A 109,332-nucleotide genomic window follows, 5' to 3' on the forward strand; every position below is an offset into this window, starting at 1 on the left:
GAGATCATCGAGCGATCGTTCATGCGCAGGCTGCTCGCCGACGGCGCCGAGGCCGGCATGCAGATCAACGAGCTCGAACTGGCGCGCGAGATCGGCGTCGGCACGACCAGCGTGCGCGAGTTCCTGATCCGTTTTTCGCGCTTCGGCCTGATCGAGAAGCGCCGCAACAGCCATTGGGTGCTGAAGGGCTTTACGCGGGCCTTCGCGCTCGAACTGACCGAGATCCGCGAAATGTTCGAATTGCGCTCGGCGGCAGCCTTTGCCGCTCTGCCGCCGGACAGCTCGGTGTGGGCCGATCTGGACAGGCTGGAGGACGAACATCGCCAGCTGGCACGCGAGATCGCCACGCGCTTCAACGAGTTTTCGGAACTGGACGAGCGCTTCCACCGGCTGATCCACCGCGCCTCGCGCAACCGCTTCATCGTCGATTTCTACGACGTCATCGCCATGATCTTCCATTACCACTATCAGTGGAACAAGGCGCAGGAGCGCGAGCGTAATGAAGTCGCGGTCGGCGAGCATCTTGCCTATATCGAGGCGCTCAAGTCGCGCGACCTCGGCAAGGTCGACGCCGCCTGCCGCAAGCACCTGAAGTCGGCGCGCCAGACATTGCTGACCTCGATTCCCGAAAGCCGTTCGCCGCAAAAACCTGAGCCGCGCTGAAGGCCGCATCACGGCTCGAATTTCCGTTTATGCGTGTCGTTGTCCTAAAACCACTGCGCGGGCTCTTGGGCGACATGCATCAGTCGCGCCGCGTTGCCGCAGCCTCGAATTGGCGATTTTCCGGTCGCCGGTTGCGTGATAGGTATCCTTTCGAGGACTGCTCGAAGAGGCAGATGGTTTGAACAGGCAAGTCATTTGAGCAAGAAGGCGAGACGCTGGAGCATGCCGGCCGCGCTTGTTGCGGCCTGTCTGCTGCTGCTCCAGTCGACGCTCGGCGCGTTCGCCTTCGGCACCGGCCCGAATGCCGCGCAGCTCGACGCTTTCGGCAACGTCATCTGTACCCGCGACGGCGCCACCCAACTCCCCGGCGGTGACCAGCACCCGTCCCATCTGCCGGCCTGTTGCTCGCTTGGCTGCGGCATGTTTTCATCGGCCTTCGCGCCGCCATCCAATGCCGGGCTGGCCCTGGGCGGCCTGTCCTTTGAAACGGTCGCCTTCGTTTTTCCGGCGAGCATTCATCTCGACTTGGCGCGCGAACGCTCGCCGTCGAACCCGCGCGCGCCGCCGTTGGCCGTCTGAGCCTTTTTGCCCGGCGGAACCTTTCGCGGGCGCACCCATCCAAAGACCAAACGGCTCGCGACCGGTGACGGCGCGATCATCCCCTCATGGAGCAACCATGTCCCATTTTTCCCCCAAAGCGGCGGGTACTCTGTTCGGCCGCACTCTGTCCCGTTTCCGGGAGCATCTCGGCCGTGTCGCGCTGGCTTTTGCGATCATGTTCGCCGGCGCCCAGTCCGTCCTGGCGCATGAGTTCAAGGTCGGCGATCTCGAGATCGAGCATCCCTGGTCGCGCGCCACGCCGGCAGGCGCCAAGGTTGCCGGCGGCTATTTCACCATCATCAACAAAGGCAGCGCGCCGGACCGCCTCGTGTCGATTTCCTCCGACATTTCGGACAAGGCCGAACTGCATGAGATGGGCGTCAAGGACGGTGTCATGACCATGCGGCCGGTTACCGGCGGCCTGGACGTCCCCGCCGGCGGCAAGGTGGTCCTGGCGCCGGGCGGCTATCACCTGATGTTCATCGGCCTGAAGCGGCAACCCAAGCAAGGCGATAAATTCGCCGCCACGCTGACCTTCGAGAAGGCCGGCACGGTCAATATCGAGTTCGCCGTGGAAGGCATGGGCGGCGGCATGGACGACCACGCCAATTGACCGGGCCAATTCAGAATTTTGAAATCAGAGGGACCATCATGAACAAGTATCTCTTGGCGGCTGGCGCGCTTGTCGCGCTGGGGACGAATGCCGCCTTCGCGCATATCACACTCGAAACCCAGGAGGCGCCCGTCGGCTCGACCTACAAGGCAGTGCTGCGCGTGCCGCATGGCTGCGACGGCAAGGCGACGACCGCCGTGCGCGTGCAGATTCCCGAAGGAGTGATCGCGGTGAAGCCTATGCCGAAGCCGGGCTGGACGCTGCAGACCAAGAAGGGCAAATATGAAAAATCCTACCAGCTCTATGGCCAGGCGGTGAGCGACGGCGTCAAGGAAGTCGACTGGAGCGGCGGCAATCTGCCGGATGAATTCTACGACGAGTTCGTCTTCCGCGCGACGCTGACGGCGGATCTGCCTGTTGGCCAGAAGCTCTATTTCCCCGTGGTGCAGGAATGCGACGGCGCCACCGACCGCTGGATCGAGATTCCGGCAGCCGGGCAGGATGAGGACGCACTGGAGAATCCGGCGCCCGGCATAAAGCTGACGCCGAAGAAATAACTTTCCCTGGTGCGCTCTGCTTGCCGGAGCGCACCGCATCCCATGGCATGGCATGACCGCAATACCGTTTCGGATGGCCGATACCACCAGCAGGCTCGTAGGCTGGATTGCCTGCGGGCTGCTGGCCGTGGCGTTCATTGTCATTGCTTCGACAAGTCAGGCCTTTGCCCATGCGGCGCTGATCAAGACCGACCCGGCAGACGGTGCGGTGCTGGCGCAGGCTCCGGCGCAGTTCTCGCTGACCTTCAGCGAACCGGTTTCGCCCCTGGTGCTGACGCTGGTGAAGCCCGACGGCACGCCGGTTGCGCTGACGTCCTTCCGCCTCAGCGACCAGACGGTCGAGGTCGACAATCCGCAGGCCCTCAAATCCGGCACGCATGTGCTGAGCTGGCGTGTCATTTCCGCCGACGGCCATCCGGTCGGCGGCTCGCTCTTGTTTTCCGTCGGCGCGCCAAGCGAGCCGCCCGTCGTGTCCGAAGCGGTCGACTGGCCGCAGCGATCGGCGATCTGGATCGGCAAGGTCCTCCTCTATGCGGGCCTTTTCCTCGGTGTCGGCGGCGCTTTTGCCCTTGCCTGGCTGGCCGGGGATGGCCGCGCCGGTCAGCGATTTGTCATGGCCGCGATCCTGTGGGGGCTGGTAGCGGCACCCTTGTCGCTCGGCTTTCAGGGGCTCGATGCGCTGGGAGCGCCGCTCAGCCATCTGGCGCAGCCGGTGATCTGGCGAAACGGGCTGGGCACTAGCTTTGGCTGGACCGTGCTGGTCGCCCTGATCGCGCTGGGTCTCGGTCTGCTGTCGCTGGCCGGACCGCGTGTGGCCGCCAAGCCGTTTGCCCTTGCCGGCCTTGCCGGCGTCGGCGTCGCCCTTGCCGCCAGCGGCCACGCCAGCGCGGCCGAGCCGCAATGGCTGACGCGGCCCATGGTGTTTGTGCATGGCGCCGGCATCGCCTTCTGGGCCGGCGCCCTGGTGCCGCTCGGTCTCGCGCTGAAGCACCGGACGACCGACGCTGTCGGTTTCCTGCGTCGCTTCTCCCGGGCGATCCTGCCTGCCGTGGCCATGCTCGCCGTAGCGGGCATCGTATTGGCCGTCATCCAGGTGCAGACGCCCTCGGCGCTGATCGGCACCGCCTATGGCCGGCTGCTGCTGGTCAAGCTCGTGCTGCTGATCTTCCTGTTCACGCTGGCCGCCATCAATCGCTGGAGGCTCACCGCCTCGGCCGAGGCGGGATCAACGGAGGTGCAACGCAGGCTCACCCGCTCGATCGGCGCCGAAATGCTGATCGTGCTGGCAATCTTCGGGGTTGCTGCCGGCTGGCGCTTCACGCCACCACCGCGCGCGCTGGCGATTGCGGCAGCGCAGCCGGTCTCGATTCACATCCACACGCTGCAGGCGATGGCCGATCTCAGCATCACGCCGGGCCATGCCGGTCCGGTCGCCGCCTCGATGGTCATCATGACCGGCGATTTCGGGCCGCTTGACGCCAAGGAAGTGACGCTGGTGCTGTCGAAACCGGATTCCGGCATCGAACCGCTGAAGCGCGCGGCGACCAAACCCGGCGACGGCAGCTGGCGCGTGGACAACCTCGTCATCCCGATTCCCGGCCGCTGGACGGTGCGCCTCGACATACTGGTCTCGGACTTCGAGATCGTGAAGATCGAAGCGCCGGTGGACATCAGGCCATGACGGTCTATATGGCCGCTTGCGACGCGGCCCGGTCTTGCAGGCAGCACAAATAGGCGAGGCGGTTGACGCGGCCCGAAAGGCCCGTCAATCATCTTGGGAAGAATGGGCATCTCGGAAAGAGTGGACATCCCACCCAATCGCGGGCTCCAACCAACAAGATCCGAAAGCAGGGAAGAAACGATGGAACAAGCCGAAATCGGTCTGATCGGCCTTGGCACGATGGGCTCCAACCTGGCGCTGAACATCGCCGAGCACGGGCACCGCATCGCCGTCTTCAACCGCACCCGGGCGCGCACCGACGCTTTCGTCGAGAATGCCGGCGCGCTCAAGGACATGGTTGTCCCCTGCTACAGCCTGGAGGAACTAGCCGCGGCGATCCGGCCGCCGCGTCCGATCATCATCATGGTGCTGGCCGGCAAGCCGGTCGACGAACAGATCGAAGCCTTGCGCGGCGTGCTGTCCAACAACGACATCGTCATCGATGCCGGCAATGCCAATTTCCGCGATACGATGCGGCGCTTCTCCGAGCTGTCCGGCTCGGGTCTGACCTTCATCGGCATGGGCGTGTCCGGCGGCGAGGAGGGCGCGCGCCATGGCCCGTCGATCATGGTCGGCGGCACGGAAGATAGTTGGAAGCGTGTCGAGAAGGTGCTGACCGCCATCTCCGCCAAGTTCAAGGACGAGCCCTGTGCCGCCTGGCTCGGCACCGACGGTGCCGGGCATTTCGTCAAGACCATCCACAACGGCATCGAATATGCCGACATGCAGATGATCGCCGAGATCTACGGCATTCTGCGCGACGGCCTGGGCATGGGGCCGAAGGAGATCGGCACGGTCTTTGAAAACTGGAACAAGGGCCGGCTCAACTCCTACCTGATCGAGATTACCGCCAAGGTGCTGGCGGCCGACGATCCCAAGACCGGCAAGCCCGTGGTCGACATCATCCTCGACCGCGCAGGCCAGAAGGGCACCGGCAAATGGTCCGTCATCGAGGCGCAGCAGCTCGGCATTCCGGCAACCGCGATCGAGGCCGCGGTGGCGGCGCGCGTTCTGTCGTCGATCAAGGATGAGCGGCTGGCGGCGGAAAAAGCCTATGGCGCTATCGGCGTGTCGAAGATTTCCGGAGACAAGGACGCGCTGCTGAAAGACCTCGAACTGGCGCTGTTCGCCGGCAAGATCGCCGCCTACGCGCAGGGTTTTGCCGTGATGAGCGGCGCCTCTAAGGAGTTCAACTGGAACCTGCCGATGCCGACCATCGCCAAGATCTGGCGCGCCGGCTGCATCATCCGTTCGCAGATGCTGGATACGATGGCGGAGGCCTTCAGCAGCGGCGCTTCGACCAACCTTTTGATGGCGCCGGCTTTCATCGGCTTGATGCAGGAAGCGCATCCGTCGCTGCGGCGTATCGTGGCAAGGGCTTCCGAAGCCGGCGCGCCGGTGCCGGCACTGTCTTCCGCGCTTGCCTATTTCGACAGCTATCGCCAGGGCCGCGGCACCTCGAACCTGATCCAGGCGCAGCGCGATTTCTTCGGCGCGCACGGCTTCGAACGCATCGGCGAGCAAGGTGCCTTCCACGGTCCCTGGGGCAGCGGCGCGGCTGGCTGAAGCAGGGCCGGCCCGGACATTGCGGTTTGGCCTGGCCGGATGCTCAGGTCGGGCCAAGTCAGCCGCGATAGGGCAGAACCTCGCTTGGCTTGCTCAGCGTCTGCAATGAGCCGGGTGCGGCGCCGCCGATCCAGCCGAGCACGGCACGGGCAAGCTCGGAGCCGGCCAGCCGGAAGCTCTCGTTGACGACGAGCAGTTCGCGCCGGAACAAATGCAGCAGCTCCGAGGATTGTTTCGACACCACGTCGACGTCGCGGCCGAGCTTGAGACCGGAATCCTCGATGCCGGCCACGATGGCGAGCGTGGCGGCGGCGGCGCTGCTGACAAAACCGTCCGGCCGGTCCTTGCGCCGCATCAACTGCGCGGTCCTCATCCTGATCTGCTCGATCGATTGATCGATGGAAACGGTGTTGAACGGCACCTCGCTGGCGCCGACTTCACTCAGAGCATCGACGAAGCCGTTCACCGTATGGCCGTAATAGGTGAGGCCAACGGGCGGCGTGACAAGGGCAAGGCGGCTGCGGCCCTTGCCGGCGAGATAGCGCACAGCCTCGTTCGCAAAGGCGTAGTTGTCGAAGTCATGATAGGGATGCACCAGCCCCATGTCGGTGCGGCCATGCGTGGCAAAGGGAATGCCGCGCTCCAGCATGTAGCGGGCCCGGGGATCGTTCGGCTGCGTGCGGGAGATGATGACGCCGTCGGCCGAGCCGGTCTCGACCAGATAGCGCACCGGATCCAGCGGATCCTGCGAACGCGAATATGGCGTGACGATCAGATGGTAGGGCGTGTCGGCGATGACCTCGGTCACGCCATAGATGATATCCGAGACGAAGCTCATGAGCTCGTGCTCGGTGTTCAGCACAAGACTGATCACATTGGTCTTGCCGGTCCTGAGCCTGACGCCGGCGCGGTTCGGGCGGTAGCCGATCTGCTTGGCGACGAGCTGGACACGCCGCCTGGTCTCGGCGCCGATCTCCGGCGCGTCCTTCAGCGCACGAGACACAGTGGTGACGCCGAGCCCGGTCATGAAGGCGAGCGTCTTCAACGTCGGCCGTTCCTGCGCCGACGCTTCCTCGTTCTTGTCCGTACGCTGTCTGTCCATTCGTCCCGCCCGTCAGGCGCATAGCAGTCGCCGGGCGGCCCGGCAATCTTCGCGATTGCCGCGAAGCACGATTTCAAGCCCGGCAGTGCGTCAATATACTGAAACGTTACAGATTGCCAATCGCGTTGCGCCGATGACGAATTTGGACGCCCGTGAAATTCCCTTGAGAATCCAAGGTCAAACGCCATTTCGGCATGTTTCCGGCGATTTTCATGAGCCACGGCCTGTTTTGCTCTGCGATTGCTCATATCGCGACGCACAATGAAGCAGCCGATAGAGGTATTTTATTCGCGACTCGAAAAAATATCCGACGGCTTCACGCCTGGGGTTGCGCCATCCGCGCAATTGCCGTATCGAAAATCTGTAACGTTTCAGATTCTGGGAGGAACCGAAATGCGATACAAATTTCTGACCGCCGCGCTGGCGGCAACGGCCGCGCTGCAGTTCGCCGGCCCGGCAGCGGCGACGGACCTGGAAGTCACTCATTGGTGGACTTCCGGTGGCGAGGCGGCGGCGGTCGCCGAACTCGCCAAGGCTTTCGATGCCACCGGCAATCACTGGGTCGACGGCGCGATTGCCGGGTCCGGCGGCACCGCGCGGCCGATCATGATCAGCCGCATCACGGGCGGCGACCCGATGGGCGCCACCCAGTTCAATCACGGACGGCAAGCGGAGGAACTGGTGCAGGCCGGCCTGATGCGCGACCTGACCGATGTCGCCACCAAGGGCAAATGGACCGAGGTCGTGCGGCCGAAGAGCCTGCTCGACAGCTGCACCATCGACGGCAAGATCTACTGCGTGCCGGTCAACATCCATTCCTGGCAGTGGCTGTGGCTGTCGAACGCCGCGTTCGAGAAGGCGGGCGTGCCGGTGCCGAAGGACTGGAATGAGTATGTGGCGGCCGCGCCGGCACTGGAGAAGGCAGGCATTGTCCCGCTGGCGGTGGGCGGGCAGGCCTGGCAGTCGTCCGGCGCCTTCGACGTGCTGCTTGCCGCGGTCGGCGGCACCGACACCTTCCTCAAGGTCTACAAGGACAAGGACGCCAAGTTCGCGGCCGGTCCGGAAGTCGCCAAGGTGTTCAAAGCGGCCGACGATGCGCGCAAGATGGCCAAGAACACCAATGTGCAGGACTGGAACCAGGCCACCAACATGGTCATCACCGGCAAGGCCGGCGGCCAGATCATGGGCGATTGGGCGCAAGGCGAGTTCCAGGTCGCCGGCAAGACCGCCGGCAAGGACTATACCTGCCTTCCCGGCCTTGGCCTGAACGAGGTCATCGCCACGGGTGGCGATGCCTTCTACTTCCCGTTGCTCAAGGATGGCGACAAGGCCAAGGCGCAGGAAGTGCTGGCCGAGACCTTGCTCGATCCCAAGACCCAGGTCGCCTTCAACCTCAAGAAAGGCTCGCTGCCGGTGCGTGGCGACGTCGACCTCAACGCGGCCAACGATTGCATGAAGAAAGGCCTCGCCATCCTGGCCAAGGGCGCGGTCATCCCCTGGACCGACCAGCTGCTTTCGCAGGACAGCCAGAAGCAGAAGGAGGACCTGTTCTCCGAGTTCTTCGCCAAGCCGGAGATGACCGTGGAAGAGGCGCAGAAGCGCTTCGCCGCCATCATCGCCTCGGCTGACTGACCGCCCGGGTCCTCCCGACTCCCGGTCTTGCAAGCGCAGGACCGGGAGTGACCACCTTTCCCTTTTCAACGCGGCTGGCGAGATGAGCAAGAGCGAACGCCCGAACCAGCTTTTTCGCAATCTCAATGCGAAGATCGCTTCGATCCCGATGATCCTCACCGCGCTGGTGGTGTTCGTCGGCGGCACGGCGTGGACGGTGCTCTATTCCTTCACCAATTCGAAGCTGCTGCCGCGGCTGAATTTCGTCGGCCTCGACCAGTATTACCGATTGTGGGCGACGCCACGCTGGCTGATTTCGATCGAGAACCTTCTGATCTACGGCGTGATCTCGCTGGTGTTCTCGCTGGTGATCGGCTTCATCCTGGCGGCGCTGCTCGACCAGAAGATCCGCTTCGAGGACACGTTTCGCACCATCTTCCTCTATCCCTTCGCGCTGTCCTTCATCGTGACCGGCCTTGTCTGGCAATGGCTGCTCAATCCGGATTTCGGAATCCAGGGCGTGATACGAAGGCTTGGCTGGACGAGCTTCAATTTCGATCCGCTCTACGATTCCAGCATCGTCATCTACGGCATATCGATCGCGGCGCTCTGGCAAGGCACCGGGCTCATCATGTGCCTGATGCTGGCCGGCCTACGCGGCATAGACGAGGATATCTGGAAGGCCGCCCGGGTGGACGGGATACCGATGTGGAAGACCTATCTGTTCATCATCATCCCGATGATGCGGCCGGTCTTCATCACCACGCTGGTCATCATCGCGTCGGGCATCGTCAAGGTCTATGACCTCGTCGTCGCCCAGACCAGTGGCGGGCCGGGCATCGCCTCCGAAGTGCCGGCAAAATATGTCTACGACTACATGTTCTTCGCCCAGAATCTCGGCCAGGGCTTTGCCGCCTCGACCATGATGCTGCTCTCGGTGATGATCGTCATCGTCCCGTGGGCCTATCTCGAATTCGGAGGCAGGAAGCGTGTCTGACCATGCCGTCTCCCTGTCCGCGCCGTCCGGCGCCATTCGCGCCGATGCCTCGGGGCCGAGCGGGTCGAAGCCGCGCCACATGTTCTCTCGCCGCAACATCTTTCTCTATGGCACGCTCATCGTCGTGGCGCTCTACTACCTCTTGCCGCTCTATGTGATGATCGTCACCTCGCTCAAGGGCATGCCGGAAATCCGCCTCGGCAACATCTTTTCGCCGCCGCTCGAGATCACTTTCGAGCCGTGGGTCAAGGCGTGGTCGACGGCTTGCACCGGCCTCAATTGCGACGGGCTTTCGCGCGGCTTCTGGAACTCCGTCCGCATCACCGTCCCCTCGGTGATCCTGTCGATCGCGATTGCGTCCGTAAACGGCTATGCCCTGGCAAACTGGCGCTTCAAGGGCGCCGACACTTTCTTCATCATCCTGATCGTCGGCGCCTTCATCCCCTACCAGGTGATGATCTATCCGATCGTCATCATCCTGCGCGAGATCGGGCTCTATGGCAGCCTGAGCGGACTGGTGGTCGTCCACTCGATTTTCGGCATGCCGATACTGACACTTCTGTTCCGCAACTATTTCACCTCCATGCCGGAGGAGCTGTTCCGGGCGGCGCGTGTCGACGGCGCCGGCTTCTGGGGCATCTATCTGCGGATCATGCTGCCGATGTCGCTGCCGATCTTCGTCGTCGCCGTCATCCTGCAGGTGACAGGCATCTGGAACGACTTCCTGTTCGGTGTCGTCTACACGCGCCCCGACACCTATCCGATGACGGTGCAGCTCAACAACATCGTCAATTCGGTGCAGGGCGTGAAGGAATACAACGTCAACATGGCGGCCACCATCCTGACCGGGCTGGTCCCGCTCGTCATCTACTTCATTTCCGGCAGGCTTTTCGTGCGTGGCATCGCTGCTGGCGCGGTGAAAGGATAAGGATGGCCGAAATCGCAAACCCCAGCGTGTCGATCCAGGACCTGTCGCTGAACTATGGCGCGGTGTCGGTTCTGCAGACCCTCAATCTCGATATCGCCGAGGGCGAGTTCATCGTGCTCTTGGGCCCCTCCGGCTGCGGCAAGTCGACCTTGCTCAACTGCATTGCCGGGCTGCTCGACATTTCGAAGGGCCGCGTCTTCATCAAGGGCAAGAACGTCACCTGGGAAGAGCCCAAGGATCGCGGCATCGGCATGGTGTTCCAGTCCTACGCGCTCTATCCGCAAATGACGGTGGAGAAGAACCTGTCCTTCGGCCTGCGTGTCGCAGGCGTGCCCAAGGACGAGATCGCCAGGCGTATCGCGCGTGCCGCGGAGATCCTGCAGATCGAGCCGCTGCTGCAACGCAAGCCCTCCGCGCTTTCCGGGGGCCAGCGCCAGCGCGTTGCGATCGGGCGGGCACTGGTGCGCGATGTCGACGTCTTCCTGTTCGACGAGCCGCTGTCCAATCTCGATGCCAAGCTGCGCTCGGAACTGCGCGTCGAGATCAAGCTCTTGCACCGCAAATTGCAGAACACCATGATCTACGTCACCCACGACCAGATCGAGGCGATGACGCTCGCCGATCGCATCGCGGTGATGAAGGGTGGCGTCATCCAGCAACTGGACGCGCCGCAAACCATCTACAACCGGCCGGTCAACCGGTTTGTCGCCGGGTTCCTGGGGTCGCCGGCGATGAATTTCATCGAGGGCCAACTGGAAGCGGGCGACAGCCCTGTATTCGCCGCCGATGGCGTTTCGATACCGCTCGACCGATATGAGTTCGACAAGGATGGCGGCAGCGCCGGCAAGTCCTGCGTGTTCGGCATCAGGCCCGAGCACATAGCCTTTGGAGATGCGGCCAGGGCAATGCCTTTCACGGCCGAGTCGGCGGTTGAGATCGTCGAGCCGATGGGCTCCGATACACTGGTGTGGACAAAGCTCGGCGGCCGTAATTTTTCCTTCCGCGTCGAGGCGGAAAAGACGCTGCGCACCGGCGATCCGGTCCGGATCGGCTTCGACCCGGCCCGCGCCTCGCTGTTCGACACCCCATCCGGCGGCCGCATGTAGCTTCCAAAGCCATCCTTCCAAAGACACTCCACAAGCAAACGGACAGAGACGATGAACTGGTCATTTCAACTTTACAGCGCCCGCAATTTCCAACCCTGGGAGGGCGTGCTCGCCACACTCGGCAAGCTCGGCTACACGCAAGTCGAAGGCTTCGGCGGCGTCTATGAAAATCCCAAGGCCTTCCGCGCCGAACTCGACAGGAATGGCCTTTCCATGCCGACCGGGCATTTCTCCATCGATGCGCTGGAGAAGGATTTCGACGGCGTGCGCAGGATCGCCGAGGCGCTCGGCATCAAGCTTTTGATCTGCCCCTATCTGGTTGCGGAGGGCAGGCCGTCGGACGCTGCCGGCTGGCGCGGCTTCGGCGAGCGCCTGGCCAGGGTTGGCGAAGCGGCCTCAAAGGCCGGTTATGGCTTTGCCTGGCACAACCATGATTTCGAGTTCAAGGCACTTGCCGACGGCTCGGTGCCGCAGGATCACATCCTGTCTTCCGCCCCCGGTGTCGGCTGGGAGATGGACCTCGCCTGGGTGGTGCGCGGCGGCGCCGATCCAGTGCCGTGGATCGAAAAGCATGGCAAGCGCATCGTCGCCGTGCATGTGAAGGACATCGCCAGGCCGGGCGAAGGCCTGGATGAGGACGGCTGGTCGGATGTCGGCCATGGCACCATCGACTGGGCCGGCCTGATCAAGCTGCTGCGGGCCAGCAGCGCGGCAAAATACTTTGTCATGGAACAGGACAATCCAAACGACATCGAGCGTTTCGCCCGACGTTCGATCGCAACCGTCAAGAATTACTAGGACCGATCACCATGGCAAAGAAACTGGGTATTGGCGTTATCGGCTGCGGCAACATCTCGAAGGCGTATTTCACGCTGGCGCCGCTGTTCCGCGGCATCGAGATGCGTGCATGCGCCGACATCAACATGGACGCGGCCAGGGCGCGAGCGAAGGAGTTCAAGCTGCGCGCCGAGACTGTCGAGGATCTGCTCAAGGCCGAAGACATCGACATCATCGTCAACCTGACGATCCCGGCGGTGCACTACGAGGTGTCGAAACAGGTGCTCGACGCCGGCAAGCACGTCTATTCGGAAAAGCCGTTCGTGCTCTCGCTCAAGGAGGGCCAGGACCTCAAGGCGCGCGCCGAGAAGAAGGGGCTGCGCATCGGCTCGGCGCCCGACACTTTCCTCGGTGGCGCGCACCAGCTGGTGCGTGAGCTGATCGATGAGGGGAAGCTCGGCAAGATCACCAGCGGCACCTGCCATGTGATGGGCCACGGCATGGAACACTGGCACCCCAATCCGGATTTCTTCTTCCAGCCGGGCGCCGGACCGGTGCTCGATATCGGGCCGTACTACATCACCAATCTGATCCAGCTGATCGGGCCGGTGAAGCAGGTGGCGGCCTTCGCGACGACGCCTGCCAAGGAGCGGACGATTTCATCGAAACCGCGCGCGGGCGAAAAAATCCCGGTCAACACGCCGACCACCATTCATGCCGTTCTGGAATTCGAGAACGGCGCCGTGGTGACGCTCAACACCAGCTGGGATGTCTGGGCCCATGGCCACGCGCCGATGGAGCTCTATGGCGAGGCGGGCACGGTGTTCGTGCCGGATCCGAACTTCTTCGGCGGCGACGTACGCTTCACCGAAGAGGGCAAGCCGGTCAAGAAGCTGCCGAAATGGAAGCACCCGCTTGGCGTCCCGAATGAAATGCACGGCCAGGGCATGATGGCCAATTACCGCACGTCAGGCCTCGCCGACATGGCGCTGGCGATCGTCGAGGGGCGGCCGCACCGCTGTTCAATGGAACTGGCGCTGCACGCCGTCGATGTCATGACCGGCATCCTGCGTTCCGGCGAGACGGGAAAATTCGTCGTCATGCAGACGACCTGCGAGCGGCCGGCCGCGCTTGGCGTCAAGGCAGCCAAGGAACTGCTGGCGAAGAAGTAGGCTGCGGAGATTATCGATAATTTTGATCTGTCCCTCTCCCCGTTTTCTTGGGGAGAGGATAAAGGGGTAGGGCGCCGAGCCAGCTTACCGCGGTGTGATGAGGCTGGCCCGGTCTGTTCAGATTCGAGGATCTTTCCCCATGCCCTATGTCGCCGCCGAAAATCGCTATGAAAAAATGATCTACAACCGTTGCGGACGCTCCGGCCTCAAGCTGCCGGCGATCTCGCTCGGTCTGTGGCACAATTTCGGCAATGACACGCCGCACCGGACCAAGCAGGCGATCGTGCGCAAGGCCTTCGATCTCGGCATCACCCATTTCGACCTCGCCAACAATTACGGACCACCGCCCGGTTCGGCCGAGACCGCCTTCGGCGAAATCCTGCGCACCGATTTCGCCGGCTACCGCGACGAGCTGATCATCTCGACCAAGGCAGGCTATGAAATGTGGGCGGGGCCTTACGGCGAATGGGGCGGGCGCAAATACTTGCTGGCCAGTCTCGACCAGAGCCTGAAGCGGATGGGGCTCGACTATGTCGACATCTTCTATTCGCACCGCTTCGATCCCGACACGCCGCTTGAAGAAACCATGGGGGCGCTCGACCATGCGGTGCGCTCAGGCAAGGCGCTCTATGCCGGCATCTCGTCCTACAACTCGCAGCGCACCCGCGAGGCGGCGGACATATTGAGGCAGCTCGGCACGCCCTGCGTCATTCACCAGCCGAGCTATTCGATGCTGAACCGCTGGGTCGAGGAAGACGGGTTGCTCGACACGCTTGAGGGGCTCGGCGTCGGCTCGATCGTGTTCTCGCCATTGGCCCAGGGCATGCTGACCGACAAATATCTCGGTGGTATCCCCGAGGGCAGCCGCGCCACGCAGGGCAAATCGCTGAAGACCGCTTTCATCAATGACAAGACCGTCACCAACATCAAGGCGCTCAACGTCATTGCCGGCAGGCGCGGCCAGACGCTGGCGCAGATGGCGCTGGCCTGGGTGTTGCGCAAGGGCAAGGTAACGTCGGCACTGATCGGCGCCAGCCGGCCGGAACAGGTCGAGGACTGCGTCGGCGCGCTGAAGGTGCTCGACTTCAGCGATGCCGAACTGGCCGAGATCGATAGCTACGCGCGCGAATCCGACATCAATCTGTGGGCGGCCTCCGCCGAGCGCAAAGGCCCTGCGAGAAAGTAGCCTCGCCAGGAGATAGGCTGGCCTGGCAAGCCGGCAAACAAAACGGCGGGACATGTCCCGCCGTTTTCACGTTGACGCACATGGCCGGGCTTCAGGGCGTCGCTGGTTTCTGGGCCGTACCCAGCCCTGCCTTCGGCTTTGCCGGCGCGGGAGCCGCGGTCTTCATCTTCGCCTCGATCCAGCCGCTGTAATTGGCCAGCCGGGTATAGATGCCATAGGCGTCCTTGTGGCCGCAGGCCGCGCTGCCGTCGGCCGGGCCTTCGCCCCAGCTGACGACACCGACCTGGACCGGGCCGTCGGCGCCGGTCATGAACAGCGGGCCGCCGCTGTCGCCGTTGCAGGCATCACGCACACCACTGGTGGTACCGGCGCAGATCATGTTGCCGGTCAGCGGATCGGTCATGTCGGCGGCGATCGCATCGGCGGCGGCATCGATGCCTTTTTCGGAATAGCGCATGCGGTGGGACAGATCGCCAAGTGCCGCCTTCAGATCATGCGCGTAGATGGCCTTGATGCCGCTGTTGCAGGTACTGTTCGGCTGCAGATCGAGATCGGCGACCATCAGCGTGGTCGGGAACGTTCCGTCCTGCATCTTGCCCCAGCCGGTTACGGTGGTCTTGCCGTTGTCGGGGGTCGCCTCGCGCGTAAGCTTGATGGTCGGCGCGTCGGCCGGCTCGGCAAGCCGGAGCAGGCCGAGGTCGTTGTCGAGCGTCTGCTCGCTGTAACCCTCGTTGACGATGACCTCCACCACCTTGTGGCGCGTGCCTTCGCTGAGGTCGGTGGCGCCGGTCAGCACCGTGACCGAGTCCGGCGAGATCGGCTCGCCCTTGTCGTTGAGGCAGTGCGCCGCCGTCAGCACCCATTGCGGCGCGATCAAGCTGCCGCCGCAGAATTGCGCATTGGCCTGCGAGGCCGGGTTCTCGTCCAGCCTGGCGGTGGTGAGGAGTGCGACCTGGAACGGATAGGCGCCCTTTTCGGCCTGGTTGCCGCCATAGACGCGGTCGGCGCCGTCGGGGTTCTCCGCCGCTGCCTTGGCCCTGGCATCGGTCACCCGCTGCATCGGCGAGACGGCCGCCTCCGGCCTGACGGCGCTCTCGTCCGCCCGGACGGTGTTGATGAATGCAACCGCAGCAGCAACGCCGAGCAGCGACGCGGCAGCGATTGGCCCGAACAGATTTGTGATGTGCACCTGAACCTCCTGAGCAACTCTCCCATGCGGATCGGCCCAGGGCATTGTGCAAGGAGGTGTTGCCGGTTCGACGATCCGCATGCGCGCCGCATCGAAACGGCGCGCGATCGGTCACAAAACCGAATCCCACTTTTGCTAACCGTGCCCGCGAGCAGAACCCGCACAAAATCCTATAGCCCCCCACGGGCTACGTGGAAGCGATTTGTCATTGCCGATCTTGGATTATTTTAGGCAGTATATCCGTGCAGAATTTTTTTTGGCGGGGGCCTTGAAAATGACAGCCTAGAAGAACGCTCGCAGGAGATGCTGGCGAGCAAACTCATTTTTCCGGCGTCACCACGATCTCGACAATATTTCTGTATTTTGATCCAGTCCTTGCTGACTTTTGGGAGAGTCTCACCATGACAAAACTGACAAACCTCATGATGGTGTCCGCATTGCTTTCCACTGCAATGTGGACGGTCCCGGTTTTCGCCGCCGATCCTGGCTCCGCCAGTGCCGGTAGTGGCGAAAGTATGCGGGATGTATCTTCAGGCGACTTCAAGGCCGGTCGGGCAAAACCGATCACCACGCCGAAGCTTACCGACGAAGACAGCCGCGCCGCGCCGCTTGCTGATGAGGCGACGGCTGTCAAATCCTATGGCATCGTCGGACGGTCCGCCGATGGCAAGGAGATCAAGATCGAGCCGAGCGAAGCTCTGCGCGATCTCATCATCAAGGAGCTGAACGCTCCGGCCAATGGAGCGGATGGGGTCGAGCGCAAGACCGAAGATCCCGGGCTCGGAGAAGGCGAAGCCGGCCGACAGGTTTTCGGCCCTGATGACCGAGAGCAGGTCAGGAACACCAAGACCTATCCGTTCTCGGCAATCGGCTATCTCGAAGCCAAATCGCCGAAGACCGGCAGCTATGGCAGCTGCTCGGCAACGCTGATCGGCCCGCGCACGGTGCTCACCGCGGCGCACTGCCTCTACAGCCATGAGGACAAGGACTGGCTCTCGGAATATCTGTTCGTGCCGGGCCTCAATGGCAGCACTGCCGACGACGCCCCCTTCGGTGCCTTCTCCTATGAAAGCGCCTATGTGCTGCAGGGCTTCATCGACAACTACCAGGGCTATTACGGCTCGGTGATTCCGTGGGACCTGGGCATCATCACGCTGAAGCAGGATGTCGGCACCAACCTTGGCTGGCTTGGCTATGCCAATTATGACGATCTCGGCGACTTCACCGCCAATCTCGTCGGCTACCCCGGCGACAAGCCGATGGGCACGATGTGGAAGACAAGCTGCGAAGTGCGTGCCGAGAACATCGCTCCGGAATATTTCCAGTATGACTGCGATACGTTCCCGGGGTCGAGCGGCAGCTCGGTCTATGCCTATGACACGAACTCCAAGCAGCGCATCATCACCGGCGTCAACGTGGCGGAAAGCCCCGACGCGAATACCGCCGTGCGCCTGAACGCCGCGAACGTCCAGTGGATCAACAGCCTGTATAAATAACACGCGCCCGCGCGGTTGCGAAAAAGAGGCGGCGGGTCAATCCCGTCGCCTCGTGCCGATCGTTCCGCACGGGCTTCTCTTGCACGAGGCAGGCTCGCCAATTACGCGTGGCTTGCCAAGGGGGCGAGGCATCCAGGGGATCAATGCTGGGCGCGTTGATGCTTTCGACGGTTTTTGCCGATCCCGCCCCTGTCGGCGGTGCCTGGGCGGAGCGGGTGCAGTTCCTCTCCAGCCATGGCCAACCAGCAGCAGGCACGCATGAGGCGGACGCTGATCCTGGCTTTTCCCATCACTGTTTGGCTTCAGGCGCCGGTTGCCCATTGCGAACATAAGCCTCGATCGCCGTGGCGAAAGTAGGCGAACCCGCCTTGCGCTGCTTGTCGATATAGCCGGCAAAATAACTCCAGAACGAGACGGCATAATCACGAAAATAGGCATCGGTCACCTTGCGCGAGCACAGGTCGCCATCGACGCAAAAGGACAGACGGTTGAGGAAATAGACGATGCGGTCGAAATTCTCGCCGAAATCGGCGAGCGGCATGTCGCCACCGGAGGCTGTCATCGCCTCGATACCGATGCGTTGCCGGAAAACCTGTTCTTCCGTCGGCGAGGGGTTGGCGCTGAGCAGATTGTCGTATTTGGCGTTGAGGGCGGAGAGACGATCTTTCAAGGCCCGCTGCGCCTGCTGGTAGTCCTTGGTTTCCCAGAGCTCGACCAGCGACATGGTCTGTTCGACGCGCTTCTGTTCCTGGTTGGCCAGGAACTGGTAGACCGAGAATGCCAGGGTGAAGATGATGGCGAAACGCACCAGCATGCCCGACCAGGCATAGACGAGCATGCGCCAGTCGCGATCGGTAAAGGGATTGCTCTCCTTCTTGATCTCATGGCTGCTTGGCCAGGGGAAACCTTCCGTGGTCTCCGGCAGCATCTGCTTCGCCTCCGGCGCCTTGGCGGGCGCGGCCGCCTGTGTCTGTTTCGTCGTGCCCCCCGGCTTCTTCATTTGCAGCTGTCCAGTTCGATGGTGGCGGAGGGATCAAGCACGATGCCGGGCGCCTCAAGCTGCTTTTTCAGGCATGCGAGCTGCGGGCGCGAAACAATGAACTGCACGTCCGGCTCCGCCGGCGCCTTGTTGGGCGACGGCAGGGCTTCGACCACGCCACGTGAGGCGCAGCTCGAGAGATCGACCACCACCGCGTCACTGCTGGTCTTGGCGAACTGGTCGTACTGGTCGAGGAAGCACGTTGCCAGTTCCGAATTGATGATCACCTGCTTGGCGCAGAGGCCACAGCTGTCCTGGGCAGAGGCATTGGCAATCAGCAACAGGCCGCCGGCAAGTCCGGCAACCGTTCCGCGCCAGGAGAAAATAGACTTCGTCACAATCGATCCTATCTGCTTCATCCGGCCGCTGGGCTCTTGGGCTGCGGCTGGGAATGTTCTCATATCGCGCCAATCGCGCAAGTGCCGGAACCTGGGCCATGCGGCCCGGTGGCGGAGATCAGGCGCGCGGCACTGTCTCCATCGGGAAGATCATCACCGCGCCCTTCGGGCCGCCCTTGTCGGCAAGCCGCATCACCGAGCGGGTCGGCGGCGCCATGCCGATATCGGCGAGCATGTCGGAGAAGCTGGCGGGACCGAGGCCGCGCGTTATCGACGTGACGCCCTCCTGTGCCAGGAAGCTCAGATCTTCCTTTTCGCTTTCCGGCGGCGCCTCGGTCAGCACCGCGATCATCCGCTCCATGCCGAAGCTGGTGTCGGTGAAGGCGAGCAGCCCTTCCTCCAGCGTGGCCCGCGGCGCGAGGCGCTCGGCGACGATGTGGGTGATCGAATAGTCGCTGCCGACATAGAGCACGTTGATGTCGACCAGTTGGTCCGAGCTGTTTTTGGCCAGCACATGCACTTCATCGCCGGGCGAGACGCGCGGCACCACCGACGCCTGCAGCGGCTCCAGGCCATCCTTGTCAAGGCGTTTGACCTGGAACTGGACGTCGACGTCCTCGGGCTTGTAGTCGGAGGCCGCCGCCAGCCGCGAAAGGCCGGTGGCGCGGAAGATGGTGCGCAAATTCCTGGTCGTGGCGTCGACCAGCTTCTGGCGGTCGTGCGGATGGATGATGACCAGCGGCGGCTTGCCGCCGTCCTTCAAGGTCACGTCACCGGACGCCGGCAGGAACCACAGCGCCGGTTTGCCGGTGGCGTCCCCGGCGGCGCCTGCAATGGCGTTCTCGCGCATCACGGCGAAGCGCAACTCGGCGCTCTTGCCGGGATCGACCAGCTCTATATTGAAGCCGGTTTCCTTGGCCGCGGCCAGTTCGTCCAGAACCGAATTGACCAGCGTGGTTTCCTTCTCCAGCTCCTTGGCCGCGGCCGGCCGCGCGACGGTGAGCTTGTAGTCGACGGCGATCTCCGCCACCCGCGCATAGGCGTTGGCGGGAATGTCGGCGAGCTTCAGCGCAGGCTTGTTCTCGAACTCGACCGGCTTGACCTGGCTCTCCAGGTTCTTTGCCGACCGCACTTCGAGATAGCCGACCGCGTCGGACAGCGACGACAGTGCCGAGGGCAGGATGGCAAGCTTGCTTCCGGGCGTCAGGCGATGCAGCAGCCCGGCGCCGATCGTCGCCTCACCGTCCTTGACGACGATGGGCCACTGCATGACCGCTTCTGTCTTGTCGGTGCCGAAGACGCGCGCGTCGAGTTCGCCCTCGAACAGCGGCGTCGGCCGGGTGCGGCTGTCGGCGGAATATTGCTGCAGAACGGCCTGGCCAAGCTGGCGGTAGGTGACGTTGGGGTTTTCGGCGAGCTTCGACAGGATGGTGAAGGTGAAAAGGCCAAAGCGTGGCGCGTCCGCCGTACCCTTGGGCAGCGGCATCTCCGGCGTCGTCTCCACCGTCTGAGCGGCGTAGAAGGCGACCAGCTTGCCCTTGGTGATCGGCTCGGCGCCGGTCGGCGTCAGGTTGAAGGCGGGCTTGCGCGTGCCATTCTCGTCAAGGCCGCGCGATGCGCTTGCGACCGTGTCCTCATAGGTCTTGACGGCCGCCGCCCTTGCGGCCTCGTCGCCGCCGACCAGATCGGCGAATTCGACCTTGCGCTCCAACTCGTCATCGACCTCGACGGCACGGGTCGCGGTGCCGGAATGGCAGCAGTCGAACACGGCCCAGACAAACGCGCCCTTGTCGCGGATGGCGTCGAGCGCGTCGCCGATCTCATTGTCGACCAGCGCGTTCGGCACGCCGGCGTCGCGGTTGACCCACTTCTCGATGTCGACCGGCAGGAAAATCTCGTCGAGCCCGTCGGTCTCGTCGCCCTTGACCATTTCAGGCTGCTGGGCGCCGTGGCCCGACAGATGCAGATAGACGAAGTCGTCGCGCTGAACCTTGGCCGCAAGGTCGGCGAGTGCCGCCTTGATCGCCGCGTGGGTCGGCAGTCCTTTGGCGCCGGGTACATCCTTGGCGAGCAGCGTGACGTTCTCCGGCGCGAACCGCACCGGGTCCGGCACGTTTTTCAGCAGATACTCGTGCACCAGGCCGGCATCGTTGTTCGGCCCGATCAGCCAGTTCCTCTGCGGCAAGGCAGGATATTCGGTGCAAGCCACCAGCAGCGCATGATAGGTGCGCGATGCCGCAAGTGCCCGGAACGAAACCGTAGCGGCCGCTATCAGCGCGGACGTGCCGACAAGCAGCGTCCGGCGTGTCAATTTGATCATATTGCTTCCCCAAGCCCGATCGAATTTCCCAAGCGAGATTACCCTCGTCGAGGATTTTGTCAGTATTTTGAATGTTGCCGCTGATCAGGCCTGCCATAATCAAATGTGGCGGAACGCCGTCGATTGGTCCCGGACAACAACAGAAGAGTAGCAAAGACGACGGTTCGTCGCTATTTGAATGGGATCGGGCCGTTTGCACCGGCAAACAGCCTGCGGATGGCGCAGAACAAGTTGGAACAGGACCATGGCCGCGAGGGATGTGCTGACGAAAAACCAGTTGTGCGTGCTCGAGAAGCTCGAGACCGCCAGCGGGCCGCTCAGCGCCTATACCTTGCTCGACCAGTTGCGTGAGCGCGGCTTCCGCGCGCCGCTGCAGGTCTATCGCGCGCTCGACACGCTGGTGAAGTCCGGCTTTGTGCACCGGCTGGAAAGCATCAATTCCTTCGTCGCCTGCGCCGAGCCGCATGACCACAGTCATTCGATGACCGCTTTCGCGATCTGCGACACGTGCGGACAGGTGACCGAAATGTCGGATCACGACGTCGACCACCGGCTGAACGAATGGGTCAGTTCGACGGGCTTTGCCGCGAAGAAGGCGGTGATCGAGTTTCGTGGCGTGTGTGCGAAGTGCCGGGCCGAGGCTGCCTGAAGTCTAGTCAGTGATAAGAAAATCTTCGATGCTGGAGGGGCAGCCCCTCTGTCCTGCCGGACATCTCCCCCGCAAGTGGGGAGATCAGCTGTCGTTTCTGCCTTCGCCAATTACCCTATGCTGAAATAAAAGCGCTGCCCGCGAAGATGCCGATCTCCCCCTGTGGGGGAGATGCCCGGCAGGGCAGAGGGATGTGAAGGAACGCGACCTGGTGGCCGCGGGCGCCTCACAGCCTCAATGAGCCTCGTCCCAGTTGTTGGCGGCCCGCGCGTCGACGTGCAGCGGTACTGACATTGACACCGCGGGCATCGCCGCGTTCTCCATGACGTGGCGCACGACGGGGATCGTCGTGTCGACTTCCGCTTCGACCGTTTCGAAGATCAGTTCGTCATGCACCTGCAGGAGCATGCGGGCCGACAGTTTGGCCTTCTCCAGCGCTTCCTCCATGCGCACCATGGCGCGGCGGATGATGTCGGCGGCGGTGCCTTGCAGGCGGGCGTTGATCGAGGCGCGCTCGTTGAAAGCACGCAGCGACGGGTTGGACGAGCGGATATCGGGATAATGGATGCGGCGGCCGAAGATCGTTTCGACGAAGCCGTGCTCGCGGGCATAGGCCTTGGTCTCCTCGATGTAATCGCGGATGCCAGGGAAGCGCTCGAAGTACTTCTTGATATAGTTGCTGGCTTCCTCACGCGGAATCGACAGCTGGTTGGCGAGGCCGAAGGCCGAGATACCGTAGATGATGCCGAAATTGATCGCCTTGGCGCGGCGGCGTATCTCGGAAGGCATGCCTTCCACGGGAACGTTGAACATTTCCGATGCGGTGATGGCGTGGATATCGGCGCCATCGGCGAAAGCCTGCCGCAGCTGCGGGATCTCGGCGACATGGGCAAGCACGCGCAGTTCGATCTGGCTGTAATCAGCCGAGACCAGCCGGTTGCCCTTGTCGGCGATAAAGGCGGTCCTGATCTTGCGGCCTTCGGCGGTGCGCACCGGAATGTTCTGCAGGTTCGGGTCGGATGATGACAACCGCCCGGTCGTCGTCGCGGCCAGCGCGTAGGAGGTGTGGACGCGTTTTGTGTCGGGGTGGATGAAGCCGGGCAGCGCATCGGTATAGGTCGATTTCAGCTTGGTGAGCTGGCGCCAGTCGACGATCTTGCGCGGCAATTCGTGGCCCTCGGCGGCAAGGTCTTCCAGCAGCTGCGCCGAGGTCGACCATTGCCCGGTTTTGGTCTTGGAGCCGCCGGGCAGGCCCATGCGGCCGAACAGGATGTCGCCGAGCTGCTTGGGCGAGCCGATGTTGATGCGTTCGCCGATGAGTTGGTAGATTTCCTCTTCGAGCCGGGCGGCACCTTGCGCCAATTCGCCCGACAGCCTGGACAGGATCTGCCTGTCGACCGAGATGCCGCGCTGTTCCATCCGCGCCAGCACCGGCACCAGCGGCCGCTCCAGCCGCTCATAGACCGAGACCAGGCCCTTGGCGGCAAGCCGGGGCTTCAGCACTAGCCAGAGCCGCAGCGTCACGTCGGCGTCCTCGGCGGCGTGCGCGGTCGCCTTGTCGATGTCGACCTGGTCGAAACCGACCGAGCTCTTGCCGGAGCCGGTGACGTCCTTGAGCTGGAGCGGGGTGTGGCCAAGCCATTTCTCGGCCAGCGCGTCCATGCCGTGACCATGCGGAGTGCCGGCGTCGAGCACATAGGAGATCAGCATGGTGTCGTCGAACGGCGCGACGTCGATGCCGTAGCGGCTCATGATGACCAGGTCGTATTTCAGGTTCTGCGCGATCTTGAGGACCGATTTGTCCTCGAGCAGCGGTTTCAGCACCGCCAGCGCCTCGCGAAGCGGGATCTGGTTCTCGAGCGTGCCGCCGCCGAGCAGGTCACCATTGCCGCTCTTGTGGGCGAAGGGAATGTAGCCGGCGCGGCCGGGCGCCGTGGCTATCGCCATGCCGATCAGTTCGGCCTGCATGGGATCGGCCGATGTCGCCCTGACGTCGAAGGCGGCGACGCCGGTCTCCCGCGCCTCTGCGACCCATGCCTTCAAGGTCGAGATATCGCGAATGCAGGTGTAGGCCGAGGTGTCGATCTTGCGGGTTGCCGCGCGCTCCAGCCGCAAGGCCGAGAGCAGGGAAGGGGTATCGCCTTGCTTCGCGACGTCCGTCGCGGGCGCCGTTGCGTCCTCGGCTTGACCTGGCCCCGTGGCGGCACCGCTCCGGGCCATAACCGGCGATCCGGCGCCCACATCGGGGCCATGTGCGTTGTCGGCGCGCTCGACGGTCACCGCGACGGCCTGGACGTCGCCGGCCTCGGTGCCGGTCGCTTCCGCCACTCGGCGGGTCAGCGAGGTGAATTCCATTGTCTTCAAGAAGCCGATCAGCTTCGGCCCGTCGGGCGCGTGGAGGACGAAATCGTCCAACCCCTCGGCCACCGGCACGTCGTTCTTCAGCGTCACCAATTGGCGTGAGATCAGCGCCTTGTCGGTATTGGCGATGATCGATTCGCGCCTCTTTTCCTGCTTGATCTCGCCGGCACGGGTCAACAGGCCATCGAGGTCGCCGAACTGCTCCAGCAACTGCGCCGCCGTCTTCGGCCCGATGCCGGGCACGCCAGGCACATTGTCGACCGAGTCGCCGGTCAACGCCTGCAGATCGACCATCTTTTCCGGCGGCACGCCCCATTTCTCGATGACCTCGGGAATGCCGATCTGGCGATCCTTCATCGGGTCGTACATGCCGACCGTATCGCCGACCAGCTGCATCAGGTCCTTGTCGGAGGAGATGATGGTGGTGTCTCCGCCGGCTTCGCATGCCAGCCGGCAATAGGTGGCGATCAGATCGTCGGCCTCGAAGCCTTCCATCTCGATGCATGGCAGGTTGAACGCCTTGGTCGCCTGGCGGATCAGGCCGAATTGCGGGATCAGGTCCTCGGGCGGCGCCGAACGGTTGGCCTTGTATTCGGGGTAGAGATCGTTGCGGAAGGTTTTGGAGGAATAGTCGAAGATGACCGCGAGATGCGTCGGCACGATGCCTACATCGGTGTTGCGGGCATCCTGCATCAGCTTCCACAGCATGTTGCAGAAACCGGAAACAGCGCCGACCGGCAGGCCGTCGGATTTGCGGGTCAGCGGCGGCAGGGCGTGATAGGCCCGGAAGATGTAGCCGGAACCGTCGATGAGGAAGAGATGGTCGCCTTTTTTCATGCCGGCAGGGATAGCGCGGCGCGATGGCTTGGTCCATGCCAAAGACATCCCCGGATATCGGTTCCGTCAACACCCTGACAGATTGGCTTATAAAGCTCCGCTCACGGGCACGTTACAAAAGTGTAACGTTGATGCCCTTGAATCGCCACCTTCACAGACCCAAATACACCTCATCGGCAGTTTTCGCCGAAGTCCGGAGCAAGGCCCGTCCCCCGCCTATCCCGGGCAACTGCGGCAGCCTATCCCCCCTCTCCGGGCTGCCGCATCGTTTCGAGTATGAGGCCGCCGTGGTTCCCCCTCCACCACGGCGGTCTTTTTTTGCCTTGCGGCGGCTGTTGCGGGCCGTGGTCCAATGGTCCCGGGCTTTTCGTTTCGCCGCTCTGCCTTTACGGTTCCGGCACTGAATCGAAAGGCTTGCCAAATGTCCGCAGTTTCCCCCGTCCTCGACCGCCTCGACCAGAATCTCGACCAGAGCCTGGAACGCCTGTTCGGCCTGCTCAGGATCAAGTCGATCTCCACCGATCCCGCCTATGCCGCCGACTGCCGCAAGGCGGCGGAATGGCTGGTGGCGGAGCTCAAGCTGATCGGCTTCGATGCCAGCGTGCGCGATACGCCAGGACATCCGATGGTGGTCGCGCATCATGACGGGCCGGCTGGTTCACCGCATGTGTTGTTCTATGGCCATTACGACGTGCAGCCGGTCGATCCGATCGAACTCTGGGAAAACGATCCGTTCGCGCCAGCGATCAAGGAGGTTGGACCCGACCACAAGGTGATCACAGGGCGTGGCTCGGCCGACGACAAGGGCCAGTTGATGACTTTTGTCGAGGCTTGCCGCGCCTGGAAGCAGGTGCATGGCAATCTGCCGTGTCGTATCACCATCCTGTTCGAGGGTGAGGAGGAATCGGGCTCGCCGTCGCTGAAACCGTTCCTCGAAGCCAACGCCGAAGAGCTCAAGGCCGACTTCGCGCTGGTCTGCGATACCGGCATGTGGAACCGCGATACGCCGTCGATCTGCGTGGCACTGCGCGGGCTGGTCGGCGAGGAGATCACGGTGAAGGCCGCGGACCGCGACCTGCATTCGGGGCTCTATGGCGGTGCCGCCGCCAACCCGATCCGCATCCTGGCCAGGGTGCTGGCCGACATCCACGACAAGGATGGCCACATCACCATTCCGGGTTTCTATGACGGTGTCGAGGAGACGCCTTCGCAGGTGCTGAAATCCTGGGAGACGCTGGGCGAGACGGCCGAGACCTTCCTTGGACCCGTTGGCCTGTCCATCCCGTCCGGCGAAAAGGGCCGCTCGGTGCTGGAATTGACCTGGGCGCGGCCGACAGCCGAGTTCAACGGCATCATTGGCGGCTACACCGGCAAGGGGTTCAAGACAGTGATCGCGGCGGAGGCCTCCGCCAAGGTGTCGTTCCGCCTCGTCCACAAGCAGGATCCCAAGAAAATCCGCGCCGCCTTCCAGAAATTCGTCGAGGAGCGAATTCCGGCCGACTGCTCGGTAGAATTCCATCCGCATGGCGGCTCGCCGGCAATCCAGCTTTCCTACGACTCGCCTTTCCTGGCCAAGGCCAAGGACGCGCTGTCCGACGAATGGCCCAAGCCCGCGGTGACGACCGGCAGCGGCGGCTCTATTCCCGTGGTCGGCGACTTCCAGACCTATCTCGGCATGGAATCGCTGCTGGTCGGGTTCGGCCTCGACGACGACCGCATCCACTCGCCCAACGAGAAATACGAGTTGAGCTCCTTCCACAAGGGGCAGCGCTCCTGGGCCCGCATTCTGGACGCGCTGACGCGCTGAGCGCGGAAAAGTCGTTTTCCTGTTGATTTTTCACCGGATCGCGGCGAGGACGGGATACGCCGCGACCGGAGAAGACAATGGCCGACATCCGTTTCCACAAGCATGATCTGCCCGACCTCATGCATTACAATGTCGGGGCAGTGGCCATCGACACCGAGACGCTGGGGCTGAACCCGCATCGCGACCGGCTCTGCGTGGTGCAGATTTCGCCTGGCGACGGCAGCGCCGACGTCATCCAGATCGCACCCGGCCAGAAGAAGGCGCCGAACCTCGTCAGCCTGCTCAGGAACCGCGGCGTGACGAAGCTGTTCCACTACGGGCGCTTCGATCTCGCCGTGCTTTACAATGCCTTCGGGGTGATGCCTGAGCCGGTGTTCTGCACCAAGATCGCGTCGCGGCTGACACGCACCTATACCGACCGGCACGGGTTGAAGGACATCTGCTTCGAGTTGCTCGGCGTCGGCCTGTCCAAGGCGCAGCAATCATCGGACTGGGCGGCCGAGACGCTGTCTCCCGAACAGCTCGAATATGCCGCTTCCGACGTGCTCTATCTGCACCGGCTGCGCGACGTGCTGGCCGGGCGGCTGGCGCGCGATGGGCGGACAAAGGAGGCCGATGCCTGCTTCCGCTTCTTGCCGACTCGGGCCAAGCTTGACCTGATGGGCTGGGACGAAGAGGATATCTTCGCACACAGCTGACCGCCTTCGCGACGATCCGCGCCCGACGGACGGTTGGGAACCAGATGCCGGCCGTGGCGTTCTGTGGGCTGAAAAAGGGGGACGAAATGGTGGACAGGAAGCCGATATCGACCGCGCCGACCGATGGCTCCAAGGTCACCATCACCTGGAAGGACGGCGACGGCGTTCTCAACGAATCCATCGGGCAATACCGCGATGACGGCTGGTGGGTCTATACCGACAGCCATACGCAAAAGAAGGTCGAGCCGACCAGCTGGCGGCCGACTTCCGGCGACGACGACGATCAATGAGCGCCGCTGGCGGGGCCAGCTGCTTTCGAATAGCCTGAAGCCGTTGATATCGGGGCCGATTCGGAGCCTTCCGCTCCGCGCTCGCCCTCTTGCTCGGAGGAAATCGCCATGGGCGTCGAAAGCCTTCTCGTCTTCATCATCATTGGTGCCATTGCCGGCTGGCTTGCCGGTCTCATCGTTTCCGGTTTCGGCTTCGGCCTGATCGGCAACATCATCGTCGGCATCGTCGGCGCCTTCATCGCCGGCTGGCTGTTCCCGCGGATCGGTTTCTCCATAGGCGGCGGCATCATCGCTTCCATCATCCATGCCACGATCGGCGCCATCATCCTTTTGGTGCTGGTCAAGGTTCTGAAGCGAGCCTGAGGCTCGAAACGACAAAGGGCGCGCCGTGAAACAAAACACACTCTACCTCCTCATTGGCGCGCTCGTCGTCGTCGTCATCGCGCTTGGCGCCTATGTCTACCGCGAGCAGACGAAGCCGAAAGGCGTCGAGCTCAAGATCGACGACAAGGGCATTTCGATCCAGCAGAACTGAGCCAGCCGCCGATTTGGGATGCGTCATGCCGCTTGATTTCCGGATGGCGGGCAGACTCGATCGAGGAGGGCGATGACCTGCGAGGAGCGGACGCTGGCCCTTTTCGCGCTGCCGTCGATGCGCGGTGGCGTTGAAAATTGCCGGAAGGCGGGGCCGTTGCTTCGGCGTAGTGCCGGAGGCGTGATCAAACCCCGATATGGAATTAGATGACGGATCGGCGCTTCGGCGCTATGATGTCGACACAGGGCGTTTGGGGTCAACCAACCTATTGCTAGGAGGTTGCCATGAAACACCAAACACTGGACCAACTGCATGCAGTGGCCGAGGTCAACAAACAGCCGGTAATGAGCCGAACCCAACGTCTCGTGCGTTGGGCCGAGCTTCTTGAACGTGAGCCCAGCCGGCTGCTCACCGCGCTTGCCGGGACCGAATACCGTGCGCCGCCCGAGCGCGATGTCATGCGAGGCGATGGCTCGCCGATAGCGGTTGCCTTCACGGACCCCATATTGCACGACGAGGGTCTGAAAGACGACAGCTATGGCGAAGCCAAGCGCTTCTTCGAGTTGACCGACCACCAACTGCACGAAATCGTCTGCTACTGCCATGTCGGCGAGGTTATGCAATCGTCCAGGGCAGCGCTCTCGGTTCGTGCCGCGATCGGCTGACGCATGTCCACCAGGTGATCACCTGGTGACGGGTGATTTAGGGCGCGGTCGAACGCGAAGTTGCAACCATTTGCGATCGCGCCCTAACGAGGAACATGTCCGCGACCGCTTGGCTCGCGGCTGAGAGTGTTTGGGCCTGGCGTCCCAGACAAAAGTGCCACCGCCAGGATTGTTCTGTCGCGGTGGGCCGCTTGCCGGCGCCAAGATCAGGACCTCGAACCGAGCGCCAACTGCCGGACCCCAGGCATTTGATTATCAATCGCCTTGAATTTTTCCGACTTAACCCGCCCTTAAATCGCCGCATCTACTCTTCAACTCGGACGCCATTGGCCCCGGGGATATCAAGCACAGCGCATGGCGAACCGCAGAGACAGCCGCATCGAGCCCAGTTTCGAGGGACCGCCACAGGCGCGATCCCAGCCGGGTCTTTCGGTGAGCGAGGAGGACCGCGTCGTGCCAAGCAACCGCAAAGCCTCCGCCAAACGCAAATCGTCGAAGGCGAAATCGTCGCGCGGTGGGCGTGGCAGAAGCCGGCGCGGCCTGTTCGGCGTGCTTGGCCGGCTGTTCTACTGGTGCTTCGTGCTCGCCATCTGGGGCGGCATCGCGGTGGCCGGCGTCGTCATCTACTACGGCGCCAAGATGCCGGCGGCCACGACCTGGTCGATCCCCGACCGCGCTCCCAACATCAAGATTGTTTCGGCTGATGGTCAGTTGCTCGCCAATCGCGGCATGAGCGGCGGTGAAGCCGTCGGCCTGCACGAAATGTCGCCCTATATTCCAGAAGCCGTCATCGCCATCGAGGATCGCCGGTTCTATTCGCATTTCGGTGTCGACCCGATCGGCCTGTCGCGCGCCATGGTGACGAACCTGCTCGGCGGGCATTTCTCGCAAGGCGGCTCGACGCTGACGCAGCAATTGGCGAAAAACCTGTTCCTCAAGCCCGACCGCACACTGGAGCGTAAGGTGCAGGAGGTGCTGCTGGCGCTGTGGCTGGAGCACAAGCACACCAAGGACCAGATCCTCGAAATGTACCTCAACCGGGTTTATTTCGGCTCCGGCGCCTATGGCGTGGAAGCGGCTTCGCGCCGCTATTTCGGCAAGAGCGCGCGCGACGTCACCCTGTCGGAAGCAGCCCTGCTGGCCGGCTTGCTGAAAGCACCGTCGCGGTTGTCGCCGGCGCGCGATCCGAAGGCCGCCGAGGAGCGTTCGCAACTGGTACTCGCCGCCATGCGCGAGGAGGGCAAGATCAGCGACAAGGAGCTGAAGACGGCGCTCAGCGCGCCGGCGACGCGCTCGCCGTCCTACTGGACGGGCTCGGAAAACTATGTCGCCGACGCCATCATGGAAGAACTGCCCGACCTGATCGGCGATGTTCGCGGCGATATCGTCATCGATTCTACCGTCGACCTGAACCTGCAGAAACTTGCCGAGCAATCGATCCGCAAACTGATCGACGACAGCGGCAAGAAGCTCAACGTCACCCAGGGCGCGCTGGTGTCGATCGACGATTCCGGCGCGGTGCGTGCCATGGTCGGCGGCTATGACTATTCGACCAGCCAGTTCGACCGCGCCTCGGAAGCGCGCCGCCAGCCCGGCTCGGCGTTCAAGCCGTTTGTCTATATGGCCGCCCTTGAGGCGGGCCGCACGCCCGACAGTGTGCGCAACGACGCGCCGATCAAGATCGGCAATTGGACACCCGACAATTACGGCGGCAAGTACTTTGGCAAGGTGACACTGGCGACGGCTCTGGCCAAATCGCTGAACTCGGTCGCCGCGCAGCTGACGATGGAGGTCGGGCCGAACGCGGTGGTCGAGGCCGCGCACCGCATGGGCATCCAGTCCGATTTGCAGGCCAACACCTCGATTGCGCTCGGCACTTCGGAAGTGACGCCGCTTGAGTTGACCTCGGCCTATGTGCCGTTCGCCAATGGCGGCTACAAGCCGGACATCCATTTCATCCGCCGCATCACCACCGCCGAGGGCAAGGTGCTCTATGACAGCGGTGGCGGCAACGCGCCGCGTGTCGTCAAGCCCGAGATCGTCGGCATGATGAATTCGATGATGATGGGCACGGTCGAGTTCGGCTCGGCAAAGAAGGCGGCCTTCGCCTGGCCGTCGGCCGGCAAGACCGGCACCAGCCAGAATTCGCGCGATGCCTGGTTCGTCGGCTACACCGCCAATCTCACCACCGGCGTGTGGTTCGGCAATGACGACGGCACGGCGATGAAGAAGGTGACCGGTGGTGCTCTGCCGGCGCAGGCCTGGCATGAGTTCATGGTCGCCGCGCATGAAGGCGTACCGGTACGGCCGCTGCCCGGCACCTGGAAGTCGACGCCGGCCGATACGATCGTGCCCGACGACATACCTTCGGCCGACAACAACCAGCAGGCGCCGGTTCCGTCGGTATCCGTTGGCCAGCAGGCGCCGGCCGCGCAGCCGGCGGCGCCGGCCCGCGTGGCGCGGCCTGCCCAGACCGTCGATGCCGACGGCTTCAACATGCCCGCGGACGACGGCACCACCGCTTCGGTGGGCCATCCCGTGCCGCCAGGCAGCGTCGGCGGCCCGCTCAAGAAGCGGCAGACCTCGATCCTGGATATTCTTGGCGGCGGCTGAGACTGTCTTCCCTAGCGGCGTCAATCCGCCTCTCGCCAGCGCCACGGTGTTCGGCTACATCTCCGGCCCGGAGACCGTGACATGGCTGAACCCGACACCAGAAAAACCATCGTGCTGACCGGCGCCAGCCGCGGCATCGGCCACGCCACGGTCAAGCGCTTTTCGCGCGAGGGCTGGCGCGTCATCACCTGTTCGCGGCAAGCCTTTGCCGAGGATTGTCCCTGGCCTGCCGGCCCGGAAGACCACATCAAGGTCGATCTCGCCGACCAGGAAGATGTAGGCATTGCCGTCTCGGAAATCCGCCACCGGCTGGAAGCGCATGGCGGCCAGCTGCATGCCCTGGTCAACAATGCCGGCATCTCGCCCAAGCTCAAGGACGGCAACAGCCGCATGAACTCGATCGACACGCCGATGCATGTCTGGCGCGACGTCTTCCAGGTCAATTTCTTCGCGCCGATCATGCTGGCGCGCGGCCTGTTCAAGGAACTGGCGGCGGCCAAGGGCTCGATCGTCAACGTCACCTCGATCGCCGGCACGCGCGTGCATCCTTTTGCCGGCACCGCCTATGCAACCTCAAAGGCGGCCCTCGGCTCGCTGACGCGCGAGATGGCGCATGATTTCGGCCCGCACGGCATCCGCGTCAACGCCATCGCGCCGGGCGAGATCGACACCGCGATCCTGTCGCCGGGCACGGACAAGATCGTCGAGACCATTCCGCTCAGACGCCTCGGCACCACGGCCGAGGTCGCGGACATCATCTTCTTCCTGTGCTCGCAGCAGGCCTCCTATGTGACCGGCTCGGAAATCCACATCAATGGTGGCCAGCACGTGTGAGGCGGGTGCTCATCCCGCGATGTTGAGAACGGCCTTGCCGCTGAAGCTGCGCTGCCGTAGGGCGTCCAGGGCCTGAGCGATATCAGTCCACGGCACGGTCAGGGCGACACGGGTTTCCAGCCGGCCAGCCGCGACCAGGGCGAGCAGCGTGGCGATATCGGCGCCGATGCCCGAGCCGGATGTGTAGTAGGCGAAGGTCTGAAGCCTCGCTCCCTCGTGGCCAGGAACGAATTGGCGGAAGCCAACCGGGGTGAGTTCGCCACTGCTCGAGCCGAACATGACGATGGTCCCGCCGGGTGCGACGCGTTCGATCGCGTGGGCGAGGCTTTCGCCGCCGACCGATTCGGTGATCAGCGCGAAAGGGCCTTCGGCCAGTTCGATCGCCTCGACCACCTGCTCGGCGCCGAGATCGCGGAGATCCCCTGCATGCCGGGCGGCTGCGATCGCGGTCACCGAGGCGCCTTGTTCGCGGGCGATCTGGATCTGGAACCGGCCGACCGCGCCGCTCGCGCCGGTGATCAGCACCTTCAGGCCAGCGAGATCGCCGCCATGGCGCAGCGTCCTCAGCGCCGTCGTGCCCGCCACCGGAAGCGTGGCCGCCGAGACGAAGCCGATCTCATCGGGCAGGACGGCGAGACGGTCGGTCGGAACGGCGACACGTTCGGCCCAGCCGGCTTCGTCGACCAAGGCCACGACCCTTGTGCCCACGGCCGGCCCGGAGCCATCGGCCGCCGCCCGCTCCACGATCCCAACGACGTCCTGGCCAGGTATCCAGCCGTTCGGGCGTATGGTCAGCAGGCGCAGTTCGCCGCGGTTCAACGAGGTCGCGTGGACGGCGATAAGAGCTTCGTTCGCGCAGGGGGGTGGCTCGTTCACCTCGGTAAGTTTCAATCTGGCTGCGTTGTCGGAACAGACGGTGAGCGCGAGCATGGGGTACACCTTTGCCAATTGCGGCGAGAACGACCCCGAGCCTACCGATTTGCGCGATCGAATAATCTAGATATAAAATCAATCAATCGCTAAAAATAGGCAATCATGAGACAACCTCTGAGCTACCCATGGCTCGATTTCGATGTCGATGACGTTCTTGCTCCGGCGATCGCCGTGCGCGTCGACGTAACCGAGACCAAGGCCGAGGTGTCGCAGCATTGGCACCGCAAGGGGCAACTCGTCTTCGCGCTCGGCGGTGGCGTCACCTGCCGCGTTCCCAGTGGCCTCTGGATGGTGCCGCCACATTGCGGCGTGTGGGTGCCAAGCCGCATGCAGCACAGCAACATCGCGACGGCCAATGCGCGGATTTTCTTCGTTTACATCGAGCCCGGTGCTGCCGAACTGCCGGATCGGTGCTGCACGCTTTCGATCTCGCCGCTGCTGCGCGAGCTCATCATCGAACTGTCCGACTGCGCGCCTGACGACGCGAGGTGCGCTTTCCTGGGAAAGGTCCTGCTCGCCGAACTGCCCGATATGCCGGTCCAGCAATTGCATCTGCCCCTATCTTCCGAGCCGCGCTTGCGGCGGATCGCCGAAGCGTTGGCGAACGATCCGGCTGACCGCAGCACGCTGGCGGAGTGGGCCAACCGCGTCGCACTCAGCGAGAGCAGTCTTGCTCGTCTCGTCGTAAAGGAGACTGGCTTAAGTTTCGGCCGCTGGCGCCAGCAATTGCATTTGATCGTTGCGATAAGGGAGCTGGCTTCCGGGGCAAGCGTTCAGCGGGTTTCGGGCGATCTGGGCTATGAGTCCGTCACCGCCTTCATTACCATGTTCAAAAAGGCGCTCGGCAAGCCTCCCGCACGGTATCTCAGCAGCATCGCACGGAATGGCGGGTCTGCATTCGCTGCATGATCAGGCGGCGGACGGTTCAGTCGCGAATGGCTTGTGACCGAGCACCTCTTCCACGATTCCGCGCGCGATCTCCCGTTCGCCCATGATCACCGTGTCGGCGCCGAGCCCTTTGAGATGCTCGACCTCGGCATCGGAATGGGCGCGGGCGACGACGTTGATGCCGGGTTTGGCGGCGCGCGCGCGCAGAACGATCTGGCCGGCTTCGAACGCGTTGGGGATAGCGAGGATCAGCCGGCTGGCGCCTTCGGGATTGGCGGCGGCGAACACTTCGGCGTTGGCCGCATTTCCGGCGACGGTTTCGATGCCGTCGGCTTTCAGCCTGGCCAGCGTCTTGTCGGCGTCCTCGATGACGAGGAAGGGCAGCGCAGCGTCTTTCAGTGCGGCACCGACAAGGCTGCCGACACGGCCGTAGCCGATCAGGATGGCATGGCCGGCAAGTGTCGTCCTCGGCGGCGGGCCGTCTTCCTTCCTGGAGGCGGCGGCGACCGAAGCCACCTGGCCTGGTTCCGTCGCCGGGCCGACCGGCTTTGCGTCCGCCGATGGTGTCGTCTTGGCGGCGCGGGCTTCCAGCCAAGGTCTCATCCAGTCGATGATCAGGAACATCAGCGGGTTGAGCACGATCGACAGGATGGCGCCGGCCAGGATCAGGTCACGGCCTTGCTCGGGCAGAAGTTTCAGCCCGACGCCGAGCTCGGCCAGGATGAAGGAGAATTCGCCGATCTGGGCAAGGCTTGCCGAAATCATCAGGGCCGTGGCGACGGGATAGCCGAAGGCGACGACGATGACGAACGCGGCCAGCGACTTGCCGATGACGATGATGGCCAGCGTCGCCAGGATCGGCAGGCCGTTGCTGATCAGGCTGAATGGGTCGAACAGCATGCCGACCGAGACGAAGAACAGCACCGAGAAGGCATCGCGCAGCGGCAGCGATTCCTCCGCCGCGCGGTGGCTGAGTTCGGATTCGCTCATGATCATGCCGGCGAAGAAGGCGCCAAGCGCCAGCGAGACGCCGAACAGTTTTGCCGCGCCGAAGGCGACGCCGAGCGCTATGGCGAGTACGGAGAGACGGAACAGTTCGCGAGACCCGGTATGGGCCACGTAGTGCAGGATCCAGGGAATGACCCGGCGGCCGACCACCAGCATGACGACGACGAAGGCGGCGACCTTGGCCAGCGTCATGCCGACGATGCCCCAGATGCCGTAGCTGGCCGGCAACGACAGCAGGCCGCTGACATGGGCTTCGGCCTGTTCCTGGCCACCCAGCACGCCGGCAAGGGCAGGCAGCAGCACCAGCGCCAGCACCATGGCCAGATCCTCGACGATCAGCCAGCCGACGGCGATGCGGCCGCGCTCGGTCTCGATAAGCCGGCGCTCCTGAAGCGCGCGCAGCAGCACCACGGTCGAGGCGACCGACAGCGCGAGGCCGAACACGAGGCCCGCTCCCATCGACCAGCCGAGCATCCAGGACAGCCCGGTGCCGAGCGCCGTGGCGAAGCCGATCTGGACGATGGCGCCGGGTACGGCGATGGCGCGCACCGACAGCAGGTCCTTGAGCGAGAAATGCAGGCCGACGCCGAACATCAGCAGGATGACGCCGATTTCTGCCAGTTCATTGGCAAGGCCGGCATCGGCGACGAAACCGGGCGTGTTCGGCCCGACCAGCACGCCGGCTATGAGATAACCGACCAGCGGTGGAATTCGGAACCGATTGGCCAGAGCCCCGAAGACGAAAGCCAGCCCCAGACCGGCGACGATGGTGGCGATAAGGGGCGTGTCATGCGGCATTGTCTATGGAGCGCCTTTCAAGCTAGCGATGTCGGATGTGCGCCGCCCGAAGCCGTCGCCTGTTTTGCAATATGGTGGAAGGGGTGACGTTGATGCAACCCGCAGGCCGCGAAAATCGACGGTGCGGCGGCAAATACTCGGCCGGCGGCTGAAAAGCAGCCGGCCTGCCGGACGTCCCGCAATGTTGTCGCCCCGGTGTCGTGCTAGTCGGCCGCCGGCGATCAGGCGGCCCGCAGCAAGGCCTCGATCTCGAATATGGCGTGGTTGGTCAGCGTCTTGGGAATTTCGGCGGTCACTTTGCCCTCGACCTCCTTGTGCAATTTCTTGCGCATGGTCCCGAGCACCATTGGCGGTGCGACAAGGACGGTCTCGTCGAACGCCCCGCCATGCGAGAGCTTGTAGAGCCGGGCGGCAATGTCATCGGCGAAGCGCTCCTTGCCGATCCGATGCCAGTCCGTCTCCTCGACGGCGCTGCGATGCACGGACGGGCCGTCATTGTACCGGCCTGGACTGTCGGTCCCTTGTTCGCGGGTAGGCCGATTGTCCTGCTCCATCATCTGCACGACCTCCAGGTTGGGAAACTTGTTGTCGCCGATATTCTTGAGGAAGAGCGCTTTTTCGCCATCGGCCACCATGATCCAGATGCCGTGCTTCAGCTTGATCGTGCCCATGATGACGGGTTCCTTTCCCTGCTGTGTCACGCCCTGCGCGGCACCCCGCCGCGGTCTCGGTTTTGGATAGCGGACGAGACGGGAACGCCTTGCGAAGCGGTAATGTTCCCGCCGCCAAGGTCACTTGAACGCGTGCTGCCCGAGGCCGGAGGTCGATGATCGTCGGCCGGCGGCTTTAATCTACTAAATTGGTAGAAATTAGAAAAAACTGTTTTGCGCGACGGCGGGCCGGCGGCTAAAAAGACCTGAAATCAAGGCCTGCCTCAGCCGCTTGAGTTCGCCCATACAAAGGATGTGGAATATTTTTCTCCTGCCTTTCGCGGTTGCGAAAAAGCGATTGCCTGCCATCACAGGATGCGCGAGTGCTTTGCTTCTGGTTTTTCGCGCCCGGGCGTAAAACTGCGACACTGTTCCCGGATTGCTTTTCACATGCCGCAGGCCAATGCCAAGCTCAATGCCTTCCCCGTCTTCGTGCGGGTCGAGGGCGAAGCCGTGGCCATCGTCGGCGGCGGTGAGGAGGCCTTGGCCAAAGCACGGCTGATCGGACAGTCGAGCGCGGTCTTGCGCATCATCACCGAAAACGCCGAGCCGGAACTGCTTGCCTTCATCGCTCAGTCCGGCGCCAGCCATGTCGCGGCGGCCTACGATGCCTCGCAGCTCGACGGCGCGGTCATGGTGTTTGCCGCCAGCGGCGACGAGACGCTCGACCGCCGCGTCGCCGCCGACGCGCGCAAACTGGGCATTCCTGTCAATGCCGTCGATCGGCCGGAGCTCTGCGATTTCTTCACCCCGGCCCTGGTCAACCGCGCGCCGGTCGCCATCGCCATCGGCACCGAGGGTGCGGGCCCGGTGCTGGCCCAGATGCTGCGTGGCCGCATCGACCAGATGCTGTCGCCGTCGCTTGGATCGCTGGCGACGCTTGCCGCTTCACTGCGTGGCGCCGCCGAGACATTGCTGCCGAAAGGCAATGCCCGCCGCCGCTTCTGGAGCAGTTTTTTCCAGGGTGCGCCTGCCCATGCGGTGGAAGCCGGCCAGCTGTCGCGGGCGCATGACGCCGCCGTGGATCTTCTGTTGTCGAACGCGCCGGCTTCGGGTCACATCGCCCTGGTGGGCGCCGGTCCGGGCGCCGAGGACCTTCTGACGCTGCGGGCGCACCGCCTGCTGATGGAGGCCGACGTCATCGTCCATGACGCGCTGGTGCCGGAGGCGGTGGTTGCGATGGGCCGCCGCGATGCCGAGCGCTTGGGCGTCGGCAAGCGCAAGGGCTGCCACACCAAGAGCCAGGCCGAAATCAATGCGCTGCTGGTCGAACTTGGCCGGCAGGGCAAGCGTGTCGTGCGGCTGAAGTCGGGCGATCCGCTGGTCTTCGGCCGGGCCGGCGAGGAAATGGCGGCGCTGCGCGATGCCGGCATCGCCTATGAGGTGGTTCCCGGTGTCACCGCCGCCTTTGCCGCCGCCGCCGATTTCGAACTGCCGCTCACCTTGCGCGGGGTGTCCTCGTCGATGGTGTTCACCACCGGCCACGACCTCAAGGGCAATTCGCTGCCCGACTGGGCCAAGCTTGCGATTTCCGGCGCCACCGTTGCCGTCTATATGGGCCGCTCGGTCGCGGCCGAAGTCGCCGGCCGCCTGATCGAGGCCGGTCTGTCGCCGGACACGGCGGTCGCCGTGGTCGAGAATGCCAGCCTTGCCAATCGGCGCCGGTTCCACGGCACGCTGGCCGACCTGCCGTCGCTGGAAGCGCGCGGCGATCTTTCCGGGCCGGTCATGACCATTATCGGCGATGCCGTCGCCGGCGCCAATTTCGAACGGTCCGAGCCGCTCGCGGCACACAGGCACGAAGATTTGGGGCACGAAAGTGCGGCTACAGCCGCCACCGAGAGAGTTCAGCCATGAAGATACTGACCGCCAACCGCCTGACCGATGGCATCGCCGTCTGGTACGCCGATGGCGGCTGGGCAGAGACGGTGGGCCACGCCGACCTTGCCCATGACAAGGCGGCCGAGGACCGCCTGGAGGCGATCGGCGCCAAGGCCTATGCCGACAATGAAGTGGTCGACGTCAATCTGATCGACGCGGACGTCGTCGACGGCGTGGTCGAGCCGGTGCGATTGCGCGAGAAGATCCGCGCCGCCGGGCCGACCATTCGCGGCGATCTCGGCAAGCAGGCCGAGCGGGCCGCATAGCCAGGATTTAGATGAAACGGGCGGACGCGCCCTGAAAGACAAAGCATGTACCGTTACGATGAGTTCGACCACGATTTTGTCCAGGCCCGCGTCGCCGAGTTCAGCGACCAGGTCCAGCGCCGGCTGTCCGGTGAGATCACAGAGGACCAGTTCCGGCCGTTGAGGCTGATGAACGGCGTCTACCTGCAACTGCACGCCTACATGCTGCGCATCGCGGTGCCCTATGGCACGCTGAACAGCAAGCAGTTGCGCATGCTTGGCCACATCGCGCGCAAGTACGACAAGGGCTACGGCCATTTCACCACGCGCCAGAATATCCAGTTCAACTGGCCGGCGCTGTCGGACATTCCGGCGATCCTGGCCGATCTGGCAAGCGTCGAGATGCATGCCATCCAGACCAGCGGCAACTGCATCCGCAACGTTACCGCCGATCATTTCGCCGGTGCCGCGGCCGACGAAGCCGCCGATCCGCGCCCCTATGCGGAAATCCTGCGGCAATGGTCGTCGGTGCATCCGGAATTCTCGTTCCTGCCCCGGAAATTCAAGATCGCGGTGACGGGCGCCGAACGCGACCGCGCCGCCATCCAGACGCATGACATCGGCCTGCACCTGAAGAAGAATGCTGCCGGCGAGCTGGGCTTTGCCGTCTATATCGGTGGCGGCCAGGGCCGGACACCGATGGTGGCAAGGAAGATCCGCGACTTCCTGCCGGAAGCCGACCTGCTGTCCTACTGCACGGCGATCCTGCGCGTTTACAACCTCTATGGCCGCCGCGACAACAAGTACAAGGCGCGCATCAAGATCCTCGTCCACGAGACCGGCGTCGATGAGATCACCCGTCAGGTCGAGGCCGAGTGGCAGGAGTTGAAGGACGCCGAGCTGAAGCTGCCGGACGCCGACATCCGTGCCATCGAAGCCTATTTCGCGCCACCGGAACTGACCGAGCGGCCGGAAGGTGATGCCGCCGTCAAGCTGGCGCGTCTCGATTCCAAGGGTTTCTCGGAATGGCTCGACCAGAACGTGGTGACGCACCGCCATCCAGACTACGCGGCGGTGACGATCTCGCTCAAGGGCATCGGCGAGGTGCCGGGCGATGCGTCGGACAGCCAGATGGAAGCGGTCGCCGACATCGCTGAAAAATACGCCTTCGACGAGCTGCGCGTCAGCCATGAGCAAAACCTGATCCTGCCGCATGTGGCGCGCGCCGACCTCAAGGCGGTCTATGACGCGCTGGTCGATATCGGGCTGGCGACGGCCAATTCCAATTTGATATCGGACATCATCGCGTGCCCCGGCCTCGACTATTGCGCGCTGGCCACTGCACGCTCGATCCCGATCGCGCAGGAAATCTCGCAACGCTTTGCCTCCCTGGAACGGCAGCGCGAAATCGGTGAGTTGAAGCTGAAGATCTCCGGCTGCATCAATGCCTGCGGCCATCACCATGTCGGCCATATCGGCATCCTCGGCGTCGAGAAGAAGGGCTCCGAACTCTATCAGGTGACGCTGGGCGGCTCGGCCGACGAGAACACGTCGGTCGGCGAGATCATCGGCCGGGGCTTTTCATCGGAAGAGATCACCGACGCCATCGAGCAGATCGTCGAGACCTATCTCGGCCTTCGGCTCAACCCACAGGAAAAGTTCATCGACGCCTACCGCCGTGTCGGTCCCGCGCCGTTCAAGGAGGCGCTCTATGCTGGCGAAGCCAAGGCCGCTTGACCGTATCGCCGCTGTCGATGACGGCGTCGCCGCCAAGGCGGCGGGGTTCGATGCGCTTTACGGTCATCTGAAGCCGCTCGAGATCATCGAACGCTCGGTTCGCGAACTGTTTCACGACGAGATCGCCGCCGTGTCGTCGTTCGGCGCGGATTCGGCTGTGTTGCTGCACATGATCGCCGAGGTCGACCGGTCGCTGCCCGTCATCTTCCTCGATACCGGCAAGCATTTCGAGGAGACGCTCGGCTACCGCGACGCGCTCGTCGCCGATTTCGGGCTGACCAACATCCAGGTGATCAAGCCCGAGGAAGCCGCACTGGAGCGGATCGACCCGGCAGGCAATCTGCACCAGAGCAACACCGATGCCTGCTGCGACGTGCGCAAGGTCGAGCCCTTGGCGCGCGGCGTGGCACCGTTCCGGGCCTGGTTGACCGGGCGCAAGCGCTTCCAGGCCTCGACGCGGGCGGCGCTGCCGGTGTTCGAGGCGGTCGGCGCGCGCATCCGCATCAATCCGCTGGCGCACTGGACGACATCGGACCAGGCTGAATACATGCGGGCGCACGCGCTGCGCGAAAATCCGCTGGTCGCCTATGGCTATCTGTCGATCGGCTGCTTTCCGTGCACGCAGCCGGTACAGCCGGGCGAGGACGCGCGCAGCGGCCGCTGGGTGGGTCACGCCAAGACCGAGTGCGGCATTCACCTGTCGGGGTTGGAGAAGTCGCTGACCGACGCATCCCTGTAGGATATGCTGATAATCAGGTGAGGCTGGCCTTCCAGGCTTCCCGTGCTTCCGGTGCTTATGTACTTCAAGTACGCTCCGCCCCGGTTCTCGGAAGCCGTCATTCTCGGTGCAGCCTGGCTTGAGTCTCGACACATCCTTGGCTCCTTTGAATATTTAGGAATTCTTGATGACCGAAACGACGACACCGGAGACACGGCTCTGGACTCCGGAGGGGTTCCGCGAGGACGAATGGGCTCATGCCGAGAATGCGGACGCGCTCTCCGGCAATGGCCGCTTCATCCTGCCGCTGCAGGCATTCCTTGACCTTGATCCCGAGGTGCGCCGGTCCGCCAAGGAGCGGCTCGGTGTCGTGCTGCAGCCAGGCGATCAGCTCGAGAAGATCGCCGACCTGCTCGACCAGCTGTCGCTGGTGGCGCTGGTTTTCCCGGCCTTCAGCGATGGGCGCTCCTTTTCCAAGGCTGAACTGCTGCGCAGCCGCTATCATTTCGAAGGTGCCGTTCGCGCCACCGGCCAGGTGCTGGTCGATCCTCTGCCGCATATGCTGCGCCTTGGTTTCGACGAGTTCGAGATCTCGAATCCGGTGCTGCTGAAACGCCTGGAAGAGGGCCGCACCGGCGGGCTGGGTCTTTACTATCAGCCAGCCGCCGTGCCGGAGCCCAAGGGCCCGAAATATTCCTGGCGGCGCCTTCGCAACAGCTGACGTTGGGGTAATTCCGCACATCTTTACATAGGCCGTAATCGAGCTTTCTCTTGGGCATCCGGACGGAAACATCCGCCGGGTGCAAGGGAGGACGTCATGGATTTCGACTATGTCATCGCCGGTGGTGGGTCCGCCGGCTGCACGCTTGCCGCGCGGCTGTCCGAGGATCCATCGACAACGATCTGCCTGATCGAGGCCGGCGGCGCGGGCAGCAACCTGCTTGTCCGCGCGCCGGCAGGCATCATCGCCCTTTTGCCGGGGCGGCCGAAGATCAACAACTGGGCGTTCGAAACGGTGCCGCAGCAGGGGCTTGGCGGCCGCAAGGGCTACCAGCCGCGCGGCAAGGCGCTGGGCGGATCCAGCGCCATCAATGCCATGCTCTATACGCGCGGACACCGCGGCGACTATGACGAATGGGCGGACCTCGGCTGCGACGGCTGGTCATGGGACGAGGTGCTGCCCTATTTCAGGCGGGCGGAAGGCAATCAACGCGGCGCTGATGCCCTGCATGGCGGTGACGGCCCGCTGCGGGTTGCCGAGCAGCAAGAGCCACGTCCGCTTTCCCGGGCCTTTGTCGAGGCCTGCGGTGAAAACCAGATTCGCCGCAACGATGATTTCAACGGAGTCGAACAGGAAGGTGCCGGACTTTATCAGGTGACGCAATTCTGGGGCGAACGCCGCAATGGCGAGCGCTGCTCGGCGGCCGCTGCCTATCTGCAGCCGGCCATGAACAGGTCGAACCTGACCGTCATCACCGGAGCGCATGCCACCGCGGTCATCCTCGACGGCAAGCGCGCCACCGGCGTGCGGTATCGCACGGGGAAGGGCGAAGCCGTTGCGAAAGCCAGGCGCGAGGTGATCGTCTGTGGTGGCGCCTTCGGTTCGCCTCAGCTCCTGCTGCTGTCGGGCATTGGCCCGGCCGCCGAGCTAGCCATGCATGGTATTCCGGTCATTCATGAACTGCCCGGTGTTGGCAAGAACCTCCAGGACCACCTCGATTTCATCATGGGCTGGACGTCGAAGGACGCCGACATGATGGGCATCGGCCTGCGCGGCCTGCCTGGCCTGCTACGGCACATGCTGCGCTGGCGGAAAGATGGGGGCGGGATGATCGCCACGCCCTATGCCGAAGGCGGCGCCTTCCTCAAATCCGATCCGGCGATGGAACGGCCCGACCTGCAACTGCATTTCTGCATAGCCATCGTCGATGATCACGGCCGCAAGCTGCATATGGGATATGGCTTTTCCTGCCATGTCTGCGTGCTGCGGCCGCATTCGCGCGGTGAGGTCGGGCTGTCGACTCATGATCCCATGGCACCACCGCGCATCGATCCGCGCTTTCTTTCGGACGAACGCGACGCAGAGCTTTTGCTCAAGGGGGCCAGGATGATGCGTGGTATCCTGGAGGCGCCGGCGCTGGCCAGATATCGCCACAAGGAAATCTACACCGCCGGTGCTTCGAGCGACGCGGAGTTGATGTCCCACATCCGTGCCCGCGCCGACACGATCTATCACCCGGCCGGCTCTTGCAAGATGGGCGTCGACGAGATGGCGGTGGTCGATCCGCAATTGCGGGTGCGCGGACTGCAGGGGTTGCGGGTGGTCGACGCCTCGGTGATGCCGACGCTGATTGGCGGCAACACCAACGCGCCGACCATCATGATCGCTGAAAAGGCGGCGGATATGATCAGAGCAGCCGCTTGACTCCGGTCCAGGTCGACCCGGGATACTGTTTTCGTGTGCCATGAAGGGCTTGCTCCGCCCTCCGGGAAGAAAACTGGTCGTACCAATTGTGCGATTTGCGCTTTTCCTTTTGTCGTCCTGCCCTTAGGATAAGCTATTATTTCATGACCCGAAATAAATAAGGCCACAAGGGAGGAACCGGGAATGGCTGGCAAGAAAATATTGATGCTCGTTGGCGAGTTCAGCGAGGAGTACGAGATCTTCGTCTTTGAACAGGCCATGCATGCCGTCGGCCACACAGTGCATGTCGTCTGCCCGGACAAGAAGGCCGGCGATGTGCTGAAGACCTCGCTGCATGACTTCGAAGGCCACCAGACCTACACGGAAAAGCCCGGCCACGACTACATCCTCAACAAGACGTTCTCCGAGGTGGATCCGGCCAAGTACGACGCCGTCTACGCAGCGGGAGGACGCGGTCCCGAATACATCCGCATCGACAAGCGCGTGCAGGCGCTGGTGCGGCATTTCCACGAGGCCGGCAAGCCGATCTTCACCATCTGCCATGGCGTACAGATCCTGATTGCTGTCGACGGTGTGGTCCGGGGCAGGGAAGTCGCGGCACTGCACTATTGTGAGCCGGAGGTGACATTGGCCGGGGGCATCTACATCGATGTCGCGCCGACCGGTGCCCATGTCGATGGCAATCTCGTTTCAGCCAAGGGCTGGCCGGGCCTGTCCAACTTCATCCGGGAGTGCCTGAAGGTGCTGGGCACCGAGATCCGCCACGGCGAGATCCTGATGCGCAATGAGCGCCAAGCAGCATGAACAGGGAAACGGCCGCCGCGCATCATCGCGTGGCGGTCTTGCTATTTTCTGGTTTTGACGCAATTCCCTGGGGAAAGCGGCCACGCGCCTCCCCAGGAAAACCGTTTCACACTTTTCCTGGAGTTGCCTAGAGCACTTCACCGTTTCACGGAAACGGCGAACCACTCTAGTCTAGGCCGAGGCTCGTGCCTCACCGAACGACACCAGCTTGCGGCGGTTTTCGTCCCACAATGCCAGTTTGACGCAGCGCAGGCTGTCGAGCAGAGTGACGCGGCCAATGCCGCGCAGTTCCGGATAATCCCGCAACACTTCCTGCAGCCGGTAGCCAGGCACCTTGGCGGAGAGGTGATGGACGTGGTGGACGCCGATATTGCCGGTGAACCAGTTCAGCACCGGCGGCAGGTCGTAATAGGACGAGCCATGCAGGGCGGCATGCTGGAATTCCCAATCGTCATCCTTTGCCCATTCCGTCTCCTCGAACTGGTGCTGGACATAGAACAGCCAGATGCCGGCCGAGCCGGCGAGAACGACGATCGGCAGATGGACCACCAGGAACGCACCGGGGCCGACGACCCAGATGAGCAGGGCCGACGCAAGCGTGATGGCGAGATTGGTGGTCATGGATGATACCCAGGGCGTCAAGCCGCCGCGCATCATGCCGACGGGCAGCCTTTGCGAAAAGATGAACAGCCAGATCGGTCCCAGACCGAACATCACCAGCGGGTGGCGATAGAGACGATAGCCAAGGCGCCCGCGCCAGGACAATCGGCGGTATTCGGCAACGGTCAGCGTCAGGATGTCGCCCATGCCGCGCTCGTCGAGATTGCCGGCGCTGGCATGATGGGTCGCGTGGGCGCGCCGCCAGCAATCGTATGGAGTCAGCGTCAGGACGCCGAGCGCGCGGCCGATCCAGTCGTCGGCATAGCGGTTGGCAAAGAAAGACCCATGGCCGCAATCATGCTGGATCATGAAGATGCGCACCAGGAACCCGGCCGCCGGAAGGACCAGGATCAGCCCCCACCAATGGCCGTAGGCATAAGCGGCTGCGGACATGGCCCAGAGCGTGGCGAAAGGAATGAGGGTGATCGCGAGTTCTATGGCGCTGCGCCGCCGGTCCGGCTTCTTGTAGCGCGCCAGGATCTTCAGCCAGGCTCGCTTGCTGTTGGCGGCCGCGTCGGGAGAAATCATGTTCATCAGGAAGCATAGGCGGAGGTGCTGCCCTCCCGCAAGATGGCAATCACGCGAAATTACTGTGTGTAATTGTCGCGCGACAGGCCATCCCGGCCTGGTCTTCCGAATTCCGCAATGCAGCGAAGCCTGCCAGATGGCTATCGGCGGCCGTCACCAAGGCTGTTTCTCTCCACCCGGTCCAGCCGGTCAAGCAACTCGCTGAACCGGGTGGGAATGTCGGCCTCGGCGCGGAAAGCCGGCAAGGTGCGCAGAAAGCGTGTCATCGCCTCGGCACCGAACTGGCGCCTGACTTCGGTGGCGAGCTTTTCTCCTTTTTCTGCCTTGTCGCGAGTCATCATTTTCAAAATCCTGTGTCGGCTTCGAAACTCCTCCAGCAAGGGAATGGTTCCCGCATCACGCTTCCGTGGCAAGCGAAGCCGGCAGGTAAGGTAAAGTTTGAATTAAAATCAAAGTAACGCCATTGGTCGCGGTTCAGGCCGGTCCGGTGGCTTACCCCTTGATTTTTGGCCGCCAAACCTCGATATCGGGCACAAAATCCATACCATTCGAGATGACGGGAAACGGCGATGAGCGACCAGGCAAAAGACGAACGCGCGCCCAGTGAAGTCGAGGCGGCAGAGGCCAATGCCGAGCGCACGGAAGGCAGTATCGACGGCGATTATGAAGCGCTTGTGCGGCTGCTGAAGGAAAATGAAGAGCTGAAGGACCGCGCGCTGCGCGTCGCGGCCGAGATGGAGAACCTTCGCCGCCGCACCGCACGCGACGTGCACGACGCGCGCACCTATGCGGTTGCGAATTTCGCCCGCGACATGTTGTCGGTGTCGGACAATCTGCGCCGCGCGCTGGACGCCATTCCCGCCGAGGCCAAGGCGTCGGGTGATGCCGGCTTCAAGGCGCTCATCGAGGGCGTCGACCTGACCGAGCGCGCCATGCTGTCGGCGCTGGAACGGCACGGGGTCAAGAAACTCGCGCCGGAAGGCGAGAAGTTCGACCCCAATTTCCACCAGGCAATGTTCGAAGTGCCCAATCCCGACGTTCCGGCCAACACGGTGGTCCAGGTCGTGCAGCCGGGCTATTCGATCGGCGAACGGGTGCTTCGCCCGGCCATGGTCGGCGTCGCCAAGGGCGGCCCGAAAATCGCCGCCGAGGCGCCAGTCGAGCCGGGGCCTGTGAATGAGCAGGCGGAGAAGGATGCTTGATAGGGGAGTAGGGCAGTAGGGCACACTGAGAGCCGTATCAATCGTCTGGCTTCGTGTTATCTAATAGATACTGCCCCATTTCCTTACTCCCCTACTGCCTTAGCCATGCATCCCATCGCCCTTCTCGACTATGCCGGCGTTGCCGTTTTCGCGGCGACCGGGGCGTTGGCTGCGTCGCGCAAGCAACTCGACATCATCGGTTTCCTGTTCCTGGCCAGCGTCACCGGTATTGGCGGCGGCACGTTTCGCGACCTCATCCTCAATGTGCCGGTGTTCTGGGTGGCAAACCGCGACTATGTGCTCATCTGCGCTGTCGTTGCGGTCCTGGTCTTCTTCACCGGGCACCGTGTCGAATCCCGTTACAAGCTGTTGCTGTGGCTCGACGCCATCGGGCTGGCCGCCTTTTCGGTGATGGGCGCGGCAAGGGGCCTGGCAATCACCGGTTCGCCCGTGGTTTCGATCATCACCGGCATGCTGACCGCGACCTTTGGCGGCATATTGCGCGATCTCCTGGCCGGCGAGCCTTCCGTGCTGCTGCGGCCGGAAATCTACGTCACGGCGGCCCTGGCCGGCGCCGCCATCTTCACTCTGGGCGATGTCGCCGGATTGCCGCAGATTGTCTCGGGGTTGGCCGGCTTCGTCGTGGCGCTCGCTGTGCGCGGTGGCGCGCTGCGTTTTGGCTGGTCGTTTCCGTCGTACAGGAGCCGGCCGGGAAGGCGGCCGGAGGATATTCCGTGAGCGAGCAGGAAATAGTCTGTGGTCAACAGGCAGTCCGTGATGTCGCGGCGTACTCGCTTCAAGCCGCGAAACGCTGCGCTTCCCCGCCATAGTAGTTGACGTAGCGGGCGCCGATCTCCTTGACCGGCATCACCACGAACACATCGACCGTCGAGAATTCACGGTCGATGACGCAGCCGTCGCCGATGCGGGCGCCGACCCTCAGATAGCCCTTGACCAGAGGCGGCATCGCTGCGATCGCCGCCTTGGCGTTGACCGCCTCGATCGGCATCAAATCCATGGAGCAGTAGCGATCGGAAACCGCGCGCACGTCCCAGGCGGAGTTGGTGCGGCAGTGATGGGCGAGATAGGTGAGCGCCTCCGCGTGAGCGGCCGGCACGGTGCCGTGGAAGGAAGCGCAGCCGGTCATCACGCCGATTTCGTAGTGGTTGATGTAGGCCCAGATGCCTTGCCACAGCGCCTCGATGGTGCGCTTCGAGCGGTATTGCGGCAAAACGCAGGAGCGGCCGAGTTCGAGAAAGCGCTGGCCGGGATGACGGGCGATGAGCTTGGTCAGTTCGAACTCGCCTTCGGAATAGAAGCCGCCGGCGGTGGCCGCGATTTCTTGCCGCAGCAGGCGATAGGTACCGACGATGCGGCGATGTTCGGGGCCGGAAAGCGTCGTATCCAGCACCAGAAGATGGTCGCAGAGCGGATCGAAGCGATCGGCGTCGCGACGGTCCTGCGCCTGGAACAGGTCCTTCCTGGCGCCAAGCTCGTCGTAAAATACCCGGTATCGCACTTCCTGCGCGGCCGCGATCTCGGCCTCGTTGCGGGCGAGCCGCACTTCGAGGTTGCCGATACGACCGAGCGCCGCGCCTTTTATGACGGAATCGACATTACGTCCGGCAAGCAAGGCGCTGCTGGCGTTTGGCCGAGTGTCACATTCCGGCATAACTGTATGCACGAGTGATTCTCCTTCGAGCCATCCCTCTTGGCACGGGGATACGGTGTAGGTGCAACAGGATTGTGACAGTACCGTGATACGGCGTCGCGGGCAATACTTCGTCGGCTGGCGAAAACGGTCAACCGGCTACGCTAGATGAGAAAACATGAAGCGTCTCGCGCCCACGCGGGGCGCGGCGATGCGCTCCAGGCTCCTTGTTTTCATGCATGTCCTGCCGGCAAAGCCAGGGGTCACTTTTGGTTGAAATGCATTGGCCGCGCGCCAGAAAACCGGTTCAAGCGGCGACCTGGCCCTCGACGGCGTTGACCAGCGCATCGGGGTCGAGCGGCTTGGTGACGAAGCCGCTGGCGCCGTGGGCGAGCACCGCATGGCGGGTCTTTTCCTGGCTGTCGGCCGACAGCACCATGATCGGCACCGGCGGGACCGACGTTTCCTCCTCGTGGCGGCGTATCGCGGCGATCGCGTCCAGCCCATCCATGATCGGCATGTGGAGGTCCATCAGCACCACGTCGAAGCGATGCTTGTGCCCCGCACTGGTGACGGCCTCGACCGCGGCCTTGCCATTGCCGACCACCTTGACGCGGTGTCCCGCCTTCAACAGCGTGGCGCGGGCCAGCATGGCATTGATGTCGTTGTCCTCGGCGATCAGCACGGACAGGCCCTGCTGTCGGCCAGTCGACGTGCGAAGCGCCGGGGCGCGGCGCTTTTCCGGCTGCGGCTGCGCTAGCGCCGGCGCATGGCTGGTCAAAAGGACACGCAGAAGTGTTCCCCCGCGCACCGGCCGGGCAAGGAACGTCGCGTAGCCGCTGGCGCGGAACTCGCCAAGCATGCCGCGGTCCGTCGGCGCTATCAGCGTGACGGCTTCGCAATCGGAAAAGCCGCTTAGGCGCAGCCGCTTGAGCAGCCTCCCGTCGCTTTCTTCCATGGCCGCGTCGACCAGGAGCACGTCACAGCCGTTGGCCAGGGACGCGGCCTGCGCCGCGGTGGCGGCGATACCGGCCGTACCGCCATTGGCGCGGATGGTGCGGGCGATGGCGTCGGCCTCGACGGCGTTCCTGGACAGGATCACCGCGTGCCTGCCGGCAAGCGCATTCTGCCGGCCCTGCGGCGCCTCGGTGGCCTCCGTGGCCGGGATTTCGAAGACGAATTCCGATCCTTGGCCAAGCCGGCTGGAGACCGAAATCGTGCCGCCCATGGCAGTCACCAGGCGCTTGGAGATGGCAAGTCCCAGTCCCGCCCCGCCATGCGTGCGCGTCGAGGTGCCGTCGGCCTGCTCGAACTCCTCGAAAATGCGCTCCATGTCCTCGTCGCGCAGGCCGGGACCAGTGTCGGCGATGGTGAAGCAGATGCGATCACTGGTCTCGGTGCGGGCGCGCGCGACGCTGACCAGGACGCCGCCGCTGTCGGTGAACTTGATGGCGTTGCCGATGAGGTTGAGCAACACCTGCCTGACCCGGCCCGGGTCGGCGGTGATCATCTGCGGGACATCCGGCTCGACATGGCAGCCGAGGCCGATATCCTTGGCGAAGGCGCGCGCGGCGAGCAATTCGATAATGTTGTCGGCGATCTCGCGCACCGACATCGGCTGCGGTTCCGGATCGAAGCGACCGGCCTCGATCTTGGAATAGTCGAGCAGATCCTCGATCAGGGCGAGCAAGGCGCTGGCCGAGGTCGAGATGGCGCCGACATAAGTCTGCTGCTCCGGCGACAGGCTGGTGTCGGCGAGCAGCCTGGCCATGCCCATGATGCCGTTCATCGGCGTGCGGATTTCATGGCTGACGGTGGCGAGAAAGCGCGATTTCGCCTGGCTTGCGAATTCGGCTCTTTCGCGCGCTGTGATCAGCGAGGATTCGGCGCGCTTGCGGGCTGTGATGTCGCGGGCGATGGCCCGATGCGAGGCCGCGCCGCTGTCCTTGTCGCGCACCGACAGTTCGATCCACGAGAACCAGCGCGGGCCGCCCGGCGTGCGGATGGCGACATCGGTGGAACTCAGGCACTCGTGATCGGAAAAGGCGGCATCGGGAACGATGCCGACCTCGATGCCGAGTTCGGCCAGGGTCTTGCCGGCAAGGTCGCGGTGATCCGCTCCGACGAGATCGGCGAACACCTTGTTGGCATAGACGATATTGCCGTCGCGATCGCGATGGATGACGAGATCGCCAAGCGCGTCGATGAGACCGCGAAAGCGCTCCTCGCTTTCCTGCATCTCCCACATGCGGTCGGCCAGCGTCTCGATCTCGGCGCGGCTGCGCGCGGTGGTCTCGTCCAGCAGCACCGCGGTGCGATGGACGCTGCGTCTGGCGTGCAGATGCAGCGCAAGGCCGGCGAGGCCGGTTGCCAGCAATGCGAGGCTGATGAAGATCGGCGCCCCGGTCAGATGCGCAATGCCCGCCAGTATAATGATGGCAACGAAGGTGAGCAGCGGCAGTCCTTCGCGCCTGGCCAATCGCTGCTTGGGCACCAGCGGCGGCGCGGCGATAAAGCGCCGCGCCGCCGTCGGCGCGGCCACCGCATCGACGTCGTCGCCCTTGCTTGCCTGCCGGCTGTCGGATTCCGCGATCATGCGCAACCCTTGCCAGACAGAGATTATGGAAAATTGCGGCGGATCGTTCGAATTTTAGCGGATAGGGCGTTTTTGTCCTGGTGGCGGCGGATTCGCCACCGGATCTGGCAATTCAGTCCACTGATCCGCGAGGACGTTACATGTCGACGACGACGCGTCCGCTGATCTTGCCGTCGACGATGTCGCGTGCCGTCTCGACGATGCCGTCGAAGCCGATGGTCGTGGACAGGCTGGCAAGCTTCCGCAGGTCGAGATCGGAGCCAATACGGCGCCAGGCCTCGAGGCGCACGGCCTTCGGCGCCATCACCGAATCGATGCCAAGCAGCGAGACGCCGCGCAGGATGAAGGGGGCGACGCTCGACGGCAGATCCATGCCGCCGGCTAGGCCGCAGGCCGCCACGGCGCCGCCATAGGAGGTCATCGACAGGACGTTGGCCAGCGTATGGCTGCCGACCGAATCGATGCCGCCGGCCCAGCGCTCCTTGGCCAGCGGCTTGGCGGGCTGGCTGAGCTCGTCGCGCGAAATCACCTCGGCGGCGCCGAGGTTGATCAGATAAGGGCTTTCGGCGTTGCGGCCGGTCGATGCAATGACATGGTAACCGAGGCTGGACAGGATGGAGACCGCGACCGAACCAACGCCGCCGGCGGCACCCGTCACCACGACCGGGCCGCGGTCGGGAAGGATGCCGTGCCGCTCCAGCGCCATGACGCAAAGCATGGCGGTATAACCGGCGGTGCCGACCGCCATCGCGTCGTGCGCGCTGAGGCCATCCGGCAACGGCACCAACCAGTCGCCCTTGACGCGGGCGCGCCCGGCATAGGCGCCGAAATGCGTTTCGCCGACGCCCCAGCCGTTGAGGATGACCTTGTCTCCCTTGCGCCAGTCTGGATTGGAGGACGAAATCACTGTTCCGGCAAGATCTATGCCCGGCACCAGGGGCCAGCGGCGGACCACCGGCGCCTTTCCGGTGATGGCCAACCCGTCCTTGTAGTTCACCGTCGTCGCCTCGACCGCGACGGTGACGTCGCCCTCCATCAGGTCGGCTTCGGTGAGATCCGTCACGGCGACCGACTGTTTCTTGTCGGCGTCGCGCGAAATCAGGATGGCTTTGAAGGTTTCGGACATCTTTTTCTCCGCGAGCTTGCTTGTCGGTCTGGGACTGTGCGGCGATGGCCGCGCGGGGTCAATCTTTGGAGGGCTTGGCGTTCGAAGGCTTGGGCTCGCGCCGCCAACCGATGAGTTCGTCGAAGACGACCAGTGCCGCGCCCACGGAAATGAAGGCGTCGGCGAGATTGAAGACGGCAAACGACCAGACCGGCGTGTGAAACAGGATGTAATCGATGACGTGGCCGTAGACGGCGCGGTCGATCAGATTGCCCAGCGCGCCGCCGATGATCAGGGCGAAGCCGGTGCGGGCGATGACATGGGCCGATGGCGTGCGGGTGGCGAGACAGAGCACGAAGGCAACGACCAGCACGGCGATGACCACCAGGCCGGTGTCGCCGAAGGAGGAAAACATCGAGAAGGCGATGCCGGTGTTGTAGGTGCGAAACAGCGCCAGGAACGGCACCAGATCGACCTTTTCCTGAAACGGCAGGCCGGTCTCGACCAGATGCTTTATCCATTGATCGAGCGCTATGGCCGCGACGACGAGCATCGCGTAGGGGGACCATGATCTCACGGGCTGGCAACCTTCATTGCTGGTCGGCGGTCGGCTCGAGCTTCAGCGCGCCGCGCCTGATCTCGAACAGCATGATGCCGGTGGCGACGGCTAGATTGAGCGAATCGGCACGGCCCGCTTGCGGGATCCTGAGCAATCGGTCGCAGCTCGCCGCCAGGTTTTCGGGCAGGCCCTGCTGCTCATTGCCCATCATCAGCAGAACCGGCCCACGGGAAAAATCGACCGAGCGGTAATCGACGGCACCCTTCAGGTGCGTGCCGGCGACGAGGCCTGAAAACCCGCCGCGCCAGGCCAGGAAAGCCTCTGTCGTCGCCTTGGCCACCGGCACGGCGAAAATGGAGCCCATGGTGGCGCGCACCGTTTCCACGGAAAACGGATCGGTGGTGTCGCCGACCAGGATGATGCCCTTGGCGCCGACGGCGTCGACGGTGCGGATGACGGTGCCGAGATTACCGGGATCGCGCACCCTGTCGAGCGCCACCCAGACGTCGCCATTGTCGGCGCGGATGTCCTTCAGGGCCAGGAATTTCTGCGAGAAGACGCCGACCACCATTTGCGGATTGTCGCGGCGGGTGATGGCGACAAGCACCTTTTCCGACACTTCGAGCACTGTGCCGCCGGCGGCAACTGTACGTGCCGCGACCTTTTCCACGGCCGCATTGCCGCGCCCTGCCTTGGCGAACACAAGCGTCCTGATCTGCCAGCCAAGGTCGAGCGCATCGATAACCAGCTTCAGCCCCTCGGCCATGAAGGCGTTCTGCTGGTCGCGGAATTTCTTCAGGGCGAGCGCCTTGATGTCCTTGATCAGCGGGTTGGCGAGGCTGGTGACTTCCTTAACCTGGCCGGGTGCGCCTGCGTGCCGCTCGTTCATTCAGGACTCCGGGGCATTCAGGCCACCCAACGCGAAAACAGTGAGGTCGAAAGCGCCCTGCCGGCGGACTTTTCACGGATGATCAACTCGCCCGATTCGACCTTGCCGCCCATGCCGGCAAACGTGTCGCGCATCAAAGCGTGGATGGCGAAGAAGGAGGCGCGGATCGAATAGGCGGTCAGTACCACGGCAAGCGGCTTCGGCGTCAGGATCGCGCGGCAAAGGTCGGTGAGCGCCGGCAGATCCTCGAACAATTGCCAGACCTCGCCCTTGGGGCCGCGGCCATAGGCTGGCGGATCGAAAAGCACGATGTCGTAGCGGCTGCCGCGGCGCTCCTCGCGCTCGGCGAATTTCACCGCGTCGTCGACGATCCAGCGGATCGGCTTGCTGCCGAGTCCGGCCATCTCCTGGTTTTCACGTGCCCAGCCAATCGCCTTCTTCGAGGCATCGACATGGGTGACCTCGGCGCCGGCGCGGGCCGCCACCAAGGAGGCAAGGCCAGTGTAGCCGAACAGGTTCAGCACCTTGACCGGCCGCCTGGCCGCCGCGATCAACCCGGCCATGTGGTCCCAGTGCGAGGCCTGTTCGGGAAACACGCCGACATGGCGAAACGAGGTGAAACGGCCGAGATAGTCGATGCCGTCATGCTTCATCGGCCAGGTCTCGCCAAGCGGCGTCCTGGGGAAGCGCCAGCGGCCGATGCCTTCCTCGTCGGTGTCGCCGGTGAAGATGGCGTCGGCCCGTTCCCAGTCCCTGGCCGGCAGGGCCTTCTGCCAGATCGCCTGCCCCTCGGGCCGCACGATGCGGTAGGGGCCGTATTGTTCAAGTTTCTGGCCGGCACCGCTGTCGAGCAGCGCATAATCGGCATTCGGCGCGACTTCGAGGATGAGCGGCAACTGCTCGGCCGGCAGGACGCCGTCACGACGGGCGAGGATGCGCGGCGCCGATTTCGGCGCGGGTTGGCTATCCGGCTTCACGTCTTGCGGTTCGCGCGGCCTGGCGTCCGGCCGTGCCGCGCCACGCGCCTCGTGCGGACGTACCTCTCCGGTTCCGCCCTTGGCGGGCGGGCGGCTGTCGCGGCGTTTGTCGCGAAAAGACTTCAAGCGGGGGCATCTCCGAGCGGCGTGCCGCTTTTGGCATAGGGCAACCAGCTTCGCAACCAAGTCCGGAGCTGCCGCCTCTCCTGTTCATGTCGGTCCGAGATAGACCGATGTCAAAGAAACAGGCAAATCTGCTGGATGTCCCGCTCCGAACGTCTCCTCGACCTCATCCAGTGCCTGCGCCGGCATCGCCGGCCGGTGAGCGGACAGACGCTGGCCGATGAACTCGGGATTTCCATTCGAACGCTTTACCGCGACATCGCCACGCTGCAGGGGCAGGGCGCGCCGATCGAGGGGGAAGCGGACCTGGGCTACGTGCTCAAGCCCGGCTTCATGCTGCCGCCGCTGATGTTCAGCGACGACGAGATCGAGGCGATCGTGCTCGGCTCGCGCTGGGTCGCCAAGCAGCCGGACCAGCGTCTCTCGGCCGCAGCCGCCAATGCGCTGGCCAAGATCGCGGCCGTGCTGCCGAATGATCTGCGTGAGGATCTCGACGCCTCCACCCTGCTGGTCGGGCCGCCGGCACACGCCATGGAGGGCATCGATCTCGGCATGGTGCGGCAGGCCATCCGCAACGAGCGAAAACTCGGCTTTCTCTACCGCGATGCCGGCGGTGTGGCTTCGCAACGCGTCGTCTGGCCGTTCGCACTCGGTTTCTTCGACAAAGTGCGGGTGGTGGTGGCGTGGTGCGAGATGCGGCAGGATTTCCGGCATTTCCGCGCCGATCGCATATCAGGGCTCAATCCCATCGATACGCGCTATCCGCGTCGCCGCCAGGTGCTGCTCATGGAATGGCGGGCGACGCTCGACAAGCCGCGCGGGTCATAAGGCTACTGCCAGAATCTGACAGTAGCCTATTCTAGGTTCGGGGCATCGAAACGCTGAACCGCGGAGAGTACACATGACCACGCCGAATTTCGTCATCCTCTATGTCGACCAGCCGCTGCGGAGCGGTGCCTTCTACAGCGCGCTGCTTGGTCGCGAGCCGGTCGAAAGCGCGCCGACCTTCGTGCTGTTCGTGCTCGACAACGGCTTCAAGCTCGGCCTCTGGTCGCGCCATACCGTGGAGCCGGCGGCAGAAGCGGCGGGCGGCGGTGCCGAGATCGTGTTCGCACTGGAGACGCCGGAAGCGGTCGACGCGACCCATGCCGACTGGTCGAGGCGGGGCCTGAAGATCCTGCAGGCGCCGACCGACTTGGATTTCGGCCGCACTTTCGTTGCGCTCGATCCCGACAATCACCGCCTGCGTGTCTACTGGCTGTCGGATGGGGCACAGAAATGAGGGCGTACTGGATCGCTGTGGCGTCGGCGGAACATGTCCGGCGCGGCCGCAAGGACGGCTTCATGCAGGTCAACCACGGCAAGGTAGCGCCGTTGCGTCGCGTCAAGCCCGGCGATGGTGTCATCTACTATTCGCCGACCACGGTTCTGGGCGAAAAGGATGGCCTGCAGGCCTTCACCGCAATCGGCACCGTGCGGGAAGGAGAGCCCTATCAAGGCGAAATGGGCGGCGGCTTCACGCCGTTCCGCCGCGACGTTGAGTGGATGGCGGCTGAAGAAGCGCCGATCAAGCCGCTGCTCGAACGGCTGGACTTCACCGCCGGCAAGGCGAACTGGGGATATCAGCTGCGCTTTGGCCTGTTCGAAATCACCGATCACGATTTTCGTCTGATCGCCGACGCGATGGGCGCCGAAATGCGGGGGACGGTGAGCTAGACCTTCAGCGCGTTATAAACGGCTATACCGGCGGCAAGGTCCTCGAGTGCCGCGCCAACCGACTTGAACAGCGTGATCTCGTCAGCGGTTGTGCGGCCGTTCCTCTGGCCGCGCGCCAGTTCGTGCAAATCGGCGACGATGGCGTCCGGCTTCAGCAGGCCGGAGGCCAGTGGCTGGACGATGTCGCCGGCTTCCTTGGTGGCGCCGTCGCGGGTGTCGACATAGACCCGGGCACGCGCGATCGCGTCATCATCGCTTTCGCGCATTGTCGGGGTGAAGCCGCCGACCAGGTCGACATGGGTTCCAGGCCGCAGCTGCGCGCCCTTGATCAGCGGCGTGGTGGTGATTGTCGCCGAAGAGACGATGTCGGCCTGGCCAAGCTCGGCATCGAGGTCGGTCGCGGCGCTGGCGACGAAGCCTTCGGCGCACAAATCGGTCGCGACTTTTTCAGCATTGGCGGGGGTGCGGTTCCAGATGCGGATGGTTTTTATCGGCCGCACCGCCGAATGCGCCTTGGCGAGGAACGGCGACAGGGCGCCAGCACCGACCACAAGCAGCCGCGAGGCATCGTCGCGGGCGAGGTAGGACGCCGCCAGTGCCGAAGCACAAGCCGTGCGCCACTGAGTCAGGCGCTGGCCGTCGATCAAGGCTTCCGGTTCGCCGGTGCTGCCGTTGAGCAGGAGATAGAGCCCCATCACGGCGGGTTTGCCGATGGCGTTGTTGTCGGGTGAGACGGTTACGATCTTCACGCCGATATGGCCACCGGAAGACGTGCCGGCGGCGTTGAAATCGGTCCATGCCGGCATCAGCAGCAGGGTCGAGGCCTCGCCGTCGGGCCGTTCGACCGCGTGATGATGCCTGACGGGTTGTACCGCCCCGTCACGGAAAGCAGCGCGCAACGTCTCGACCAGTCCGGGAAAGGTCAGCGCACGGTCGACCTCGGCGGCCGAAATGGTCAGCATGAAAAGCTCCGTGGAAAGAAAGGCGCCGGGAGGCCGCTCAATTGGTCGGCTTTGGCAATGCCGAACCTTGCGCCGAGCCTTGGGCCGAACCCTGGATCGGTCCCTGTGTTGCCGACGGCGCGCGACTGATCGCCTGGCGCAGGTTTTCCGCCTCGACGCCGCGCTGGCGCGCCAGCTTGCGGTAGCGGCCCTGCTTGACCCATGTTGCCAGGCTGCCGACGATCATGCCGATGGCAAGCGCCAGGAAGAGGAAAATAAACAGCGGCAAGGTGAGCGTCAGCTTCGGATTGCCGGGATTGAACGGGTCCAACGTGAAAGCGACGAGTTCGCGGTTGGCGACGGCAAGCGCGATCAGGATGATCGCCAGGGGCACGAAGACCACGATGAGCATGAAGCGATTGAGCATGATTTCTTCCGTGCAAGCGGGCCGGATGAGGCCGTCTGGCCCTGACGCCGCGCCTACTTGCCGCCGTTCAGCCTTTCGCGCAGTTCCTTGCCGGTCTTGAAGAACGGCACCCATTTCTCCTCGACCTCGACGGATTCGCCGGTGCGCGGGTTGCGGCCGGTGCGGGCGGGGCGGTTTTTCACCGAAAAAGCACCGAAGCCGCGCAGCTCGACCCGGTTGCCTTCAGCAAGGGCGTCGGTGATCTCATCGAAGATCGCGCCGACGATGTTTTCGACGTCGCGCAGGAAAAGATGCGGATTGCGCGTGGCAATAATCTGCACAAGTTCGGACTTGATCATCAGACGGGTCCCCGTGAAAGCAGTTCGGTCAAAATTATGAGGATGATTTTATTGGCTTTTTCAGCTGTTCCAAACGGCGCTCAAGGGTGCCAGACGGAAACGAGGCCGTCAAGAAACAAGCGGTCGGCCCCAAGTTCGTGGATGACGTCACCGCTGTAATCAGGCAGGCCGAGGGCGCTGCCGATCGTTTTCACCATGGCTTTTGACCACAGGAAACCGCCGCGCCGTCCCGTGTCCTTCCACTCGACCACCTTGAGCTTGGCGTCGACACCCTTGGTCGCCAGCCAGTCGATCGCCTCGGCCTCGCCACCGACGGCGTCGATCAATCCGTTGGAAACACCCTGGCGGCCGGTGAAGATCGATCCGTCTGCGAGCGCCAGCGCCTGTTCGTGCGTCATCTTGCGGCGCTCGGCGACGATGCCGACAAACCAGTCGTAGCTGTCGAGGATAAGCTTGCGGACCATGGCGCGCTCGTCGTCATTGGTCGGCTTGAAGGGAGAAGGGGAGGCCTTGAGCGGCGAGGATTTCACTTCCTCCAGCTTGACGCCGAGCTTGTCCATCAGGCCGCTGACGTCAGGGTACTGGATCAGCACGCCGATCGAACCGACGATCGAGGTCTTGCGGGCTACGATGTGGTCGGCCGCACTGGCAATCATATACCCCGCCGATGCGGCGAGCGTGCCGACTTCAGCCACCACCGGCTTGTCGGCGGCCAGCTTGCGCACTTCCTCGTAGATCGATTCACCACCGACGGTGGTGCCGCCGGGTGAATCGATCGCAAGGATCACGCCCTTCACTTTCGAAGACTCGCGGATGTTCTCCAGCCGCTTGATCAGTTCCTCATCCTCGGTGATGGTGCCTTCGATCCTGACCTTGGCGATATGGTCGACGGCCGAGCCGCCGAGATCGTCGCCGTAGAGCCAGGCCGACAGCGCAATCACCCCGAGTGCCACGATGCCGATGGCCACCACACGCCAGAATGTCAGCTTGCGCCGCAAGCGGCGGCGGTCGATCAGGTCGTCGGCTCTCAATGCCATGGTCAGCCTCACAGTCGGCGGGAAGAGACGCTTTTAGACCATGATGTCCTTATCGGGAAGCAGTTCCGTCTTCGGCAATCCCGACGCTATCTGTTTTGTGACTGGCCTGCGCAGGGGACGCAAGGTAAGGGGAGAGACGGCAGTGATGAAAAAACGGCGCAAGGACCTGCATTTCTGCTATGAAGTATCGGTTGTTGTGCTGACCTCGTTTTCGTTTGTACAACCACAGTTGTCACATTTTTGCGGTTTTCGTGGGCTTGTGCTTGCTTGAAGGCGCCGGCCCCCCACCTATAGGCGGTGCTCCCTGGCGGACAGGGGTCTAGAAGAAAGCAGTCATGTTAGCGCGATCGAATGAACCGACCAGCCCCGAGATGGAGTTGGCTCCCCCGGCGGATGGCTGGACGCGGGGCGAGGCGTTCGACCGCGCCCAGCGTCATTCGCGCCGCGTGCGCGTGCTCAAATTCGCCGTGCCCCTGGCCGCGGCGCTGATCGCCGTCGCCTTCCCGGTCTATTCCTATCTGGCCGCACCCGTCTCCGTCGCGGTGCAGGCGGACGGCACCGCTTTTTCCAACGGCAAGCTGGTGATGGCCAATCCCAAGCTCAACGGGTTCACCAAGCAAAAGCAGCCCTATTCCATGACGGCCCTGCGGGCGATACAGGACGTCAGCACGCAAGGCATCATCGAGCTCGAGGGCATAGACGCCAAAGTGCCGGTCGGTCCCGACAATGTGGCGGCGGTCAAAGCGTCGCGCGGTACCTACGATCGCGAAGGCAACACGATGAAGTTGAACAGCGACGTCGAGATCACCACGACCGACGGCATGCAAGCCAAGTTCAAATCGGTCTTCCTCGACATGGGCAAAGGCACTATGAAGACGGATGATCCCGTCGATGTCAGCCGTGGCGGGTCACAGATCACAGCGAATTCCCTGACGGTCCAGGACAATGGCAAGGTCCTGGTGTTCGAGAACAGGGTGCGCGTCAACATCGATCCCGCCGCTCTGAAGGCGGCTGAGGCAAAGGGCGAAGAAGCGAATGTGGCTCAATAGTTCGACACGGCTTGCGGCCGCAACTTCGGCGCTGCTCCTGCTGGGCCTCGTGCCGTCGCTGGCACAGTCCGGTGCCACCAGTCAGGTGTCGGGCCTGAAACTGGCGGGCGACAAGCCGATCCAGATCGAAAGCGACAAGCTGGAAGTCCGGCAGGCCGAAAACGTCGCCATCTTCACGGGCAATGTCACCGTCGTCCAGGGGCCGACGCTGATGAAGGCCGGCAAGATGATGGTCTATTACATCAAGGATCCCAATGCCGCGGCCAAGGGCACGGAAGCCGCCGGCGCGGCGATGACCGGTTCGGCCAACATCGACCATCTGGAGATTTCCGACAAGGTCTACATCAAGTCGGATCAGCAGGTCGCGACCGGCGATCAGGGCAGCTTCGACATGAAGAGCCAGGTGCTGGTGCTTTCGGGCAAAAAAGTCGTTCTGTCTCAGAACGACAACGTCCTGGTGGGCTGCAAGCTCACCGTGCAGATGAAAAGCGGGCTGGCCCAGGTTGATCCATGCGCTGGGCAACGTGTCCAGATGTCGATCACGCCACCGCCGAAGTCGGATGCGTCGAAATCCGGAGCGACGAACCCCTGATGGCCAGCCTGTCATCGCTGACGGCGCGTCTTCCGGGACGAGCCGCAGGCAAGGTTTCGGCTCCTGCCACGATCACCGTCGACAAGACGAAATTCAAGGGAACCTTGATCGCCAAGGGGCTGACCAAGAGCTACAAGGGCCGCAAGGTTGTCAGTGGCGTCACGCTGGGCGTGCGCGCCGGCGAGGCCGTCGGGCTGCTCGGCCCCAACGGCGCCGGCAAGACGACCTGTTTCTACATGGTCACCGGCCTGGTGCCGGTGGATGAAGGCACGATCGAGATCGACGGCTTCGACGTCACCTCGATGCCGATGTACCGCCGCGCGCGCCTCGGCATCGGCTATCTGCCGCAGGAAGCATCGATCTTCCGCGGCCTCAACGTCGAGCAGAATATCCGCGCCGTGCTCGAAGTGGTCGAAAAGGACCGCAAAGTGCGCGAGCGCAATCTCGACGAACTGCTCGAGGAGTTCCACATCAGCCATCTGCGCAAGGCGCCATCCATGTCGCTTTCCGGCGGCGAAAGGCGGCGTCTGGAGATCGCGCGTGCGCTGGCGACGCGCCCGGCCTACATGCTGCTCGACGAGCCCTTTGCCGGCATCGATCCGATCGCCGTCGCCGATATCCAGCAACTGGTTCGCCACCTGACGGCGCGCGGCATCGGTGTCCTCATCACCGACCATAATGTCCGCGAGACGCTTGGTCTGATCGACCGCGCCTACATCATCCACGCCGGTCAGGTGCTGACCCATGGCCGCGCCGACGAAGTGGTGGCGAACCCGGATGTGCGGCGGCTTTATCTCGGCGAGGGTTTTACGCTCTGACTTTTCCTACCAATTCCGGACGAGAAGCCCTGACGCGGTTTTCTTTCCGGAATCGCCTTGGGCGTGAAATTTGTTTCCTGATACGATTTTTTGCGCGTTACAGCCTGATTTTCGGCGATTTTGCTCCGGCATAACGCTCCGGTAAGCGGCTTTTGCTAGGCTTTGCCTTGACAAGCAAAAGCCGGGCCAGTTTCTATGGTCGGCCGTGAAATTCATTTCCGGAAGTCCGGACGCGCAGAGGAGGCGTTTGAAACCGAACCATGGCGTTGGCGGCGAAACTACAGCTCCGACAGTCGCAGTCGCTGGTGATGACGCCGCAGCTGATGCAGTCGATTCGGCTGCTGCAGTTCACCCATGTCGAGCTCGAGCACTTCATCGACGAGGAAATCGAGCGCAACCCGCTTCTGGAGCGGGCCGAGCCGCAGGACGACGCCGCGAGCGACCAGGCGCAGAAGATCGACGTGGAGCCGCAAGCGGCCGCCGATGGCGATTGGTTCGAGAAGGAGGCGGGATGGAGCGCCGAGGCGATTTCGGAAAAGCTCGATACGTCGCTGGAAAACCTGTTTCCCGACGATCCCGGCACCAGCGAGCGGCTCGGGCCTGACCTGACGGCGCAATGGAAGTCGGCTTCGGGCAGCGGCGGCGGCTCCTCGTCCGAGGGGCTCGACGCCGGCGACATGGCGGCGAGCGCCATCACCTTGCGTGACCATGTCGGCGAGCAGGTGGCGCTCGCCTTTGCCGATCCCGCGGCGCGGCTGATCGCGGGCGAACTCGCCGATGGCCTGGACGAGACCGGCTATGTCAGGGTCGATCTCGCGGAGATCGCCACACGTCTGGGCACAGACGCTGCGAGCGTGGCCAAGGTGCTGGCGGTGTGCCAGACTTTCGAGCCGGCCGGCCTGTTCGCCCGCGACCTTGCCGAATGTCTTTCGCTGCAGCTTGCGGTGCGCGACCGCCTCGACCCGGCGATGAAGGCCCTGGTTGCCAATCTGGAGCTCCTGGCGCGGCGCGATTTCCAGACGCTGAAGCGGATCTGCGGCGTCGACGAGGAGGATCTGCTCGACATGCTGGCCGAGATCCGGGCCCTCGATCCGCGCCCGGGCATGGCATTTTCGGGCGGTGCGAGCGACGCCATCGTCGCCGATGTCGAGGTGCGCGCGGCCAATGACGGCAGCTGGACAGTCGAACTCAATGCCGAAACACTGCCGCGCGTGCTGGTCGACCATATCTATTTCGCCCAGGTGTCGCCGCATGCGAAGAACCAGGCGGAAAGGGATTTTCTGGCCGAGTGCCTGCAAAATGCCAACTGGCTGACGCGCAGCCTCGATCAGCGGGCAAAGACGATCCTCAAAGTGGCCTCGGAAATCGTGCGCCAGCAGGATGCGTTCCTGGTCCATGGCGTGCGCCAGCTGAAGCCGCTCAATTTGCGCACGGTGGCCGACGCCATCGGCATGCACGAATCGACCGTCAGCCGCGTCACCGCCAACAAATACATGCTGACCCCGCGCGGCGTGTTCGAACTGCGCTATTTCTTCACCGCCTCGATCGCCGCGTCGGGCGGCGGCGACGCGCATTCCTCGGAAGCAGTGCGGGATCGCATCAAGCAGCTGATCGACGAGGAGAAACCCGTCGACGTTCTGTCCGACGACGCGATCGTCGATATGCTCAGGGAAAGCGGCGTCGATATCGCCCGGCGCACGGTCGCCAAGTACCGGGAGGGCATGAATATTCCGTCTTCCGTGCAGCGCCGGCGCGAAAAGCGGGCGCTCGCCAGCGCCGGCCGCTAAGGCAATTCCAGGAAAAGCGTGAAGCGGTTTTCCGACAGGAATTGCGTCGAGACAAAGTGGTGGAGTGGGTCGGCGTTTCCGTGAAACGATGAACCGCTCCATGCCCTCCTGATTTTCCACAGCTTTCGAGCTTCATTGACAAGCCCGGGGGAAGTGGCTAGAAGCCCGCCCGCATGAGACGGGCCCGATGCCCGCTAGCGGATGGTCCGTCACGACAATGGCCTCGGGACGGTCAAAAAGGCGGCTTGTGATCAACCGGAAAGTTCGGATTTAAATCGGCGCCAGTGACGCCGCAAAGCTTGTGCGCACGGACCACAAGTATAAACTCAGGCCAGTTTGAAGCCTGAGCAAGGAAGGTCAGTTTTCAGATGAATCTGCGCATATCGGGAAAACACATGGATATCGGCGATGCGTTCCGTACGCGCATCAACGATCGTGTCGGCGAAGCGATCGGCAAATATTTCGATCGCGGCTTTGCGGGACACGTCACCGTCATCAAATCGGGCTCGCGCTATTCGGCGGATTGCATGATTAGGCTGGATTCGGGCGCCTCGCTGCAGGCTACCGGCGACGCCCAGGATCCGACGCTTGCCTTCGAGGCCGCGGCCGACCGGCTGGAGACCCGGCTTCGGCGCTACAAGCGCCGTCTCAAATCGCACAATTCAGGCAATGGCAATGGCGAGTTGACCGACATCGCCTATACGGTGATGGCGCCGCTTGCCGATGACGACGAGGAGATCCCGGAGGATTTCGCGCCGGCCATCGTCGCCGAATCAACCATGACGCTGAAGACCATGTCGGTGGCCTCGGCGGTCATCGAGCTCGATACCAAGGACAGTCCGGTGTTCGTTTTCCGTAACGCCGGAACCGACCATCTCAATATCGTCTATCGCCGGCCCGACGGAAACATTGGCTGGATCGACCCGTCCACGACCAAGGTCGCGCAGGGATAAAAGCCAGCCGCACGAGGGGTGGGGACTGGCGACGGCAGGCGAACAAGGGATTTTCAAGCATGGATCTGAGCGATCTTATCAGCGTTCCGGCAATTTTGCCGGCGTTGAAGGCGAACTCCAAGAAGCAGCTTCTGCAATTGCTGTCCGAGCGGGCGGCGGCGATTTCGGGCATTCCGGAGCGGGAAGTGTTCGACACCATCCTGCAGCGCGAGCGGTTGGGCTCGACCGGCGTCGGCAACGGCATCGCCATTCCGCACGGCAAGCTCGCCGGCGTGAAGCGCATCGCCGGTGTCTTCGCCCGGCTGGAAACGCCGGTCGATTTCGAGTCGCTGGACGACCAGCCTGTCGATCTGGTGTTTCTTCTCCTGGCGCCGGAAGGGGCGGGCGCGGATCATCTCAAGGCCCTGTCGCGCATCGCCCGCGTGCTGCGCGATGCCGATACGGTCGCCAAGATCAGGGGGACGCGCGACGCCACGGCAATCCACGCGCTTTTGTCGGACACGCAGGCCTCGCACGCGGCCTGAAGCCATTTTGAATGCAATCTGCAAGGGCCGCCGTGAGCGGCCCTTTTCGTTCCAGCCAATCGCCCCGGTGAAAAGCCGGTTAGTGAATGGCGACGGTGGTCAGGTCGTTTTCCATGGCGCCGGCCAGTGCGCGGTCACGCGCATCTGAAAGCAGGATCGGCTGGCCGTTGGCCGCAAACAGCGCCCACAGCTCCAGGCCGGGCGCGATTTCACCGATGTTCGGGAAGCGGCCGAGCAGGTCGTCGCTCGAGACCTTGCGCAGATATGCGACCGAGCCCTCGCCCAGATGGGCGAATTCACCGCTGGTCATGGTGATATTCTCTTCAGTTCTGGTCATTTCAAGCCTCCTTGGCGCGAGGACGCCGCTGAAGGCCATCCCGCATGAGAGCCATCGGTGAAGATCAGTCTTTCACCGATATGTTTATTTTCCGTACCAACCGTTCGGACTCCGGCCGATCGAGGTCGATCGACAAAAGGCCGTTCTTCAGCTCCGCCGCGATAACCCGCATGCCGTCGGCCAGCACGAAACAGCGCTGGAACTGGCGCGCGGCGATGCCGCGATGAAGGAATTCGCGCTCGGTGTCGTCGGTCTGACGGCCGCGCACGACCAGCTGGTTTTCCTCCGTTGTCACATCGAGATCGTTTTCGGCGAAACCGGCGACGGCGAGCGTGATGCGCAGCCTTTCGGCGTTGCCGTCAGTGCCGCTGAGGCGCTCGATGTTGTACGGAGGGTAGCTGTCACCGGATTTCGCCAAGCGCTCCAAGGTCTTTTCCATGGCATCGAAACCAAGGAGAAGTGGGCTGGAGAAAGGCGTCATTCGGCTCATGTTACACTGTCCTCTCAAGAGCGACATAAACTGGAAAAACCCGGATGGCATTTTTCCCGATGCCCTTGATATGGTCCGCTCCGCGACCAAGTTCAAGCCACCTGAAGACCCGCCCAAAAAGACCCGGCCTTGGACTCACAGGAATAATCGACATGGCGCTTGAAGCGACGCGCGGATGCAGGGAGAAGCGCTGGGGCCGGGATCGTTCCCGGTTGGTCGCTTCGGCAGCTTGCAGCCGGTTCGGCGCCCTAAACGCATGCGATCGACCCGGTGAGCCCACGGCCAGCCAAACAAGGAATTGAAATGCCCCAACCACGCAAGATCATCATCGACACCGACCCCGGCCAGGACGATGCCGTCGCCATTCTCTTGGCGCTTGGCAGCAGTGAACTGGAGATCGTCGGCATCACCGCCGTTGCCGGCAACGTGCCGCTGAAGCTCACCGAAAAGAATGCCCGCAGGATCTGCGAACTGGCCGGCCGGCCCGATATCAAGGTCTATGCCGGGGCCATCCGTCCCCTGGCGCGCCAGCTGGTCACCGCCGAGGAAGTGCATGGCAAGACGGGCCTCAACGGGCCACAATTGCCCGAACCCACGATGAAGCTGCAGGAGCAGTATGCCGTCGACTTCATCGTCGAGACGCTGATGAAGGAAGAGAGCGGCACCATCACGCTCTGCCCGCTCGGGCCGCTGACCAACATCGCGCTGGCGCTGATCCGCGAACCGCGCATCGCCCGGCGCATCAAGGAAATCGTGCTGATGGGCGGCGGCTTCTTCGAGGGCGGCAACGTCACTCCGGCGGCCGAATTCAACATCTATGTCGATCCGCAGGCCGCCGATCTGGTGTTCAAGTCCGGCATCCCGATCGTGATGATGCCGCTCGACGTCACCCACAAGGCGCTGACCACCGCCAAGCGCACGCAGGCCTTCCGCAAGCTCGGCACCAAGGTAGGCATCGCGACCGCCGAGATGCTGGAATTCTTCGAACGCTACGACGAGGGCAAGTACGGCACCGATGGCGGCCCGCTGCACGACCCCTGCGTCATCGCCTATCTGCTGAAGCCGGACCTGTTCAAAGGCCGCAACTGCAATGTCAGCGTGGAAACCGCCTCGGAATTGACCATGGGCATGACCGTGATCGACTGGTGGGGCGTGACCAAGCGGGAAAAGAACGCCATGGTGATGCGCGACATCGACCATGACGGCTTCTTCGCTCTGCTGGTGGAGAGGCTGGGTCGGTTGTGAAAACTCCCTTCTCCCCGGTCGCGGGGAGAAGATCCCGGCAGGGGGATGAGGCCGGCACAAACGCTGATATTTTGCCTTGCGTCCTCGGCGCTGACCTCACCCGATCGCTTCGCGACCACCCTCTCCCCGCAAACGGGGCGAGGGAAGGGGCGATGTCACTTCGACCTTGAAAACGCCAGCCAAAGGCCGCCGCCGACCAGGAAACTGCCGCTGATCCGGGACATTAGCTTGATGCGGCTGGCCGACAGCAGGCGCCCGGCGCGGCCGGCGGCGAGTGCGTAGGTCGAATCCGACATGGCGGCGAAGATCATGGCGGTGAGGCCCATGACGACGATCTGCAGAGAGTAGTTGCCTTGCGGCGCGATGAACTGCGGAAAGAACGCGCCGAAGAACACCAGCGTCTTGGGGTTGCTCAGCGCCACCAGCAGGCCCTGCAGGAAGAAGCCGCCGCGCGGCTTCCGCGCCGTTCCGTCGGCGTTCAGTGTGCCCTTGGAGCGGAACATCTGCACGCCCATCCAGATCAGGTAGGCGGCGCCGATCAGCCTGACCCATTCGAACCAGTGGCCCATGCCCGAGATCAGCGTGTTGAGGCCAATGCCGACAATGGCGATCATGATGGCAAGGCCAGCCTGCGTGCCGGCGACATTGGCGAGGCCGGCGCGGGTTCCGTGGCGGATGCTGTTGGCGATGATCAGCGTGACCGTCGGTCCCGGCACCAGGATGATGACGATGCAAGCGAGAACATAGGCGGCGTAGAGTTCCAGCGACATGATTTTTTCCCTTGGCTTGCCGCCGACGCGGCGCAACAGGGGATAATCAATGCATGACAATAGCCTCCGCGCAAGACATCCGCGAAGCGCTGCGTCGTGGCACGCGGGTCAAGCGCCGGCCTGCCAGGGCAGTGTCGCCTCATAGGCGGCGGCCGCCCTTAGCACGGCGAGGTCGCCGCGCGGACGGCCGATCAACTGCATGCCCATTGGCCGGCTCTTTTCGTCGAAGCCGACCGGCACGTTGACCGCCGGGCAGCCGCCCAGAGTGGCGAAGGCGGAAACCTGCATCCAGCGGTGATAGCTGTCCATCGGCCGTCCGGCGACCTCGCTTGGCCAGTGCGTGGTGACATCGAAAGGAAAGACCTGCGCGGTCGGCAGCGCGATGAGATCGAAGCGGTCGAAGATCGACAGCAGCGTACGATGCCAGGAAGTGCGGATGACCGAGGCCGCGCGGATCTGCGGCGCCGTCAGCCGCATTGCGTTCTCGATTTCCCATATGGCTTCAGGTTTCAGCAGTTCGCGCTTGGCGGGATCGTCGTAATGGGCCTGGAGGGCGCAGCCGCTGGTGGCCTGGCGCAGCGTCACGAAGGCCTGCCACAGCGCCTCGAAGTCGAAATCCGGCAGCAAGGGTTCAATCACGAAGGACTGGCCCGCGAGCCGGCCGAGCGCTGCCTCGCACAGACCGAGGATGCCGGGTTCGACCGGCAAGTGGCCGCCGAGGTCGCCGAGCCAGGCGACGCGGCCGCCAGTCGAGGGCGTTGCGAGCCCTGCGAGGAACGAGCCCGGTTTCTCATAGGACAGTGGTGCCCGCGGATGATAACCCGCCTGCACGTCGAGCAGCAGAGCCATGTCGGCGACGTTGCGGCCCATTGGACCCTCGACGCCCATCTGCGCATGGAAGACCTCGAAATCCGGCCCGGCGGGCACGAGCCCCTGCGACGGGCGGAAGCCGTAGACATTGTTCCAGGCGGCCGGGTTGCGCAGCGAGCCGCCGAAGTCGCTGCCGTCGGCGACGGGAACCATGTCGAGCGCCAGCGCCACCGCCGCACCGCCGCTCGACCCGCCGGCGGTGAGCGCCGGATCGAAAGCGTTCAGCGTCGGCCCGAAAACGTTGTTGTAGGTGTTGGAGCCGAGCCCGAATTCGGGGACATTGGTCTTGCCGATGATGATGGCGCCGGCATCGCGGATGCGCTCGACGAAGAAATCGTCTTCCTGCGGCACGAAATCGGCGAAGAGCGGCGAGCCGAAGGAGGTCCTGAGCCCAATGGTCGAGGCAAGGTCCTTGATGGCGATGGGCAGACCGAAGAGCGTTCCGGTTTCGCTCGCCTGCCTGCTATCGGCCGCGTCGGCCTCGCGCAGGATGTCGCCGCGGTCGCGCAGCGAGACGATGGCGTTGACCAGCGGGTTGACCGCTTCGATGCGGTCGAGGAAGGCCGTCACCACCTCACGTACGGAAAGCTTCCTGTGGCGGATCGCGTCGGCCAGTTCGACTGCGGACAGGCGGCAGATGTCGCCGGCCGGAGGCACCGCATGTTTGGTCCGGGGACGCATCATCAGCTGACTTTCTGCAAGGCCTGATCGACATCCTTGGCCAGCGGGATCGCCGGTTGAGCGCCCGGCTTCAGGCAGGCCAGCGAGCCAGCCGTACCGGCGCGCGCCAGCGCCTTTTCGAGCGTGAGGCCGGACGACAGGCCGGCAGCGAAGTAACCGCAGAAGGTGTCGCCGGCGCCGACCGTGTCGACGGGGGTGATCTTCATTGCCGGAACGGTCAGGAAGTCGGTCGGCGTCGCCGCCATGACGCCGTCGCCGCCGAGCGTGACGACGATGGTGCGGCCGGTTTTCGCGGCGAAGTCGCGCATGCGTGCCGCACGGTCGCGGCCGTTCAGCGCCAGCGCCTCGCCATAGAGGTCGAACTCGGTCTCGTTGGCGACGGCATAATCGGCCTTGCCGAGGAAAGCCGCCGCGTCGCCCTGGAAAGGAGCGGTGTTGAGCACGGTGACGGCGCCGGCCGCCCGCGCCTGGTCGAGCGCGGCATCGACGGTCGCCAGCGGGATCTCGTGCTGGAGCAGCACGACGTCGCCCTTTTTCAGGAAGGCCTTGGAAAGGTCGCCGGGCACCACGGAAGCATTGGCGCCGGGGACCACGGCGATGATGTTCTCGCCGTCGTCACCGACCATGATCAGCGCCGTGCCGGTCGAGGCAAAGGTTTCGCCCACGCCCGACAGATCGACCTTGGCCTCGCGCAGCAATGCCAGCGCCTCGCCGGCGAAACTGTCCTTGCCGACGGCGCCGACCATGCGCACCGGGGCACCGGCGCGTGCGGCGGCCAGCGCCTGGTTGGCGCCCTTGCCGCCGGGCGCCGTGGCGAAACCGGAGCCGCTCACCGTTTCGCCGGGACTCGGCAGGCGGTCGACTTTGGCGATAAGGTCGAGGTTGATTGAGCCGATGACGATAATCAAGCAAGGCCTCCTGCCGGTATGAATTCAAGGTTCCGGAACGTCCACGGTGCGTGGGGGCGAAGACGGGCCGTTCCAATCGCGCGGGAAGCTAGCCTGTAAGGTCGCGGCTTGCCAGACCACGCGAATGGTCCAGCTCGATTTGTGGTATCGTGCGCTATTCACAACGCACGGTGACGGTGCCCTGATAGCTGCCGGCGGGAAAGATACCGCTCGACTTCGTGGCGGTTAGATCGACTTGCATGGGGTGGGTGCCGTTGACGACCCTTTGCGGCACGCTGCCGTTGATATCGACACCCGAACCATCGAGGCGGAAGACCGAGGCGAAGGTCACATTGGTGCTGCCGCCGCTCGGCGCGGACGAGAACGCGGCAGGTGGCGGCGCCGAAACAGAATAACAATCAAGCAAGTTAAGTATCGAGCACAGCAGCGAGTTCGCCACCACGGTGGCACTGGCGCTCGATCCGCCTGCCTGCTTGGACCCCAGTATACTGATGGCGGGATTTGCGGTCATCGTTCCCGATGCCCCGACCATGATGGTGCAGGTGCCGATGATCGCCGCTTGCGCCGGAACACAGAAGCCGGCAAATGCTGCCATCGCAAGCAGCGCGCGGTTATTTCTTCTTCTTCTTTTTCTTGCCATCGCTATTTCCGGTCCTGAGGCTCCAGCCCTCGTTGGCCCATCCGGGTGATGCGGCCGTCGGAGCAGTGGTGGCAACGCTTGCCGTCGTGCCGCCGTCGACATTGACGCCCATCTTCAACAGCTTCAGTTCCATTTGCAGGCGCTGCACCTCGAGTTCATAGAGCCGGCTGCAGTCGAGACGCTTTGGTGTCCGGCCGATCGGGATCACCACCCGGCCATAGGTGGCGACGTCATTGTTCGACTGGTTGTTGCCCCTGATGACGCCGAGATCGAAATAGGCGCCGCTTCCGGAAACCGCCGAGCGGCAGGTGGTGCCATCGGCAGCGTGCACCTCGTCCTGCCCCTGGGGCAAGGTGACGCCGGGCAGATTGAATCCGGTCTCGTTCTGGTTGAGGTTGTAGACATCCTGGGCCAGAGCCGGCGCAGCGCTTGCCACGGCAACCGCGAGTGCCAGCGTCAGGACTTGCGATGTCCAAAGAACTTTCCGCATATCTGTGCCTTTATCTGGGTCTGCTGATTGGGAAAGGGGATGCTTTCGGTACAGATACGCACTTTACGGTCCGCGGCGCCGTCGAAGGGCACGACCACAAGCACGGGACGGGAAGCCTGCGAAGCCAGCTGGAAGACACTGGGAGAGATTTTGGCTTCCACTGGTTGAAAGTCCTGATCATAGACGTGGACTTCGATCTTGATCTTCTGGTCGTAGGGATTGGCCGGGAAAACGCGGACCGCGAAGACGTCAGTGAAACTGTTGACCTCGCCGCGCATCGGCGACATCGACTGAGCTGCCGCGGCAACAGGGATCAGGCCGACGGCCAGCGCCGTCGCCAAGGTTTCAGAAAATGTCAAGGATGCCTCCTTCCCGAGGGCTATTCGCAGCGCACCGTCACGGTTGCCTGATAGTTTCCGGCGGCGAAGCGGTTGCTGCCGCCCTTGGTGCCGGCGAGGTGGACCGTGACGAGATCGGCGCCGGGCGTGGTCAGGCTGGTGGCCGAGCCTGTCTCCGCGATCGTGTGGGCACCGCTCGCCGAATAGGTTGGCGTCCAGGTGATGGCCGTGGTGTCGGCGGCTGGCACCGTGGTGGTGGTGACCGGGTCGACGCTTAGCGACACACCTCCGGTGGTGGTGAGCGTGACCGTCCCCGCCGAGCCACCGCTGTTATGCGAGCTCAATGATTGGAGATCGGGGCTCACCGTCATCGTACCGTTGGTGGCGACCACCAGCGTACAGGTCGCGGTGATCGTGCCGTTGAAAATGACATTCTGCGTCGTGGCCAACGCCGTTTGGTCCATACAGCCGACCAGCATGGCTGCACCGACGACAGTGCGAAACAACCTCATCGAGACCTCCTATTAAGCCGGATCGCCCGAATTAACATGGGTCATCATCGCTTTATCGTGGTTAATTTAGGGTAAACTAAAATAGCTAGTTGAAGTAGTTGTCGTGCAACCGGTGGGTTGTCGTTGGTTGTAGGGAAGAAAACCGCCACACAATTGTTATCAATACTTCTAATTCATAAAGATATGTAGATTTCTACGGACAATAACTGGAAAATCGATATTTTACGACGACACTTGCCCCGCCTCCCAGCCCAGGATGGCGCGCTTGCGGGTCAGGCCCCAGTGATAGCCGGTGAGATCGCCGGACTTGCCGATGGCGCGATGGCAAGGCACCACGAAGGAGAGCGGGTTGGCGCCATTGGCGGCACCGACCGCGCGGCTGGCGCTCGGCGCGCCGATGCTGGCGGCGATCGAGGAATAGGTGCGGGCCTTGCCCATCGGAATCTGCAGCAACGCCTCCCATACCCGCACCTGGAAGTCGGTGCCGATCATGACGACATGCAGCGGCTGGTCGGGCCGCCACAATGTCGGATCGAAGATGCGCGCGGCGTAAGGGCCGGTGGCAGCCATGTCCTCGACGTAGACGGCGTTCGGCCAGCGGCCGGACATGTCGGCGAACGACGCACGTTCCTCGCCCGGGTCGCTGAAGGCGAGGCCGGCAAGGCCACGGTCGGTGGCCATGATCAGGGCGGTGCCGAAGGGCGAGGGGTGATAGCCGTAGCGGATGGTGAGGCCGGCGCCGCGCGTCTTGTAGTCGCCTGGCGACATCGCCTCATGGGTGACGAACAGGTCATGCAGCCGTCCGGGTCCGGACATGCCCAGTTCAAACGAGGTCTCGAGCAGCGGCATGCCGGAATCGAGCAGCCGGCGGGCGTGGTCGAGCGTCACCGCCTGCAGGAAGGCTTTTGGCGACAGGCCGGCCCAGCGGGTGAAGAGTTTTTGCAGGCCGGTCGGCGTCTCGCCGACCTCCTCGGCAAGCTCCTCGAGCGAGGGCTGGTCGCGGTAGTCGAGGCTGATCTTCTCGATGGCGCGGCGCACGATCTCGTAGTCGCTGCCTTGTGGCGTGATGTCCTTCTTGAGGACTGCTGTGTGTGTGCTCATCGAACCGTCTCCTAGGCCGGGAATATCGCCCCTTGGGGCGCCGATCGCCACCCGAAACTTGCCTTCTTGCCGCGCATGCCCAGATAGATTCGGGATTCGTGCCCAGGAGTCGCTCATGGCTGGCGAGAAAGTGCACCTGACCGGGGCGAAGGAAACCTTGCTGATGACGCTCTACGGCAAGGCGCTGGAGAGCCGGCTGCCCCATTCACTGCTTGCGGATCATTTCGCCGACGAGGCGGTGCGCAAGATCGACTATGATTTCTCCAGGCTCAAGGTCGACGAGAATCTCGGCATCGGCCTGGCGATCCGGGCCAAGACACTGGATGTCCGTGTCGAGGATTTCCTGGCCAGGAACCCCGGCGCCATCGTGCTGCATCTGGGTTGCGGGCTCGATACGCGCGTCTTCCGTGTCGATCCACCGCCAGGCGTGGACTGGTTCGATGTCGACTACTCCCAGGTCATCGAACTCAGGCGCAAGCTCTACCCGTCCCGCGACCACTACCATCTCATCGCTTCGTCGGTGACCGAGCCCGGCTGGCTGGCCGAGGTGCCGCGCAACCGCCCGGCCATGGTGGTGGCGGAAGGGCTGACGCCCTATCTCCCCGCCGACGAGGGGCTGCGCCTGGTTTCGCGGCTTGTCTCGCATCTTGCCGGCGGCGAGCTGATGTTCGACGCCTACAGCCGTTTCGGCCTGACGCTGCTTCGCCTCAATCCGACCATCAAGGTCACGGGTGCCGAGGTCCACTGGGCGATCGACGATCCGCACGAGCTGGAACTGGCGGTTCCGAAACTGCGGTTCGTCGAGGATATTTCCGCCTACAAGCCTGAACACGCCGCCCGCATGGGCTGGTCCGCCAAACTGTTCGTTCGGCTTTGGAAACACATTCCGGCGCTGCGAAAAGTAGGCAGGCTTCTGCGCTATCGCTTCTAGATTCAGCGCGCCTTTGCGGTCGCGAGAGCGCGCGAAAAGGCGGTGGCAAAGCTCTCGCGGGAATCGGGGTCGAGAAAGCCGCCGATCGGCACGTTCTGGCCTTGCGCTTCCACGGTCATTCTGGTGATGCCGATCTCGGCGTGACGGGCGACCGAAAACCGCGCCCAGAACGGATTGAAGCGGTGCGCTTCCGATTTTCCCGAAGGGGCTGTCTTGCGAATATCGAGGCTGGTGCGGGACACCGACACCTCCTCGCGGGCGCGGGCGGCCCGATAGTTGGCGCGGAAGGCGATGTAGACGGCGACCACGTCGAGGCCGAAGAAGCCGAACACCGGCCACGCACCACGCGACAGGAAAAACGCGCCTGTCACCAGCCAGCCGAACAGCAGCGCGCCCATCAGGACCAGGAAACCTGTCCTGCCCAGCGACCGGTGTGGGGTCAGCAATGCGTGAAAGAAGGGCTCGTCAGCCTGGAACGAGGCGTTTGTGTCGCTCATGACAGGATATTATAGGAGGGAAATGGCGAGCCCCAAGTCCAAAGATTCTTCCATGCCCGAAAAAAAGCTACCGGCCGGACGACGTGACGGATCGAACGCCAAGCCGCGTCCACGGCCGGTGCGGCGGACGTCACGCTATACTCCGGCCGAAGTGCATGAGATCTTCCGGCGCTTTTCGGTGCAGCGGCCGGAACCGAAGGGTGAGCTTGAACATGTCAACGCCTTCACGCTGCTGGTGGCGGTGGTGCTTTCGGCGCAAGCGACCGATGCCGGCGTCAACAAGGCGACGCGGGCGCTGTTCAAGGCCGCCGATACGCCACGGAAGATGGTGGCGCTGGGTGAAGCCAAGGTCGGCGAATACATCAGGACCATCGGCCTCTGGCGCAACAAGGCCAAGAACGTCATCGCATTGTCGGAGGCGGTGATCCGCGACCATGGCGGAGAGGTCCCTGATGACCGCGATGAGCTGGTCAAGCTGCCGGGGGTCGGGCGCAAGACCGCCAATGTCGTGCTCAACATGGCCTTCGGCCAGCACACGATGGCGGTCGATACGCATATTTTCCGGATCGGCAATCGGCTAGGCCTGGCGCCCGGCAAGACGCCCGAGCAGGTCGAGCAGGGGCTGCTGAAGATCATCCCGGACGAGTATATGCGCCACGCGCATCACTGGCTGATCCTGCATGGCCGCTACGTCTGCAAGGCGCGCAAGCCGGACTGCCCGGCCTGCGTCATCGCCGATATCTGCAAGGCCGAGGAGAAGACGACCAGCATTCCGGCACCCCTGGTGCCGATCGCCCCACTTGAAACCGTACCAGCTGACGATCAGTAGCCGTAACCGCGCGCCATCGCCGCCGCGAAGACCGGGATCAGCAGGAAGACGAAGGCTTCCGCGCGGATGTAGGTCTTCACCGAGGCCAGTTCGCTCGCCGGCACGGCAAAGGAGGGGTTGGCGCCGGCCTGCCTGTTCCAGGAAACGAAGCGCACGGTCGGGACGATCGACAGCAGGCCGACAATGCCAAAGGCCACTATCTTGGCCCAGAACACCCAGTTGTAGACGTAGAACTCCCACCCCTTGAGGCCCCAGAAGACGCGGCCGATGCCGACGATGATGATCAGCGCGGCGATGATGCCATAGTGGCGGTCGATACCGGCGAGCCGCTTGAGCGTCGCGGCGGGCAGGTCGCCGCGGATCAGCACGAATTCGGCGCCGATGATCCCCGCCAGGGAAAACACCAGCAGATGATGGACAATGGCAAGCACAAGGTCGGTCGTGTCCATGCTTCTTCCCTTGGGTTTGAGCACCAGCCCGCGTCGGAGAAGATCGCGTGGCAATGTGCTGACATCAGCCTGCCGGGAAAATAACACCGTCGGGCGGAATTCCCATAGCGGAGCCACGGAACCGGACATGCGGCTTTTCTGGATGATGGGGCGTTTCGCGCTGGCCCTTGCACAGCGGGGGCTATTTGCTAAGCGCGGATAATTTCAGCGAGGCAATCCGATGAACAATCCGCACGGCGCTCCGGTCATCGAGACGGAGCGAACCATTCTCAGGGCGCACCGGCTGGAGGATTTCGACGCCTATGCCACGATGTGGGCAGACCCGGCCGTCACCCGCTTCATCGGCGGCAAGCCGCGCACGCGCGAGGAAAGCTGGATGCGCTTCCTGCGCCATGCCGGCCTGTGGTCGCTGCTCGGCTACGGCTTCTGGGCGATCGAGGAGAAGGCGACGGGCCGCTTCGTCGGCGAGGCCGGTTTTCACGACCTCAAGCGTGACATGCAACCGTCGATCGAAGGCATTCCCGAGGCCGGATGGGCACTGGCTCCGGCCGTGCACGGCGCCGGTCTCGCCACCGAGGTCGTCGGCCGCGTGCTGGCCTGGGGAGAAGAAACCTTCGGACGTACGAAAACCGTCTGCATCATCGATCCGGAGAACACCGCATCGTTGAATGTAGCTGGCAAGGTCGGCTATCGCGAAGTGTTGCGGACCACTTATCATGACGCCCCGACAGTGCTGCTGGAGCGGCTCGCCTGAGCTGGAATTGGGTCTCTACCCCGCCTTGCGGCGCAGTTTCCGCGCAAGGTCGGCCCATGGATCGGCGCTCTGCGCGGCCGGCGTCAAGCTCCGGCCCAGCAGCACCGTCGAGACATCGAAAGGCGTCGGCCTGGCGATCCCATAGCCCTGGGCATAGTCGACGCCGATGATCTTCAGAGCGGCGGCGATATCGTCGCTCTCGACGAACTCGGCGATGGTACGCTTGCCCATGACCTTGCCGATGTGGTGGATCATCTCGACCATGGCGCGGTCGATGCGGTCGTCAAGCATGTCCTTGACGAAGCTGCCGTCGATCTTGAGGTAGTCGACCGGCAGGTGCTTCAGATAGGCGAAGGATGACATGCCGGAGCCGAAATCGTCGAGCGCGAAGCGGCAGCCCAGGCCGCGCAGATCGGCAATGAAGCGCATGGCGTTGGTGAGATTGGCGATAGCGCTGGTTTCGGTGATCTCCAGGCAGATCATGGCAGGCGAAATGCCGTGGATGAGGAACTGCTCGCGCAGGAAGCCGAGAAACGTCTCGTCGCCGAAAGTCGCTCCGGAAAGATTGATGGCGCATGTGGCGATCGGTGGCGTGCGCGGATCGGCCTGCCGGGCGGCCAGGATGCGGAAGGTGTTGCGCACCACCCAGCGGTCGATCGACGGCATCAGGCCGTAGCGCTCGGCAGCGGGAATGAAGCTCTGCGGGGTGACGAAGCTGCCGTCTTCGTCGGCCAGCCGCAGCAGGATCTCAATATGCGCTCCCGCCTCGACGACGTCGTCGTTGAGCGGCCAGATTTCCTGGGCGTGAAGCCTGAAGCGGTTTTGCTCCAGCGCGGCGTGCAGGCGCTGTACCCAGGCCATCTCGCCGAAGCGCTCACGCAAGGCCATGTCGCCATCGCTGTGGATCTGGACGCGGTTGCGGCCCTTTTCCTTGGCCATATAGCAGGCGACGTCGGCGGCCCGCAGCGTCTCCTCGATCGTCACCTGCGCGTTGGCGATCTCCACCATGCCGATACTGACACTGGTGTTGAAGGGTCTTCCGTCCCAGGCGAAATGCAGGTCCTGCACCGCCGCGCGCAGCCTTTCGGCGATATCGGCTGCGTTGGTGGCATCGCAATCAACGAGCAGCACGCCGAACTCGTCGCCGCCCAGCCGGGCGAGTACGTCGCCGGACCGCAATTCGCGGGTCAGCAGTGAGGAAATCTGGCGCAGCAACTGGTCACCCGCGGCGTGACCGCACGTATCGTTGACCAGCTTGAACTGGTCGAGATCGAGATACATCAAGGCGTGCTGCCGGGGCTTGCCTTGCAGTTCGACGATGGTCCTTTCCAACCGGCTTTCGAAATCACGCCGGTTGGCGAGCCCAGTCAATGCGTCATGCGAGGCCTGCCATGAAAGCCGCTCGATATAGTCCTCTTCGCGCGTCATATCGTGGAAGGCGAGCACCGCGCCGACGATTTCACCGGAAACGATCAGCGGCGCGCCGGTCAGCGCTACGGGAACAACAGAGCCGTCCAGCCGCTGCAGCAATTGCGGACGGGCGCTGGAACGGCGCGGTTCACCGGCCAGCAGACGCTCGACCAGCTGCGGATCCTCGACGCTGGTATCCTTGTCGACAAGGCGAAACAGCGATGCGACCGGTTTGCCCCTGGCAGCGCCGAGCGGGCAGGCCAGCAGTTTCTCGGCCACCGCGTTCATGTAGTCCAGCCGCCCGTCACGGCCGGTGCTGATGACAGCCTGGCCGATCGAAGCCAGCGTAACCTGGGCGCGCTCGCGCTCGGCATTGAGCGCCAGCTGGAAGGCCTGGCGCTGCGCCAGGAGCTTGCGGGTACGCCATACGGCCAGCAGGATCAGCAAGGCGGCGGTGACGAGATTGGCCAAGGTGAGCAGCGTGCGGATGAAGCGCGATCCCTCGCCCAGACTGTCCGAGAAGGCCTTGGACAGTGGGCTGACCTGACGATCGAGCCGATGGATTTCCGCTTTCCAGGCACTGATCTCGGCTGCCGACGCCGGCACCTTGCTGAGCGTCGCATGCATGGTGTCGCCGAGCCGCTGGATGGCGAGAATCATCGTGTCGGCCGCCGCCCAGTGCCGAATAGCGGTATCGAGATAGCTGAACTTCCGGAAATTCTGGAACAGCCAGATCAGCCCGGTGACGTCGTCCGGGTGGTTTCTGCCCTGCAGAAAGCCTGTGCGCGCTGCCTCTGTATCGGGCTCGGGCTGCTCGAGCGCCAGGCGCGCCGAGCGATCGGCCAGCGGAACGGCGATCGCCTCGCGATACTCGGTGAAGAACTCCTCATTGCCGGTGTCCGCATACAGGCTGAGGAAATAGATGGCGTGCTTTTGCCCCTTGGACCATTGGCTTTCCCCGCCGACATAGGCGCGAACCGCCGAAAGCGTGTACAGGCTGAGGCTGGCGACCAGCGCCTGGATAAGCACGACGGCGATGAACGGCCAGACGAGCCCGAGAAGACGGGGGCTGGCGTCCATCGATGACGGCTTCTTCGAATTCACGGACGTGCCATGATCCTGTCAGCGTGTCTGTCCGACTGTTTCATCCGTCGGTTGAGACGATTTTCTTCCCCTCATGTCGCGCAAATGGCGACAGCAACCGGGTATCACGGGGGGCTTAACAGCAAATAAATAGTTCCGTTCTCTATAAAGCCATTTCTTGACTTGGGTGGCTGAATATTACGCAACGTCAAGTGACTGCTTCAAGTTGAATCAGTTTGTATTCGACGCTTATCGATCCTTTTCGGGCTCGTAACCGCGGGTCAGGGCAGCGCCTCCGCCGCAAGACTTGCCTGTTCGAGCAGGGAGGCGTCCTCGCCGAAGGCACGGGTGGCGCGGGCCGCCGCCTCGAGCAGCGGACGTTTCATACGCTGAAGGAAGGCGGCATCGACGCGCGTGCTCGGACCCGCCAGCGTCAACGCGCCGAGCAGGTTGCGCCCCGGCCCGAACACCGGTGCCGAGACGCCCGCCGTCTCGGGGTCGCGGTCGCCGATGGCGAGGCAGTTGCAGGTTCTTCGGATGGTCTCGTAGGGTTCCCCCGGTTGGCCGGAAAACGCCGCAAGCACGCGTCCGCCGGAGCCGACAAGCAAGGGCAATACGTCGCCCTCGCGTATGGTGTAGCGGATCGGATGCTTGGATTCGACGCGATAGAGGCAGGTGCGCACGTCACCCGAGCGGACATAGAAGGCGACGCTCTCCCAGCTGTGCTCCGAGAGGTCGCGCATGATCGGCAACAGGATGTCGACCGCCACGACCGAACGCTGATAGAGGGCGCCGAGCCGGAAGGCGGCGGGCCCGACGCGGTAGCGCCCATCGTCAAGGCGCTCGAGCAACTGCCCGCGCAGCAGTGAATTCGCCAGCCTCAGGATCGTACTCTTGTAGAGGCCGGTGCGCGCCGCGATCTCGGCCAGGCTGAGCGAGCGGTCGACGGCTGTAAAGGCATCGAGGATCGCAATCGCCCGATCAAGTGCCGCGACACCTTCGGCCGATCTACGCCGAAGCTCTGTATCCGCCGGTTTGTTTGGTGAGTCCATTTGCAGTCCCAGTTCGGAGAAACCCGAGCGGGGTCACTCTGTCGCGCTCCCAGACCGTTCTGTCCAGCAGAATATCGTTCCCGTTGACAGAACTTGGTAACATCTGCTTGAACTCGATCACGGGTCTGTGAATGCAGGCACGTTTGGCAGGCACCGGAGGAGGTGTCGTGATTTGGAGGAATCCCATGCTGAACAGACGCAGATTTTTGATGAGCACGGCCGCGGCAGGCGCTGCCGGCCTTGCAGGACTTCATCTCACTTCCGCTTTCGCCGAAGGCGCGCCGCAGATCCAGATTTTCGTGCCGGCGGCACCCGGCGGCGGCTGGGACCAGACAGGGCGCACGATGGACCAGGTGTTGCGCTCGGAGAAGCTGATCTCGGGCTCGCAGATCACCAATGTCGGCGGCGCCGGCGGCACGGTCGGGCTGCCGCAGTTCATCAGCCAATGGAACGGCAAGGGCAATTCGCTGATGGTCGCCGGCATGGTCATGGTCGGTGCCATCATCGCCAACAAGGCCGCCAACAATCTGACGCAGGTCACGCCGGTCGCCCGTCTCACCGGTGAATTCGAAGCGCTGGTGGTGCCGGCGGAATCGCCATTCAAGACCGCCGCCGATTTCGTCGCCGCGCTGAAAGCCGATCCGACGAAGGTTCCGGTGGCCGGCGGCTCCGCCGGTGGCTCCGACCACATCCTGTTTGGCCTGATCGCCAAGACCGTTGGCGTTCCGGCAACCAGCCTTTCCTATGTGCCGTTCGCCGGCGGCGGCGAGGCCCTGTCGGCGCTGCTCGGCAACCAGGTGGCGGCCGGCATCTCCGGCTTTGGCGAATTCTCCGAACAGGTCAAGGCGGGTGCGCTCAGGCTGCTCGCCATCTCGGCCGACAAGCGCCAGGACGGCATCGACGCGCCGACGCTGAAGGAAGCCGGCATCGATGTCGAACTGTTCAACTGGCGCGGCGTTTTCGCGCCTCCCGGCGTGTCCGATGCCGACAAGGCGGCGATGATCACGCTGGTCGAGACCATGGCCAAGAGCGATGCCTGGGCCACGGAGTGCAAGAACCGCAACTGGACGCCCATCCTGCTTACCGGCGACGACTATGCGAAATTCGTCGCCGAGGATTCGGCGCGTATCGAAGCCATCCTCAAGGATCTCGGCCTCGCCTGATCTCCCCAGGGGGATGGCGCAAGCCGTCCCCCAATTCTCAAGTCCATCGATCGCATCGCGGATGAGATCGGTCATGGCTGGCAGAGAGGGCCGATGACAGCTGTCTTGGCCCGTAATCCTGGGGAGGACATTTCATGAGCACCATCAACCAGCCGACGGCGCCCCCGCGCCTTGCCGTGCCGGAATTGCTTGTTGGCATCGGCCTTCTCGCCTGCGCCGGCGCCGTTGCCTGGCAGACGCTGGCGATCCCGGTGTCGCCGCTCTATTCCAAGGTCGGGCCGACCGTCTTTCCCTATCTCACCATGGTCGGTCTGGTGGTGCTCTCGCTGCTGCTCATCCTCGCCGCGTTTCGTGGCGGCTGGCAACCGGAGGAGGAAAGGGAAACACCGGCCGACTGGAAGGCGATGGGCTTCGTCGTCATCGGCCTTGTCGCCAACCTGCTGCTTATCCGGCCGCTTGGCTTCACGGCGGCATCGGTCATCATGTTCGTTCTCGTCTGCTACGGCTTCGGCAGCAGGCATACGCTGCGCGACGCGCTCACCGGCCTTGTCCTGGCGCTGGCCGCCTATTTCGGTTTCGCCAGGGCGCTCGGCGTCAACATCGGTGCCGGTTTCATCGAGAACCAGCTGAACACGGTGATCGACGCGATCATCGGCGGGTTTGGAGCGTGAGGCCATGAACACGCTTGAACAACTCGCCCACGGCTTCTCGGTCGCCTTCACCCCGGTCAATCTTCTGTGGTGCCTGCTCGGCACCACGCTCGGCACCGCCATCGGCGTGCTGCCGGGCCTGGGGCCGGCGCTGACCATCGCGCTGCTTCTGCCGATCACCTATCAGGTGGCGCCGGAAGCCTCCTTCATCCTGTTCGCCGGCATCTATTATGGCGCCATGTATGGCGGCTCGACAACCTCGATCCTGCTCAACACGCCGGGTGAAAGCGCCACCATCGTCACCGCGCTGGAAGGCAACAAGATGGCGCGGTCCGGCCGTGGCGGAGCTGCCCTTGCCACCTCGGCGATCGGTTCCTTCGTTGCCGGCACCCTCGGCACGCTGGGCGTCGCCTTCCTGGCGCCGGTGGTGGTGAAGTTCGCGCTGGCCTTCGGACCGGCCGAATATTTCTCGCTGATGGTGCTGGCCTTCATCACGGTTTCGGCCGTGCTCGGCTCCTCCTCGGTGCGCGGGCTCACCAGCCTGTTTGCCGGCTTTGTTATCGGCATGATCGGCGTCGACCTGCAGACCGGCCAGCCGCGCTTCACCTTCGGCACGACCGAACTGCTCGACGGCGTCGACGTCATCATCGCAGCCGTTGGCCTGTTCGCGGTCGGCGAGACGCTCTACATGGCTTCGCGCCGCTATGCCGGCAAGGACGAGATCGTACCGCTGAAAGGCTCGCTCTACATGACCGCGGCCGAATGGGGCCGCTCATGGAAGGCCTGGCTGCGCGGTGCGGCGATCGGCTTCCCGATCGGCGCCATGCCGGCCGGCGGCGCGGAAATTCCGACCTTCCTGTCCTATGCCATCGAAAAGAAGCTGTCGAAGCACAAGGAGGAGTTCGGCACGGTCGGCGCCATAGAAGGCGTCGCCGGTCCCGAGGCCGCCAACAACGCGTCCGCCGCCGGCGTGCTGGTGCCGATGCTGACGCTTGGCCTGCCGACCTCGGCGACGGCCGCGATCATGCTGTCGGCCTTCCAGAGCTACGGCATCAACCCGGGGCCGCTGCTCTTGACGACGCAGGCCAATTTGGTCTGGGGCCTGATCGCCAGCCTGTTCATCGCCAACGTGATCCTCGTCATCCTCAATTTGCCGTTGATCGGGCTGTGGGTGCGGCTGCTGAAGATCCCGGCGCCGCAGCTTTATGCAGGCATACTGGTGTTCGCGACCGTCGGCACGTATGGCATTTCGCAATCACCCATCGATCTGGTCATCCTCTATTTGCTGGGGGCGGCGGGCTTCCTGATGCGGCGCTTCGATTTCCCGACCGCGCCGGTCATCATCGGCATGATCCTGGGGCCGCTCGCCGAAACCCAATTCCGCCGGGCAATGACCATTTCGAATGGCGACTGGTCGGTTTTCTACAAGCATCCGCTGTCGCTGACGCTGCTGACGCTCGCCTTCATCGGCCTGGTCGTGCCGCATATCTGGGCCTTCATCGAGCATCGCCGGCGGCGTGGTCCAGAGCACGTGCCGGGCGATGCGTGACCGATTTGAGAAGATATGACTGACCTGCTTTCCGGTATTCGCGTCCTCGACCTGACCAATGTTCTGGCCGGGCCTTATTGTGCCTATCAGCTGGCGCTGCTGGGGGCCGACGTGATCAAGGTCGAGGGGCCGCATGGCGGCGACCTGGCGCGCCAACTCGGCGGTTCGCCAAGGCTCAACCAAGCCGGCATGGGCGCCTCGTTCCTGGCGCAGAACGCCGGCAAACGATCCGTCATGCTCGATCTGAAGGCCGAGACTGATCGTGAACGCTTCCTCGACCTTGTCGCCAGTGCGGACGCGCTGGTAGAGAATTTCCGCCCCGGCGTGATGGATCGGCTCGGCCTTGGCTACGAGGCGCTCAAGGCGGTCCGCCCCGGCCTTGTCTATTGCGCGATATCGGGCTTCGGCCAGACCGGGCCGATGCGCGACAATCCCGCCTATGACCAGATCATCCAGGGCCTGTCAGGCATCATGAGCATTACCGGCACGCCGGAAACGGCGCCGCTGCGTGTCGGCTATCCCGTCGCCGATACGCTGGGCGGGCTGGTCGGTGCGTTCGCGATTGCATCGGCGCTGGTCAAGCAGAAGACCTCAGGCGAGGGTGCCTTCCTCGACGTCTCAATGCTCGAATGCACGCTTTCCGCGCTCGGCTGGCCGGTGTCGAATTATCTGACGGCCGGGGTCGATCCCAAGCCGATGGGCAATGAGAACATGACGGCGGCACCCTCCGGCGCCTTTCGCACCGGCGACGGGCTGCTCAACATCGCCGCCAACAAGCAGGAGCAGTTCGTAACGCTTTGCCGTCTGATCGGGCGACCGGAGCTGGCCTTGGACCCGCGCTTTGCCGAGCGCGAGACACGCAAGCGCAACCGCGCGGCGCTGAAAGTCGAGATCGAGGAGGCCCTGGCAGGCGCGTCGGCGGCGGCCTGGGAAGAGGCGCTCAATCGGGCGGGCGTCCCGGCGGGCAGGGTGCTGACGATCCCGCAAGTGCTGGGCGAACCGCAGGTACTGGAACGGCAGGTGACCGCGAATTTTGACGATGTCGCCGGGATGGACAGGCCGCTGACCGTTCTGCGCGGCGGTTTCATGGTCGACGGCAAGGCGCCTTTGCCGACAAAGCCGCCACCGGTGCTCGGTGAGCATATGGACGAGGTTTTCGCCCTCCTGCCGCCGCGCGCCAAGGCCAAGGCACGGGCATGAGCAGTTCCGGGAAGAAGTCAGGCCGTGAACGCGGCGAGGAGTGGTGGCAGACCGGCATCATCGAGATGAGCCCCGGCGTCATCCGGCTGCGCGGCTATGAAATACAGGACCTGATCGGTCGCGTCAGCTTCCCCGCGATGATCTGGCTGATGCTGCGCGGCGAATTGCCAAGCGAGGACCAGGCGGCATTGCTCGGCATTGCGCTGGGCGCGGCCGTCGACCATGGGCCGCAGGCACCATCCATCGCCATCGCCCGCATGGCCGCGACCTGCGGTGTCGGCATCAACAGTGCCATGGCCTCAGCCATCAATGTGCTCGGCGACGTGCATGGCGGCGCCGGCGAGCAGGCGCTGTCTTTCTACGGCGATATCGCCGTGTCGATCGATGGCGGGACAGTGCTGGATGAGGCGGTCTCGGTACGTCTGGACCGGTTTTTCGCCGAGGAAAAAGGGTATGTGCCAGGGCTCGGCCACCGCTTTCACCCGATCGATCCACGTGCGCCGCGCCTGCTGGAACTGACCCGCGCATTTGCCGCGCGTGGGGTGGTCAATGGACGGTTCGCCGACATCGCCGGGGCTGTTGAGGCGGAGGTCGCGCGGCGCAAGGGCAGGAAGATCCCGCTCAACATCGATGGCGCGACCGCCGTCATCTATGGCGAACTCGGCTTTCCGCCGCCGCTGACGCGCGGGCTCTTCGTGCTGTCGCGCTCTGTCGGCATCCTGGCGCATGCCTGGGAACAGTCGCAACAGGGTGAGCGCAACAAGGGGCCGCTGCCGCGTGAGTGGCTGTGGGCCTATACCGGCACGCCGCTGCGACCATTCCCCGGCGAGAATGAGACAGGCGACTGACACCCAGGGTCTTTTGCTTCGACGCAATCCCCAGGGGAACGCCATGCGCTTTTCCCGGGAAACCGTTCCACGCTTTTCTGGAATTGCCTATGCTTGGCCCGGCGGCAAGGGTTCGGGAAGCTTCAGGGTCTTCACCAGCGTCGACAGATCGGGTTCATCGATGAGCATCGCCGCGTCGGCCGGCGCCAGCCAGGCGCGCTGGCGGCGTTTGGCTTCCTGCCAGTCAGCAAGCTCTTCGGTCACTTCAAGCAGATAGACGATGACGTCGACGCGGACAAAGCGGTTGGCCAGCCGTTTCCAGTAGGAATAGGTGCCGGCCGGCTCCCTCAGCGCCTTGCCGAGCACGCCGGCCTCCTCCTGCGCCTCGATGGTGGCCGCCTTGCGTCCACTCTTGCCTTTCATTGGCCAACCCTTGGGAACGATGAAGCGCCTCGTCGTTCTCGACGTGACCAGCATGACTTCGAAATCACCGCTCGCGGTCAACCGAAAGGGGATCGCCGCGACCTGGCGGATTCGCTCGCCTTTCTTGGCCTTGCGCACGGCCTTTTTCTTGGTGGCTGCCATTCGTAAAAATCCAGTCGGTGCAGTGCCCCATAGCTTGATACGGCGCCTTTGCAAAACCCCAAACTGCCGCAGGGTACTCGAACGCCCCTATCATGTAAGTCGGCTAAATAAAAGGGTAGTCCGCCTGTCAGCGGCAGGTGCTCACAGCAGTGGTGCCGATTATCTGCGTCTGGCAACTCGGCCTGACTTGCGGGACCACCGGCTGCGGCTGTTGGACGATCACCCGATCCTGGGCACGATATTGCTGTTGCTGTTGCTGAAATTGCTGCCGCTGAATCCTGCTTTGCAAGGTCTGCAGGTCATTTTGCTGGATCAGCGCGTTACTTTTGGCGGCGGGATTGAGCACCTGCGCGGAGGCGGGCAACCCAAGCCCGGCCAGAACCATCGTGGCCAGCGCCGCCGATGCCAGAATCAACGCTGGTCTACGCGCGAACACGCGCCCATTGTGCGAAAAGATCTTGTTCATTCCCAACATATAGGGCGGCCTGTCAGGCGATGCCATGGCCATGCATGGATCTCCCAAAAATCAATCATACCGTCATCCGGTCCGTGACCGCAGGTTGCCGTCATATGACGGCTATGAAAGGCTGGAGGCTTGGCCAGCGTCCCTTACGCAAGTTTTCGATCTCACCCGGCACAAGTCAATACAGTCTAATTGAGCCAGAACTCCATAAGTGGGAATGCGGATATGATGGGCTCGATGCATCGAAACTTATTGCAGGATGCCGGCATTTTATTGCGTGGGCTGACCAGGGCGGGGGTGGAGTTCTCCAACAAGGACTGGGAAATCGAAGGCAGTTCGCGGCGACGCAGAATCTGCCCGGCAACCCCGCATTGCACTTGACGGAAACGGTCGATTCGCCGCTCTATCGGGTTGGCGCCGGGCTTGAGCTGAATGGCGTCAATGGCGTCGGCATGTCCGTCAGGTACAACGGCGCCTTCGGCGAAATCGTGAAACAGAACGCAGTCGGCGCGTCTCTCAGGGTCAGCTTCTAGCTGGCCCGGGACCGAGCCGGGCAGGGGGCTTGATGAGGAAATACGCGTATTTCGCGGCAGTGCTGGGGGCGGCCTGCATTGTCGGTTTGCCGGCCATGGCCGCGCAGACCAAGGGTGGCAAGGTGGTGGCGAAGCCGCCCGCCGCCGATGCACCGCAACTGCCGGGTGGTGCATCGGCCTTGTCCGAAACCCATGGCGACTGGACGGTCAATTGCCAGATAGCGGGCACGAACAAGGTCTGCAGCCTGTCGCATCAGCAGTTCAACAAGCAGAGCAACCAGCGGCTGCTGGCGATCGAGCTGTCGAGCAAGACCGGCGACGATGCGACCGGCACGCTCGCCCTGCCGTTTGGACTGGCGCTCGCCAAGGGCGTCACCCTGACCATCGACGACCAGAAGCTGGACGGCAGCCTGGCCTTCAACACCTGTCAGGTGGTCGGCTGCCTGGTGCCGGTGGCGTTCGATGGCAATGTCACGCCACTGCTCAAGAACGGCACCACGCTGAAGATCGACGCCTTCGCGGCGGACACCGGGCAAGCCGTGAGCTTTTCCATTCCGCTCAACGGCTTCAGCGGGGCGCTCGCCCGCACAGCGGAACTCTTATCAAACTGACGGCTCAGGGCGGAATCTGACACGCGGCGTCCAACAGGCGCCCGCGCATCTTATCCGTTGCGCGTCAAACGACTGTTGTTTTGAGCCGCTCGGCAATCAAGGCGGCGAGCCGCGCCGCCACCTCGTCCTTGGTCATTTCGGGCCATTCCTCGACACCGGCCTTCGACACGATCCGCACCCGGTTGCGGTCACCGCCCATGACGCCTGAAGGGCCGATACCGCTTTCGTGCGACACGTCGTTGGCGACGATGAAATCGGCGCCTTTCTTCCTGAGCTTGGCCTCGGCGTTGCGCAGGAGATCCTGCGTCTCGGCGGCGAAGCCGACGACAAGGCCAGGCCGCTGGCTGTGATGACCGACGCCGGCAAGGATGTCGGGGTTCTCCACCATGCGCAGCACCGGTGGGCCTTCACCCGCCACCTTCTTGATCTTTTCACCGGCCGAATTCTCGCTGCGCCAGTCGGCGACGGCGGCAACGAACACCGCGGCGTCGGCGGGCAAAAGCCGTTCCACCGCATCGCGCATTTCCTGCGCACGTTCGACATGGATGGTCTTCACGCCGGCTGGATCAACAATGCTCACGGGACCGGAAACGAGGCGCACATCGGCGCCGAGCCTTGCCAATGCCGCGGCGATGGCATGGCCCTGCTTGCCGGACGAACGGTTGGCGATATAGCGCACCGGGTCGATCGGCTCATGCGTCGGGCCGGAGGTGACGATGACCTTGCGTCCCGCCAGCGGCCTGGGGCCGGCATCGAGCAGCGCCTCGACCGCGGCGACGATCTCCAGCGGCTCGGCCATGCGGCCTTCGCCGGCCTCATGGCTCTCGGCCATCTCGCCCTTGGCCGGGCCGACGAAGCCGACGCCGTCCTTGCCCAATGTCGCGCGATTGCGGCGGGTGGCCGGATGCGCCCACATTCTGGGGTTCATGGCCGGCGCCATCAGCACCGGCTTGTCGGTGGCGATGAGCACGGTCGAGGCAAGATCGTTGGCATGGCCGTTGGCGAGTTTGGCCATCAGGTCGGCGGTTGCGGGCGCCACCACCAGCAGATCGGCCTCGCGTGACAGCCTGATATGGCCGACATCGTGTTCGTCGTTGCGGTCGAACAGTTCGGTGAAGACATGGTCGACCGAGAGCGCGCCGGCGGACAGCGTGGTGACGAATTCCTGCGCCGCCGATGTCATCACTACCCGTACAGCCGCGCCGCGCTCGCGCAACCGGCGGATCAGGTCGAGCGCCTTGTAGGCGGCAATGCCGCCGCCGATGATGAGCAGGATGCGCTTGCCGGAAAGCGTGCCTCGCGGGAATATCCTGCCTGCCGGAGAGGCCACCGGCGCCGCCGTACCGTGCGTGCTGGTCAGTTCGCGAAGGGTCTTTTCGATCTGGTCGATACGGCCGGGTCCGATCTGGCCGTCGACGGCGGCCCGGATCATCACCCGCGCCTGTTCTTCCATTGAACGGTCATTTTCCGCCGCCAGCCGGCGCAGCAGGTCCTTGACCTCGTCATCAAGGTTGCGGATCGTGATGCTTGCCATCTGATTGCACTCTGCTCATCTCTATCGATGGCAATGATAGCAATGCGATCAAATCGCTGCAAGTTGCGGACCAGGCTCGACGGTCGGGCCTAAAGAATCTTCCACGCGATATAGACCAGCGTCAGCGCGATCACCCACAGCGCCACGCGGCCGGAGCGGCTGTAGCGCGCCTCGGCCTTGCCGATGGCGCGGGCGGTGGTTTCGTCGAAGCGCAGGCCGTGCTCGGCCATCAGGTCGATCTCGCGCGACAGCCGTTCGGTGCGCGCCGCAAGCTCGGGTATCTGACGGGCGAGCGTCAGCAGCGCCTTGGCACCATCGCGCGCGTCGATCATCATGCCGCGCGGGCCAAGGTTGCCGGCGATCCAGCCGCCAACCACCGGTTCGGCCGTCTTCCACATGTTGAAGGCCGGGTCGAGCGTGCGCGCGACGCCCTCGACCACCACCATGGTCTTCTGCAGCAGGATCAGCTCGGGCCGTGTCGCCATGTCGAAGAGTTCGGTCACCTCGAACAGCAGCGTCAGAAGCTTGGCCATCGAAATGGTCTCGGCCGGCTGGCCGTGGATCGGCTCGCCTATGGCGCGGATCGCCTGCGCGAAGGCCGCGACATTGTGCTGGCGCGGCACGTAGCCGGCCTCGAAATGCACTTCGGCGACGCGCAGGTAGTCGCGCGTGATGAAGCCGTAGAGGATTTCGGCAAGGAAGCGGCGCTCCTTCTTGCCGAGACGTCCGGCAATGCCGAGATCGACAGCAACGATGGTACCGTTGGCTTCAACGAACAAATTGCCCGGATGCATATCGGCGTGGAAGAAGCCGTCGCGCAAGGTGTGGCGCAGGAACGACTGGATGAGGTTGGCGGCGATTGCCTTCAGGTCGTGGCCGGCAGCTTCGAGGCCTGCGATGTTGTTCATCTTGACGCCGTCGACCCATTCCATGGTCAGCACGTCGCGGCCGGTGCGTTCCCAGTCGACGGATGGCACGCGAAAGCCGGGATCGTCCTTCGTGTTCTCACCGAGTTCGGAGAGTGCCGCCGCCTCGAGGCGCAGGTCCATCTCGATCTTGGTGGTCTGCGCCAGCGTCTCGGTGACCTCGACAGGCCGCAGCCGGCGCGAGGAGGGGATGTACTTCTCCTGCAGGCGGGCGGCGAGGAAATAGCTTTCGAGGTCCTGGAAGAAGCGGCGGCGCACGCCAGGCCGGATCACCTTCACCGCCACCTTGGTCGCGGCGCCGTCATGGATGGTTTCGGCGGTATGGACCTGGGCGATGGAAGCGGCGGCGACCGGGTCGCCGAATTCAGCGTAGAGATCGCCCACCTTGCGCCCGAGCGAGGCCTGGATCGCCGCCACCGCCTCGGCCTTCGGGAAGGTGTGCATCTTGTCCTGCAGCATGGCGAGGTCGAGTGCCATGTCGTTGCCGACGACGTCGGGCCGTGTCGCCAGGAACTGGCCGAGCTTGACATAGGAAGGCCCGAGCCGGACCACGGCCTTGGCCAAGCGGTCGCTGCGCTCATAGTCCAGTGCGCGGCGGCGGGTGAACAGCCGCGCCAGCCGCCAGCCGAATTTCGGCAGGCCGGAGAGTTCCTCGCCGGGCAAGGCGGCAACGACGCCTTCGCGCACCAGCACCCAGCCGGCCCGCACCAGCCGGAATCCTGCGCTGACCGTGCTCATGAATGGACCGATCCCGCCGGCTCTTCGAACCGGCACAGGTCATGGCGAGGATGGGAAATGCGGTGCAGCCTCAAAGCTTCCAGCCCGAATGCAGTGCCGCGATGCCGCCGGAATAGTTGCGGAAGGAAACGCGATCGAAACCGGCGCGTGAAATCATTGCCGCGAAGTTCTGCTGGTTGGGGAATTTCGCGATCGATTCAACCAGATAGGCATAGGGTTCGCCGTCTCCGGTGACCATCTTGCCGATCTTGGGAATGGCGTTGAACGACCAGGCTTCGTAGGCCTTGTCGAGCAGCGGCATCTCGACCTCGGAAAATTCAAGGCACAGGAACCGTCCGCCGGGCCTGAGCACGCGGAACGCTTCGCTCAGCGCGACATCGATGCGCGGCACGTTGCGGATGCCGAAAGCGATGGTGTAGGCGTCGAATGTGGCATCGGCGAAGGGCAATTCCTCGGCATTGGCCTCGACGAAATCGGTGTTGCCGGACAAGCCCTTTTTCTGCGCCCGGTCGCGGCCGACGGCGAGCATCGAGCCGTTGATGTCGAGCACCGTCGCATGCGCGTTGCCATGGCTGGCATCGACGATGCGGAAGGCGATGTCGCCGGTGCCGCCGGCCACATCCAGGACTTTCCAGCCCGCCCGCTTCGGCGGATTGAGCCAGGTGACCATGGCGTCCTTCCACAGCCGGTGCAGGCCACCCGACATGAGGTCGTTCATCAAGTCGTAGCGGTTGGCGACCTTGTGGAAAACATCGTTGACCAGGGACTGCTTCTCGCCTTCCCCCACACGCTTGAAACCATAGGAGGTTTCCATGCCGCCCGCGGCCGTGGTTCTCTCAACTGACATTTTTTTGATCCGTCATAAAACCGGCGGGACCATAGCCGATCGATGCTGTGGGCGCTATTGTTTAAGGCGCGGTGTTCAGCCGCGCTTCCAGGTGGTGGGTTTTCGAGACCTGGACTGACCGACGGGATGTTTGAATGCCTTTGAAAGCGGAATTGCACTGCCACGTCGAAGGGGCAGCGGCGCCCGAACTCGTCATCCGGCAGGCGCAGAAATACGGCAAGGACACTTCGCCCTATATCCAGAACGGTTCCTTCGTCTGGCACGACTTTACCTCTTTTCTCGCGGCTTATGACTTTTCCGCCGACCTGTTCCGCACCGAGGAGGACTATGCGCGGCTGGCCGACCACTATCTGACCAGCCTTGCCCGCGACGGAGCGATCTACTCCGAAGTGTTCACTTCGCCGGACCATGCGACGAAAGCCGGGCTGTCGCCCAAGGCCTATACGGACGCGCTTGGCGAAGGCATGCTTCGCGCCAAGGCCAAGACCGGCATAGAGGGCCGCATGATCGTCACCGGCGTGCGCCATGTCGGCGTCGAGTCGATCGAACAGGCGGCGCGCTTCGCGGCGCGCTGCGGGCATCCGCTGGTCACCGGCTTCGGCGTCGCCGGCGATGAGCGCATGGGCGACATGGAGGACTATGTCAGGGCTTTCGAGATCGCTCGCGAGGCCGGGCTCGGCATCACCGTCCACGCCGGCGAGCTGACGGGGTGGGAAACCGTGCAGGCGGCGCTCGACCATATCAAGCCCTCTCGGATCGGCCACGGTGTGCGTGCCATCGAGAATCCGGACCTTGTCCGGCGTATCGCCGACGAAGGCATCGTTCTGGAGTGCTGTCCCGGCTCCAACATCGCGCTCAAGGTGTTCGACAGTTTTGCCGATCATCCGTTTCCCGCCCTGCAGGCGGCAGGCTGCAAGGTGACGCTGAACTCCGACGATCCGCCCTATTTCTGGACCTCGCTGAAGCGCGAATACGATATCGCGGCGGAGCATTTCTCGATGAACGAGAAGGCGTTGACAGCCGTCACCAGGACCGCCATCGAGGCCGCCTTCGTCGACAGAAAGACCAAGGCGGCACTTCTGGCCCGGCTGAACGGCGCGGCGCGCTGATTTTGTTCCGACAAAGCTGTGGTCGGTGGCGGCCAAGCGGTTCCTTGGCCGGTCCATTGTCGCTAGGGTTCGGCCAGGTAGCTTGAAGCGCGACACGTCCGAAAGGATCATGCGCGCGGTTTCGGGCGACACGCATCAGGAGAACATCATGAAGGGCGTCACCGTCGTCGACCACCCGCTTGTCCAGCACAAGCTGACCATCATGCGCAAGAAGGAGACTTCGACAGCCGGCTTCCGGCGGCTCTTGCGCGAGATATCGCTGCTGCTCGGCTATGAGGTCACGCGCAATCTCGAACTGACGACGACGACCATCGAAACGCCGATCGAGACCATGGAAGCGCCGACGCTGGAGGGCAAGAAACTGGTCTTCGCTTCGGTGCTGCGCGCCGGCAACGGCTTGCTGGAAGGCCTGCTCGACCTGGTGCCGGCGGCGCGCGTTGCCCATATCGGCCTCTATCGCGACCATGAGACGCTGGAGGCGGTCGAATATTTCTTCAAGGCGCCAAGCGATCTCGCCGACCGGCTGGTGATCGTGGTCGACCCGATGCTGGCGACCGCCAATTCGGCGATCGCGGCGATCGACAAGCTGAAGGGACGCGGCGCCACCAACATCCGCTTCCTGTGCCTGCTGGCGGCACCCGAAGGCATCGAGCGTTTCACCAAGGCACATCCGGACGTTCCGGTCTTCACGGCGTCCATCGACCGGCAACTGAACGAGAAGGGCTACATCATGCCGGGTCTCGGTGACGCCGGCGATCGCATGTACGGGACGAAATAATACAGGCAAAGCTGCCTGATAGGATTTACCAAGCGTTTACGCAAAGACATGGTTTCGCCGTGCGTTAAAGCGGCAAACACCATCCGCCGCTAAAGGATCGACCGTAACAAAGGCCGATCCATGCTGCGCAAGCTTCTCATCCTCAGCATCTTTGCCGGTACGTCGGCATCGATCCCTGTCGTCTATCAATCGAATCCGCGGATTTTCGAGAACCTGCTGAAATCGACGGTGACGGCCAGGCCCGAGACGCGGACGCAACCGGATGTCAACCTGGCGTCGGTTCCCGACAAGCCTGTGGCGCCGCTGCCAATCGGCCGCAAGGTCGTGGTCGCCGCGGACGGGCGCGGACACTTCTCGTCGACCTTCAAACTCAACGGCCGTCAGGTCGACGGCATGATCGACACCGGCGCGACATTGGTCGCGGTCAACATGTCGACGGCGCGCAGGATCGGGCTGTCGCTCAACCCGTCCGATTTCAGCCATGAGGTCAGCACCGCCAACGGCTCGATCAAGGCGGCCGTGGTGATGATCGATCGCCTGCAGATCGGCAGCATCAGCATCAACGACGTGCAGGCCATCGTGCTCGACGACAAGGCGTTGCGCACCAACCTGATCGGCATGAGCTTTCTCACCCGGCTCGGCAAATATCAGGCCGAGAACGGCACGTTGCTGCTCGTCCAGTAGTCAGCCGCGCGGCAGGATCCGCCGGATGACGGTTTTGTCCGCCGGTGGTTTCGAAGTGCCAATCGCATAGGCCGAAACCACAGTCGCGGCGGCCGCCTCCGCGTCAGAGGGCGAGCGGGCGTGTACCAGCGCCAGGGCATCTCCGGCATGCACTTCCGCGCCTATGGGCAGCAGCCTGGTGATGCCGACGCTGGGGTCGATCCTGTCGTCAGGCCTTGTGCGCCCGCCGCCCAGACCAACCACCGCTAGGCCGATGTCGCGGGTGGCGATGCCGGTGACGAAGCCGTGCGCCGTTGCCTTGACCGCGAATTCGGTTGCCGGCTCCGGCAGATATTTTTCCGGCTTCTCGATGAAATCGGCGGGGCCACCGAGCACCGCCACCATGCGTGCGAAGGTGGCGGCGGCGCGGCCGCTGGTAAGTGTCTCCGTGGCGCGCCGCAGGCCATCCTGGTTGGACGACACCAGTCCCGCCGACTGCAGCATTTCGGCGGCCAGCGCCAGCGTCACATCCTCCAGGCGCCGGTCGCGCAGACGGCCGGTCAGGAAATCGACGGCGTTGCGGACCTCGACGGCATTGCCGGCCGCCGAGGCCAGCGGTTCGTTCATCCCGGTGATCAGCGCCGAAACCTTCAGCCCGGCGCCGCTGGCGACCTCTACGAGGCTGTTGGCGAGCGCGGTCGCGTCGCGCGACTTCTCCATGAAGGCGCCATTGCCGACCTTGACGTCGAGCACCAGCGAGCCCAGGCCGGCGGCCAGCTTCTTCGACAGGATCGAGGCGGTTATCAGCGGCACCGATTCCACGGTGCCAGTGACGTCGCGGATGGCATAGAGCCGGCGGTCGGCAGGCGCGAGATCGCCGGTCTGGCCGATGATGGCGCAGCCCGTTTCCAGCACCGCCTGGCGAAACAGCGCGATATCGGGCTGGCTGACATAGCCGGGGATCGCATCCATCTTGTCCAGCGTGCCGCCGGTATGGCCAAGGCCGCGGCCCGAGATCATCGGCACATAGGCGCCGCAGGCGGCGACGATCGGCGCCAGCATCAGCGAGACATTGTCGCCGACGCCGCCTGTCGAATGCTTGTCGGTGACAGGCCCCGGCAGGTCCGACCAGTCGAGCACGTCGCCGGAATCGCGCATGGCGAGCGTCAGCGCCACGGCCTCGTCGCGGTTCATGCCGTTGAAGAACACAGCCATGGCGAAAGCCGCGGCCTGGCCATCGGTGACGGCGCCCGATGTCACACCGTCGATGAAGGCTGTGATTTCACGAGCCGGCAACCTCTGGCCGTCTCGCTTGTGGCGGATGATTTCCTGGGGAAGCATCAGCTCTCCAGCAGTCCGTCGCGGAACACGCGCTGCAGGACCGTTGCCAGCCGCGACCCGCCAATCGGCGCCATGTCCTTGGTCTCCTGATGCGAAAGCTCGGCTCCGGTCATGCCGGCCGCCAGATTGGTGATGACCGAGCAGGCGGCGACGCGCAGCCCGAGGAAGCGGGCGAGAATGACTTCCGGAACGGTCGACATGCCCACCGCATTGGCGCCCATGATGCGCGCCATGCGGATTTCGGCCGGCGTTTCGAAACACGGGCCGGAAAACCACATATAGACGCCCTTGTGCAGCGCGGTGCCGGTCGCCTTCGCCGCGCGCTCGATGGCCTTGCGGATGCCGGCATCATAGGCTTCGGTCAGGCCGACGAAGCGGCTGTCGCTCGGTTCGCCGATCAGCGGGTTGGTGCCCGAGAAATTGATGTGGTCCGTGATCAGCATCACCGATCCCGGCGACATATCGGGATCGACCGAACCGGCGGCATTGGTGAGGATCAGTTTGGTGATGCCGATGCCGGCGAGCACTTCCAGCACCGGGCGCATCGCCGCGGCGTTGCCATGCTCGTAGTAGTGGGCGCGGCCGGACAGCATCAGCACCGGCGTGCCGGCAAACAGTCCTGCCACCACCTCGCCGGCATGGCCGCTAACGCCGCTCCCGGGAAAGCCGGGCAGGTCGGCATAGGAGACGCGGACCGGGTGCTCGATGCGGTCGACAAGGCCGCCGAGGCCCGAACCCAGCACCAGCGCCGTCGACGGCGCCAGCCCGTCCAGCCTTTCGATAAGATGGTCCACCGCCTTCTCTGTCATTGCAGCGAGCCCGTCATTTCAAGATGTCGCCGCGAAAACCATAGGGCAGCATGTCGCCCATGGTCACGGTCTCGACGACGCCGGTGTTGTCGCAGAGGTAGAGTCTTGTGTCCGCCCGGCAGAACTCGGCCAGCCGCTGGCGGCAGCCGCCGCAAGGCGAGCATTTGGCCATGCGTTCGGCAAGGACGGCGATTTCGACGATCTTGCCGCCGCCAGCCATGATGTAGTGGCCCAGCGCCGTCGTCTCGGCGCACCAGCCCTCCGGATAGGAGGCAACCTCGATGTTGGCGCCGGTGAAGACGCGTCCGTCCTCGGTGCGCAAGGCGGCACCCACCGGAAATTTCGAGTAGGGCGCATAGGCCTTGGCCATGGCGGTCCTGGCCGCTTCGAACAGATCATGCGACATCTCAGTTGTTCTCTCCGATGATCGTGTCCAAAACCCGGCGCGTCCTTACGCCGAGCCGTCGCTCCTTAAAGCGCGTCGCGTCGAAACGGATCCAGGCGACGCGATTCAACTCTTTGTCTTATGCAATGTCGTTCTCCCAAAACCGAGGTCACTCTTGGGCGACATGCATTAGCGCTCCTTGACATAGGGCACGCCGCCGGCGCGTGGCGGGATTGCCTTGCCGATGAAGCCGGCGAGCAGGATGACGGTGAGGATATAGGGCAGCGCCTGCATGAACTGCACCGGCACCTTGCCGATGATCGGCAGCGGCGAGCCCTGCAGGCGGATTGCCGCTGCATCGAGGAAGCCGAACAGCAGGCATGCGAACATGGCGTTGACCGGCTTCCATTTGGCGAAGATCAGCGCGGCGAGCGCGATGTAGCCCTTGCCGGCGGTCATGTCCTTCACGAAGCCGCCATTCTGCACCATCGACAGATAGGCGCCGGCGACGCCGGTCAGGACGCCGGTGCATATCAGCGCGCGATAGCGCAGCCAGGCGACCGAGATGCCGGCGGTGTCGACTGCGGCCGGGTTCTCGCCGACGGCGCGCAGCCTGAGGCCGAAGCGGGTGCGAAACAGCACCCACCAGGTGAACGGCACCATCGCGAAGGCGAAATAGACGAGGATGGAATGACCAAGCACAAGCTCGGCGAAGACCGGGCCGAAGCCGGGGATCCTGGCGAGCGCATCGAACAGCAGCGCCGGCAGGTAAAGGATGAGCCCACGGATCGAAGCCAGGACATCGGCGAGGCTTGCGGTGCTGAAGCTGTAGGTGGACAGGAAGTTCGAGATCACATCAGCCGTTATCGATTCAAACCGTTCGCCCGGCTGCAGGGCCGGGGTGCGCCCGCCCTGCTGGAACCAGGCCTGGCCCAGGATGATGGTCGATCCGGCGGCGATGAAGTTGATGGCCACGCCGGACACGATCTGGTTGCCGCGATGGGTGATGGAGGCGAAGCCGTGCACCATGGCGAAGGCGACCGAGATCAGGATGGCCATGCCAAGGCCGAGAAAGGCCGAATGGAAGACCGAGGCCGCGGCGGCCCCGGCGAAGGCGCCGACCAGCATCTTGCCTTCCAGACCGATGTCGAAGATGCCGGACCGCTCGGAGAAGAGGCCGGCAAGGCAGGCGAGCAGCAGCGGCACCGAAAGGCGGATGGTGGAGTCGAGGACCTGGACGACAGCGTTGAGAAGATCCATCTCAGGCGCCCTTTCCCTTGACCGCTTCCATGCCGACCGACCGCGGACTGAACGAGGCGAACAGCGCCTGGATATAGGGCCTGAACATGTGTTCTAGCGCGCCGGCGAACAGGATCACCAGCCCCTGGATAATGACGATCATGTCGCGGCTGATCGCCGGCATCTCGAAGGCGAGTTCGGCGCCGCCCTGATAGAGCATGCCGAACAGGATCGCCGCCAACACGATGCCGACCGGGTGCAGGCGCCCCATCAGCGCCACGGCAATGCCGACGAAGCCGGCGCCGGAGACGAAGTCGATGGCGACATTGTGCTGGTCGCCCATCACCGGATTGAGCGCCATCATGCCGGCCAGCGCGCCCGAGATCATCATCGCGGTGATGATGATGCGGGTTTCCGAGATGCCGGCATAGCGCGCCGCCTTGGGGCTGTGGCCATAGGTGCGCATCTCGTAGCCGAGCCTGGTGCGCCAGATCAGCAGCCAGACCAGGAAGGCCATGACCAGCGCCAGCAGGAAGGTGACGTTGAGTGGCGCCGAGCGGATCTTGGCGCCGAACAGTTCGATGATCCAGTTGAGCTTCGGCAGTTCGGCGCCGGCGAGGAAGTTGCGGGTTTGCGGAGCTTGCGATCCGGCCGGCTTCAACGGCCCGACCAGCAGGTAGACCATGATCGAGGCGGCGATGAAGTTGAACATGATGGTGGTGATGACGATGTGCGAACCGCGCCTGGCCTGCAGATAGGCGGGAATCAGCGCCCACAGGGCGCCCACGAGCGCCGATGCGACGATGGCCAGCGGGAAGGTCAGCCACCAGGGCAGCACGCTGTCGAAGGACAGGCAGACGATGGCGATGCCGAGACCGGCAATGTAGGCCTGTCCCTCGGTGCCGATGTTGAACAGGCCGCAATGCGCCGCCACCGCCACCGAAAGCCCGGTGAAGATGAAGGTGGTGGCGTAGAACAGGGTGAAGGCAATGCCTGTCCCCTTGCCGAAAGCGCCCTCGACCAGGATGACCGCGGCGCGAAACGGGTTTTCGCCGACCAGAACCACGACGAAGCCGGCAACGACGAAGGCAACGAAGAGATTGATCACCGGGATCAGGCCATAGTCGGCCCAGGCCGGCAGTTTGGCGTAAGGCGTGCTCATGCGGCGGCCTCCTGCTCGACACCTGCCATCAGCAGGCCAAGCTCGCCCTCGGTCGCCTCAGGACCGCGCTCGCCGACGATGCGGCCGGCAAACATCACCAGGATGCGGTCCGAGAGCGAGCGGATCTCGTCGAGCTCGACCGACACAACCAGCACCGCCTTGCCCTGGTCGCGCATGGCGATCAGGCGCTTGTGGATGAATTCGATGGCGCCGACATCGACGCCGCGCGTCGGCTGGCCGACGATCAGCACGCCGGGATCCTGTTCCATCTCCCGCGCCAGCACGATCTTCTGCTGGTTGCCGCCGGAGAAATTGGCGGTCTTGAGGCGCGGATTGCCCGGACGGATATCGTATTTCTCGATCTTGTCCCTGGCATCGGCCATGATGGCATCGACGTTGAGGAACGGTCCTTTGAGATAGCGGGGGTCGTCGTGATAGCCGAGGATCGAATTCTCGTGCTCCTCGAAGGCCAGCACCAGGCCGACATGGTGGCGATCCTCCGGCACGTGGGCCAGCCCCCGGTCGCGCAGTTCGCCCGGATCGGCCGCGCCGGTCAGGTCGATCGGCTTGCCGTCGAGCATGACCGAGCCGGAAACGGCGCGCCTGATGCCGGAAATCGCCTCCAGCAGTTCGGATTGACCATTGCCGGCGACACCGGCAATGCCGACGATCTCGCCGGCGCGCACGTCGAAGGAGATGTCGTCGACCATGGTGACGCCGCGCGTATCCTTGACCGTCAGCTTGTCGACCGCGAGCTTGACGGCGCCGGCTTGCGCCTCGCCCTTCTCGACCCTCAAGAGCACGCGCCGCCCGACCATCAGTTCGGCCAGTTCCTCGACAGTGGTCTTCTTCGTCTCCCTGGTCGCCACCATCGTGCCCTGGCGCATCACCGACACGGTGTCGGTGATGGCCATGATCTCGCGCAGCTTGTGGGTGATCAGCACCACCGTCTTGCCCTGTTCCTTCAACTGCCTGAGGATGCGGAACAGGTGGTCGGCCTCGGCCGGCGTCAACACGCCCGTCGGCTCGTCGAGGATCAGGATCTCGGCGCCGCGATAGAGTGCCTTGAGGATCTCGACGCGTTGCTGCAGGCCGACCGGCAGTTCCTCGATGATGGCGTCTGGATCGACCTCCAGCCCGTATTCGCGCTCCAGCCGCTCCAGTTCCGAACGCGCCTTGGCGATGCTGCTCTTCAGAAGCGCATCGTTCTCCGCGCCGAGGATGATGTTTTCCAGCACCGAGAAGTTGTCGACCAGCATGAAATGCTGGTGCACCATGCCGATGCCGAGCGCGATGGCGTCATTGGGCGTCTTGATCGAAGCCGGCTTGCCGCCGACATGGATCTCGCCGCTGTCGGCCTGATAGAAGCCATAGAGGATCGACATCAGCGTCGACTTGCCGGCCCCGTTCTCTCCGACAATGCCGTGGATGGTGCCGCGCGCGATCTCCAGATTGATGTCGCGGTTGGCGCGAACCGCGCCAAAACTCTTGTTGATGCCAATCAGTTCGATTGCCGCTTGCACCATGCAGCCTTGTCCCACTCTTATTTTTTTATCGCTTGGTCAAAATGCCTAGCATGACGCTCCGCTCATGCCAATTGGCCCGAGCGGAGCCCACTCTCGACAAATCCCCGCGCGCTTGTCAATTTCGAACGTGGCCGACGCTCTCACATTCGCTAATATGGCGAAGCCGATTTGACACTTGTGGCGCAAGGCATCGCGGTACAGAACTGGGGACTTTGCATGACCATGCCCGCCGACCGGCTGACGACGCTGGAAATCCGCGCCGCCGAGCAGGAGAAGACCATCGAGGAATTGTCGGGCCAGATCGCCGAGCAGTGGACGGTGATCGAGCGCATGCAGCGCAAGCTCGATGCCCTGACCGAGCGTTTCCTGGCGTTGGAGGAACAGGCGGCGCCCGACGTGCCCGTGACCAAGCCGCCGCATTGGTAGGGGAGGGGCGGGAGCCATGGCCAGTGAAAGCGATCGCATCGCACGGGCCGGCGACTATGTGCTCGGCCTGATGAACGATGCCGAGCGTGAACGGGCAGAGCGCGATCTGGAGATCGATCCTGCCTTCCGCGACGCGGTGGTGCGGCTTGCCGAACGCATGCATATCTTCGACCGCGCCACGCCGCCGGGCGGCGACGATCGGTGGCGGCTGGTCTCGCAACGCATTGCCGAACTGCCGCAGATGCGCGGTCATGACGAGGCAAAACCTTCGGCGATGATCCGCGGGCTGGAGCGCAGGCCTTACGGCGTTGGCTTGCATTCGCTTGGCGACCAGCGCGGCATCGTCACCGCCATCGCGCTGATCGTTGTCTTCGCGCTCGGCTATCTGCTGGGCCAACTATAGGCCGAGTTCGCGCCATAAGCAGCACTGGGTGACCGTCCTGCTCGAGCACCTCGACCCCTACCCAACCGAGCCCGGCGCAGAATTCACGCGCTTCCGGCTACAGAGGCAGAGCCTCTCCGCACCGATCGACCCGCGCTCGGTCATGGGTTCCATGATCGGCGTCACTCTTGCCTCGGTGCGCCCGTCAGGGTCTTCCAAAAGCAAAACCGCCGGGACAAGGCCCGGCGGTTCGCAAATTGGTGTCTGCCGATCAATAGGGGCAGGCGTTGTCGGCCGTGTAGTCGTGCACCTGGATCTTGCCGGCGATGATGTCGGCCTTGGCCTTTTCGACGGCGGCCTTCATCTCGTCGGTCACCAGCGCCTTGTTGTTGTCGTCCATGGCGTAATCGACGCCGCCTTCCTTGAGGCCGAGGTTCTCGAGGCCGCCCTTGAAGGTGCCGTTCTTGCCGTCCATGAAGGCGGTGTAGACGGCAACGTCGACGCGCTTCATCATCGAGGTCAGCACCTTGCCGGGCTGCAGGCCGTTCTGGTTGGAATCGACGCCGATGCCGAGCTTGCCGGCATCAGCCGCCGCCTGCAGCACGCCGACGCCGGTGCCGCCGGCCGCGGCGTAGACCACGTCGGAGCCCTGATCGATCTGCGTCTTGGCGATTTCGCCGCCCTTGGCCGGATCGTTCCAGGCAGCCGGCGTGTCGCCGGTCATGTTCTGGATGACTTCGGTCGCGCCGGCCGCCTTGGCGCCGCCGACATAGCCGCATTCGAACTTGCGGATCAGCGGGATGTCCATGCCGCCGATGAAGGAGACCTTCTTGGATTTCGATGCCATCGCAGCCATGATGCCGACGAGGTAGGAGCCTTCGTTCTCCTTGAATACCAGCGAACGGACATTGGGCAGGTCGACGGCATCGTCGATGATGGCGAAGTTGAGATCGGGATATTCGGCCGCGACCTTCTTCAGCGCGTCCTCCCAGGCGAAGCCGGCCATGACGATCGGGTTGTGGCCGTCCTCGGCGAAGCGGCGCAGCGCCTGCTCGCGCTGCGAGGCGTTGGACACCTCGAACTCGACATAGGGCGTGCCGGTCTCGGTCTTGAACTTCTCGGCGCCATGGTAGGCAGCCTCGTTGAAGGATTTGTCGAACTTGCCGCCCAGATCATAAAGGATGGCAGGCTGGACATCGGCGGCGAAAGCCGGAAGAACCATTGCGGTTGCGGCCAGGAGGCCGAGAACGATACGTTTCATGTGATCCACACCCTGTCGGTTATTTTTTCCGTTACGCCCCGCCTGCCCGCCCGGTTCCGCGGCAGGCATGCGACGTCAGCCAGGAGTGTATTTCCTCCCGCTCGGCGGCAATCTGGCACGGCCCGAAACAAAATTCACGCGGAATTTTGACCTTTTGGAAAAGCGTGCCACGGGCAGGCCGTGCCGCGGTCCGATCCTTGCGCGATAGAGCGGTTCGCCGTTTCACGGATACGCCGAACCGCCCTAACTTTTTGTTTTGACGCAATTCCCAGGCAAAACGCCATGCGCTTTGCCTGGGAAAAACCGCCTCGCACTTCCTGGAATTGCTCTGGCCGTCAGGAAGTGGCGGCCGGCATGGCGCAGGCGATGCCGGTGCCCTTGAGGTTGCAGTAGCCGTGAGGGTTTTTCGCCAGATATTGCTGATGGTCGGCTTCGGCGAAGTAGAAGGCGGGCGTCGGCGCGATCTCGGTGGTGATACCGCCGTGGCCGGCATTCCGCAGCGAGGCCTGGTAGGCCTCGCGCGAGGCGCCCGCCGCCTGGAATTGCGCATCGCCCGATGTATAGATCGCGGAGCGGTAGGCGGTGCCGACATCATTGCCCTGGCGCATGCCTTGGGTCGGGTCGTGGCTTTCCCAGAACAGCCGCAGAAGGCCGGCATAGGAGACGGTTTGCGGGTCGAAGACGACCAGCACCACTTCCGCATGGCCGGTCAGACCGGTGCAGGTCTCCTGATAGGTCGGATTGGGCGTGATGCCGCCGGCGTAGCCGACGGCCGTGACCCAGACGCCGTCGGTCTGCCAGAACAGGCGCTCCGCGCCCCAGAAGCAGCCAAGCCCGAACATCGCCGTCTCCAGCCCATCGGGATAGGGGCCCTTGAGCGGCCGTTTGGAAACAAAGTGCCTGGGCGCGGTCGCGATCGCCTTGGCGCGGCCGGGCAGCGCCTCGGACGGCTTCGGCAGATTGAGTTTCCGGTTCAGCATGTCGCTCAGAAAGAACATGCGCGGCCTTCCTTCCCTTGGGAGTGATGCGGGAAATCGATCAATTGGCGGCGAACTGGCCCGTGCGCCGCTGGCGCCTGTAGCCGATGGCGTAAAGCAGGAAGGCCAGCACCGCGAACACGGCAAAGCCCGGCTGGTTGAGCACCCAGGCGGCGGCGCCATCCCAAAGAAGCGGGCCGGCCTTGGCGCGGACAAAGGTTTCGGCCGCCGCCCGCGTGTCCGGCGAGACGGCCAGCCAGCTGGCGTTGAGCGGGGTCAGCACAAGGGCCGAAGCCGCCACCGTGCGCGTCGTGTCGAGCACCGCCATGATGACGGAGACCGACAGCGCGACCATGGCGGCAAGACGAAAAATGAATCGAAACATCAAGCTCTCCCCCGGCCGATCCCAGACGCTTTGCCTGGGATCTCCGGCACGTGTCCCGAAACGAGAAATAGAATGCGCGCGACTTGCCCGCAACCGCGATACGCGAATTTGAAGGTTCGGGCCTGCCGCCCCCTACGCCATGGGCTTGCGCCTGCGCCGGTGAACGAACCAGACGGCGAGAATGCCGCCGCCGATCGCGCCAACCACCAGCCCGGCCAGGCCGATGAAGGCGGCGAAATAGCCGCAGCCACCCTCGAAGCAGCTGACCTCGGCGACCTCGGCGATCACAGAACCGGCGAAGAAGCCGCCCAGGGCGCCGACCACGGCGCCGAGGATGATGCCGAGCAAGGCGGCGACAATCGAAACGAAGACCGGCGGTGCCTCGGTTTGCGGCTTGGCATAAACGGTCTCGGCGCCGGAGCCGCGGCGCAGCAGGTAGATGCAAAGCAGGCCGATGCCGATCTCGATGGCGGTGATGCTCAGGCCCCTGGCGGAGAAGACGAAATCCGGCACGGTAAGCACATAGGCCTGCCTTGCCAGCAGCCAGACGATGGTGGCGGCCTGCCAGATGGTGAAATGGCGTGGAAATCGCGCCGAACGGCCAAGGGCGAGGCCGAGCAGATAAAGCCCCCACAGGATGGTGATGACATTGGCGACAAGCCCGCCAAGGAGGAAATAGAAGATCTTGTCCGGCAGGCCGGAATTTCCGACCAGCCACCAGGCCGACGCCAGGCCATAGACCGACCACGCCATGACGAAGATGAGCCAGCCCACGGGGACGTAGGACAGGTCGTTGCCCGGGCGCCCGGCCGGCATCTGTCCACTGCCCGGTTGCTCGGCTGATGTCATGTCCGGACGATGCCCCCCCCGCAAAGCCTCTGCTTCACTCGACAGGCGGCCGGCGGCGAAGTCAAGCACGGCCAGCCTTGCTGCCTTGCCTGTGCACATCATTCGCGGCGCGGGCGTCCCGAAAACGGGAGCGACAGCGGCCTTGCGAAACACCATGTGGCCGGCAAAGCGAATAGACTGCCGTTATGGCTTGGCATTCGGCGCGGGATCGACTAGATGAGCCCCGCGCCTGTTGCTTTGACGGCTCAGGTGCCGGGAAGGATGTCCACTGGTTGGGCGGCATCCATGGCGCGGACATTCCGCACCGAAGCCCCAAGGGAGAGCATCTCCCCAACCCGCGCGGCGAAACCGGCCGGCGCGAAGGCAAGGACGGAGAGGTGGCCGAGTGGTTGAAGGCGCACGCCTGGAAAGTGTGTTTACGGGAGACCGTAACGCGGGTTCGAATCCCGCTCTCTCCGCCATTCCACAGGAACAACGAGCCGTGGCCGTCGAAGTAGACGGTGTTTCGGTCCCACCAAGAATTCGTGCTTCGCTGTGAATGATCGATACCGCGAGCGCGGCTCTTGGCAATTCCAGGCATTGCCTTCGGCCGGAAATCCGCGCCAACCGTGATGAAGCCGCCAGCAGCAAGCATCAATAGCAGCCCAAAAACGCAAAAGGCCCGCCGACCGGAGCCGGCGGGCCTTCAATGGCTTGCTTTCGGCGGTCAGCCAACCGGCGGTGTGATCGAAGGGCCCGATGCGGCAGTGACGATCGAAAGGCGCTCACGTTTCGTGATCACGGGCTTTTCGTAGATTTTCCTCATTCCTAGAACCCCTTGGACGTCGGTGAAATTGCCTGCGCGGCTACCGCCGCCAAACGCTCACGTTTGGTCAGTATCGGCTTCTCGTAAGCTTTCTTCATGGGAATCCCCCGTTTATCCCTCAAGCCGGCAACGTGCCTTGCTCCAACCAAAATTGTCAACCCGCCGGATTTGAGGGTGTCCCGGGAAGCATGTCGTTTCGGGCTAGGTCATCCAGCAGCCGGATGACAGCCTTGGCGTCCTCCGACTTGCAGGAATAGTAATGCCAGGTGCCTTCGGCGCGGCATTCCACAATCCCGTGTTCGACAAGCACGCTGAGATGTTTTGAAAGGGTGGTCTGACTGCCGCCCACCCGGGAGACCAGGTCGGTCACCGTTCTTTCCTGATCCACCAGATGAATAACTATCAACAGGCGCTTGTCCTGCGCCAGGACAGCAACCCACCGCGCCGCGACGCCCGCCTGCTTGCGGAGCGTAAGGCGTTTGGTCCGGCGCCACCGCAGAGCGGGGTTTGCCCTGATTTCCGCAAGTCTTTGCCTGACGTATGAGGCCATTTTTATGTCCCTGCCCGCAGCGGAGCAAAATCGTTGCCCCGGCTTCCCGAGTCAACAAGCGTCAAAAAGGCCCGCTGCCGGATAGGTAATGGCAGCGGGCCAGGGTCTGAGTGCTGGGATCAACCAGCATATGTCAACGAGCCGCCGAGGAGTTGGTTGCCACTACCACCGCAACCCAACAAGCCGAATCGGCCATTCCCCTTTCGGCATGCAGGCCTATGTCTCCAAGCAGTCCTATTCAGCCCGAGCGTCGTTCATGCCTGCTCCTCGTCGTCTAATGGAATACGCGGCAATCATCGCGCTGATCGCGCTGGCGATATGGTTCGCGGTCGAAAATTGGCTACCTGAACAGATGATGTGAGGTGCTACCCGCAGTGCGCGCCAGATGGCCTTAGCAGCACCATTCTTCACGCTTGTGATATCGTCGCAGGTCAGCCGAAAGGGGTTGGGTCCTCGGTCAATGTTGGGGATACGCGTGGGCCATCTGACGCCTGGCCGGTTGATCAGCGATCAAGGGAGCGAGCCCGTTTGGCAAAGCGAGCAAGCCAGCGATCAAACCTCGTTTCCGGCCGCGTTGGTTGGATTGCCGTCCTGTCTGCCTTGGCCGACGCAGGTTTTGTGCAGACGATCAGGTCCGTGTATTCGCCAAGGATGCCGTGCGTGCGATCGGCGAAACGATATACGCGAACGTCGAATGGCGCCCATTCCGCGATGGCCAGATGCAGATCGTAGCCATAGTCGACGGTCACGATCGAACCTTCGTTGCTAACCGGATTTCCGTGGATTTCCGGCTCCTTCAAATGCTCTCTCGTTCCATCCCCATGCTGGATGAACCTGCGTTCCCACGCGCTGGTCTGAGACTTCCGGACCGGAAAGGTACAGATGTAAATTCCGCCGGGTCTCAGAGTTCTGAAGACCTCGGAAACTACCTTGTCCGGATGATATACGTGCTCCATCACGTCGAGCGTCACCGTGATATCAAAGCTGCAATCATCAAAAGTCAGATTTTCGAGATCCTCGTTGCGGACCCCCTTGTGCATCGAGCCAAATGGCTGGTCCGGGAAGTATTGAGACGCAATGTAGTGTCGTGCGTCACGTTTCATGACCAGCGATATGCCCCTGCTTACGGGCGAAGACTCATGGATATGCAAACCCCGCCAGTCGGGTCTTTGCTCGTTGAGGACGAGCGCCAGTGCTCGTTCCCGTGGGATTGATCCCTGCGGGCAGGAAGTGCAAACCAAATTGTCACGCAGCCAGGCGCCCTTTGCCACAAATTCCGTGTTTTTCTGGCAAATCGGGCAAAACCCGGAAATTGTCCAAGCCTGAAAGTCCCTCATGGTTGTCGATAGCCGATAGCTGGCGACATCTCAACCGGGTGTACGGGCCAGGCCAGTTGGGCGGAGGTTCGCATACTGGGGTGGGGGGCATCGCGCCTGACCGGCGCGAACGGTGGCTGGCGACAAGCGGCAAGCGGGCAACCGCCGTTTTTCGACCGGCAATTCCTGCCCCCGGAACCTCTTGGCCCTCCGCGCGTTTCATGGCGTCCCATTCGTGGACCAGCCCGGATAACTCTCCTGGCGCTGCGACAATCAGGAGCCCGCTTCATGCACGACAAGCTGTTTCATTCACCGGTCGCACTGACCGTCGGCCTCGGCTTCAAGCGCGAGATTGCCTCGTTGGCCGAAATGCACGATTTCCTGACCAATTGGACAACCTCGCGCCGCGGTCCCCTCCATCGCAATGCGGTGGAAGCGTGCGGCCTCGCGCTGGAAGGCTGTATCACCAGGGATGAGGCGCGCCATGCGCTCGTCGAATTCGCGAAAGCCACCGGCATCCTCTGGCCGGAGATCGAGCCGGTCATCGTGGCGCGCGCCGTCGCGCGCGGCTATGGCGGCTACGCCGCCTGAGTTCGAGGCCGCCTCCGTTATGGTGGCCAATTCCGCATGGATCATCATGGAAAGCCCGGCTTGGGCCTCCCGAGCCGGGCTTTCGTCTTTGCCACGCGAAGATCGCAAAGATCACAGTTATTCATCGATTAAGGTCGCGCGGCGCCTTCGTGCATCAACCTTTCGAATGTTCGTCCCGGCGCGTCGGCTTGGGCCTCGCCGAATCGGGCCCCGGCGCTGACTGCGCCGCAAGACGCAATTCTCTCAACCTGGCTGTCTTTGCCTCGCGAGCCGCGCGCTCGGCGTCAATCACGATCTGCGATTCGCGCTTGGCGCGCTCGTCACGCTGGGTGTCGACCTTTGCACGGACCATGTGCTGCTACCTCCATCCCACGGGGCGTTGGTTCGGAACAATCGCCGCCTCCATCATCTGCCGGCTCCGCATGGTGCAGCGTTGCGGCCAGGGTCGCGATTACAAATGATGGTCGGTACACTTTTTGCCATCAATGCCTGAAGCCGAGAGCTGTCAGTCACACCAACCGGACGAGACGACGAGCGACGCCTGGAAGATCTGGCGTCCGCCTTCGTCGCGTACCTTGACCGTGATGGCGGTGTGGTCGTTTTCGATAATCTCGTCGCGGACGATGTCGGGCAGGATGCGGATTGCCTCGCGCCGCATGCGCTCGCGCGTTTCGAAGACCTGGCCGTCATCATCCACCGTGAGACCGTCGCCATTGTAGAGGTCAAGATAATATCGAGGCATGATGGGGTGGACCTCAGGCTGATGAAATGGCGAGATATTCAATCGACAATTCGCAGACTGGGCAGTTGTTCCATCAGCGGCGGCATTTGCCGTGGAACAAGCGGCCCTAACAAATGTTAATGCCTGACAGCGGCC

The 109,332-nt window shown here is 63.6% G+C and carries 114 protein-coding genes and 1 tRNA gene (1 of these 115 cut by a window edge); 61 read left to right on the forward strand and 54 right to left on the reverse strand.

The window, feature by feature from the left end:
* From AC07SZ_RS15435 to gnd, 6 genes are all read left to right on the forward strand, one after another.
* Window positions 1-663, forward strand: partial view of a GntR family transcriptional regulator gene (locus tag AC07SZ_RS15435; protein WP_056577886.1) — the 3' portion only. 249 nt of this gene lie to the left of the window's left edge; only the last 663 of its 912 coding nucleotides appear in the window; its start codon lies beyond the left edge, outside the window; it ends in the stop codon at window positions 661-663.
* 222 nt (window positions 664-885) lie between these two features.
* A complete protein-coding gene (locus AC07SZ_RS15440) occupies window positions 886-1,242 on the forward strand; it encodes a DUF2946 family protein (protein WP_056577885.1) in 357 nt (118 codons plus the stop codon).
* A gap of 97 nt (window positions 1,243-1,339) precedes the next feature.
* Window positions 1,340-1,876, forward strand: coding sequence for a copper chaperone PCu(A)C (locus AC07SZ_RS15445; RefSeq protein ID WP_494914915.1), 537 nt, complete (start codon window positions 1,340-1,342; stop codon window positions 1,874-1,876).
* 38 nt (window positions 1,877-1,914) lie between these two features.
* The gene (locus AC07SZ_RS15450) at window positions 1,915-2,433 is read left to right on the forward strand and encodes a YcnI family copper-binding membrane protein (protein WP_056577881.1); all 519 of its coding nucleotides are present in this window, start codon (window positions 1,915-1,917) and stop codon (window positions 2,431-2,433) included.
* A 52-nt stretch (window positions 2,434-2,485) separates the two neighbouring features.
* Window positions 2,486-4,114, forward strand: coding sequence for a copper resistance CopC/CopD family protein (locus tag AC07SZ_RS15455; RefSeq protein ID WP_494914917.1), 1,629 nt, complete (start codon window positions 2,486-2,488; stop codon window positions 4,112-4,114).
* 180 nt (window positions 4,115-4,294) lie between these two features.
* A complete protein-coding gene (gene gnd / locus AC07SZ_RS15460; protein ID WP_494914918.1) occupies window positions 4,295-5,719 on the forward strand; it encodes an NADP-dependent phosphogluconate dehydrogenase in 1,425 nt (474 codons plus the stop codon).
* A 58-nt stretch (window positions 5,720-5,777) separates the two neighbouring features.
* Here gnd and AC07SZ_RS15465 read toward each other — a convergent pair whose 3' ends face one another.
* Entirely contained in the window at window positions 5,778-6,821 is a 1,044-nt protein-coding gene (locus AC07SZ_RS15465) for a LacI family transcriptional regulator (RefSeq protein WP_172372129.1), read from the reverse strand.
* A gap of 393 nt (window positions 6,822-7,214) precedes the next feature.
* Between AC07SZ_RS15465 and AC07SZ_RS15470 the strand changes: the two genes are divergently transcribed.
* The 7 genes from AC07SZ_RS15470 to mgrA all read left to right on the forward strand — a co-directional run bounded on the left by AC07SZ_RS15470 (window position 7,215) and on the right by mgrA (window position 14,598).
* The gene (locus AC07SZ_RS15470) at window positions 7,215-8,453 is read left to right on the forward strand and encodes an ABC transporter substrate-binding protein (protein ID WP_056577872.1); all 1,239 of its coding nucleotides are present in this window, start codon (window positions 7,215-7,217) and stop codon (window positions 8,451-8,453) included.
* Window positions 8,454-8,535: 82 nt separating this feature from the next.
* On the forward strand, window positions 8,536-9,429 hold the full coding sequence (locus tag AC07SZ_RS15475; protein ID WP_056577870.1) for a carbohydrate ABC transporter permease: 894 nt from the start codon (window positions 8,536-8,538) through the stop codon (window positions 9,427-9,429).
* The gene (locus AC07SZ_RS15480) at window positions 9,422-10,357 is read left to right on the forward strand and encodes a carbohydrate ABC transporter permease (RefSeq protein WP_056577868.1); all 936 of its coding nucleotides are present in this window, start codon (window positions 9,422-9,424) and stop codon (window positions 10,355-10,357) included. The genes AC07SZ_RS15475 and AC07SZ_RS15480 overlap by 8 nt, the downstream gene beginning before the upstream one ends.
* A 2-nt stretch (window positions 10,358-10,359) precedes the next feature.
* Window positions 10,360-11,463, forward strand: a complete 1,104-nt coding sequence (locus AC07SZ_RS15485; protein ID WP_494914920.1) for an ABC transporter ATP-binding protein — start codon at window positions 10,360-10,362, stop codon at window positions 11,461-11,463.
* Between the two features lie 51 nt (window positions 11,464-11,514).
* On the forward strand, window positions 11,515-12,261 hold the full coding sequence (locus tag AC07SZ_RS15490; RefSeq protein WP_056577864.1) for a sugar phosphate isomerase/epimerase family protein: 747 nt from the start codon (window positions 11,515-11,517) through the stop codon (window positions 12,259-12,261).
* Window positions 12,262-12,272: 11 nt separating this feature from the next.
* Window positions 12,273-13,412 carry a Gfo/Idh/MocA family protein gene (locus tag AC07SZ_RS15495; protein ID WP_494914923.1) on the forward strand — a complete coding sequence of 380 codons (1,140 nt, stop codon included), beginning with the start codon at window positions 12,273-12,275 and terminating at the stop codon, window positions 13,410-13,412.
* A 139-nt stretch (window positions 13,413-13,551) separates the two neighbouring features.
* Complete coding sequence (gene mgrA, locus AC07SZ_RS15500; RefSeq protein WP_056577860.1) at window positions 13,552-14,598, forward strand: L-glyceraldehyde 3-phosphate reductase; 1,047 nt, start codon at window positions 13,552-13,554, stop codon at window positions 14,596-14,598.
* Between the two features lie 91 nt (window positions 14,599-14,689).
* Here the strand turns inward: mgrA and AC07SZ_RS15505 are convergent, their stop codons facing one another.
* Window positions 14,690-15,787: a S1 family serine peptidase gene (locus AC07SZ_RS15505; RefSeq protein WP_056577857.1), complete on the reverse strand. Its 1,098-nt coding sequence runs from the start codon at window positions 15,785-15,787 to the stop codon at window positions 14,690-14,692.
* A gap of 401 nt (window positions 15,788-16,188) precedes the next feature.
* Here AC07SZ_RS15505 and AC07SZ_RS15510 point away from each other — a divergent pair, with 401 nt between their 5' ends.
* Window positions 16,189-17,283 carry a trypsin-like serine peptidase gene (locus AC07SZ_RS15510; RefSeq protein ID WP_494914925.1) on the forward strand — a complete coding sequence of 365 codons (1,095 nt, stop codon included), beginning with the start codon at window positions 16,189-16,191 and terminating at the stop codon, window positions 17,281-17,283.
* A 289-nt stretch (window positions 17,284-17,572) separates the two neighbouring features.
* Here the strand turns inward: AC07SZ_RS15510 and AC07SZ_RS15515 are convergent, their stop codons facing one another.
* The 3 genes from AC07SZ_RS15515 to AC07SZ_RS15525 all read right to left on the reverse strand — a co-directional run bounded on the left by AC07SZ_RS15515 (window position 17,573) and on the right by AC07SZ_RS15525 (window position 20,980).
* Window positions 17,573-18,283 (reverse strand): DUF4760 domain-containing protein, encoded by a 711-nt coding sequence (locus tag AC07SZ_RS15515; RefSeq protein WP_494914927.1) that lies wholly within the window; start codon window positions 18,281-18,283, stop codon window positions 17,573-17,575.
* On the reverse strand, window positions 18,280-18,660 hold the full coding sequence (locus AC07SZ_RS15520) for a hypothetical protein (protein ID WP_056577958.1): 381 nt from the start codon (window positions 18,658-18,660) through the stop codon (window positions 18,280-18,282). The genes AC07SZ_RS15515 and AC07SZ_RS15520 overlap by 4 nt, the downstream gene beginning before the upstream one ends.
* 118 nt (window positions 18,661-18,778) lie before the next feature.
* Window positions 18,779-20,980, reverse strand: a complete 2,202-nt coding sequence (locus AC07SZ_RS15525) for a caspase family protein (protein WP_494914929.1) — start codon at window positions 20,978-20,980, stop codon at window positions 18,779-18,781.
* A gap of 244 nt (window positions 20,981-21,224) precedes the next feature.
* Between AC07SZ_RS15525 and AC07SZ_RS15530 the strand changes: the two genes are divergently transcribed.
* Window positions 21,225-21,629 carry a Fur family transcriptional regulator gene (locus AC07SZ_RS15530; protein ID WP_056577850.1) on the forward strand — a complete coding sequence of 135 codons (405 nt, stop codon included), beginning with the start codon at window positions 21,225-21,227 and terminating at the stop codon, window positions 21,627-21,629.
* Window positions 21,630-21,863: 234 nt separating this feature from the next.
* On the opposite strand, the gene polA is transcribed toward AC07SZ_RS15530, so the two are convergent.
* Entirely contained in the window at window positions 21,864-24,827 is a 2,964-nt protein-coding gene (gene polA / locus AC07SZ_RS15535) for a DNA polymerase I (protein ID WP_494915177.1), read from the reverse strand.
* 421 nt (window positions 24,828-25,248) lie between these two features.
* On the opposite strand from polA, the gene AC07SZ_RS15540 reads away from it, so the two are divergent.
* The 8 genes from AC07SZ_RS15540 to AC07SZ_RS15575 all read left to right on the forward strand — a co-directional run bounded on the left by AC07SZ_RS15540 (window position 25,249) and on the right by AC07SZ_RS15575 (window position 32,269).
* Window positions 25,249-26,634, forward strand: a complete 1,386-nt coding sequence (locus AC07SZ_RS15540; RefSeq protein WP_172372144.1) for a M20/M25/M40 family metallo-hydrolase — start codon at window positions 25,249-25,251, stop codon at window positions 26,632-26,634.
* A 77-nt stretch (window positions 26,635-26,711) separates the two neighbouring features.
* Complete coding sequence (locus AC07SZ_RS15545; RefSeq protein WP_494914932.1) at window positions 26,712-27,332, forward strand: ribonuclease D; 621 nt, start codon at window positions 26,712-26,714, stop codon at window positions 27,330-27,332.
* An 86-nt stretch (window positions 27,333-27,418) separates the two neighbouring features.
* Window positions 27,419-27,622 (forward strand): hypothetical protein, encoded by a 204-nt coding sequence (locus AC07SZ_RS15550; RefSeq protein ID WP_494914934.1) that lies wholly within the window; start codon window positions 27,419-27,421, stop codon window positions 27,620-27,622.
* Between the two features lie 108 nt (window positions 27,623-27,730).
* Entirely contained in the window at window positions 27,731-27,985 is a 255-nt protein-coding gene (locus tag AC07SZ_RS15555) for a GlsB/YeaQ/YmgE family stress response membrane protein (protein ID WP_027056594.1), read from the forward strand.
* Window positions 27,986-28,010: 25 nt separating this feature from the next.
* On the forward strand, window positions 28,011-28,157 hold the full coding sequence (locus AC07SZ_RS15560; protein WP_027031097.1) for a hypothetical protein: 147 nt from the start codon (window positions 28,011-28,013) through the stop codon (window positions 28,155-28,157).
* Window positions 28,158-28,441: 284 nt separating this feature from the next.
* A complete protein-coding gene (locus AC07SZ_RS15565; protein WP_494914936.1) occupies window positions 28,442-28,822 on the forward strand; it encodes a hypothetical protein in 381 nt (126 codons plus the stop codon).
* 354 nt (window positions 28,823-29,176) lie between these two features.
* Complete coding sequence (locus AC07SZ_RS15570; RefSeq protein ID WP_056577840.1) at window positions 29,177-31,435, forward strand: transglycosylase domain-containing protein; 2,259 nt, start codon at window positions 29,177-29,179, stop codon at window positions 31,433-31,435.
* 81 nt (window positions 31,436-31,516) lie between these two features.
* On the forward strand, window positions 31,517-32,269 hold the full coding sequence (locus tag AC07SZ_RS15575; RefSeq protein ID WP_056577838.1) for an SDR family NAD(P)-dependent oxidoreductase: 753 nt from the start codon (window positions 31,517-31,519) through the stop codon (window positions 32,267-32,269).
* A gap of 9 nt (window positions 32,270-32,278) precedes the next feature.
* Here AC07SZ_RS15575 and AC07SZ_RS15580 read toward each other — a convergent pair whose 3' ends face one another.
* Window positions 32,279-33,199, reverse strand: coding sequence for a zinc-binding dehydrogenase (locus AC07SZ_RS15580; RefSeq protein WP_172372151.1), 921 nt, complete (start codon window positions 33,197-33,199; stop codon window positions 32,279-32,281).
* A gap of 105 nt (window positions 33,200-33,304) precedes the next feature.
* Here AC07SZ_RS15580 and AC07SZ_RS15585 point away from each other — a divergent pair, with 105 nt between their 5' ends.
* Window positions 33,305-34,111: an AraC family transcriptional regulator gene (locus AC07SZ_RS15585; RefSeq protein WP_494914939.1), complete on the forward strand. Its 807-nt coding sequence runs from the start codon at window positions 33,305-33,307 to the stop codon at window positions 34,109-34,111.
* On the opposite strand, the gene AC07SZ_RS15590 is transcribed toward AC07SZ_RS15585, so the two are convergent.
* Window positions 34,112-35,896 (reverse strand): cation:proton antiporter domain-containing protein, encoded by a 1,785-nt coding sequence (locus AC07SZ_RS15590; RefSeq protein WP_056577832.1) that lies wholly within the window; start codon window positions 35,894-35,896, stop codon window positions 34,112-34,114.
* Window positions 35,897-36,117: 221 nt separating this feature from the next.
* Complete coding sequence (locus AC07SZ_RS15595) at window positions 36,118-36,567, reverse strand: baeRF12 domain-containing protein (protein ID WP_494914940.1); 450 nt, start codon at window positions 36,565-36,567, stop codon at window positions 36,118-36,120.
* Between the two features lie 429 nt (window positions 36,568-36,996).
* Between AC07SZ_RS15595 and cysG the strand changes: the two genes are divergently transcribed.
* From cysG to AC07SZ_RS15630, 7 genes are all read left to right on the forward strand, one after another.
* Window positions 36,997-38,463, forward strand: coding sequence for a siroheme synthase CysG (cysG, locus tag AC07SZ_RS15600; protein WP_056577828.1), 1,467 nt, complete (start codon window positions 36,997-36,999; stop codon window positions 38,461-38,463).
* On the forward strand, window positions 38,460-38,753 hold the full coding sequence (locus AC07SZ_RS15605) for a DUF2849 domain-containing protein (RefSeq protein WP_140772068.1): 294 nt from the start codon (window positions 38,460-38,462) through the stop codon (window positions 38,751-38,753). Before cysG ends, AC07SZ_RS15605 begins: the two co-directional genes overlap by 4 nt.
* Before the next feature lie 45 nt (window positions 38,754-38,798).
* Complete coding sequence (locus AC07SZ_RS15610; protein ID WP_056577824.1) at window positions 38,799-40,469, forward strand: nitrite/sulfite reductase; 1,671 nt, start codon at window positions 38,799-38,801, stop codon at window positions 40,467-40,469.
* Window positions 40,444-41,208: a phosphoadenylyl-sulfate reductase gene (locus AC07SZ_RS15615; RefSeq protein WP_172372159.1), complete on the forward strand. Its 765-nt coding sequence runs from the start codon at window positions 40,444-40,446 to the stop codon at window positions 41,206-41,208. The genes AC07SZ_RS15610 and AC07SZ_RS15615 overlap by 26 nt, the downstream gene beginning before the upstream one ends.
* Before the next feature lie 166 nt (window positions 41,209-41,374).
* Window positions 41,375-41,908, forward strand: coding sequence for a DUF934 domain-containing protein (locus AC07SZ_RS15620; RefSeq protein WP_056577820.1), 534 nt, complete (start codon window positions 41,375-41,377; stop codon window positions 41,906-41,908).
* Between the two features lie 96 nt (window positions 41,909-42,004).
* Window positions 42,005-43,612 (forward strand): GMC family oxidoreductase, encoded by a 1,608-nt coding sequence (locus AC07SZ_RS15625; RefSeq protein ID WP_494914941.1) that lies wholly within the window; start codon window positions 42,005-42,007, stop codon window positions 43,610-43,612.
* 183 nt (window positions 43,613-43,795) lie between these two features.
* A complete protein-coding gene (locus AC07SZ_RS15630) occupies window positions 43,796-44,416 on the forward strand; it encodes a DJ-1/PfpI family protein (RefSeq protein ID WP_172372164.1) in 621 nt (206 codons plus the stop codon).
* A gap of 171 nt (window positions 44,417-44,587) precedes the next feature.
* Here the strand turns inward: AC07SZ_RS15630 and AC07SZ_RS15635 are convergent, their stop codons facing one another.
* A complete protein-coding gene (locus tag AC07SZ_RS15635) occupies window positions 44,588-45,610 on the reverse strand; it encodes a fatty acid desaturase (protein WP_494914942.1) in 1,023 nt (340 codons plus the stop codon).
* A 134-nt stretch (window positions 45,611-45,744) separates the two neighbouring features.
* On the reverse strand, window positions 45,745-45,945 hold the full coding sequence (locus tag AC07SZ_RS15640) for a hypothetical protein (RefSeq protein WP_056577812.1): 201 nt from the start codon (window positions 45,943-45,945) through the stop codon (window positions 45,745-45,747).
* Window positions 45,946-46,173: 228 nt separating this feature from the next.
* On the opposite strand from AC07SZ_RS15640, the gene grpE reads away from it, so the two are divergent.
* Window positions 46,174-46,806 (forward strand): nucleotide exchange factor GrpE, encoded by a 633-nt coding sequence (grpE, locus tag AC07SZ_RS15645; RefSeq protein WP_056577811.1) that lies wholly within the window; start codon window positions 46,174-46,176, stop codon window positions 46,804-46,806.
* A gap of 105 nt (window positions 46,807-46,911) precedes the next feature.
* Entirely contained in the window at window positions 46,912-47,544 is a 633-nt protein-coding gene (locus AC07SZ_RS15650; RefSeq protein ID WP_494914943.1) for a trimeric intracellular cation channel family protein, read from the forward strand.
* 58 nt (window positions 47,545-47,602) lie between these two features.
* Here AC07SZ_RS15650 and olsB read toward each other — a convergent pair whose 3' ends face one another.
* The 6 genes from olsB to AC07SZ_RS15680 form a co-directional block, all read right to left on the reverse strand.
* On the reverse strand, window positions 47,603-48,478 hold the full coding sequence (gene olsB, locus AC07SZ_RS15655; RefSeq protein ID WP_056577807.1) for a l-ornithine N(alpha)-acyltransferase: 876 nt from the start codon (window positions 48,476-48,478) through the stop codon (window positions 47,603-47,605).
* Between the two features lie 286 nt (window positions 48,479-48,764).
* Complete coding sequence (locus AC07SZ_RS15660) at window positions 48,765-51,053, reverse strand: hybrid sensor histidine kinase/response regulator (RefSeq protein ID WP_494914945.1); 2,289 nt, start codon at window positions 51,051-51,053, stop codon at window positions 48,765-48,767.
* Window positions 51,054-51,189: 136 nt separating this feature from the next.
* Window positions 51,190-52,179 (reverse strand): acrylyl-CoA reductase (NADPH), encoded by a 990-nt coding sequence (gene acuI, locus AC07SZ_RS15665; RefSeq protein WP_494914946.1) that lies wholly within the window; start codon window positions 52,177-52,179, stop codon window positions 51,190-51,192.
* Between the two features lie 58 nt (window positions 52,180-52,237).
* A complete protein-coding gene (lspA, locus tag AC07SZ_RS15670; RefSeq protein ID WP_056577801.1) occupies window positions 52,238-52,735 on the reverse strand; it encodes a signal peptidase II in 498 nt (165 codons plus the stop codon).
* A gap of 13 nt (window positions 52,736-52,748) precedes the next feature.
* Window positions 52,749-53,606: a TrmH family RNA methyltransferase gene (locus tag AC07SZ_RS15675; protein ID WP_056577799.1), complete on the reverse strand. Its 858-nt coding sequence runs from the start codon at window positions 53,604-53,606 to the stop codon at window positions 52,749-52,751.
* 17 nt (window positions 53,607-53,623) lie between these two features.
* Window positions 53,624-54,709, reverse strand: a complete 1,086-nt coding sequence (locus AC07SZ_RS15680; protein WP_494914949.1) for an RsmD family RNA methyltransferase — start codon at window positions 54,707-54,709, stop codon at window positions 53,624-53,626.
* A 135-nt stretch (window positions 54,710-54,844) separates the two neighbouring features.
* Between AC07SZ_RS15680 and AC07SZ_RS15685 the strand changes: the two genes are divergently transcribed.
* The 3 genes from AC07SZ_RS15685 (at window position 54,845) to AC07SZ_RS15695 (ending at window position 56,422) form a co-directional block, all read left to right on the forward strand.
* Window positions 54,845-55,534, forward strand: a complete 690-nt coding sequence (locus AC07SZ_RS15685; RefSeq protein ID WP_494914951.1) for a helix-turn-helix transcriptional regulator — start codon at window positions 54,845-54,847, stop codon at window positions 55,532-55,534.
* A gap of 73 nt (window positions 55,535-55,607) precedes the next feature.
* Window positions 55,608-55,988, forward strand: coding sequence for a VOC family protein (locus AC07SZ_RS15690; protein ID WP_494914953.1), 381 nt, complete (start codon window positions 55,608-55,610; stop codon window positions 55,986-55,988).
* Complete coding sequence (locus tag AC07SZ_RS15695; RefSeq protein ID WP_494914955.1) at window positions 55,985-56,422, forward strand: EVE domain-containing protein; 438 nt, start codon at window positions 55,985-55,987, stop codon at window positions 56,420-56,422. Before AC07SZ_RS15690 ends, AC07SZ_RS15695 begins: the two co-directional genes overlap by 4 nt.
* Here the strand turns inward: AC07SZ_RS15695 and lhpI are convergent.
* The 4 genes from lhpI to sppA form a co-directional block, all read right to left on the reverse strand.
* Window positions 56,419-57,384, reverse strand: coding sequence for a bifunctional Delta(1)-pyrroline-2-carboxylate/Delta(1)-piperideine-2-carboxylate reductase (lhpI, locus tag AC07SZ_RS15700; RefSeq protein ID WP_494914957.1), 966 nt, complete (start codon window positions 57,382-57,384; stop codon window positions 56,419-56,421). The two genes, AC07SZ_RS15695 and lhpI, sit on opposite strands and share 4 nt — an antisense overlap.
* A gap of 37 nt (window positions 57,385-57,421) precedes the next feature.
* On the reverse strand, window positions 57,422-57,790 hold the full coding sequence (locus tag AC07SZ_RS15705; protein ID WP_494914959.1) for a DUF1049 domain-containing protein: 369 nt from the start codon (window positions 57,788-57,790) through the stop codon (window positions 57,422-57,424).
* Between the two features lie 53 nt (window positions 57,791-57,843).
* Window positions 57,844-58,128, reverse strand: coding sequence for an integration host factor subunit beta (locus tag AC07SZ_RS15710; protein WP_006200394.1), 285 nt, complete (start codon window positions 58,126-58,128; stop codon window positions 57,844-57,846).
* Between the two features lie 80 nt (window positions 58,129-58,208).
* Window positions 58,209-59,165, reverse strand: a complete 957-nt coding sequence (sppA, locus tag AC07SZ_RS15715) for a signal peptide peptidase SppA (RefSeq protein WP_494914961.1) — start codon at window positions 59,163-59,165, stop codon at window positions 58,209-58,211.
* A gap of 335 nt (window positions 59,166-59,500) precedes the next feature.
* On the opposite strand from sppA, the gene lptC reads away from it, so the two are divergent.
* The 6 genes from lptC to ptsN all read left to right on the forward strand — a co-directional run bounded on the left by lptC (window position 59,501) and on the right by ptsN (window position 64,888).
* The gene (gene lptC / locus AC07SZ_RS15720; RefSeq protein WP_494914963.1) at window positions 59,501-60,214 is read left to right on the forward strand and encodes an LPS export ABC transporter periplasmic protein LptC; all 714 of its coding nucleotides are present in this window, start codon (window positions 59,501-59,503) and stop codon (window positions 60,212-60,214) included.
* Window positions 60,201-60,806, forward strand: coding sequence for an LptA/OstA family protein (locus tag AC07SZ_RS15725; protein ID WP_056577782.1), 606 nt, complete (start codon window positions 60,201-60,203; stop codon window positions 60,804-60,806). Before lptC ends, AC07SZ_RS15725 begins: the two co-directional genes overlap by 14 nt.
* Window positions 60,806-61,624: an LPS export ABC transporter ATP-binding protein gene (gene lptB, locus AC07SZ_RS15730; RefSeq protein ID WP_056577780.1), complete on the forward strand. Its 819-nt coding sequence runs from the start codon at window positions 60,806-60,808 to the stop codon at window positions 61,622-61,624. Before AC07SZ_RS15725 ends, lptB begins: the two co-directional genes overlap by 1 nt.
* 260 nt (window positions 61,625-61,884) lie before the next feature.
* Window positions 61,885-63,411 (forward strand): RNA polymerase factor sigma-54, encoded by a 1,527-nt coding sequence (rpoN, locus tag AC07SZ_RS15735; RefSeq protein WP_494914965.1) that lies wholly within the window; start codon window positions 61,885-61,887, stop codon window positions 63,409-63,411.
* A 368-nt stretch (window positions 63,412-63,779) separates the two neighbouring features.
* Window positions 63,780-64,364 (forward strand): ribosome hibernation-promoting factor, HPF/YfiA family, encoded by a 585-nt coding sequence (hpf, locus tag AC07SZ_RS15740; protein ID WP_027043252.1) that lies wholly within the window; start codon window positions 63,780-63,782, stop codon window positions 64,362-64,364.
* 59 nt (window positions 64,365-64,423) lie between these two features.
* Entirely contained in the window at window positions 64,424-64,888 is a 465-nt protein-coding gene (gene ptsN, locus AC07SZ_RS15745) for a PTS IIA-like nitrogen regulatory protein PtsN (RefSeq protein WP_010911486.1), read from the forward strand.
* Between the two features lie 79 nt (window positions 64,889-64,967).
* Here the strand turns inward: ptsN and AC07SZ_RS15750 are convergent, their stop codons facing one another.
* Together AC07SZ_RS15750 and AC07SZ_RS15755 are read right to left on the reverse strand one after the other, a co-directional pair.
* Window positions 64,968-65,225, reverse strand: a complete 258-nt coding sequence (locus AC07SZ_RS15750) for a BQ00720 family protein (protein WP_056577953.1) — start codon at window positions 65,223-65,225, stop codon at window positions 64,968-64,970.
* Window positions 65,226-65,289: 64 nt separating this feature from the next.
* Window positions 65,290-65,715 (reverse strand): Hsp20 family protein, encoded by a 426-nt coding sequence (locus AC07SZ_RS15755; RefSeq protein ID WP_056577776.1) that lies wholly within the window; start codon window positions 65,713-65,715, stop codon window positions 65,290-65,292.
* A gap of 303 nt (window positions 65,716-66,018) precedes the next feature.
* On the opposite strand from AC07SZ_RS15755, the gene AC07SZ_RS15760 reads away from it, so the two are divergent.
* Window positions 66,019-66,960 (forward strand): nucleoside hydrolase, encoded by a 942-nt coding sequence (locus tag AC07SZ_RS15760; protein WP_494914968.1) that lies wholly within the window; start codon window positions 66,019-66,021, stop codon window positions 66,958-66,960.
* A 155-nt stretch (window positions 66,961-67,115) separates the two neighbouring features.
* Here AC07SZ_RS15760 and AC07SZ_RS15765 read toward each other — a convergent pair whose 3' ends face one another.
* The 8 genes from AC07SZ_RS15765 to AC07SZ_RS15800 all read right to left on the reverse strand — a co-directional run bounded on the left by AC07SZ_RS15765 (window position 67,116) and on the right by AC07SZ_RS15800 (window position 73,270).
* Window positions 67,116-67,730, reverse strand: coding sequence for a LysE family translocator (locus tag AC07SZ_RS15765; protein WP_056577951.1), 615 nt, complete (start codon window positions 67,728-67,730; stop codon window positions 67,116-67,118).
* A gap of 108 nt (window positions 67,731-67,838) precedes the next feature.
* Window positions 67,839-69,284, reverse strand: coding sequence for an amidase (locus AC07SZ_RS15770; protein WP_494914970.1), 1,446 nt, complete (start codon window positions 69,282-69,284; stop codon window positions 67,839-67,841).
* A complete protein-coding gene (locus tag AC07SZ_RS15775) occupies window positions 69,284-70,189 on the reverse strand; it encodes a ribokinase (RefSeq protein ID WP_056577771.1) in 906 nt (301 codons plus the stop codon). Before AC07SZ_RS15775 ends, AC07SZ_RS15770 begins: the two co-directional genes overlap by 1 nt.
* A 154-nt stretch (window positions 70,190-70,343) precedes the next feature.
* On the reverse strand, window positions 70,344-70,829 hold the full coding sequence (locus AC07SZ_RS15780; protein ID WP_056577768.1) for a hypothetical protein: 486 nt from the start codon (window positions 70,827-70,829) through the stop codon (window positions 70,344-70,346).
* Entirely contained in the window at window positions 70,801-71,319 is a 519-nt protein-coding gene (locus AC07SZ_RS15785; protein WP_494914972.1) for a hypothetical protein, read from the reverse strand. Before AC07SZ_RS15785 ends, AC07SZ_RS15780 begins: the two co-directional genes overlap by 29 nt.
* Window positions 71,286-71,678, reverse strand: coding sequence for a hypothetical protein (locus tag AC07SZ_RS15790; protein WP_056577764.1), 393 nt, complete (start codon window positions 71,676-71,678; stop codon window positions 71,286-71,288). Before AC07SZ_RS15790 ends, AC07SZ_RS15785 begins: the two co-directional genes overlap by 34 nt.
* A 20-nt stretch (window positions 71,679-71,698) precedes the next feature.
* Window positions 71,699-72,169, reverse strand: a complete 471-nt coding sequence (locus tag AC07SZ_RS15795; protein ID WP_056577762.1) for a hypothetical protein — start codon at window positions 72,167-72,169, stop codon at window positions 71,699-71,701.
* 222 nt (window positions 72,170-72,391) lie between these two features.
* Window positions 72,392-73,270, reverse strand: a complete 879-nt coding sequence (locus AC07SZ_RS15800) for a methylated-DNA--[protein]-cysteine S-methyltransferase (protein ID WP_056577760.1) — start codon at window positions 73,268-73,270, stop codon at window positions 72,392-72,394.
* A 115-nt stretch (window positions 73,271-73,385) separates the two neighbouring features.
* On the opposite strand from AC07SZ_RS15800, the gene AC07SZ_RS15805 reads away from it, so the two are divergent.
* Entirely contained in the window at window positions 73,386-74,201 is an 816-nt protein-coding gene (locus AC07SZ_RS15805) for a class I SAM-dependent methyltransferase (protein ID WP_494914974.1), read from the forward strand.
* 2 nt (window positions 74,202-74,203) lie between these two features.
* Here the strand turns inward: AC07SZ_RS15805 and AC07SZ_RS15810 are convergent, their stop codons facing one another.
* Window positions 74,204-74,698 carry a DUF2244 domain-containing protein gene (locus AC07SZ_RS15810; protein WP_494914975.1) on the reverse strand — a complete coding sequence of 165 codons (495 nt, stop codon included), beginning with the start codon at window positions 74,696-74,698 and terminating at the stop codon, window positions 74,204-74,206.
* A gap of 22 nt (window positions 74,699-74,720) precedes the next feature.
* Between AC07SZ_RS15810 and nth the strand changes: the two genes are divergently transcribed.
* Window positions 74,721-75,527 (forward strand): endonuclease III, encoded by an 807-nt coding sequence (gene nth / locus AC07SZ_RS15815; protein ID WP_494914976.1) that lies wholly within the window; start codon window positions 74,721-74,723, stop codon window positions 75,525-75,527.
* Here nth and AC07SZ_RS15820 read toward each other — a convergent pair.
* Window positions 75,521-75,976, reverse strand: a complete 456-nt coding sequence (locus AC07SZ_RS15820) for a DUF2214 family protein (RefSeq protein ID WP_494914978.1) — start codon at window positions 75,974-75,976, stop codon at window positions 75,521-75,523. The genes nth and AC07SZ_RS15820 overlap by 7 nt on opposite strands.
* A gap of 220 nt (window positions 75,977-76,196) precedes the next feature.
* Between AC07SZ_RS15820 and AC07SZ_RS15825 the strand changes: the two genes are divergently transcribed.
* Window positions 76,197-76,730: a GNAT family N-acetyltransferase gene (locus AC07SZ_RS15825; protein WP_056577753.1), complete on the forward strand. Its 534-nt coding sequence runs from the start codon at window positions 76,197-76,199 to the stop codon at window positions 76,728-76,730.
* Between the two features lie 15 nt (window positions 76,731-76,745).
* Here the strand turns inward: AC07SZ_RS15825 and AC07SZ_RS15830 are convergent, their stop codons facing one another.
* The gene (locus AC07SZ_RS15830) at window positions 76,746-79,220 is read right to left on the reverse strand and encodes an EAL domain-containing protein (RefSeq protein ID WP_056577752.1); all 2,475 of its coding nucleotides are present in this window, start codon (window positions 79,218-79,220) and stop codon (window positions 76,746-76,748) included.
* Window positions 79,221-79,504: 284 nt separating this feature from the next.
* The gene (locus AC07SZ_RS15835; protein ID WP_494914979.1) at window positions 79,505-80,275 is read right to left on the reverse strand and encodes an IclR family transcriptional regulator; all 771 of its coding nucleotides are present in this window, start codon (window positions 80,273-80,275) and stop codon (window positions 79,505-79,507) included.
* Window positions 80,276-80,460: 185 nt separating this feature from the next.
* Between AC07SZ_RS15835 and AC07SZ_RS15840 the strand changes: the two genes are divergently transcribed.
* The 5 genes from AC07SZ_RS15840 (at window position 80,461) to AC07SZ_RS15860 (ending at window position 85,685) form a co-directional block, all read left to right on the forward strand.
* Window positions 80,461-81,438 (forward strand): Bug family tripartite tricarboxylate transporter substrate binding protein, encoded by a 978-nt coding sequence (locus AC07SZ_RS15840; protein WP_494914981.1) that lies wholly within the window; start codon window positions 80,461-80,463, stop codon window positions 81,436-81,438.
* 134 nt (window positions 81,439-81,572) lie between these two features.
* A complete protein-coding gene (locus AC07SZ_RS15845; RefSeq protein ID WP_494914982.1) occupies window positions 81,573-82,109 on the forward strand; it encodes a tripartite tricarboxylate transporter TctB family protein in 537 nt (178 codons plus the stop codon).
* Window positions 82,110-82,113: 4 nt separating this feature from the next.
* Window positions 82,114-83,637 (forward strand): tripartite tricarboxylate transporter permease, encoded by a 1,524-nt coding sequence (locus AC07SZ_RS15850; RefSeq protein ID WP_494914983.1) that lies wholly within the window; start codon window positions 82,114-82,116, stop codon window positions 83,635-83,637.
* 15 nt (window positions 83,638-83,652) lie between these two features.
* Complete coding sequence (locus AC07SZ_RS15855; protein ID WP_494914985.1) at window positions 83,653-84,837, forward strand: CaiB/BaiF CoA transferase family protein; 1,185 nt, start codon at window positions 83,653-83,655, stop codon at window positions 84,835-84,837.
* On the forward strand, window positions 84,834-85,685 hold the full coding sequence (locus AC07SZ_RS15860) for a citryl-CoA lyase (RefSeq protein WP_065005687.1): 852 nt from the start codon (window positions 84,834-84,836) through the stop codon (window positions 85,683-85,685). The genes AC07SZ_RS15855 and AC07SZ_RS15860 overlap by 4 nt, the downstream gene beginning before the upstream one ends.
* An 87-nt stretch (window positions 85,686-85,772) precedes the next feature.
* Here the strand turns inward: AC07SZ_RS15860 and AC07SZ_RS15865 are convergent, their stop codons facing one another.
* Window positions 85,773-86,249, reverse strand: coding sequence for an NUDIX hydrolase (locus tag AC07SZ_RS15865; protein WP_494914987.1), 477 nt, complete (start codon window positions 86,247-86,249; stop codon window positions 85,773-85,775).
* 127 nt (window positions 86,250-86,376) lie between these two features.
* Window positions 86,377-86,757, reverse strand: coding sequence for a hypothetical protein (locus AC07SZ_RS15870; RefSeq protein WP_413814141.1), 381 nt, complete (start codon window positions 86,755-86,757; stop codon window positions 86,377-86,379).
* Window positions 86,758-86,819: 62 nt separating this feature from the next.
* Between AC07SZ_RS15870 and AC07SZ_RS15875 the strand changes: the two genes are divergently transcribed.
* Window positions 86,820-87,245, forward strand: a complete 426-nt coding sequence (locus AC07SZ_RS15875) for a hypothetical protein (protein ID WP_494914988.1) — start codon at window positions 86,820-86,822, stop codon at window positions 87,243-87,245.
* A gap of 32 nt (window positions 87,246-87,277) precedes the next feature.
* Window positions 87,278-87,856, forward strand: coding sequence for an invasion associated locus B family protein (locus AC07SZ_RS15880; RefSeq protein WP_494914989.1), 579 nt, complete (start codon window positions 87,278-87,280; stop codon window positions 87,854-87,856).
* Window positions 87,857-87,920: 64 nt separating this feature from the next.
* Here the strand turns inward: AC07SZ_RS15880 and coaBC are convergent, their stop codons facing one another.
* From coaBC to ubiE, 3 genes are all read right to left on the reverse strand, one after another.
* The gene (coaBC, locus tag AC07SZ_RS15885; RefSeq protein ID WP_494914991.1) at window positions 87,921-89,390 is read right to left on the reverse strand and encodes a bifunctional phosphopantothenoylcysteine decarboxylase/phosphopantothenate--cysteine ligase CoaBC; all 1,470 of its coding nucleotides are present in this window, start codon (window positions 89,388-89,390) and stop codon (window positions 87,921-87,923) included.
* A gap of 89 nt (window positions 89,391-89,479) precedes the next feature.
* Window positions 89,480-91,054 (reverse strand): 2-polyprenylphenol 6-hydroxylase, encoded by a 1,575-nt coding sequence (gene ubiB, locus AC07SZ_RS15890; RefSeq protein ID WP_494914992.1) that lies wholly within the window; start codon window positions 91,052-91,054, stop codon window positions 89,480-89,482.
* Between the two features lie 70 nt (window positions 91,055-91,124).
* Entirely contained in the window at window positions 91,125-91,901 is a 777-nt protein-coding gene (ubiE, locus tag AC07SZ_RS15895; RefSeq protein ID WP_056577729.1) for a bifunctional demethylmenaquinone methyltransferase/2-methoxy-6-polyprenyl-1,4-benzoquinol methylase UbiE, read from the reverse strand.
* Window positions 91,902-92,035: 134 nt separating this feature from the next.
* On the opposite strand from ubiE, the gene AC07SZ_RS15900 reads away from it, so the two are divergent.
* The 3 genes from AC07SZ_RS15900 to AC07SZ_RS15910 all read left to right on the forward strand — a co-directional run bounded on the left by AC07SZ_RS15900 (window position 92,036) and on the right by AC07SZ_RS15910 (window position 94,472).
* Window positions 92,036-93,010 (forward strand): adenosine deaminase, encoded by a 975-nt coding sequence (locus AC07SZ_RS15900; protein ID WP_056577727.1) that lies wholly within the window; start codon window positions 92,036-92,038, stop codon window positions 93,008-93,010.
* Between the two features lie 148 nt (window positions 93,011-93,158).
* On the forward strand, window positions 93,159-93,788 hold the full coding sequence (gene upp, locus AC07SZ_RS15905; protein ID WP_010911460.1) for a uracil phosphoribosyltransferase: 630 nt from the start codon (window positions 93,159-93,161) through the stop codon (window positions 93,786-93,788).
* A gap of 120 nt (window positions 93,789-93,908) precedes the next feature.
* A complete protein-coding gene (locus AC07SZ_RS15910) occupies window positions 93,909-94,472 on the forward strand; it encodes a TIGR02281 family clan AA aspartic protease (protein ID WP_494914994.1) in 564 nt (187 codons plus the stop codon).
* On the opposite strand, the gene deoA is transcribed toward AC07SZ_RS15910, so the two are convergent.
* The 6 genes from deoA to AC07SZ_RS15940 form a co-directional block, all read right to left on the reverse strand.
* Window positions 94,473-95,792 (reverse strand): thymidine phosphorylase, encoded by a 1,320-nt coding sequence (gene deoA / locus AC07SZ_RS15915; protein ID WP_494914996.1) that lies wholly within the window; start codon window positions 95,790-95,792, stop codon window positions 94,473-94,475.
* On the reverse strand, window positions 95,792-96,601 hold the full coding sequence (locus AC07SZ_RS15920) for a purine-nucleoside phosphorylase (protein ID WP_494914998.1): 810 nt from the start codon (window positions 96,599-96,601) through the stop codon (window positions 95,792-95,794). The genes deoA and AC07SZ_RS15920 overlap by 1 nt, the downstream gene beginning before the upstream one ends.
* A gap of 13 nt (window positions 96,602-96,614) precedes the next feature.
* The gene (gene cdd, locus AC07SZ_RS15925; RefSeq protein ID WP_172372178.1) at window positions 96,615-97,007 is read right to left on the reverse strand and encodes a cytidine deaminase; all 393 of its coding nucleotides are present in this window, start codon (window positions 97,005-97,007) and stop codon (window positions 96,615-96,617) included.
* A gap of 168 nt (window positions 97,008-97,175) precedes the next feature.
* A complete protein-coding gene (locus AC07SZ_RS15930; protein WP_056577717.1) occupies window positions 97,176-98,246 on the reverse strand; it encodes an ABC transporter permease in 1,071 nt (356 codons plus the stop codon).
* A gap of 1 nt (window position 98,247) precedes the next feature.
* Window positions 98,248-99,387: an ABC transporter permease gene (locus AC07SZ_RS15935; protein WP_056577715.1), complete on the reverse strand. Its 1,140-nt coding sequence runs from the start codon at window positions 99,385-99,387 to the stop codon at window positions 98,248-98,250.
* The gene (locus AC07SZ_RS15940) at window positions 99,384-100,913 is read right to left on the reverse strand and encodes an ABC transporter ATP-binding protein (protein WP_056577713.1); all 1,530 of its coding nucleotides are present in this window, start codon (window positions 100,911-100,913) and stop codon (window positions 99,384-99,386) included. The genes AC07SZ_RS15935 and AC07SZ_RS15940 overlap by 4 nt, the downstream gene beginning before the upstream one ends.
* Window positions 100,914-101,129: 216 nt before the next feature.
* On the opposite strand from AC07SZ_RS15940, the gene AC07SZ_RS15945 reads away from it, so the two are divergent.
* On the forward strand, window positions 101,130-101,339 hold the full coding sequence (locus AC07SZ_RS15945; protein WP_056577711.1) for a SlyX family protein: 210 nt from the start codon (window positions 101,130-101,132) through the stop codon (window positions 101,337-101,339).
* Between the two features lie 16 nt (window positions 101,340-101,355).
* Window positions 101,356-101,742: a hypothetical protein gene (locus AC07SZ_RS15950; protein WP_056577709.1), complete on the forward strand. Its 387-nt coding sequence runs from the start codon at window positions 101,356-101,358 to the stop codon at window positions 101,740-101,742.
* A gap of 250 nt (window positions 101,743-101,992) precedes the next feature.
* Here the strand turns inward: AC07SZ_RS15950 and AC07SZ_RS15955 are convergent, their stop codons facing one another.
* The 4 genes from AC07SZ_RS15955 to AC07SZ_RS15970 form a co-directional block, all read right to left on the reverse strand.
* On the reverse strand, window positions 101,993-102,982 hold the full coding sequence (locus AC07SZ_RS15955; RefSeq protein ID WP_056577707.1) for a BMP family lipoprotein: 990 nt from the start codon (window positions 102,980-102,982) through the stop codon (window positions 101,993-101,995).
* A 335-nt stretch (window positions 102,983-103,317) separates the two neighbouring features.
* A complete protein-coding gene (msrA, locus tag AC07SZ_RS15960; protein ID WP_494915002.1) occupies window positions 103,318-103,980 on the reverse strand; it encodes a peptide-methionine (S)-S-oxide reductase MsrA in 663 nt (220 codons plus the stop codon).
* Window positions 103,981-104,020: 40 nt separating this feature from the next.
* Complete coding sequence (locus tag AC07SZ_RS15965) at window positions 104,021-104,344, reverse strand: hypothetical protein (RefSeq protein WP_494915004.1); 324 nt, start codon at window positions 104,342-104,344, stop codon at window positions 104,021-104,023.
* Window positions 104,345-104,476: 132 nt separating this feature from the next.
* Window positions 104,477-105,160, reverse strand: a complete 684-nt coding sequence (locus tag AC07SZ_RS15970) for a hypothetical protein (protein ID WP_244494147.1) — start codon at window positions 105,158-105,160, stop codon at window positions 104,477-104,479.
* Between the two features lie 404 nt (window positions 105,161-105,564).
* Here AC07SZ_RS15970 and AC07SZ_RS15975 point away from each other — a divergent pair.
* Window positions 105,565-105,654 (forward strand) — tRNA-Ser (locus AC07SZ_RS15975).
* Between the two features lie 498 nt (window positions 105,655-106,152).
* Here the strand turns inward: AC07SZ_RS15975 and AC07SZ_RS15980 are convergent.
* Window positions 106,153-106,548 (reverse strand): ArsR/SmtB family transcription factor, encoded by a 396-nt coding sequence (locus AC07SZ_RS15980; RefSeq protein WP_494915006.1) that lies wholly within the window; start codon window positions 106,546-106,548, stop codon window positions 106,153-106,155.
* An 88-nt stretch (window positions 106,549-106,636) separates the two neighbouring features.
* Here AC07SZ_RS15980 and AC07SZ_RS15985 point away from each other — a divergent pair, with 88 nt between their 5' ends.
* Window positions 106,637-106,909 (forward strand): hypothetical protein, encoded by a 273-nt coding sequence (locus tag AC07SZ_RS15985; protein WP_155772548.1) that lies wholly within the window; start codon window positions 106,637-106,639, stop codon window positions 106,907-106,909.
* A 142-nt stretch (window positions 106,910-107,051) separates the two neighbouring features.
* Here AC07SZ_RS15985 and AC07SZ_RS15990 read toward each other — a convergent pair whose 3' ends face one another.
* Window positions 107,052-107,651, reverse strand: coding sequence for a class I SAM-dependent methyltransferase (locus tag AC07SZ_RS15990; RefSeq protein ID WP_196772403.1), 600 nt, complete (start codon window positions 107,649-107,651; stop codon window positions 107,052-107,054).
* Window positions 107,652-108,152: 501 nt separating this feature from the next.
* Here AC07SZ_RS15990 and AC07SZ_RS15995 point away from each other — a divergent pair.
* Entirely contained in the window at window positions 108,153-108,455 is a 303-nt protein-coding gene (locus AC07SZ_RS15995; RefSeq protein WP_056577699.1) for a DUF982 domain-containing protein, read from the forward strand.
* A gap of 154 nt (window positions 108,456-108,609) precedes the next feature.
* On the opposite strand, the gene AC07SZ_RS16000 is transcribed toward AC07SZ_RS15995, so the two are convergent.
* Both AC07SZ_RS16000 and AC07SZ_RS16005 read right to left on the reverse strand, forming a co-directional pair.
* Complete coding sequence (locus AC07SZ_RS16000; protein ID WP_494915009.1) at window positions 108,610-108,807, reverse strand: hypothetical protein; 198 nt, start codon at window positions 108,805-108,807, stop codon at window positions 108,610-108,612.
* A 153-nt stretch (window positions 108,808-108,960) separates the two neighbouring features.
* Window positions 108,961-109,197: a DUF6894 family protein gene (locus AC07SZ_RS16005; protein WP_056577695.1), complete on the reverse strand. Its 237-nt coding sequence runs from the start codon at window positions 109,195-109,197 to the stop codon at window positions 108,961-108,963.
* Window positions 109,198-109,332: the final 135 nt, after the last annotated feature.

This window comes from Mesorhizobium sp. GW821-FHT07A06 (assembly GCF_059419085.1).

Bases quoted from the DNA above. Each gene is read 5' to 3' on its own strand.
- AC07SZ_RS15440 (WP_056577885.1), top strand. From the start codon at position 886: ATGCCGGCCGCGCTTGTTGCGGCCTGTCTGCTGCTGCTCCAGTCGACG.
- AC07SZ_RS15445 (WP_494914915.1), top strand. From the start codon at position 1,340: ATGTCCCATTTTTCCCCCAAAGCGGCGGGTACTCTGTTCGGCCGCACT.
- AC07SZ_RS15450 (WP_056577881.1), top strand. From the start codon at position 1,915: ATGAACAAGTATCTCTTGGCGGCTGGCGCGCTTGTCGCGCTGGGGACG.
- AC07SZ_RS15455 (WP_494914917.1), top strand. From the start codon at position 2,486: ATGACCGCAATACCGTTTCGGATGGCCGATACCACCAGCAGGCTCGTA.
- gnd (WP_494914918.1), top strand. From the start codon at position 4,295: ATGGAACAAGCCGAAATCGGTCTGATCGGCCTTGGCACGATGGGCTCC.
- AC07SZ_RS15465 (WP_172372129.1), bottom strand. From the start codon at position 6,821: ATGGACAGACAGCGTACGGACAAGAACGAGGAAGCGTCGGCGCAGGAA.
- AC07SZ_RS15470 (WP_056577872.1), top strand. From the start codon at position 7,215: ATGCGATACAAATTTCTGACCGCCGCGCTGGCGGCAACGGCCGCGCTG.
- AC07SZ_RS15475 (WP_056577870.1), top strand. From the start codon at position 8,536: ATGAGCAAGAGCGAACGCCCGAACCAGCTTTTTCGCAATCTCAATGCG.
- AC07SZ_RS15485 (WP_494914920.1), top strand. From the start codon at position 10,360: ATGGCCGAAATCGCAAACCCCAGCGTGTCGATCCAGGACCTGTCGCTG.
- AC07SZ_RS15490 (WP_056577864.1), top strand. From the start codon at position 11,515: ATGAACTGGTCATTTCAACTTTACAGCGCCCGCAATTTCCAACCCTGG.
- AC07SZ_RS15495 (WP_494914923.1), top strand. From the start codon at position 12,273: ATGGCAAAGAAACTGGGTATTGGCGTTATCGGCTGCGGCAACATCTCG.
- mgrA (WP_056577860.1), top strand. From the start codon at position 13,552: ATGCCCTATGTCGCCGCCGAAAATCGCTATGAAAAAATGATCTACAAC.
- AC07SZ_RS15510 (WP_494914925.1), top strand. From the start codon at position 16,189: ATGACAAAACTGACAAACCTCATGATGGTGTCCGCATTGCTTTCCACT.
- AC07SZ_RS15515 (WP_494914927.1), bottom strand. From the start codon at position 18,283: ATGAAGAAGCCGGGGGGCACGACGAAACAGACACAGGCGGCCGCGCCC.
- AC07SZ_RS15525 (WP_494914929.1), bottom strand. From the start codon at position 20,980: ATGATCAAATTGACACGCCGGACGCTGCTTGTCGGCACGTCCGCGCTG.
- AC07SZ_RS15530 (WP_056577850.1), top strand. From the start codon at position 21,225: ATGGCCGCGAGGGATGTGCTGACGAAAAACCAGTTGTGCGTGCTCGAG.
- polA (WP_494915177.1), bottom strand. From the start codon at position 24,827: ATGAAAAAAGGCGACCATCTCTTCCTCATCGACGGTTCCGGCTACATC.
- AC07SZ_RS15540 (WP_172372144.1), top strand. From the start codon at position 25,249: ATGTCCGCAGTTTCCCCCGTCCTCGACCGCCTCGACCAGAATCTCGAC.
- AC07SZ_RS15545 (WP_494914932.1), top strand. From the start codon at position 26,712: ATGGCCGACATCCGTTTCCACAAGCATGATCTGCCCGACCTCATGCAT.
- AC07SZ_RS15550 (WP_494914934.1), top strand. From the start codon at position 27,419: ATGGTGGACAGGAAGCCGATATCGACCGCGCCGACCGATGGCTCCAAG.
- AC07SZ_RS15555 (WP_027056594.1), top strand. From the start codon at position 27,731: ATGGGCGTCGAAAGCCTTCTCGTCTTCATCATCATTGGTGCCATTGCC.
- AC07SZ_RS15565 (WP_494914936.1), top strand. From the start codon at position 28,442: ATGAAACACCAAACACTGGACCAACTGCATGCAGTGGCCGAGGTCAAC.
- AC07SZ_RS15570 (WP_056577840.1), top strand. From the start codon at position 29,177: ATGGCGAACCGCAGAGACAGCCGCATCGAGCCCAGTTTCGAGGGACCG.
- AC07SZ_RS15575 (WP_056577838.1), top strand. From the start codon at position 31,517: ATGGCTGAACCCGACACCAGAAAAACCATCGTGCTGACCGGCGCCAGC.
- AC07SZ_RS15580 (WP_172372151.1), bottom strand. From the start codon at position 33,199: ATGCTCGCGCTCACCGTCTGTTCCGACAACGCAGCCAGATTGAAACTT.
- AC07SZ_RS15585 (WP_494914939.1), top strand. From the start codon at position 33,305: ATGAGACAACCTCTGAGCTACCCATGGCTCGATTTCGATGTCGATGAC.
- AC07SZ_RS15590 (WP_056577832.1), bottom strand. From the start codon at position 35,896: ATGCCGCATGACACGCCCCTTATCGCCACCATCGTCGCCGGTCTGGGG.
- AC07SZ_RS15595 (WP_494914940.1), bottom strand. From the start codon at position 36,567: ATGGGCACGATCAAGCTGAAGCACGGCATCTGGATCATGGTGGCCGAT.
- cysG (WP_056577828.1), top strand. From the start codon at position 36,997: ATGCCGCAGGCCAATGCCAAGCTCAATGCCTTCCCCGTCTTCGTGCGG.
- AC07SZ_RS15605 (WP_140772068.1), top strand. From the start codon at position 38,460: ATGAAGATACTGACCGCCAACCGCCTGACCGATGGCATCGCCGTCTGG.
- AC07SZ_RS15610 (WP_056577824.1), top strand. From the start codon at position 38,799: ATGTACCGTTACGATGAGTTCGACCACGATTTTGTCCAGGCCCGCGTC.
- AC07SZ_RS15615 (WP_172372159.1), top strand. From the start codon at position 40,444: ATGCTGGCGAAGCCAAGGCCGCTTGACCGTATCGCCGCTGTCGATGAC.
- AC07SZ_RS15620 (WP_056577820.1), top strand. From the start codon at position 41,375: ATGACCGAAACGACGACACCGGAGACACGGCTCTGGACTCCGGAGGGG.
- AC07SZ_RS15625 (WP_494914941.1), top strand. From the start codon at position 42,005: ATGGATTTCGACTATGTCATCGCCGGTGGTGGGTCCGCCGGCTGCACG.
- AC07SZ_RS15630 (WP_172372164.1), top strand. From the start codon at position 43,796: ATGGCTGGCAAGAAAATATTGATGCTCGTTGGCGAGTTCAGCGAGGAG.
- AC07SZ_RS15635 (WP_494914942.1), bottom strand. From the start codon at position 45,610: ATGAACATGATTTCTCCCGACGCGGCCGCCAACAGCAAGCGAGCCTGG.
- AC07SZ_RS15640 (WP_056577812.1), bottom strand. From the start codon at position 45,945: ATGATGACTCGCGACAAGGCAGAAAAAGGAGAAAAGCTCGCCACCGAA.
- grpE (WP_056577811.1), top strand. From the start codon at position 46,174: ATGAGCGACCAGGCAAAAGACGAACGCGCGCCCAGTGAAGTCGAGGCG.
- AC07SZ_RS15650 (WP_494914943.1), top strand. From the start codon at position 46,912: ATGCATCCCATCGCCCTTCTCGACTATGCCGGCGTTGCCGTTTTCGCG.
- olsB (WP_056577807.1), bottom strand. From the start codon at position 48,478: ATGCCGGAATGTGACACTCGGCCAAACGCCAGCAGCGCCTTGCTTGCC.
- AC07SZ_RS15660 (WP_494914945.1), bottom strand. From the start codon at position 51,053: ATGATCGCGGAATCCGACAGCCGGCAGGCAAGCAAGGGCGACGACGTC.
- acuI (WP_494914946.1), bottom strand. From the start codon at position 52,179: ATGTCCGAAACCTTCAAAGCCATCCTGATTTCGCGCGACGCCGACAAG.
- AC07SZ_RS15675 (WP_056577799.1), bottom strand. From the start codon at position 53,606: ATGAACGAGCGGCACGCAGGCGCACCCGGCCAGGTTAAGGAAGTCACC.
- AC07SZ_RS15685 (WP_494914951.1), top strand. From the start codon at position 54,845: ATGTCCCGCTCCGAACGTCTCCTCGACCTCATCCAGTGCCTGCGCCGG.
- AC07SZ_RS15690 (WP_494914953.1), top strand. From the start codon at position 55,608: ATGACCACGCCGAATTTCGTCATCCTCTATGTCGACCAGCCGCTGCGG.
- AC07SZ_RS15695 (WP_494914955.1), top strand. From the start codon at position 55,985: ATGAGGGCGTACTGGATCGCTGTGGCGTCGGCGGAACATGTCCGGCGC.
- lhpI (WP_494914957.1), bottom strand. From the start codon at position 57,384: ATGCTGACCATTTCGGCCGCCGAGGTCGACCGTGCGCTGACCTTTCCC.
- AC07SZ_RS15705 (WP_494914959.1), bottom strand. From the start codon at position 57,790: ATGCTCAATCGCTTCATGCTCATCGTGGTCTTCGTGCCCCTGGCGATC.
- AC07SZ_RS15710 (WP_006200394.1), bottom strand. From the start codon at position 58,128: ATGATCAAGTCCGAACTTGTGCAGATTATTGCCACGCGCAATCCGCAT.
- sppA (WP_494914961.1), bottom strand. From the start codon at position 59,165: ATGGCATTGAGAGCCGACGACCTGATCGACCGCCGCCGCTTGCGGCGC.
- lptC (WP_494914963.1), top strand. From the start codon at position 59,501: ATGTTAGCGCGATCGAATGAACCGACCAGCCCCGAGATGGAGTTGGCT.
- AC07SZ_RS15725 (WP_056577782.1), top strand. From the start codon at position 60,201: ATGTGGCTCAATAGTTCGACACGGCTTGCGGCCGCAACTTCGGCGCTG.
- lptB (WP_056577780.1), top strand. From the start codon at position 60,806: ATGGCCAGCCTGTCATCGCTGACGGCGCGTCTTCCGGGACGAGCCGCA.
- rpoN (WP_494914965.1), top strand. From the start codon at position 61,885: ATGGCGTTGGCGGCGAAACTACAGCTCCGACAGTCGCAGTCGCTGGTG.
- hpf (WP_027043252.1), top strand. From the start codon at position 63,780: ATGAATCTGCGCATATCGGGAAAACACATGGATATCGGCGATGCGTTC.
- ptsN (WP_010911486.1), top strand. From the start codon at position 64,424: ATGGATCTGAGCGATCTTATCAGCGTTCCGGCAATTTTGCCGGCGTTG.
- AC07SZ_RS15750 (WP_056577953.1), bottom strand. From the start codon at position 65,225: ATGACCAGAACTGAAGAGAATATCACCATGACCAGCGGTGAATTCGCC.
- AC07SZ_RS15755 (WP_056577776.1), bottom strand. From the start codon at position 65,715: ATGAGCCGAATGACGCCTTTCTCCAGCCCACTTCTCCTTGGTTTCGAT.
- AC07SZ_RS15760 (WP_494914968.1), top strand. From the start codon at position 66,019: ATGCCCCAACCACGCAAGATCATCATCGACACCGACCCCGGCCAGGAC.
- AC07SZ_RS15765 (WP_056577951.1), bottom strand. From the start codon at position 67,730: ATGTCGCTGGAACTCTACGCCGCCTATGTTCTCGCTTGCATCGTCATC.
- AC07SZ_RS15770 (WP_494914970.1), bottom strand. From the start codon at position 69,284: ATGATGCGTCCCCGGACCAAACATGCGGTGCCTCCGGCCGGCGACATC.
- AC07SZ_RS15780 (WP_056577768.1), bottom strand. From the start codon at position 70,829: ATGGCAAGAAAAAGAAGAAGAAGAAATAACCGCGCGCTGCTTGCGATG.
- AC07SZ_RS15785 (WP_494914972.1), bottom strand. From the start codon at position 71,319: ATGCGGAAAGTTCTTTGGACATCGCAAGTCCTGACGCTGGCACTCGCG.
- AC07SZ_RS15795 (WP_056577762.1), bottom strand. From the start codon at position 72,169: ATGAGGTTGTTTCGCACTGTCGTCGGTGCAGCCATGCTGGTCGGCTGT.
- AC07SZ_RS15800 (WP_056577760.1), bottom strand. From the start codon at position 73,270: ATGAGCACACACACAGCAGTCCTCAAGAAGGACATCACGCCACAAGGC.
- AC07SZ_RS15805 (WP_494914974.1), top strand. From the start codon at position 73,386: ATGGCTGGCGAGAAAGTGCACCTGACCGGGGCGAAGGAAACCTTGCTG.
- AC07SZ_RS15810 (WP_494914975.1), bottom strand. From the start codon at position 74,698: ATGAGCGACACAAACGCCTCGTTCCAGGCTGACGAGCCCTTCTTTCAC.
- nth (WP_494914976.1), top strand. From the start codon at position 74,721: ATGGCGAGCCCCAAGTCCAAAGATTCTTCCATGCCCGAAAAAAAGCTA.
- AC07SZ_RS15820 (WP_494914978.1), bottom strand. From the start codon at position 75,976: ATGGACACGACCGACCTTGTGCTTGCCATTGTCCATCATCTGCTGGTG.
- AC07SZ_RS15825 (WP_056577753.1), top strand. From the start codon at position 76,197: ATGAACAATCCGCACGGCGCTCCGGTCATCGAGACGGAGCGAACCATT.
- AC07SZ_RS15830 (WP_056577752.1), bottom strand. From the start codon at position 79,220: ATGGACGCCAGCCCCCGTCTTCTCGGGCTCGTCTGGCCGTTCATCGCC.
- AC07SZ_RS15835 (WP_494914979.1), bottom strand. From the start codon at position 80,275: ATGGACTCACCAAACAAACCGGCGGATACAGAGCTTCGGCGTAGATCG.
- AC07SZ_RS15840 (WP_494914981.1), top strand. From the start codon at position 80,461: ATGCTGAACAGACGCAGATTTTTGATGAGCACGGCCGCGGCAGGCGCT.
- AC07SZ_RS15845 (WP_494914982.1), top strand. From the start codon at position 81,573: ATGAGCACCATCAACCAGCCGACGGCGCCCCCGCGCCTTGCCGTGCCG.
- AC07SZ_RS15850 (WP_494914983.1), top strand. From the start codon at position 82,114: ATGAACACGCTTGAACAACTCGCCCACGGCTTCTCGGTCGCCTTCACC.
- AC07SZ_RS15855 (WP_494914985.1), top strand. From the start codon at position 83,653: ATGACTGACCTGCTTTCCGGTATTCGCGTCCTCGACCTGACCAATGTT.
- AC07SZ_RS15860 (WP_065005687.1), top strand. From the start codon at position 84,834: ATGAGCAGTTCCGGGAAGAAGTCAGGCCGTGAACGCGGCGAGGAGTGG.
- AC07SZ_RS15865 (WP_494914987.1), bottom strand. From the start codon at position 86,249: ATGGCAGCCACCAAGAAAAAGGCCGTGCGCAAGGCCAAGAAAGGCGAG.
- AC07SZ_RS15870 (WP_413814141.1), bottom strand. From the start codon at position 86,757: ATGGCCATGGCATCGCCTGACAGGCCGCCCTATATGTTGGGAATGAAC.
- AC07SZ_RS15875 (WP_494914988.1), top strand. From the start codon at position 86,820: ATGACGGCTATGAAAGGCTGGAGGCTTGGCCAGCGTCCCTTACGCAAG.
- AC07SZ_RS15880 (WP_494914989.1), top strand. From the start codon at position 87,278: ATGAGGAAATACGCGTATTTCGCGGCAGTGCTGGGGGCGGCCTGCATT.
- coaBC (WP_494914991.1), bottom strand. From the start codon at position 89,390: ATGGCAAGCATCACGATCCGCAACCTTGATGACGAGGTCAAGGACCTG.
- ubiB (WP_494914992.1), bottom strand. From the start codon at position 91,054: ATGAGCACGGTCAGCGCAGGATTCCGGCTGGTGCGGGCCGGCTGGGTG.
- ubiE (WP_056577729.1), bottom strand. From the start codon at position 91,901: ATGTCAGTTGAGAGAACCACGGCCGCGGGCGGCATGGAAACCTCCTAT.
- AC07SZ_RS15900 (WP_056577727.1), top strand. From the start codon at position 92,036: ATGCCTTTGAAAGCGGAATTGCACTGCCACGTCGAAGGGGCAGCGGCG.
- upp (WP_010911460.1), top strand. From the start codon at position 93,159: ATGAAGGGCGTCACCGTCGTCGACCACCCGCTTGTCCAGCACAAGCTG.
- AC07SZ_RS15910 (WP_494914994.1), top strand. From the start codon at position 93,909: ATGCTGCGCAAGCTTCTCATCCTCAGCATCTTTGCCGGTACGTCGGCA.
- deoA (WP_494914996.1), bottom strand. From the start codon at position 95,792: ATGCTTCCCCAGGAAATCATCCGCCACAAGCGAGACGGCCAGAGGTTG.
- AC07SZ_RS15920 (WP_494914998.1), bottom strand. From the start codon at position 96,601: ATGACAGAGAAGGCGGTGGACCATCTTATCGAAAGGCTGGACGGGCTG.
- cdd (WP_172372178.1), bottom strand. From the start codon at position 97,007: ATGTCGCATGATCTGTTCGAAGCGGCCAGGACCGCCATGGCCAAGGCC.
- AC07SZ_RS15930 (WP_056577717.1), bottom strand. From the start codon at position 98,246: ATGGATCTTCTCAACGCTGTCGTCCAGGTCCTCGACTCCACCATCCGC.
- AC07SZ_RS15935 (WP_056577715.1), bottom strand. From the start codon at position 99,387: ATGAGCACGCCTTACGCCAAACTGCCGGCCTGGGCCGACTATGGCCTG.
- AC07SZ_RS15940 (WP_056577713.1), bottom strand. From the start codon at position 100,913: ATGGTGCAAGCGGCAATCGAACTGATTGGCATCAACAAGAGTTTTGGC.
- AC07SZ_RS15945 (WP_056577711.1), top strand. From the start codon at position 101,130: ATGACCATGCCCGCCGACCGGCTGACGACGCTGGAAATCCGCGCCGCC.
- AC07SZ_RS15950 (WP_056577709.1), top strand. From the start codon at position 101,356: ATGGCCAGTGAAAGCGATCGCATCGCACGGGCCGGCGACTATGTGCTC.
- AC07SZ_RS15955 (WP_056577707.1), bottom strand. From the start codon at position 102,982: ATGAAACGTATCGTTCTCGGCCTCCTGGCCGCAACCGCAATGGTTCTT.
- msrA (WP_494915002.1), bottom strand. From the start codon at position 103,980: ATGTTCTTTCTGAGCGACATGCTGAACCGGAAACTCAATCTGCCGAAG.
- AC07SZ_RS15965 (WP_494915004.1), bottom strand. From the start codon at position 104,344: ATGTTTCGATTCATTTTTCGTCTTGCCGCCATGGTCGCGCTGTCGGTC.
- AC07SZ_RS15970 (WP_244494147.1), bottom strand. From the start codon at position 105,160: ATGCCGGCCGGGCGCCCGGGCAACGACCTGTCCTACGTCCCCGTGGGC.
- AC07SZ_RS15980 (WP_494915006.1), bottom strand. From the start codon at position 106,548: ATGGCCTCATACGTCAGGCAAAGACTTGCGGAAATCAGGGCAAACCCC.
- AC07SZ_RS15985 (WP_155772548.1), top strand. From the start codon at position 106,637: ATGGCAGCGGGCCAGGGTCTGAGTGCTGGGATCAACCAGCATATGTCA.
- AC07SZ_RS15990 (WP_196772403.1), bottom strand. From the start codon at position 107,651: ATGAAACGTGACGCACGACACTACATTGCGTCTCAATACTTCCCGGAC.
- AC07SZ_RS15995 (WP_056577699.1), top strand. From the start codon at position 108,153: ATGCACGACAAGCTGTTTCATTCACCGGTCGCACTGACCGTCGGCCTC.
- AC07SZ_RS16000 (WP_494915009.1), bottom strand. From the start codon at position 108,807: ATGGTCCGTGCAAAGGTCGACACCCAGCGTGACGAGCGCGCCAAGCGC.
- AC07SZ_RS16005 (WP_056577695.1), bottom strand. From the start codon at position 109,197: ATGCCTCGATATTATCTTGACCTCTACAATGGCGACGGTCTCACGGTG.